The following is a 115,028-nucleotide window of genomic DNA, read 5'->3' as shown; positions in this document are numbered from 1 at the left end:
CGTCGAGGAGCCACAGGCTGCTCCAGCCAAAGGCGCCGTGTGTGCTCGACTTACCCGGAAATCCGTGAATGAGCGGGTGCGCGGTGTAGTGCCCCGCGGCCTGTTGTACCTGCATCATTGCACCTCCAATCCAATACTATCAACTATAGTATTGGATTCTAGGTTGGCTTGTCCATCGGTGGGCTTGCCAATTCAGTTGCCCAGAAGTCGCTCCGTGGCACCGAGAACGTGCAGTCGCATCGATTCTGCCGCAGCATCCGAATCGCCCGCCGCGATCGCGTCGAAGATCGCGCGGTGCTCAGGCGCCGCTTGACGCGCACCCGTGCGACCAAACTTGGAAAAGAGTCGGAACCGCTGAATCTGACCGCTGAGCGCCGCGTAGGCGAGTGCCAAGAACTGGTTACCCGACTGTTCCGCAATCAGTCCATGAAACCGGTTGTCCGAGCGCCAGTACATGTCAAAGCCTTCGGTCTCCATGTCAGCCGCATCCGCCGAACGCTCGAACTCGTTCATGCTCTCGTCCAACGCGGTGAGAAACTCAGGCGTGATTCGCAACGCGGCGTGATGCGCAAGACGGGGTTCCAGCACAAGGCGCGCTTCCTTCAGCTGCTCGACTTCGGCGCGCGTCATCATTGGTGCGACGCGGTATCCACGAAGCGCCTCGCGCTGAACAAGCCCCGTGTACTCCAAGCGCGCAAGCGCTTCACGCAGCGGCGTCTGACTGACATCGAGCTCGCGAGAGAGCGCGCCAATGTTCAGGCTCTCACCCGCCCCACGCTCCCCCGACATGAACTGATGTAGCAGCACGTCATACATCCGATCTGCGATCGGTTGCCTCGCTGACTTGCGCTCAGCCACTAGCTCTCCCTTACGTCGATGCCCTCAATCAAGTTTGAGCCTACCGTCCGTGCCCTGCGGCGCCCTGACTAGCAGTGATAACTGACGGCGAGGTGTCGCACGGTCGCCCCGCAGCATCCGCCCCACCCGCACGAAAAAGGACGCCTGCCACTTTGAAGGATGAATCCGGCCGGATTCTCCTTCAAAGGTGCAGACGTCCTTCAGAGTTACCGGGGTCTCAGCCCCGACAACCGAGTCTTACTCGGCGATCAGCCAGTCGATCTGATCTGCGTTGTCTTCGATCCACTTGTCGACAGCCTCAGCGGACTTGTCCTTGTAGTCGTCAGAGGTGACAAGGCCCTCGAGCTCGCCGTACTGCTCATCGGTCAGCTTGACCTTCTCGATGAAGTCAGCGGCCTCGGGGAACTCCTCAGCGAAGCCGAGCTTGCCGAGGAAGTGCAGCCCCTCGGTGTCACCGAGAGCGCCCTTCGGGTCCTTCAGGTCCTTCATGGGCCACGCGCTGTTGGCCCAGAACGGACGCCACAGCGTCACGACGATGGGCTTTTCAGCAGCCACAGCGGTGTCGAGCGTGGCGAGCATGCCACCGGTCGACGAGGTGACGAGCTCGTAGTCGTCCAGCTTGTACTCGGGAATGACCTTCTCCTGCGTCGCCTTCGTCAGGCCGGCGCCGGGCTCAATGCCGATGATCTTGCCGTCGAAGAGCTCGACGTTGTCGTTGAGATCCTCGATCGAGTTGATGTCGGTCATGTACTCCGGAACGGCCATCGTCAGCACGGCGCCGTCGTAGTACGTGCCGAGGTCTTCGATCTTGTCGCCGTACTCCTCCATGTAGGAGGCGTGAGTCACCTCGGACCATGCCGACGGGTACATGTCGACATCACCCTGGGCCAGAGCCGTGTAGAGGGGGCCCGCGTCGACGACGTCTTCCATGTCGATGTCGTAGCCGAGCTTCTCGAGCTGGTCGGCGAGAAGGTATGCGGTGCTCAGGCCGTCAGTCCACGCGGGGAGGAACCCCATCGTGATCGTGCCCTTGGCGTCGCCCGAGGGAGCGTCGCCGGCGTCGCCCTTGTCACCGTCGCCGCTTGCGCAGCCGGTGAGGACGAGTGCTGCTGCCGCGCCGAGCGCAGCGATCTTGGTCAAATGCCTCTTGTTCATGGTGCTTCCTTCTTTCTTCACGTATGTCTCACGCGTTACGTATGTGGTGCTGTGTGATGTTGTGGTGCGGGAGGGATGAGTCAGTGTGCGGCAACCGAGTCAGGGGCCTGAGCGGATGCTGCGACCGAAGCGCGTCGCGCTTCTTCACGTCGCCGCTGCAGGATGCCCAGCAGCGAGTGCCGAGAGTTTGCCGGGGCGCCGAGAGCCGCAGTGATGCGGTCGAGGTACACCGCGATGAACACGACGCCCAGACCTGCTTCGATGCCCTGAGCCACGTTGATGGTCGAGAGCGCTGACACGACCTCCTTGCCGAGACCGGGCGCACCTGCCATACCGGCGATGACGGCCATCGACAGGGCGAGCATGATCACCTGGTTGATACCGGCCATGATCGTAGGCATCGCGAGAGGCAGCTGGATGCCGCGCAGGATCTGCCCCGGCTTTGCGCCGAAGGCGTGGCCCGCCTCGACGGTCTCGGTGTCGACGCCGCGGATGCCGAGCTCGGTGAGCCGCACACCGGGAGGCAGCGAGAAGATCACCGTAGCGATCACGCCGGGGACGAAGCCGAGGCTGAAGAAGATGATCACCGGAATGAGGTACACCAGTGAAGGCATCGTCTGCATCAGGTCGAGCACTGGTTTGATCACCGTGCTGACCGTGTTGTTACGCGCCGCCCAGATTCCCAGCGGCACGGCGATAACGACTGTGACGAGGGTGGCGATCAGCACCAGCGAGAGCGTCTGCATGGCTGTGTGCCATTGGTCGACACCGATGATGATGGTGAACATCACCACAGTGCCCAGCGCGAGCTGCCACGAGCGTACCAGCCACGCGATCAGCGCGAACAGCACGATCATGATCGGCGCGGGCGCCGCGTTCAGGATGTCGGCAAGCCCGCCGGCGAGGAATCCGACGCCTGTCGAGATGCCATCGGTCAGCCAGTCGAGGTTGTCGCGGATCCAGTCGACGACGAACTTGCCCCACTGTCCGATCGGAATACGGAAACCATCCATCAGCGCACCTCTTCCGTGCCGGTGGCAGAGCCTTGGTCGGCAGCGCCGAGATCAGCTGCGCCGAGATCAGTCGGGCCATCGGCGACGCTGGACGCTTCGGCCAGCACCTCGTCGATCATGTTCGCGGGGATCGGCTGCAGCGGAATCGTCAGCTCGCCGGTCGCGCCGGGTCCGGGGCCGAGAGCGGCCAGCAGGGTCACGCGCGGGATGACACCGGTGAGGCGACCCGCCTCATCGGTCACCGCGAGAGGCAGCTGCGACTCGACCGAGGGAATGAACAGGTTCATCAGGATCTCGTTCTCGTCGACGCTCTGCGGCACCGGCTTGATGATCGAGCTCAGCGACATCTCGCCCTTGCGGACGAGCTTGACCGCGTCGCGGTCGGTGACGATGCCGACCAGCTGACGGTCGCGGCCGACGACGTAGGTCGCCGACATGTAAGCGTCGCGCATCTGACGCAGGGCCGTACGCGGGCCGGCGGTGTCGGCGACGACCGGACGCGGATGCTCCATGACGTTCGCGGCCGTGAGCACACGAGCACGGTCGACATCCTGCACGAACTGCTCGACGTAGTCGTTGGCAGGGTCGGTGAGGATCTCCTCGGGAGTGCCGATCTGCACCACGCGGCCATCGCGCATCACGGCGATGCGGTCGCCGAGGAACATCGCCTCGTTGAGGTCGTGGGTGATGAAGACGATCGTCTTCTGCAGCTTCGCCTGCAGGTCGACCAGCTGCTCCTGCATCTCGCGTCGGATGAGCGGGTCGAGCGCGCTGAACGCCTCGTCCATCAGCAGGATGTCGCTGTCGGCGGCGAGGGCGCGAGCGATGCCGACGCGCTGCTGCATTCCTCCGGAGAGCTCACTGGGCAGCTTGTCGCCCCAGCCGTGCAGCCCGACCATCTCGAGGATCTCTTCGGCCTTCTGCAGTCGCTCAGCCTTGCCGACGCCCTTGAGCTCGAGCGGGTACGCGACGTTGGCGGCGACCGACCGATGCGGCAGCAACGCGAAATGCTGGAACACCATCGAGACCCGATCGCGGCGCACCTCGCGCAGCCGTGAGGTGGGGATGCCGGTGATGGTCTCGCCCTCGATCGTGACGCTGCCTGCGGTTGCGTCGTGCAGGCCGTTCAGCATCCGGATGATGGTCGACTTACCGGAACCCGACAGCCCCATGATCACGAAGATCTCACCGCGCTGGACGGTGAAACTCGCATCGATGACGGCGGCGGTACCCGCATCCAGGATGTCGGTGCGGGTCTCGCCCGCCTCCAGGCGCTTCACCGCCTGCTGCGGATTCTTACCGAAAACTTTGTACAGATTGCGCGCTTCAAGCACAGTTTCAGACACGTTGCCCCCGTTGCGCGCCGGTTCAGGGATGTGCGGCGTGCACGTCTGGTTACGTCCGGGTGACGATCACAAGGCCGCTTTTCTTGCCGTGCGCGGCGCGGTCGCGGGGCTTCGGGCCCCCCGCAGAGTTCATCTACCGTACGCCCGCATCACTCGGTGAAATTGCACAGCATGAGGACACGGTCGCGGACTGGTCTTGGCCTTAGGCCACGGATAACCGTAACAGAATGGCTGATTAGATGGCAAATCGCACTTCTGCTTTCACGTCCTCACCGGGGATTCTACGGAATCCTGCGGGCCAGCGCAGCCGCCGCACGGAGGTGCGCTGCCGCCCCAAGAATGAGTTGTCGACGGATGCTGGTCCCACTCACCCGCGCCGCACGCTGCGCGTCACGGTGAACTTCGAGGTGCGCGCGACCTGCTCTGTCGGGCCGACATCTCGGGCCAGCACACGGCGGTGATCAAGTGAGGAGTTGAATACCGTCCACACCTCACCACCGGGCCGGAGAAGTCGAGCCGCGGCCTCGATGAGTCGGCGCCCCGCCCCCTCGTGCACACTCGCGCCGAGATGGAACGGCGGATTCAGCAGCACCAGATCGGCTTCACCGGACGGCAGCAGCGAACCGACATCGTCGAGAATCACCTGCACACGATCAGCGAGGCCGTTGGCCCGCATCGTGGCGAGGGCTGAACGCACGGCGGCAGCCGAGCGATCGGTGGCAGTGACCGCAGCATCCGAATGCAGCAGGGCGAAGGCGGCGGCGAGCGCGCCGGTTCCGCACCCCAGGTCGACGACTCGCGGACCATCCGCGGACGCAAGACCAGGCATAGCCTCCAGGAGCACGCGGGTGCCGATGTCGAGACGGGCGCCAGCGAAGGCGCCGCCGTGCGCGCACAGCACGAGCTCCAGAGGCTCGGGTGCGTCAATCGCCTGCCGCGCCGAGACCGGAAAGGGCGGCGAACCCGCTGGCCGCAGCAGACCGGATGCCACGATCAGCCGCGATTTCCGCTCGGCCCGCTGCGGTTGCACGGTCTCGAACGAGCGGGCGAGCACATCGTTCTGCGCGAGCGTCATGTGCTTGACGCGCCCGCCTGCAACCAGCACCGCATCGGGTGCGGCCCAGCGGGCGACAGCGTCCGCGATCTCCTCGAGTTCGGCGAGCGCTTTCGGAAGCTGCAGCAGCACCAGCCGTGCACCGACGAGCAGTGATTCGTCGAGCTCGTGGACCTCATATTCGGATCCGAACCCGAGCATCCGCGCGTTGTTCACCAGGGCGCGTCGCCCCGTCACCAGATCCTGATGCACGCGGATGCCACGCAGCCCGGCATCCGCCAGCGCCAGCGTGATCGCCCCGTATTCGTCGCCGATCACAGCGATCTCGGCGCCACTTAACCCGGAGTGCAGCGCATGCCGCACGAGCAACTCGTCGGTGGCATCCCAGGCCTGAAGATTCGGCGCCTCGACATCGGGGAACCGCCGCAGCCGGCTGAAGTCGAACTCTGGCACTCGCTCACTGTACCGGCGACGGCCGGCGCACCCCATTGACAATGACTGAACGTCTGTTTAGTCTGCTGTACATGCGTTCAGTATCCGATGATCTGACAGCCCGTGCGCGCATTCGCGACGCCGCCATTCAGTCTTTCGCCCGCGATGGCTTCGACGCGACGAGCATGCGCGCGATCGCCAAAGACGCCGGGGTCAGCGCGGCGCTGATCGTGCACCACTTCGGCGACAAGAACGCGCTGCGCGACGCGTGCGACGAGTACGTCGTCGCCGCGTTCATCGACGACAAGCACGAGCTGATCGAGGCGCCTACGGCCGACCGCATCCGCGCCGCACTGCATGACATCGAGCGCTACGGTCCGTACATCGACTACCTGGGACGGATGCTGGGCGACAGCTCACCCGCCGCGAATCGCCTGTTCGACAAGCTCATCGACGTCACCCGGGAAACCCTCGACCAACAGCGCGCAGCCGGACTGCTGGTCGAGATGAGCGACCCCGAGATGACGACGATGCTCATCGCGATGATGGGGCTCGCCCCCGTGATGATGCGCGCGCAGATCAGCCGCGTGCTGGGCGAGGATCAGCTCAGCCCGGCCGGCATGATGCGCACCACCCTCCCCACCCTCGAGCTCGTGACGCACGGCATCTATTCGACCTCGGTCTTTCTCGACGGGGCCCGCGAAGCCCTGTCCGGCGAGCAGGCGGCGACGCAGAAAGTCGAAGCGGCAGAAGAAGGGGCACCATCATGACCTCCGTCATCGACATCACCGCCCTGCACAAGAGGTACGGCAGGCAAACCGCACTGCACAGCCTCGACATGCAGGTGCAGCCGGGCACCATCTACGGCCTGATCGGCCCGAACGGCGCCGGCAAGACCACGACCCTGCGCACGCTCGTCGACGTAATCCGCCCGACCTCGGGTTCTGTGCGGGTACTCGGGGAGGATCCGCGCCGCGGGGGCGCGACTCTGCGCCGCCGCATCGGGTACGTTCCCGGAGAGCTGCGGCTCGAAGGCCGCGTCACCGGACATCGGATGCTGGATTTCTACTCCCACGTCTCCGGGCCCGTCGCCCGCGGGACGGTCGACGAGCTCGCCGACCGGCTCGGCGTCGATCTGTCGCGACCGGTGCGCAGCCTGTCCAAGGGCAACAAGCAGAAGGTCGGGTTGATTCAGGCGTTCATGCATCGGCCAGAGCTGCTCATCCTCGACGAGCCGACCAGTGGGCTGGACCCGCTGATGCAGCGCGAGTTCCAGGCGATGGTGCGCGAGGCTCGGGATGCCGGGCAGACAGTGCTGCTGAGCTCGCACGTGCTCAGCGAGATTCAGCAGACCGCCGATGAGGTGGCGGTCCTGGCGAACGGACGCATCGTCGCGCAGGGCGACGTCGCGTCACTGCGGCTCGGATCCGTGCGGCGCGTGCGGGTCGAGCTGGAGGAGACGGATGCTGCAGACGTGCGCCGCGTCTTCTCGGAGATCACCGGCGTCGAGGCGCTCGAGGTCGCCCCGCTCGACAGCATCCTGCAGCTCAGCGCGACGATGCAGGGCGCGATCGATCCGCTCATCAAGGCTCTCGCGAGGTTCACCGTGCACGACCTCACCATCGAGGAACCCGACCTGGAAGAGAGCGTGCTGCGCCTGTACGGGGCGACCGAAGCCCAAGAAGAAGGTGCGCGGTGAACAGCATCCTGCCGGTGTTCCGGCGCAGCATCCGCGAGTCGTGGCGAGGCCTTATCGGGTGGAGTCTCGGGATCGCGGCCGTACTCTTCCTCTACCTGCCGCTGTATCCGCTGTTCGGATCGGGCGGGCAACTGCAGGACATCCTCAAGGCGATGCCGAAACAGCTCGTCGACACGGTCGGCTACGACCAGATCGCCACCGGTGCCGGCTACGCGCAGAGCACCTTCTACGGCCTCCTCGGCTTTCTGCTGGTGACGATCGCGGCGGTGCTGTGGAGCTCAGCGGCGATCGCCGGCGCCGAAGAATCGGGCCGGCTCGAGCTCGACCTCGCACATGGGATCGGGCGGATGCAGTACGCCACCGAGTCCGCGGCCGCGGTGCTGCTGCGACTGCTGTGGCTCGGTGCGCTCTCGGGCATCATCGTCTGGGCTCTGAATGGGCCGGCCGAGCTGGGCATCCATCCGCCGCACATCATCGGGGCAGTGCTCGCTCTCACCGGACTGGCGTTCCTCAGTGCGGCGGCGGGGCTGTTCGCGGGAGCGCTGACCGGCCGCAAGGCATGGGCCACGGGCATCGCTGCGGGTATCGCGGTACTCGGTTACGTCTTTCAAGCGGTGGCGAAGCAGTCGAAGGATCTGGAGTGGCTGAACACCCTGTCGCCGTACTACTGGGTGTACCACCAGGCTCCCCTGCAAGACGGTGTCGCCGTCGGCGGCCTGCTGCTGACCTGGGGAATCGCGGTGGCGCTTGCCGCAGCATCCGCTCTGGCGCTGTCGCGACGCGACCTGCGGGGCTGATCTCGACAGCCCCTTGACGTCGGCCGGGTTAGGTGGTTAGTTAGTCAAGTAACTAACCACCTAACCTGGAGGCGCCGTGATCGACGAAGGCCGTCCGCTGTTCCTCCAGATCGCCGAAGCCATCGAAGAGTCGATTCTCGACGGCACGCTCACCGAAGACGGACAAGCGCCTTCCACCAACGAACTCGCCGCGTTCTACCGGATCAATCCGGCCACCGCGGCGAAAGGTGTCGCGCTGCTGGTCGACAAGCAGGTGCTGCTCAAGCGCCGCGGCATCGGCATGTTCGTCGCCGCCGGTGCGCGCAGCATCCTGCTCGCCGAGCGTCGCACCGCGTTCGCGGAACGCTACATCGATCCGCTCATCACCGAGGCCCGCACCCTCGGACTCGACGCCGAAGATCTGGCCGCACTGCTGCGCGAGCGCGCGGCCGGCCCCGCATCCACCGAAGGGAACCCCCAATGACCGCCGTCATCGAGGTGAACAACCTCACCAAGCGCTACAAGGACAAACTCGCCCTCGACGATGTCTCGCTCTCGATCGAGAAAGACACCATCTATGGTCTGCTCGGGCGCAACGGCGCCGGCAAGACCACGCTCATGTCGATCCTCACGGCGCAGAACTTCGCGACCTCCGGCGACGCCCGCGTCTTCGGCGAAGTCCCGTATGAGAACAGCGGCGTCCTCAGCCGCATCTGCTTCGTGCGCGAAAGCCAGAAGTATCCGGACGACGCGACGCCGAAGCACGCGTTCCGCGCGGCGCAGATGTTCTTCCGCAACTGGAGTCAGGAGCTCGCCGAGCAGCTGATCGAAGAGTTCCAGCTGCCGATGAGGACGCGGATCAAGAAGCTCTCCCGCGGCCAGCTGTCGGCCGTGGGCGTGATCATCGGGCTCGCGTCGCGCGCCGAAGTCACGTTCTTCGACGAGCCGTATCTCGGCCTGGATGCTGTCGCGCGCCAGGTCTTCTACGACCGGCTGCTCGAGGACTACGCGGAGTTCCCACGCACGATCATCCTGTCGTCGCACCTGATCGATGAGGTGGCCAACCTCATCGAGCGGGTGATCCTCATCGACGCGGGGCGCATCCTGATGAATGAGGAGACGGATGCTGTGCGCGGGCGCGCCTCGACGGTCGTCGGTGATGCGGCGAAGGTCGAAGCGTGGGCATCGGGTCGCGAGATCATCCACCGAGAGGCGCTGGGGCGCGTGGCATCCGTCACGGTTCTCGGACACCTCACCGCTGCCGACCGCACGGAGATCGCCGCTGCCGGCCTCGACCTTGCCTCGGTATCGCTGCAGCAACTCATCGTTCGGCTCACGTAGAACGCCGCGCACACGACCGACCAGACAAAGGAGACGCGCTGATGCGTCGCACACTCAACGTGGTCAGGCTCCAGCTGATCAATCGTCAGACGTTCATCTGGGTGCCGCTGATCGTCCTGGCATCCGCCACGATCGTCTCGATCCTCATCTACGCGATGATCCCGACGGATGGACCCAAGTACGGCGGAGGCGGGCAGGCACCGCTCTGGGTCTTCTTCGCCGTCGGACTGTCGTCGATGACGCTGACTTTTCCGTTCTCGCAGGCGATCAGCATCACGCGACGCGAGTTCTTCATCGGCACGATGCTCGCAGCCGTGATGAGCAGCGCCTTCATGGGCGTGCTGTTCCTCATCGGCGGAGGCATCGAAACGCTGACGAACGGGTACGGGGTCAATGGCTGGGTGTTCCGCCTGCCCTGGCTGTGGGATGCAGGCCCCCTCGGCGCGTTCGTCGTCTACTTCACACTCGCCCTGTTCTTCTTCGTGGTCGGCTTCACCGGCGCCACGATCTACAAGCGCTGGGGCGCGCTGGCCGTGACGCTTGCGAGCGTCGCCGTCGTGCTCGTGCTGGTCGGACTGGTCTTCCTGGTCACGAAGTGGGAGCTGTGGGGACAGGTCGGCACGACCTTCCAGCAGCTCGGCGCCTTGGGCCTCGCACTCTGGGGCCTCGTGGTGATCGCGTTGCTGATGGTGATCTCGTTCATCGCGTTCCGCAGGGCGATTCCGTAGCAGCATCCCGTCGGGGTTCCCCGGTACCGCCGGCAGCGCGGTCGCCGGGGTTCGCCATCGCGGTCAGATCGTGTCGTCGGCGGCGACGATGTCGATCCCCCACATCCGCCCCGCTGGATCGGTGCGGTCATGCGCAGCCTCCACCTCCGCGAACAGCGCGTAGATCTTCTCCTCGACCGCCGTGAACTCGGCCTCGGTGAGTCGAACCGTGCGCTGAGAGAAGGTGCCGTGCACTTCTGCCGTTCTGCCGGAGACGTACTCGGGGGCCCAGGCCAGCACCCGCCGGACCAGGTCGAAATGATCCTCGGCGAGGGTGTGCATGAGGGCGCCGCCCAGCACTTCGTCTTCGACCGGGTGCTCCGGAGAGCCCACGTTGTAGCCGCCTTGGACGGCGCGCCACACCCGGTCGCGGCGGTCACGCGCGTGCTCCGGCGCTTCGACGATCAGGCCAGCGTCTGCGAGCACCCGCAAGTGAAAGCTGACGCTGTTGGCCGGCACGTCGAGCTCGGCCGCAATGTCGGCGGCTCGGGCGAACTCACGCCGCGCGATGACCTTGGTGATGCGGCGCCGCAGCGGATGCGCGAGCGCCTTGAGCATCGCTGTCGTCATGTAGACGTGCTCGTCGGGACTGCTGACACTCTCAGTCATAGCGCGAGTCTACTCGCAGGAATAATTGCGCAACTGTTATTGCGCAATCTTTGTTGTGCATTTACTGTTGTCTCATGACTACGACGACGAGCAGCACCAGGCTGTGGAGCAACCGCCGCTATGCGCTGTGGCTGACGAGCGACACCGCCAAGGGCCTCGGCACTGCCCTGTTCAGCTTCGCCATCCCGCTCGTCGCGCTCTTCATCACGAATGACCCGGCCCAGGCCGGCATCATCGGCGGCACCGGAATGACTGTGCGCCTCATCGTCACCCTGTTCGGCGGAGTGCTCGCCGACCGCCACCACCGCATCATCATGATGCTGGTCGGCGCCGGGGTGGGCGCGGCGCTCAGCGGGGCATTCATGCTGCTGGCACTGACAGATGCACTCACCTTCGGCGGGCTGCTGCTGGTCGAAGTGCTCATGGCCGCGCGCGCCGGCAGCTTCGAGCCGGCCAGCGAGAGCGCGTTGAAAGAGATCGTGCCCGACGAGGTCATGGGGCGCGCGCAGGCGGCGAATCAGGGGCGGGATGCTGCGCTGCAGCTCGCCGGCGGACCACTCGGTGGCCTGCTGCTCGCAGCCGGTGCCTGGCTGATCGGTCTCGTGATGACCGTCGCGTACGGGATTTCTGCGCTGACAGCATGGCTGCTGCTGCGCGCCATGCGGCGCGGAGCGGTGCACGGCGCGGGGTCGAGGGTCGCGCAACCGGCAGAGCCCGGGGTGGCGCGCGATGCGCAGGCGGAGGCACGGGCGGATGCCACGGGCAATGCGGCGGCGGATCCGGCGGGCGGTCACGCTGGCGAGCGCGGTGCAGTGACGGCATCCGCGGCATCCGACATCGCAACACGCTCCGACGTCTCTGACCCTTCTGACGCCGCGACCCCTGCCCGCGGGATGCTGCGCGAGATCCGCGAGGGCTTCGCCTGGCTGTTCTCCCGCCCCGATCTCAGCGGCGTGCTGGTGATCGCGACAATCATCAATCTCGGTTTCAATGCGGCGATCACTACGGTGATCTACGCGCTGCAGCAAGCTGGTCACAGCGAGCTCACGATCGGGTGGATGTCGGCGGCCATCGGCGGCTTCATGCTCGTCGGCGCGATCATCTCCCCCACCCTGGTGCCGCGCATCAGCGCCGGAACGCTCACCATCATGAGCTTGCTCTGCTCGACCGTCGGCACCATCGTGATGACCGTCGTGCACGAGCCGTGGGCGATCGTGCTCGTGTTCGGCGGCGCGGTGTTCATGCTCCCCTCGCTCAATGCCGCGCTGATGGGGTATTTCATGGTCGCGACCCCGACACGGCTGCTCGGCCGCGCCAACAGTGCCGCCGGGGTGCTCGGCATGGGAGCGCTGCCGCTCGCACCGCTGATCGCCGGGTTCGGCCTCGCCCTCGCGGGGCGCACGCCCACGATTCTGGTGTGCACAGCGCTGTGCGCGGTGGCGCTGGTGCTTGCCATCGCCAACTCGCCGCTGCGGTCGCTGCCCGTCGAATCGGGCTGGGCCGCGCACGCCAAGCAGTTCGAGATCGTCTGACCCCGTCGCATCGGCAGTATTTCTCCGTCGCGCGCGCCGTGATCGCGCGCGCCGTGACCGGAGGTGTCCTCACCCAGCGGAGGACTCCTGAAGCAAAAGCCTCCTCCGGTGCCTGTGATCTCCTCCGCACGCAACGAACGCTCGCCGCACGCAGCTCAGCGCAGCGGGTCGAAAGGCCGGATCTCGGGGGCGATGCGACCGGTGGTGATCTGCTCGGCGAGCAGCTTGCCGGTGGCGGGGCCGAGCACGATGCCCCACATGCCATGACCGCCCGCGACGTACACGTTCGGCGCTCGTGTGGCCCCGACCAGCGGCAGCCCATCGGGGGTCACCGGGCGCGAGCCGACCCATTCGTCCTGCCGGTCGTCGAGGTCGATGCCGGTGAACAGCTCGCGCGACTGCTCGATGATCGCCTGCACACGACGCGGCTGGAACGGCTCATCGGGTCGGCGGAACTCCATGGTGCCCGCAATGCGGAAGCGCCCCTGGTACGGCGTGCACGCGATGCGCTGGAACGGCAGATAGACCGGATGCTCCTGCGGCTGCTCAGTGGCTACCGTGAATGAGTAGCCGCGGCCGGCCTGCACGCGGGTGCGCACGCCGAGTTTGCGGGCGAGCTTCGGCATCCACGCTCCGGTCGCGATCACGACCGAATCTGCCTCGATGCGGCGTCCGTTCGACATCGTCACCACGGGCTTGCGGGTCGATGACACATCGGTCACCTCATACCCGGTGAGCAGTTCTGCACCACGGGCGACGACTGCATGGCCGAGAGCCTCGACGAAAGGTGCCGGCTCGAAGAAGCGCTGGCCGTCGAGCCGGTAGGCGAGCTGCACGGCATCCGACAGCACCGGCGCGAGCTCGCGCGGGTTCTCGAGCTGCTCGAACGGCACCTCCTGCCCGTGCCGGACGACGCCTTCGACCTCATGCAGGAAGGCCTTCGACTGGCCCTTCTCCTTGAAGCCGATCACGAACGGGCCCTCGCGGGTCCACGATTCGACCCCGCCGTCGAGCAGCTCGTCGAAGCACTCCAGCGCGATCTTGTCGATGGGCGTGAGGTCGGCCATCGTGCGATCCCATGCGCGGTTGGTGCCGTGAGCGGCGAAGCGCAGCAGGAACGACCAGAGGCTCGGATCGACGCGGAACGGCACGTGCAGCGCAGCATCCGGATCGAGCAGTGCGCGGGGACCGTAGGTCCACAGGCTGGTATCGGCGAGCGGAATCGTCTTGCCGGGCGTCAGCCAACCGGCGTTGCCCCACGACGACCCCGCGCCGACACCCACCCGGTCGATGACGGTGACCTCGACGCCGCGTTCTTGCAGATGCCAAGCCGTGGCCAGACCGACCATTCCCGCACCGACGACGATCGTCCGCGACATTGCGTCCTCCTGAAGACTCATCCCTGAGATCTGGCGCACGAAACGCCCCTCACTGTGATTATGCAGATCTCAACGATCGGTTGGGGCTATGGTCGCAGATTCTGCGTAGAATCACGTTTCAACGAGGGCAATCCTCGTTACCAGGCAAGGAAGTGCACCAATGGACGCTGAATCTTCGGCACGGTCGTCGATCGATCTGGATGCCGTCGATCGCACCATCCTGTCGGAACTCAGCCGCAACGGCCGCATCTCGAACACCGACCTCGCCGCGATCGCCGGAATTGCGGAGTCGACCTGCCTGAAGCGGGTACGGGCACTGCAGGCCGCCGGAGTCATCGTCGGCTTCCACGCCGAGGTCTCACCGGCGGCGATGGGACTGCACCTCGAAGCGCTCATCACGATCCGTCTGCACGCGCACGCCCGCGGCGACCTGCGCAGGTTTCAGTCCTACCTCGAGTCACTGAAGGCGACGCAGCGGGTGTATTTCCTCGCCGGAGACCGCGACTTCCTGGTGCATGTGGCGGTGGCGGATGCTGCCGCGCTGCGCGAACTCGTCTCCGACACCCTCAGCCTGCGCCCGGAAGTGGCATCCACCAGCACGAGCCTGATCTTCGCCCAGGCTTCAGGCCCGCGCAGCCTCTGACCGACCCCGTCTCTGACCCACGCCACGTCGTACTCGCCGGGACACACCCTCCCCCGCACGCTCCGCGTGCCACTTGGTCGCTAAAACCCACGCGAAGCGGCCATTTGCGACACCGGCACCAAAGGAGATCACCCGAAAGCACCCCAGCCCACGCTTCACGTGTGCCAGTTGGTCGCTAAAACCCACCCGAAGCGGCCATTTGCGACACCGGCACCACAGGGCGGCAGGGCGAAGGATGAAACACCGCGCGAGAGTCGCAACCTGGACCCACCCCAGCTCAGGGCGCGATGCGCACCTCGAAGCCGGCATCCGTCAGGCGAGTGCGGTCAGCATCCGTCACTCCGGCATCGGTCAGCACCAGCGGGAACAGCTCGGCACTGCCGACGTGCGCGAACGCCGGGCGGCCGATCTTCGACGAGTCCGCCACGATCACTGCCTGCGCGGCGCGCTCGGCCATCATCCGGTTGACGGCGGCCTCATCTTCATCCCGCGTAGTGCCACCCGATTCTGCTTCCAGCCCATCGACACCGAGGAAGGCGATGTCGAGACGGATGCCGCCCAGCAGCTGCTCGACGAACGGTCCGACCAGTTCAAAGCTGCGCGGATGGATCACCCCGCCGGTGACGACGACCTTGAACTCCGGCCGCATCGCCAGCTGAGCGGCGATGTTGACCGCATTCGTGACGACCGTGAGCCCGTGCGCGGTGAGGTCATCGCGGGCGGCGAGCGCCGTCGCGATCGCGTTGGTGGTCGTGCCGCCGGAGAGCCCCACGACCTGCCCCGGTTCGACGAGAGCGGATGCTGCCGCCGCGATCCGCTCCTTCTCACCCGTGCCGTGGTGGCTCTTGTAGCGAATCGGCAGCTCATAGGCGACCGACTGCGCCACAGCGCCGCCGTGGGTGCGGGTCAGCAGCCGGCGCTCGGCAAGGCTGTCGAGGTCGCGACGCGTGGTGGCCGCAGACGCGCCGAAGCGCTCGACGAGCTGGTCGATTCCCACCTCGCCCTGTTCGGCGAGCAGGTCGAGGATGGCAGTGAGGCGGGCGGCGCGATTCACGTCAGCAGACCTGTCAGCTCTTCAGAACGGTCAGGCTGAGACGAGCGCGAAGAGGCGCAGCATCCGGGCGGCTTCTTCGGCGAGCGCTTCGCGAGCGGGCTTCAGGTACTTGCGCGAGTCGACGAGCTTCTCGTCGGCGGCGAGCGTCTCGCGGATCGCACGGGTGAAGAATCCGTTCAGATGCGTGGAGACGTTGATCTTCGTCATGCCCGCTTGCACCGCCTGCACGATCACGGCATCCGAGACGCCCGACGAGCCGTGCAGCACGAGCGGCACATCTCCGCCCTGGTCGCCGGTGCCGCGCAGTGCGTCGCGCAGACGAGCGATCAGCTCGATGTCGAGGGATGCCGACCGATCGAGCATCGCGTGGGACGATCCGACGGCGACGGCGAGCGCGTCGACACCGGTGGCGGTGACGAAGGCGCGGGCCTCGTCAGGGTCGGTGCGGACGCCGGGCGCGTGCGCGCCGTCTTTGCCGCCGACCTCGCCGAGTTCCGCCTCGATGTAGACGCCGACGGCACGCGCGCGGGCGGCGACATCGGCGGTGATCTTGACGTTCTCGTCGTATTCGAGCTTGCCGCCGTCGAACATGACCGATCCGAAGCCCAGTGCAATGGCCTCATCGACGAGTTCGGGACGCTCGGCATGGTCGAGGTGCACCGCCACCGGTGTCGCCGCGCGGCGAGCGATCGCGAGGGTGGCTAGACCGATCGGCTCGAGCCCGCCGTGGTAGTCGGCGCAGTTCTGAGAGATCTGCAGGATCACCGGCAGCTGCGCCCGCTCGGATGCCGAGACGAGCGCCTCGGCCGTCTCGAGGTGGATCACATTGAAGGCGCCGAGACCGGTGCCAGCGGCAGCCGAGTCGCGCATGAGGTCGCGGGCGGAGACGAGAGTCATCGAGGGTTCCTTCGGTCGGATGCTGGTGTCGGTGCGCCGGATGCCGGCGAATCGGGCGCGGGCGCCCCGGCTGCTGGCGAGAAACCACTATCTGCGTGAGAAACCACGTCAGATGCGGTTTCTCGTGCCGGAAGTGGTTTCTCGGCGTGGGTGGCCGGGGCGAAAGCGGCGGGGACGACGATGAGGTCGCGCTCGAGGTCGGGGCACGAGGGGTGGATCTCACCGGCCAGCGGCATCAGCACGGCGGCGGCCGACCAGGCAGTGGCGCGGCGAAGGATCTTTTCGGGGTCGTGGATGCCAGCATCCATCAGCACCGCGCACGCCGCCACCGCGGCATCGCCCGCACCCGTCGGGTTGCCGGCGAGCACCCTGTCGAGCCGCGCATGCAACACCTGGAGGTCAGGGTCAGCCGCTGAAGCGGTGATCGCCAGCATCCCGTCGGCGCCCTGCGAGAGCAGCACGAGCTCGGCACCGCGACGCAGCAGTTCGCGGGCGCCGTCGAGCGGGTCGGCGAGCCCGGTGGCATCCCGCAGCTCATGCTCGTTGGGTTTGAGAACGGATGCTCCGGCATCCGCCGCCTGAAGCAGGGACGGCCCTGACGTGTCGGCGATGACGACAGCGCCGGCATTCCGACCCAGGGCGATCAGCGCAGGCAGCACGTCGTCGGGCGTCGCCGGTGGGAAGCTGCCGGAGATCACGAGCACGCGCGCGTCTGCGCGCAGTGCGTCGGCGACCGCGGCTTTGAGCGCTTCCCATTCGGATGCCGTCGGCGCGACACCTCGCTCATTGATGATCGTGGTGTCGCCGAGCGCTTCGTCGACGAGGGCGATGCTGCGACGTGTGGATGCCGCAACGGGAACCAGCACGTGCGGCACCCCGGCTGCGGTCAGCTCGTCGGCGAACTCCGCCCCGGTCGCACCACCAACAGTGGTGATCGCCCGAACCGGCGCACCCTGCGCGTGCGCCACGCGAGCGACGTTGAGGCCCTTGCCGCCCGCGCGCGCGGCCCCGGTATCCGCTCGGTGCGTGCCGCCGGCGACGATCCGCTCGACGTGCCAGGTGAGATCCAGCGCCGGATTCGCCGTGACGGTGACGATCATGCCTTGCCCTCCGCTGCATCGCGGGCGCGCAGCGCCGAGCCGAGAATGCCGGCGTTCCCCGACAGCTCGGCGGGAACCAGCTGAGGGATGCGGTGGAAGCTCAGCCTGTCGGCCAGGCGCGTGCGCAGCTCATCGAACAGAGCGTCGCCCGCGCGGGAGAGCCCGCCGCCGATGACGACGGCATCCGGTGCGATCACCGCCGTGAGCTGTGCGATCGCGAGGGTCAGCGCGTCGAGAGCTTCGTTCCAGATCTGCCCGGCGACCTCATCGCCCGCGGCAACGCGGGAGATGACCTCTTTGGCGCCGCCGATGCTGACGCCGGTCGCTTCCGCGTATCGGCGAGAGATCGCGCCGGCCGAGGCGACGGCTTCGAGGCATCCGCGCGCACCGCACGGGCACGGCCATTCACCGATCGGCGAGTGGCCGATCTCGCCGGCATAGCCACCGGCCATGTATGGGCGGCCATCGATGAGAAGCGCACCGGCGATGCCCGTGCCGATGATCAGCACGACCGAGTTCGCATACTCCCGCGCTCCGCCGAGGACGCGCTCGGCCCAGCTGGCCGCGCGCACGTCATGGTCGAAGGCCACCGGCATCCCGAACCGAGCGCTCGCGAGATCGCGAATCGGTGCGCCTCGCCAACCGAGGTTGCTGCTGAAGACGGCGATGCCGCTCTCCGCGTCGACGATGCCGGGCACGACGACGCCGACCGCCTCAGGAACGACGAGCGGATGCTGCTCTTTCAACTCGTCTGCCAACTCGGCCAGCCGCTCCATGAGCCCCTCTGCTCCGCCGGAGACGGGTGTGGGCGTACGGCGCAGGCCGAGAGCCGTGCCGTCTGCGTCGAAAAGCGCCGACTTGATATCGGTGCCTCCGACGTCGAAGGCGAGCACGGGCACGCCGCGCCCGATCGTCGCGGCGCGCGCGAGCTTCTCCCCCGAGGCGTCGGTGACGACGTCGGGGATGCTGCTGTGATCAGGCGAGGCGTGCTGCACGATAACCGGCGTCAGTCGTCGAGGATGACGGAACGGGTGAGGTTGCGCGGCTGGTCGGGGTCGAGGCCCTTGGCGACAGCGCGGTCGAGGGCGACGCGGTGCACGCGCACGAGGTCGGCCAACGGGTCGATGTCGTGCTGCACGAAGCGGGCGCCGGTGGCCTCGACCTGAGCCTTCAGCCCCTCGGGTGCGGTGCCGAACTGCCAGGTGATGCGGCCGGGAGCGGCGATCGCGATCGGGCCGTGGCGGTATTCCATGGCGCTGTACGACTCGGTCCACGACTGCGACGACTCGCGCATCTTCAGCGCGGCCTCGTGCGCGAGGCCGATCGACCAGCCGAGGCCGAGGAAGCTGTACTGGTCGGCTTCGCCGAGAGCGGCGTCATCGGTGCCATCGAGCACGGCCTGTGCGTCGGCGATCGCCTTGGTGAGGTCTTCGCCCAGCGAGGCGCGGAACAGCGCGAGGGCGGTCGTTGCGAAGCGGGTCTGCACGACCGACTGCTCGTCGGCGAACGGCAGCGCGATGACGGAGTCGGCGAGGTCGACCAGGGGCGAGGTGTCGTCACCGAGCACGGCGATGACCGGAGTCTTGCCCTTGACGCGCTTGGTCAGCTCCAGCACTTCGGAGGTCGTGCCAGAACGCGTGAGTGCGACGATCGCGTCGTAGCCGCGGTCGGAGGGAACCTCGGATGCGGTGAACGCGTCGGTCTCGCCCTGGCCCGCGCTCTCGCGCAGCGCGGCGTATGACTGCGCCATGAACCAGGAGGTGCCGCAGCCGACGACGGCGATGCGGGCACCGGATGCCGGGAGCAGGGCCTGCTCGGTGCGCATCTCGGCGGCGCGCGCCCAGGTCTCGGGCTGGGAGTTCAGTTCGGCGCGCATGTGCGCGCCGGGAAGATTTTCGGTCATGTCAGCTCCTTGGATGACCTCTGCCGCCCAGGCCATGCATGTTTATGATTGTTCTCGGCAGTAACACTCATATTATTGCACTTGTGCGTCCTCGGGTCGAGTGCTGCGCGAGGCTGGCCATGCTTCAGGTGCCGCAATTCGTCGCCTCGCCCGCAGAATGGCGACCATTCGAGGCACGAACACGGGCGAGGGAAGGGCGAACTCCCCCTCAGCGGCCCTCGGCGGCCTCGGTGTGATGGCGGATGACCTCGGCGACGACGAAGTTGAACCACTTGGCGGCGAACTCCGGGTCGAGATGCGCCTCTTCGGCGAGCGCACGCAGCCGGGCGACCTGCTGCTCTTCACGACCCGGATCGGATGCGGGCATCTCGTGCTCGGCCTTGAGCTGCCCGACCTGCTGCGTGGCGCGAAAGCGCTCGGCCAGCATGAAGATCAGGGCGGCGTCGATGTTGTCGATGCTGGCGCGCAGGCGCAGCAGCTCCGAACGGGCCTGGGCGGCACTTGCGGCGTCGTCGGACATGGCTCTCCTCTGGTCGACTCCTTCACGATAGTCAACCCGGACTGCCCGCATCCGCCATTTGACAGGTCAAACCCGGCGGCGGGTGTCTGCGAGCCATAGAGTATTGCGCATGAGCAAAGATGGCGCCGCGCGCTCCCGGTCCGCGACCCGCAACCAGAAGGCGGCGAGCCCACCGCCGGTGGATGCTGCACTCACCCCGGCACCATCGCAGGGCACCCCTCATGTCACCGAAGCCCCCGAGCCGAGCCGGTCGTTCTGGGCGCGCATCGACAAGCCCTTCGTCTTCGGCTTCCTGGTCACTCTGGGTGGCCTGACTGCCTTCCTTCTCGCGCTCACTCTGACGAGCCTGTCGACCGTGATCATCTACATCGCGTTCGCGCTGTTCGCAGCCCTCGGACTCGACCCTGCCGTGCGCTTTCTCGAACGCCGCGGGCTCTCCCGTGGCCTGAGTGTGCTGGTGGTGATCCTCGGGTTGGTCGGAGTGCTCGCACTGGTGCTGCTGATGATCGTTCCCGTGGTCGTCGAGCAGGTGACCGCGTTCGTGACGTCGGTTCCGGACCTCATCTCCGACTTCATGCGCAGCGACGTCTACAGTTTCCTCGAGAGGCAGTTCGGCGACCAGTTCGAGCAGTTCGTCACCGACGCCCAGGACTTCCTCACCGATGGCAAGACCTGGCAGACGATCGGTGGCGGTGCACTGAAGATCGGTTCCTCGATCGCGGCCGGCATCTCCGGTGCCATCGTCGTGCTCGTACTGACGCTGTACTTCGTGGCGGGCCTGCCGACGATGAAGACGTCGCTGCTGCGCTTCGCTCCCGCACGTGACCGCGCCCGTGCGCGCGACATCACCGACCAGATCACCGATTCGGTCGGCGGCTACGTGCAGGGGATGGTCACGCTCGCGTTCATCAACGCGATCATCGTGCTCATCCTCTATCTCTCGCTGGGACTGCCGTTCCCCCCGCTGCTAGCGACCGTGGCGTTCTTGATCACCCTGATCCCGTTGGTCGGGTCGGTGCTGTTCTGGGCGATCGGCTCGGTCATCGCGCTGTTCGCCGACCCGTGGCACGCGCTGCTGTTCGCGGTCATCTATCTCGTCTACATGCAGCTCGAGGCGTACTTCCTCACCCCGCGCATCATGAACAAGACGGTCTCGGTGCCGGGCCCGCTCGTCGTGATCGGCGCGCTCGCCGGCGGCACGCTGCTGGGTCTGCTCGGTGCTCTGGTGGCGGTGCCGGTGACGGCATCCATCCTCATCATCATCAAGCAGATCTGGCTGCCCCGTCAGGACGCTCGCATCTGAGCGCCCTGACGGCACGCACGCTGTTTAGAGCAGCCCGTTGTCGGTGAGCCACTTCTTCGCGATGTCGGGAGCCGACATCTGATCGACCGTGCTCTGCACGTTGAGTGCGACGAGATCGTCGACACCGAGCTCTGCACTGATCTTGTTGATGATGTCGCTGATCTTGTCGGCGATGTCGCTCGAGGCGAGCGGCACGACGTTCGAGGCGAGAATCATGTTCTCGGGGTCTTCCAGCGCCACGATGTCCTTGGTCTTGAAGGACGGGTCCGCGGAGTAGATGTCAGCCACGTCGACGACGCCCGACAGCAGGGCGTCGAGCGTGCCCTCGCTGGTCGCCGAGAACGAGACGTCTACGCCGTAGACCGACTTCGCTCCGGCAGGGCCGTATGGCCGCTGCTCGAGTTCGGGCGAACCACCCAGCACGGCGGTGTGGTCGAGCTTCGACAGGTCGGCGATCGTGGTGAGCCCGTTCTTCTCGGCCACGCTCTTCAACACGGTGTAGGTGTCCTGATCACTCGCCTCGGCATAGTCGAGCGCGGTCAGGTTCTCGGGCAGCGCCTTCTGCAGTGCCGCGTACACGTCGTCGGGGCTGGTCGCCGTCGCATCCTTATCGAGGTACTCGAGCAGGTTGCCGGTGTACTCCGGGAACAGGTTGATCGCGCCGGACTCGATCTCGGGCATGTACGCATCGCGCTGTCCGATGTTGAACTGCCGCTTGACGGTGAAGTCGGCATTCTCGAGCGCCTGTGCGTAGATCTCGGCGATGATCTCGTTCGAGTAGTACGCCTGCGAGCCGATGACTATCGTGTCGCTGGCAGCATCGGTGCCCGCGTCACCGGACGGCTCTTCGAGGGGGTTGCTGCTGCCGCATCCGGTCAGCGCGATCACAGCGGCGAAGGCTACACCGGCCGCGAGGGTGGTGCGCATCTTGCGTGAGGAGAACATATGGGGACCTTTCATGGGTCAGGCAGGGACGGATGCCGCACGACGGGCGCGCGACGAGGGGGAGGAAGACTCGGAAACCGGATGCTGCGCACGCACGCCCGACGGGACAGCGGCCTTCTGCGCCAACGCGAGCAGCAGGTCGACCAGGAGCGCCAGGACCGCGACGAGGATCGCACCGCCGAGCACCTGATCGAAACGCCGCAGCGGGATGCCCTGGATGATCGGCCAGCCAAGACCGCCCAGGTTCACGTACGCGCCGATGGTGACAGTCGCGATGACCTGCAGCAGTGCCGACCTCAGGCCGCCGACGAGCAGCGGCAGACCGAGTCGAAGCTCGACCTTGGTGAAGATCTGCCACTCGGTCATGCCCATCGCGCGAGCAGCATCCACCACGCGCCGGTCGATCGCTTCGAGACCGGTGTACGCACCGGCGAGCAGCGAGGGGATGGCGAGCAGCACGAAGGTGATGATCGCCGCCAGGGGCGTGCGCACGACACCCAGCACGAGCACGAGCAGCACCAGCAGTCCGAACGACGGCACGGCGCGTGCGGCTCCGGAGATGGCGACGGCGATCTCGCGGCCCTTGCCGGTGTGGCCGATCAGCCAGCCCGCCGGAAAGGCGATGGCCGCCGCGATCAGCACGGAGATGACCGTGTAGAAGAGGTGCTGACCGAGCAGCGTCTGCAGCGCATAAGGCCCCTGCAAGCGTTCCGGCGAGAACAGCCAGGCCATCGCTTCGGAGAAGAGGTTCATGCGGCCGCCCTCAGCACCTTCTGCGTGCGTGCCGGCTTCTGCGTGGATGCGTGACCAGTCGCACGCGTCCACGGCATGAGGGCACGACCGAGCAGCAGAAGCAGCAGGTCGATGAGCAGTGCGATCACGACCACGGCGACAACACCCGAGAGCACCTCTACGACCAGACGACGCTGCTGGCCGTTGGTGAACAGGTAGCCCAGGTTGGTGACGCCGATCAGGATGCCGACAGTGGCGAGCGAGATGGTCGAGACCGCCGTGACGCGCAGCCCCGCGAGGATCACGGGCCCGGCGAGCGGCAGTTCGACAGCGAAGAAACGTCGCGGCGCCGCGTAGCCCATCGCCGTCGCGGACTGTCGGATGCTGGGATCCACCGAGTCAAGGCCATCGGCCACTGCGCGCACCATGATGGCGATCGCATAGATGGTGAGCGCGGCGATGAGGTTGGACTCGCTGATCGCGGAATAGCCGAGTGTCGCGGGCAGCAGGATCAGCAGCGCGAGCGAGGGGATCGTATAGAGCAGTCCGGTGAGCACGATGATCGGACCGCGCACGAGCCGGTATCGCCAGGCGACCCAGCCGAGGGGAATCGACAACAGGAACCCCAGCACGATCGGAATCACACTCTGACGCAGGTGCACCAGAGTGAGGTCGGCGATCAGCCCGAGGTTGTCGAAGACCCAGCTCACGTCACGCTCTCATCGCCAGTGCCCTTCGACAGGCTCAGGGACCCAGACTGATTCAGGGAAGCACTCGGCGACGCAGCATCCGCCGTCTCGTCGAGCAGCCGGCCCTGCGTGCGCCCCTCGGAGTCGACGATCACAGGGCCGTGCGGTGTGTGCCGGATCGACAGCGCCCGATGCCCGCGCTCCGCCCCGATGAACGCCGAGACGAAGTCGTCGGCCGGGTTCTCGATGATCTCGCTGGGGCTGCCGACCTGCACGACGCGGGCGCCCTTGTCGAGGATGACCACCTGATCGCCGAGCAGAAACGCCTCGTCGATGTCGTGCGTGACGAACACCACGGTCTTGTCGAGTTCGACCTGCAGACGGATGAGCTCCTGCTGCAGGTCTGCGCGCACGATCGGGTCGACGGCCCCGAACGGCTCGTCCATGAGCAGGATGTTCGGATCGGCTGCGAGTCCGCGAGCCACGCCGACGCGCTGCTGCTGGCCGCCCGAGAGCTGACTCGGATAGCGGTCGGCGAGCTCGAGATCAAGGCCGACGGTGGCGAGCAGTTCACGGGAGCGCTCGTGGGCCGCGCGCTTGCCCACTCCAGTGAGTCGCAGCACGGTGGCGACATTGTCGATGACGCTGAAGTGCGGCATCAGGCCGGAGTTCTGCATCACGTATCCGATGCGCCGACGCAAGGCGACCGGGTCGCCGCCGAGAACGCTCTCGCCGTCGATCTCGACGTCGCCGGAGGTCGGCTCGACCATTCTGTTGATCATCCGCAGCAGCGTCGTCTTGCCGCATCCGGAAGATCCGACGAAGACGGTGGTCTTGCGGGAGGGCAGTACGAGGTTGAAATCCTCGACCGCGAGTGTGCCGTCGGGGAATTCCTTCGTGACGGACCGGAACTCGATCATCGCTGCGCACCGCCTACCGGCGGGCTCCTTCGGATAGTGCCTGCATGGGTTCGTCTCCTCGGGTCACCACTCGAGCGTATGGGAAGCGTCCGACAACAAAGCCGGATTCCGGGTGATTCGCAGTATTCGCGGCGATGGGCGCACCTCAGGCCGACTGCCTGCCGTACTGCTCCAGCAGGCGCAGCCAGACCTCGCTCATCGTGGGGTACGCCGGGACCGCATGCCAGAGGCGACTGATCGGCACCTCACCGACGACCGCGATCGTTGCCGCATGCAGCATCTCGGCGACATCCGATCCGACGAACGTCATGCCGAGCACGAGCTCGCGCTCGGTGTCGATGATCATTCGCGCCATTCCCTCGTATCCCTCGGCATGCAGACTCGCACCCGCGATGCTGCCCAGGTCGACGTCGACCACTTCGATCTCTCGACCGGCCTCGCGCGCAGCCGATTCGGTCAGCCCGACCGACGCCGCCTCAGGCTCGCTGAACACGACCTGCGGAACAGCGCCATGATCGGCGGTCGCGACATGCCGTCCCCATTGCTGATCGGCGATGACCTCATCGCGCGAGCGCGCCACGATCACATCACCGGCGGCTCGCGCCTGGTACTTGCCCTGGTGCGTGAGCAGCGCTCGGCCGTTCGCGTCGCCGACCGCGTACAGCCAGTCGGTGCCCGGCACGAGAAGGGTGTCGTCTGTGCCGATGTACTCGCCCGCCTTCACCCCATCGATGTTCAGCGCAGTGAGTCCGATATCGTCCGTGCGCGGCTGCCGCCCGGTGGCGACGAGCAGTTCGGCGGCTGTGATCTCGTCGCCGTCGGCGGTGAAGAGTGTGACGCCGTCAGCATCCCGTCGCACCCGGGTGGTCTCGGTGTGCAGATGAACCTTGACGCCCCGCTCACGCAGCTTCGCTGTGATCCGCTCGCCGGCGAAGGGCTCCATGCTGCCCAGCAGCGTGCCCCGTGCGATCACGGTGACCTGTGCGCCGAGACCGGTGAATGCCGTGGCCATTTCGACCGCCACGGCGCCGCCGCCGATGATGGCCAGTGATTCCGGCACGTGCTCGGCGCTGGTCGCCTCACGACTCGTCCAGGGTTCAGCCTCGACGAGGCCGGGGATATCGGCGAGGGCCGCCGCCGATCCGGTGCAGATCGCGACGGCGTGGCGGGCCTTCAGCATCCGCTCGCCGTCGTCGGTGGTGATCGTGACCTCACGCTCTGCGGTCACCCGACCATGGCCGCGGATCAGGTCGATGCCGGCACTGCGAAGCCAGTCGACTTGACCGGCATCCGACCACTCCGATGTGAACGAATCGCGCCGCGCGAGCACCTCTTCGATATCGATCTCACCAGCTGTCACCCCGCGCACCGGCTGCGCGGCCCAGCGCGCTTGAAGGGGGCGCAGCAGCGCCTTCGACGGCATGCACGCCCAGTACGAGCACTCGCCGCCGACGAGCTCGCTCTCGATGACCACCGCCGTCAGGCCACCCTGCACCGCGCGGTCTGCCACGTTCTCGCCGATCGCTCCGCCGCCGAGCACGATCACGTCATATTCCTCGCTCATCCCGCCAGTCTCGCCCAGACCGCCGACACTGTCACGGGGTTGACAGCGGAGCGAGTTCTGCGCAACTGCGCAGATCGGCGCAACTCCGCACGGCTAACCCAAATCATCTGCGAGATAGTGCAGAACTGCGGAGAAGTGGATGCCAGGCGCGGCCGGCCCGGGCACAGCGGGCTCAGCGCACCGGCAGCAGGTGCGATGGGCTGGGCGCCGTCGCGATGTGGCGCACGTCTTGCGGAGCGCCGGTGCGCTCGTCGAGATCGAGCACGCTGATCGTGTTCGACTTCTGCCCGGCGACGAGCAGCGTGCCGTCGTAGACGAGGTGGTGGCGCGGCCAGTTGACACCGGAATCGGCCAGTGCGAGCGGCTCGAGCACCTCGCCCGCGCCGCGCACGCGGAGTGCGGCGATCGTGTTGCTGCCGCGCAGCGCCGTGTACAGCGTCTCTCCGTCACGCGAGCGCGTCAGCTCGGCAGCGAAGTCGAAGCCGATCTGCGCGATCTCCGCGGCGGGGGTCGCCGAGACCAGCCCCCAGGTGCCGTCGCGGGCGGATGCCAGGGTGAACACCTCGCAGGAGTACTCGGTGACCACGTGCAGGTGCCCGCTCGGGTGCAGCACCATGTGCCGCGGCCCCGTGCCACGCGGCAGCACGACCTCGTGATCGAGGGTCAGGTCATGGCGCCAGATGCGCACTAGGTCGAAGCCGAGGTCGGTGGTCGCGATCCGCCCGTCGGGGAGGAACACCGAGGCATGCGCGCGGGAGACGCGGGGCTCGGCGCCCATCGGGGTGGGGTACGGGTCGGATGCCGGGGATCCGCCGCTCGATTCGGAGGCCTCGAGGTCAGCCGGATCGCGGGTGCCGAACAGCGCCGCGCGCAGGGCAGCAGCCTTGTCGGGCGCCGGCTCGACGAGGTGTCCGTCGTCGGCGATTCCGTAGCGGACGACGCGGCCGTCGCCGTAGCAGCTGGCGATCAGCATCCGCCGGTCGAGGGAAACGGAGAGGTGGCAGACGATCTCACCTGCGGCGAGCGCTGGCCCGAGGGGTCGCAGTGTCGCCTCGCCGGAGCGTGCGAACGCCTGCACGGTGCCGGCGCCCTCCTGCGCCGCGTAGACGACATCGAGCGACGGATGCTGCGCGAGCCACGACGGCGACGCGATCGGCGCGGCGAGACCGCGGTAGGCGAGGGTCGATGCCCCGCGCCCCTCATCCACGGCGAGAAGCCCGATGCCCTCAGCATCCCCACCCTGATCGGAACCGTACCCGCCGACCCAGAATCGCGTCATATGTTCACACTCGCACATCGCCCCCGTCTATTTGGCGCAAAGTCTGCCTTCAGCAGCGTAATTTCGGTACTTCACGCCAAATAGACGGAGACCGGCGACCGGCGACCGGCGACCGGAGACCGGAGACCGGGTCAGTCGAGCAGGTCGGTGCGCACGATGACCTGGTCGCGCTCGGGGCCGACGCCGATCACCGAGATGCGGGTGCCGCTCATCTTCTCGAGCGTCAGCACGTAGTCCTGCGCGTTCTTCGGCAGGTCATCGAAGCTGCGTGCGGTGGAGATGTCTTCGCTCCAGCCGGGGAAGTACTCGTAGATCGGCTTCGCGTGGTGAAAGTCGGTCTGGTTCACCGGCACATCATCGAAGCGGGTGCCCTCGACGTCGTACGCGACGCAGACCGGAATCTTGTCGAGTCCGGTGAGGATGTCGAGCTTGGTGACCACCAGGTCGGTGATGCCGTTCACGCGAGTCGCGTAACGGGTGATCGGGGCGTCGTACCAGCCGACGCGGCGCGGGCGGCCGGTGGTGGTGCCGAACTCGAAGCCCTGCTTGCGCAGCCAGTCGCCCTGCTCGTCGAACAGCTCGGTCGGGAACGGACCCGAGCCCACGCGGGTCGTGTAGGCCTTGACGATGCCGACGATGCGGTCGAGCCGGCCGGGGCCGACGCCGGAACCGGATGCTGCGCCCGCAGCGGTCGCGGTCGATGAGGTCACGAACGGGTAGGTGCCGTGATCGATGTCGAGCATGGTGGCCTGGCCGCCCTCGAACACCACGACCTCGCCGCGCTTGAGCGCCTCGTCGAGCAGGTACCCGGTGTCGGCGACCATCGGCCGCACGCGCTCGGCGTAGGAGAGCAGGTCTTCGACGATCTCGTCAGCGGTGATCGCGCGGCGGTTGAAGATCTTCACCAGCAGGTGGTTCTTCTGGTCGAGCGCGCCCTCGACCTTCTGACGCAGGATGTTCTCGTCGAACAGGTCCTGCACGCGGATGCCGACGCGGTTGATCTTGTCGGCATAGGCGGGGCCGATGCCGCGCCCGGTGGTGCCGATCATGCGCTTGCCGAGGAAGCGCTCGGTCACCTTGTCGAGGGTGCGGTGGTACTGGGTGATGATGTGCGCGTTCGCGCTGACCCGCAACCGCGAGATGTCGACGCCACGGGCAGAGAGCGCTTCGAGCTCGTGGAAGAGCACTTCGAGGTCGACGACGACGCCGTTGCCGATGACAGCATTGACGCCGGGGGTGAGGATGCCGGAGGGCAGCAGGTGCAGGGCGTACTTCTCGTCGCCGACGACGACGGTGTGCCCGGCGTTGTTGCCGCCGTTGAACTTCACCACCCAGTCGGTGCGCTCACCGAGCAGGTCTGTTGCCTTGCCCTTGCCCTCATCGCCCCACTGGACGCCGACGATCACGATTCCTGGCATGGGTCATCCCCTTGTAATGCACGCTGTTCGCCGGGTTTGCACCGGCAGTTGAGCTGGCCCGAACGGGCGACTCCATACTACCGGGCGAGCAGAATTCACTAGAGTTCTGCCATGACAACGTGGTGGCCGTGGGTGCGAATGGCGGCCGCCGTGCTGGGATTCGCGGCATTGATCCGGCAGTTGACGCTCGCGATCGGCAACGCCCGCGCAGCCGAGACCGCGTGGGGGTCTCACGTGCCGACGGTCGGGGCGAACTTCTTCAGCTACTTCACCGTGCTCTCAAATCTGATCGCAGCGGCGACGCTCGTGATCGGCGCGGTATGGATGCTGCGCCATCACCGAGACCGGCGGCCAGAGCCGGTATGGCTGTCGACGCTGTTCGCCTGCGCCTCGGCCTACATGATCGTGACCGGCATCGTCTACAACCTGCTGCTGCGGCACATCGCGATCGGCGGCATCTCGGATGTCTGGACGAACGAGACGCTGCACGTCATCATTCCGCTGGTGATGCTCGCCGATGTGCTCCTGGCGCCGCACCGCCGGGCGCTGCCCTATAGGTCACTCGGCGTGATCGTGGCGTTTCCGATCGCGTGGGCGGTGTACACGCTGCTGCGCGCCAACTTCATCATCGGACCGGCGACGGGCAACGCCTGGTGGTACCCGTATCCGTTCCTCGACCCGCACCTGCAGGGCGGCTATCTCGGGGTCCTCGCGTACATCATCGGCATCGCATTGGTGATCGTCGCAGTCGGCGCCGGTGTGATCCTGGTCGGGCGCCGGCGCGCAGCATCCGCCCCTGATGGCGAGTTGGTCGGCTGAGCCGACCCGCCGACCCGCATCCGCTGCAGCGCCCCGCGCCGGGGCTTATGGCGCGGTGAAGCGGATGGGATAGCGCACCGGTCCGGTGTTGCCCGAGACGGGGAGCCATTCGCCCGGCCCGTCAGGCACGGCATCCGGCATCCGCTGGGCGAGCAGCGGGAGCGCGACCGCCATGTCGGTGCGGGCGACGAAGTGGCCGAGGCAGTGATGGATGCCGCCGCCGAACCCCGAATGAAGTGGGCGGTTCTCTACCTCGATGTCGAAGCCGGGTTCGTCGCCCATGCGCGCCGGGTCGGTGCCGACCGCGTGCGAGAGCACCTGCACGATGCCGCCCTTCGGCACGTGCAGACCGTTCAGATCGGTTCCAGACGCGGTTCCGCGCCCATCGACCCGCCGATGGGCATCCGACCACTGTCTCGCAGTTGTGCGGCAGAACCAAAATGGGGTATGGGCAATTCAACCCATGCTCCTCGACTGATCGGCCGCGGGCCAGCGGTTACGCTGTTTCCGGGGATCTGCGGTCGTCGCCTGCTCCCCGACGCGAGGAGAACCAGATGACCGACTTCCCCATCCCGGGATCCGCTTCGTCCACACCGCCGTCTTCGACGTCGGCGCCTGCGTCGCCGTCCGCTTCGGCCAGCACCGGGCCAGCACCGGCAGGGAACGCCTCCGCATCCGACCTCGCCCGGGCACAGCGCATCCTGCAGGTCATCACGGACTCGTACTCGACCAAGATGGTCGGCCAGGATCGTCTGCGCACGAGCCTGCTGATCTCACTGATCGCCGGCGGGCACATTCTGCTCGAGTCGGTGCCGGGGCTTGCCAAGACCACGGCGGCGTCGACCCTCGCCGATACGGTGAAGGCGTCTTTCAAGCGCATCCAGTGCACGCCCGACCTGCTGCCCAGCGACATCACCGGCAGCCAGATCTACGACGCCGCGACCGGAACCTTCCGCACGGTCCTCGGCCCGGTGCACGCGAACTTCGTGCTGCTGGATGAGATCAACCGCTCCAGCGCGAAGACCCAGTCGGCGATGCTCGAGGCGATGCAGGAGCGGCAGACCACCATCGGCGGAGAGGTGCACGCGCTGCCCAAGCCGTTCCTCGTGATCGCCACCCAGAACCCGATCGAGCAGGAGGGCACCTACGAGCTGCCCGAGGCCCAGATGGACCGCTTCCTGCTCAAGGAGATCGTGGAGTATCCGAGCCCGGCCGAGGAGTTCGAGATCCTCAACCGCATCGACTCGGGTGTGCTCAACCCCGACCGGCATGTGCCGAGCGCGATCACCCTCGATGATGTGCACGATCTTCAGGACATCGCCTCGCGGGTCTACATCGACCCGGCGATCCGCAATTACATCGTGCAGCTGGCCTACGTGACCCGAAACCCGGGCCCCTACATCGGCGAAGATCGGGCGCGCTTCATCAAGTACGGCGCCAGCCCTCGCGCCAGCATCGCGTTCCTGCAGGCATCGCGCGCTCTGGCTCTGCTGAGCGGACGCACGCACGTGCTGCCCGAAGACATTCGCGCCCTGCGCCACCTGGTGCTCCGCCACCGGGTGCTGCTCACCTTCGAAGCCGACGCCGAAGGCATCCGCAGCGAAGAGATCATCGACCAGATCTTCGCGTCGGTCCCCACTCCCTGATCCGCCCCCGACACGCACAGGCCTCCATGCAGCCGTTGATCACCCAGGTGAAGAGCAAGCTCTTCATCCGCTCGTCGCAGAAGTCGATGCACGCGCTCGATGGCGCGTACGCATCGCTGATGCGCGGTCGCAGCCTCGACTTCGAGGATCTGCGGCCGTACGAGTACGGCGACCAGGTGCGCGATATCGACTGGCGTGCCACCGCCAAACAGGGCGAGCCGCTCATCAAGCGCACCAAGGCCACGCGCATGCACACCGTGCTGTTCCTGGTAGATGCCGGTCGCGGCATGAATGCCCTCGCCGAGGACGAGACCTCGAAGCGCGAGCTGGCGGTGCTGGTCACCGGAGCCCTGGGTTTTCTCACCGTGCGCCACGGCGACGATTTCTCGGTCGTCTACGGGGATGCCGAGCAGGTGCGCCGTCTGCCACCCGGTGGCAGCGAGGGGTCGCTCGAGCACGCGCTGCGCACGATCGACCGAACGATCCGCGAGAGCACCACTCCCAACGATCGTGACGCTCTGCTGAACTATGTGGCCCGCAACATCGCCCGCCGCATGATCGTCGTCATCGTCACCGACGAAGCCCCGTTGACCTCGGATACCGACCGGATGCTGCGCCGGCTCAAGGTGCAGCACGACGTGCTGTGGTTGACGATTCGCGATGCCGACCCTGTGGTGCGCGAGGGCGGCGGAGCGGGGCGGCGCGACGTCGACAGCGGCTGGGCGGTGCCTGGCTTCGTGCAGGGAGACGACGAGGTGCTGACCGAGCTCGCTGCGCAGGAGGCGGCCGAGACGGCACGTCGCCACGACCTGCTGCGCCGGCTCGAGATCACGCATGCCGAGTTCGGCGGACAGGATGCTGCCGTGCCGGCGCTGCTGGCGATGCTCAACCGGAGGTCGAATGCCCGCCTCTGATGAGCTCTATCCCCCAGTCCAGTACGGCTGGGGCTGGATCCTGCTGGCGATCGGCATCCTCGTGCTGCTCGGACTCGCCGCCTGGCTGCTGATCCGCTCCACCCGGCCGAAGCGCAGCATCACGCTCCCGGGCACCGGTGTGCTGCTGCCGCCGACGACCGAGGTCCTCGCTCAGCTGCGCACCGAGTATCTCGCTGACGTGCAGCAGATCGAAGACGCATACCGTGCTGAGAATATAGACCCGCACAAGGCGAACCTCGAACTCAGCCGGGTCGTCCGCAGCTTCGTGAACGAATACTCGGGTCTGGAAGCGCCGGTACTCTCGCTCGAAGACCTGGTCGAGCGCGGTGTCGACCCGGCGCTCATCGACGCGATCCGCCGGCACTACTACCCGAGCATCTTCCAGCGCGGCCCGGCGATCGATCCGACCTACGGCGCAGAGGCCGCTCGCAAGGTGGTGACGACGTGGCACTGAACACCTGGTGGATCATCCTCGTCGCCCTCGGCGTACTGGCTGCGGCGGTGATCATCGGCATCCTGCTCGGCCGTCGTGCCGACCAGCACACTGAAGCGACCCCCTCCGCTCTCATCTCCCGCGCCGAGAGGCTGCGGGCCCTGCCGTCGTTCCGCTCTGCGATCAACCGCCGCATCAGCCTGCTTTCCGCCATCTTGGCTCTCGGCGCTGTCGCCGTGCTGCTCGGCGGGGTCGTCGCGGCGCGGCCGATGGCCGCCAAGACGATCCAGCCGATCGACAACAGCCGCGACATCATGCTGTGCCTGGACGTCTCCGGGTCGATGTCTGATGTCGATATCGAGGTGCTCAGCGTGTTCGAGGAGCTGCTGGACGGCTTCGAGGGTGAGCGCATCGGACTGACGATCTTCAACAGTTCTCCGGTGCAGGTGTTTCCACTCACCGATGACTATCCGTTCATCCGCGAGCAGCTGAAGAACGTCCGCTCCAGCTTCGATTATATGGATGACATCCCCGAGCACTGGGTCGGCACCATGAACGGACCTGGTGCCTCCCTCATCGGCGACGGGCTGGCCGCCTGCACGCTGCGCTTCGACCACCTCGAAGACGACCGCTCGCGTTCGGTGATCTTCGCCACCGACAACGAGGTCGCCGGTGCCTCGATCCTCACTGTCGAAGAAGCCGCCCAATATGCGAAGTCGAAGCAGGTGCGCGTCTTCGCGCTGAACCCGGTGCAGGGCAAGGATGCCGAGGTCAGTGCCGAGCTCGAGAATGCCGCGCAGCTGACCGGCGGCCAGTCGTATGCGCTCCGGGGCACGACGACCGTGGCAGACATCATCACGGAGATCCAGAAGCAGGAGGCGACCGCCCTGAAGGGGCAGGCCCAGGTGATCTGGGTCGACAATCCGAACCTGTGGGTCGCGGCGATGCTCGTCGCCGTGCTGGGCTTCCTGGTATTGCTGTGGAGGGTGCGCCTGTGATCTTCCATCCGGTTCTGCATCCTGTGCTGCTGGTGCTGCTGTGCGCACCGCTGGTGTACCTCACCGTCCGTGCGCTGATCAACCCGAGGAAGGGCCCGGTCGCGGGCTCCGGCGGACGAGGCCTGTGGGCGCTGCGCCTGGGGATGATCGTCGTCGTGTTCCTGATGCTGCTGCGCCCGGGCATACCCGGCGGCACCTCGCAGGCACTGGCCACCGACACCGACATCGTGCTGGTGGTCGACACCACCGCGAGCATCGTCGCCGAGGATTGGGGCGCCGACCAGCCCCGCCTCGATGGTGTGCGCGAGGATGTGCAGTCGATCGTCGATGAGTACCCCGGTGCGCGCTTCTCGCTGATCAGCTTCGATGCTTCCGCGCAGCTGCGACTGCCGCTGACCACCGACGCCACGGCGCTGATGTCGAGCCTGGATGTGATGCGCCCCGAGGTCACCGACCAGTCGCGGGGCTCATCGATCGGCATCGCGAATCGGATGCTGGCCGACACGCTCTCCGCCGCGGCGAAGAGCGCCCCTGACCGCAGCCGGATGGTGTTCTACTTCGGCGACGGCGAGCAGACGATCTCGAGCGACCCGGAATCGTTCACCAAGAGCGCCAAGTACGTCGACGGTGGCGCCGTGCTCGGCTACGGCACCGCAGAGGGCGGCCCCATGCAGAAGACCACCGGGCGCCTTTCGCCCGGCTCGGGCAGTCAGCCCTCCGGGGAGTACATCGAGTACCAGGGCGCTCGGGCGATGTCGACGATCGATGAAGGCAACCTGCGCACGATCTCGGAGCAGCTCGGCGTCACGTACCAGCACCGGTCGGCGGATGCCGCGATCGCGCTCCCCGACGCCCCGACCAGCACCACCGACTACTCGGCATCCGGCGAGGTCGGCAATGTGATCGAGCTGTACTGGATCCTGGCGCTCGTGCTGCTGGCGCTGATCGCGGTCGAACTCACCCGCGCCACGATGCTCGTCACGCGTCTTCGCACCCTCACTCGCCCGCAGACGGAGGTGCGCGATGACTGATCCCACCCGGGCCGATGCCGCAGCCGCGCTGCTCGCCGTGAACCGCCGGCGCCGCAGCATCCGCCGCTGGGTCATGATCGGAACCCTTCCGCTGACCCTCGCCGCCCTGCTGTTCGTCGGCAAGCTGCTGAGCATGTATGCGTTCGCTCATCAGTCGATCAGCGAGTTCGTCGGTGCCGGGTACGCAGAATCCGAGGCGGCGGCGCGCGGCCAGGACTGGCTGAACTGGTTCGAGCAGTTCAAAGCGCCGTACAACATCGGCACCGCGCTGGCAGGCGCCGAGAAGCTGCCCGACGCCCGCACCGAGCTCGAAGAGGCGCTGCCCCTCGCGCAGGGGCTGGAGGTCTGTTACGTGCGCATCAACCTGTCGCTGGTGATGGAGCGGCAGGGAGATGCCGCGCAAGCCGATGGCGATGCCGCGCACGCCGCCCAGTTCTACGGCGAAGCGCTGCAGATGACGGCCGAGACGCCGGAGGAGTGCAACAGCGAAGACGCGCAGAACCAGTCGCCGGATCCGAACCGCGACATGAGCGAGACGCTGGAGGACAACCAGCAGCGCCAGCAGGAGAAGCAGCAGCAGAGCCAGCAGCAGTCCGACCAGGGCGAGCAGCCGCAGGATCCGCAGGAAGAAGACGACGGCGATCAGCCCTCGCAAAGCGACCTCGACGACATCGAAGAGCGCCTCAATGAGGGTGCCCAGGATCGCGAGGATCAGCTCGGCGGCGGCGACGAAGGCGGATCGGGCGGCAGCGGGACGGACAAGCCGTGGTAGAGAACATGGCCGAGAATCAGCGCTCGAAGTACGTCGGCGGCGCCGAGGGCGCACCGCCGCTTCCTCCGCCCGGCGGCTACCACGGGGCACGGCGCGCGGGCGGTGGACTGGATGCGGCAGCTGGGCTGCCCCCGGCATCCGGCAGTGGCGACGTCACCTACGCACCGGGCGGGCCGGCCGGGAAGAAGCCGGTCAACACGATCGGGCTGATCGCGATCTCGGTGACGGCGCTGTTCGTGCTCGTGCTGCTGCTGATGATGGGCGCCGGCGGAACCGACGCGCTGTACGGCGCGACGCTGCTCGTGCTGCAGTTGATCGTCGTCGGAGTGATCGTCGCGGCGATGCTCACCCCGCGCGGACGGATGCTGGGCTCCATCGCCCTCGCGCTGACCCTCGTCTTCAACGTCGCCACCGTCGGCGCGATGGGCGCGCTGCGGTCGGCGGCCACCCACGCGTATGACGGCACGAAGTCCGATGAGCAGAAGCACGAGCAGGGCTACCCGGGGGTGAAGGGCACAGCCAACTCCGATGTGCTGAACGGGATGACCCTGGAAGAGGTGCAGGCCAAGGGCGATGCGCTGATGGCCGAGGCGCGCGAGCGCGTCACCGAGCGGTTCGGATACACCTGGGTAGAGGGAGGGAAGGTCGATATCAGTCCCGAGCGCAACGGCTACGGCGGCGAATCGATGCTCAAGCGCTACACCTCCACCACGTGGACGACGTCTGAGCCCGTGCAGGACAACAGTCGCAAACGCGCGATCATCCGCGTCATCAACGAGGTGGTTCTCGAATACGGGATGTGGGATCTGTACGCCCTGAACTCCCCCGAATCCGGCATCTCTCCAGACGTTCTGGCCAATCTGTACGGCTCGGCAGAGGTCGAGCGCCAGCACACCTGGGAGTACTACACCGACAAGTTCCCGGAGCCGCTGCGGTTCTACGTCGACGCCTATGACCTGTCGAAAGACAGCACCGGGCAATTCCGCCAGCAGCGCGAGGCCATTCAGCAGCAGTTCGGCGAGCCGCTCGAGGGCGTGCAGCTGATGATCTTCGCGCGCGAGGTGCTCAGCGATGCCGACCGCGCCGCCTACGAGGAGAAGCTCAAGGAGTACCCGGGGTTCTGAGTCGCTACGCTGGCATCTGGCCCCCGGCCGATCCCCCCTCTTCTACAAGGAGCCTTGGCATGTCTGCATCGACCACGAGCACCGAGGCGCACCCTGCGGAGCTGCTCGCCATCGATGCCGGACAGACCGGGATCAAGACGCGCTTGCGCCTCGCTGATGGCACCACGCACGATGACCTCTTCGCGGGTGTGCTCACTGATCGACCGCTGCTTCCGCAGCTGGCCGAAGTCGCAGAGAGCATCGTGCGGACGGCCGGCACTGCGCCCGCGACGCTGACGCTCGGCGTCTCCGGCCTCACCGACGCCCAGGCCGAGGCCGAGGCACTGCTGCAGCGCCCGGATCTCGCCGGCATCTTGCGCGTCGTCGCCACCCATGATTCCGTCACCTCGTTCCTCGGGGTGCTCGGCGACCGATTCGGCAGCGTCGTCGCCGCTGGCACCGGTGTCGTCACGCTCGGCGTCGGTCCGCAGCACTCGGTGCGCGTGGACGGCTGGGGGCACATCATGGGCGACGCGGGCAGCGGGTACTGGATCGGCCGCGCGGCGTTGGATGCTGTCATGCGCGCCTACGATGGCCGGGGGCCTGCGACCGCACTGACCGACATCGTGCGCGAGCGCTGGCCAGACCTCGATCTGGCCTACCCCCAGTTGCAGGCGTCGCATGACCGGGTGCGCACCGTGGCATCCTTCGCCGCCGCCACTGCTGTTCTCGCAGCTGACGGCGATGACGTCGCCGGAGGCATCTGCCGGGATGCCGCCAGAGAGCTCGCGCTTGCGGCCACGACGTCGCTGCGCATGGCCGAGGCACCCGGAGATGCCGCGGTAGGCGCCGTGGGTGGGGTGTTCGGGTCGGAGCTGATCCGCTCCGAGTTCACGGCCGCAGTGAACGCCGAGCGACCGGATGCCAGGTTCGTGCCGCCGATGGGCTCGGGGCTCGACGGCGCTGTGGCGCTGGCGGGTCTCGGGGCGCAGCATCCGCTTCGCGAGCGCTTCGCCGACGTGCGCCGGGCTTAGTCGGCGCCGGGTTCCGTCCTGGCCTCTATGCGGCGAGCGCCAGCCCCGCGGCGACGGCGAAGCCGATGACCGTCGCCAAGCCGGTCGATTCCTTCGCCTTCTCCTGCGCTTCGGGGATCATCGAGTCCACCAGCATGACCAGCAGTGCGCCCGCGGCGAACCCATTCGCTGCGGCTGCGAACTCGGAACCGACGGCGTCTGCCAGCGCGAAGCCGGCGACCGTCGCGAGGGTGCAGACGAGGGCGACGGCTGCCCACATCAGCACCACGCGGGTTTTGTGCATGCCGGACTTGAGCAGGTCGGATGCGGAACCGATCGATTCCGGCAGGTTCGAGACGATGATCGCCACGATGAGGGCGGCGCCGACTCCGTCGCCCGCCGCGAGGCCGATGCCGAGCACCAACTGCTCCGGGATGCCATCGAGCAGCGCGCCCACTGCCAGAGCCGGTCCGCCCCGACGAATCCTTGCCCGACTTCTGCTGTCGAGCATCGAGAATCCGCGCGGCGATGTAATAGCAGAGGGCTCCCGCAGCGACGCCGGCGACGAGCGGAATGGGCCCGGCAAGATCCAGCCCTTCCTCCCACAGCTCGAACGCGATGGAGGCCATCAGCGCGCCAGCGCCGAAGCCGAGGATGATGCCGAGCAGTCGTGGCGGCCAACGGCGCAACAGAGCCAGCATCGCGCCGACCAGCAGCGGCGCTGCGGCGACCGCACCCCACAGCCATGCTTCTGCCATGCGCTCACCGTACCGCTGCGCTGGGTCTGCACGCGGCGTCACGTCCGTATTCGACGCTCGGGACCGCCGATACACTTGAAGCCATGTCCAAGGTGCTTCAGTCCCTCCCCGTCGGCGAAAAGGTCGGCATCGCTTTCTCTGGTGGTCTTGACACCTCCGTCGCCGTCGCGTGGATGCGCGACAAGGGTGCGGTGCCCTGCACCTATACCGGCGACCTCGGCCAGCCCGACGAAGACGACATCGATTCGATCCCCGGTCGCGCGCTCGAGTACGGGGCCGAGATCTCGCGTCTGGTCGACTGCAAGACGGCCCTGGTCGAAGAGGGCCTGGTCGCCCTGCAGTGCGGCGCCTTCCACATCCGATCGGGCGGCAAGACGTACTTCAACACCACTCCCCTGGGTCGCGCGGTCACCGGCACCATGCTGGTGCGCGCGATGAAGGAAGACGGCGTCGACATCTGGGGCGATGGCTCCACCTACAAGGGCAACGACATCGAGCGGTTCTACCGCTACGGCCTGCTCGCCAACCCACGCCTGCGCATCTACAAGCCCTGGCTCGACGCCGACTTCGTCACCGAGCTCGGCGGACGCCATGAGATGAGCGAGTGGCTCACCGCGCACGGCTTCCCCTACCGCGACTCGGCCGAGAAGGCCTATTCGACCGATGCGAACATCTGGGGCGCCACGCACGAGGCGAAGACCCTCGAGCACCTGAACGTCTCGCTCGAGAGCGTCGACCCGATCATGGGCGTCAAGTTCTGGGATCCTTCGGTCGCCATCGAGACCGAAGACGTCACCGTGACGTTCGAAGGTGGCCGCCCGGTCGCCCTGAACGGCGTCGAGTTCACGAACCCGGTCGATCTCGTCTTCGAGGCGAACCGCATCGGCGGTCGTCACGGCCTCGGCATGAGCGACCAGATCGAGAACCGCATCATCGAGGCGAAGTCGCGCGGCATCTACGAAGCGCCGGGCATGGCGCTGCTGTTCATCGCCTATGAGCGACTGGTCAACGGCATCCTCAACGAGGACACCCTCGCCAGCTACCACGAGCAGGGTCGTCGCCTGGGCCGGCTGATGTACGAAGGGCGCTGGCTCGACCCGCAGTCGCTCATGCTGCGCGAGTCGATCCAGCGCTGGGTGGGCCTCACGATCTCGGGCACCGTCAGCATCCGCCTGCGCCGCGGTGATGACTGGACGATCCTCGACACCACGAGCCCCAACCTGTCGTACGGGCCCGAGAAGCTCTCGATGGAGCGCGTCGGCGACGCCGCCTTCGGCCCGGTCGACCGCATCGGTCAGCTCACCATGCGCAACCTCGACATCGCCGACTCGCGCTCGCGGCTGGAGCAGTATGCGGGGCTCGGCCTCGTCGGCGGAGCGACCGGCGAGCTCGTCGGCCGCGTCACCGCCGGCCAGTCCGGTGAGATCACCGGCTCGGTCGGAGACGTCGACCACAGCTTCGCAGATGCTGTCGATTCGGCATCCGAGGGCGCAGCCTTCGACTCCGGCACCGATTGATCACCCCCGGCTGCCGGATGCGGATGCTGTGAGTCCGCCCAAACAACTTGCACAACGCTGTGCAAGTTACGTATTCTGGGCGCATGGCTACCCGTGCACCCCGCGCTGACGCGCTCGCGAACCGCGCCGGCATCCTGAACGCGGCTCGCACGGCCCTGACCACCGATCCGCAGGCCTCCGTCGACGTGATCGCGCGCGGCGCTGGCCTCAGCCGCCGCACGCTGTACGGGCACTTCGACGATCGTGACACGCTCATCCGCGAGCTGATCGTCATCGGCGCGCAGCGTTTCAACGCGATCGCCGAGTCGATCGCGGATGCGGATGCCCAGCTCGCGCTCGCTCGACTGGCCGCACGCCTGTGGCACGAGGCCGCGCACGTGCAGTTTGCGGCCGTGCTCGCGCTCGATGAGGCCCACGTCGAGCACACCGCCGAAGCACTCGCCCCGCTGCGCCGCGCCGTGGACGATCTGGTGCGCCGCGGACAGGACGATGGCAGCTTCCGCACCGACCTTGCTGCGCCGACCCTCGCCCGCCTCATCGAGGAGATGGCGCGCACCGTGGTAGCCCGCACGGATGCGGCGAGCGCGGGCGCAGCGGACCTCGCCGTGCGCACGGTACTGAGCATCGCCGGACTCTCCTGGCGCGAAGCGGATGCCCTGCTCGCTGCACACCCCGACATCGCGGAGACCGCCGCGTGAGCTCCTCTGCTCGGAATACCACTGGCCCGGCAGGAGGTGCGATGCCCAACGCAGGGACGGTGTTCCGCCGCGATCTCGGTCGCCTCGCGCGGGTCAGCAAGGCGTGGATCATCATCATCGGCGTGATCGTCACGCCCTCGCTGTACGCCTGGTTCAACATCGTCGCGTTCTGGGACCCGTACTCGAACACGCAGCACGTCAGCGTCGCGATCGTCAACCAAGACGATGGCGCCACATCCGACTTCACCGGCAGCATCGACGTGGGCGGCGAGCTCGTCGATCAGCTCAAGCAGAATGACCAGCTCGGCTGGGAGTTCCTCGACGAAGACGAGGCGATGGATGCCGTGCGCAGCGGCCGCAGCTACGCCGCGATCATCATCCCCCCGGATTTCAGCCGCGATCTCATCAGCATCGCCGCCGGTGAGATCACCCGCCCTGAGCTGAAGTACTACGTCAACGAGAAGGCGAACGCGATCGCCCCGAAGATCACCGACGTCGGGGCCTCTACCCTCGACAACCAGATCAACAGCACCTTCGTGTCGGTCGTCTCCAAGGCCGTCACCGAGCAGCTGAAGGCAGCGGGCGCGGATGTCGAGGATCGCCTCGGCGACGCCAGGGACACCTCCGTCGCCGCGCTCGACGACGCCGTCGCGAAGGTCTCGTCCGCTCGCGGCCGCATCACCGAGCTGCAGAGCAGCCTCGCCGACGCGCAGAGCCGGCTCGACATTGCCGTCGGCACTCTGCGAGAGGTCGACAAGACGCTCGGCGAGGTGCAGACCGCTGTCACACAGGCTCAGTCCCTCGCCGCCGAGGCGCAGCAGGAGCTGCTCACCGTCACCGACACGGTCACCTCCGGGTATGTCTCCGGCACCACGCTCATCGCCGACGCGTCATCGAAGATGAACGCCTCGATCTCGACACTCTCGGCGGGTCTGCAGCAGGCGAACGTCGCGGTCAGCACCGCGATCGACGACCTGTCCGCGGTCGTCAAGGCGAACGGCACGGCGCTCGACGAGCTGCAGTCCGTGCTGGATCAGACCGATCCCGAATCCGAGGCCGCGCAGAGGTTGCGCCAGGTCATCGACGACCTGAGGCAGCGCACCGCCGCCGACCAGCAGGCGCTCGACGAACTGAAGACACTGAACAGCGATGTCACAAACACGATCGGGTCGGTCAAGACCGGAGCCGACGAGGTGAACGCCACGACCTCCCAGGCGGCGACGGCGGCGGGAGCCATCCGCGACGCGCTGACGAAGAGCGTACCCGAACTCAACCGCGCGATGTCGGCGATGTCGGCCAGTGCCGAAGGGTTCTCGGCGGCTCTTGGTGCACAGCGATCCCAGATCACGCAGGCGCAGAACCTGCTGTCGGGGCTGAAGACCCAGCTGGCCTCTACCACGACGGCCCTCGGCGCGCTGGACGGCAACCTCGCCACCGCGGAGTCCGGCCTGAGCGGCGTGCGCACCGACGTGCTGGCGCTCAGCGCCGCCGACGTGTGGAACCGGCTGAGCACGATCAGCGGCCTCGACCCCGAGCAGATCGCGAACTTCATGGCCGCGCCCGTCGAGGTGCACGAGAACACCGTATTCCCGACCAAGACGTACGGCTCGGCGATGGCCGCGCTGTTCACGAACCTCACCCTGTGGATCGGCGCGTTCGTGCTGATGGTGATCTTCCGCCTCGAGGTCGACACCGAGGGCGTCGAGGGCGTAACCGTGCGGCAGGCCTACCTCGGGCGCTGGATGCTGTTCGCCGCGATCGCAGTGTGCCAGGCGGTGCTCGTCTCGGTGGGCAACCTGTTCATCGGCGTGCAGACGGCGAACGCCTTCGCGTTCGTGGGCACCAGTGTGCTCATCGGCCTGGCGTACCTCAGCATCATCTACGCGCTGTCGGTGTGCTTCGGGTACGTGGGCAAGGGCCTGTGCATCCTGCTGGTGATCTTCCAGATCCCCGGGGCTTCCGGCCTGTACCCGATTGAGATGATGCCGGACTTCTTCCGCGGGCTCTACCCGTTCCTGCCCTTCACCTACGGAATCGACGCGCTGCGCGAGACCATCAGCGGCTTCTACGACGGCGCCTGGTGGCGTGCCATGGGAATGCTCGCGATCTACGTCGTTCTGGCCTTCGCACTCGGGCTGTTCCTGCGCCGCCGGCTGGGCAACTTCGCCCTGCTGTTCAACCGCAGACTCGCGGAGAGCGAGCTGCTGGTGAGTGAAGACGTGCATATCACCGGTCGCCGACGCACACCGCAGATCATCCGCGCACTGACCGACGGCGACGGGTACCGCGCGCAGGTCGCGGAGCGCACCCGGAGGTTCACCGAGCGGTACTCGACCAGGCTGCGGCTGACCCTGTTCATCGGCGTCGCGGTGATGGCCGTGATCGGCGTCGCCGCCTGGCTGCTGCCGGAGGCCAAAGCCACGATGCTCGGCCTGTGGGCACTGTGGTGCCTGATCCTGATCGCCTTGCTCGTCGCCCTGGAGTACATCAAGCAGGGCATCGAGCAGGCCTCCGAGCTGGGAGAGATGCCGGATGCCGAGCTGCGGCAGGTGCTGATCGACGAGACCGACGGCGATGGCACGATGCTCGCCGACGCCCGGGCGTCCGTCGCATCGGCGGGTGCATCGGATGCCGGAAGCACGGCGGTGCTTGAGCGGACGGAGGTCATCGCCGAGAGGGACGACGACGACACGGCCGTGCTGGACGAGCTGTTCGGCCCGGATGCCGAGACGGAGACTGGCGTCGAGACGGAGACGGAGACGCAGACCGAGGCTGCGGCGGAGGCGCGCGGCATGGCTGCCGACGAGGACGCCGACGCGCAGCATCCGCAACCCACTGACACACCACCTCACGAGCCCGAAGAGGACGACGCCCAGGAAGGAGGGGAGCGCGAATGAAGAACATCCTGCAGGTGCTCCGCTTCGATCTGCGCCGTGCCACAAGCAGCGTCATGGCGGTGATCGTGCTCTTCGGCCTGGTCGTGATCCCGTCCCTGTTCACGTGGTTCAACGTGATCGCCAGCTGGAACCCGTTCGACAACACCAAGAACCTGAAGGTAGCGGTCGCCAACACCGACGAGGGGTACCAGAGCGACCTCGTGCCGATCCGTCTGAACGTGGGCGACCAGGTGCTCTCCACGCTGCGCGCGAACCACGACCTGGACTGGGTGTTCACGTCGAAGGACGATGCGATCGACGGCACGCAGTCGGGCGCGTACTACGCCGCGATCGTGCTCCCGCCCACGTTCAGCACCGACATGATGACGTTCTACTCGAACGGCGCCGAGCGCACCCGCATCGAGTACTACACGAACGAGAAGAAGAACGCGCTGGCCCCGAAGATCACCGGGCAGGGCGCGGACGAGGTCGCCACGACCATCAATGAGGCGTTCACGTCCACGCTCAGCGACGTGGGCCTCGGCATCATCACCTCGCTCTCAAAGTACCTCGACGATGCCGACACCCAGGTCGCGCTATCGCGCCTGCAAGCCCACGTCGGTGAGGTCGCCGCGCAGCTGCGCGCCGGCGCATCCACCGCCGACATGTTCACCGCGCTGATCTCGTCGAGCCGCCCTCTGGTCGACAGCGCCTCGGGCCTGGCATCCGCTTCCGGCGATGCCCTGCGCAGCGCCACCGGCGCGCTGGGCGACGGCAAGCAGGCCGCGCAGTCGCTGAAGCAGGTGCTCGCCTCGACCACCTCCGCGCTCGGCGACGCGCTCTCCGGCACGGCCGACAGCTATCAGGCGGTCGCCGACAGCGTCGATGACGTGTTCGCGTCGATGAACGCGCAGGCGACGAGCTCCGCCGATTCGCTGCGTGCCGTCGCGACCCGGGTGCAGACCCAGGTCGATCAACACCAGAGGCTGCGCGGCGACCTAGTGAACACCGTGCGCCCGATGCTCCCCGAGAGTGCGCTGGACTCGTTCGACGCGGCCGTGTCGCGGATCGACGCCGCGATCGCCCGCGAGCAGGCCCTGCAGGATCGGCTGGAGGAGGGCGCGACGCAGATCGCTGGCGGCAACGCCGACAGCCAGGCCATGCACGCCGAGATCTCACGGCTGATCGCCGAGGCGAAGGCGGCCGTGCAGGACGCCCGCAGCGCCTACACGGGCAGCCTGCAGCCCAAGCTCGACGATCTCGCCGAGACGCTCGCCTCGATCGGCCGCGACGTCGACTCGATCGGCGGCGAGCTGTCCTCCGCCGCGAGGTCGCTCACGGGGTCGGGGTCGCTGAGCAGTGCGCTGACGGATGCCGAGTCGCTCACGACCGGGATCTCGCAGTCGCTCACCGAGACCGCCGATCGCTTCGACGAGTTGCATGCCGCGCTGACGAAGGCCATCGACACAGGAGACCTCAGCGAGCTCAGCCAGATGATCGGCTCCGACCCGAAGGCCCTCGCCACGTTCCTCGCGGAGCCGGTCGGGCTCGTCCGGATGCCGGTCTACTCGGTCGTGAGCTTCGGCGCCGCGATGACGCCGCTCTACACCGTGCTTGCACTGTGGGTCGGCGCGCTGCTGACCGCGGTCTCCATCCGCGTCGATCCCCCGCAGGGCGAGGACTCCCCCCTCCCCTCGCTCTCCCCCTCCGAGACGTACCTGGGTCGGTTCGGCGTCTTCGCGATCGTCGGGTTCCTGCAGAGCTCCCTGGTGTGCACGGGCAGCATCCTGTTCACGCAGGTGCAGCCGCAGCATCCGTTCCTGCTGCTTCTAGCCGGCTGGGTGAGCTCCCTCGTGTTCATGCTGATCATCTACACGTTCGTGGTGACGTTCGGTAACGCGGGCAAGGCACTGGCCGTGCTGCTCCTGGTGATCCAGATCTCCGGCTCCGGTGGCGCCTACCCGCTGCAGGTGCTGCCGCAATGGTTCCAGAACATCAGCCCGTTCCTGCCCGCCACGCATGCGGTGGACGCCATGCGCTCCGCGATCGCCGGCATCTACCAGAACGACTACTGGGTGTCACTGGGCTGGCTGTCGCTGTTCGCGGTGCCCACACTGCTGCTCGGGCTGGTGTTTCGACTGCCGTTCATCCACAGCAACCAGAAGATGCTGCAGGCACTGCACTCCACCAAGCTCATGTGAGCCCCGACCCGGATGTTGTTGGACCGAGCACAGATATTCGTGGCCCAGCATCCCTTTCCGACAGCACGCGACCGACTGGGTAGGATGCCAGGGCATGCGCATTCCCGAGACGCGCATTCAGACTCCGTGAGACGGAGTGCCACGACCTACCCGAGAGCGTTCCCTGATGACGATTGAAGCCACGTCCGACGTACCCCCACGATCGCTCGGCGTGCGGATCGGACGAATAGCCTTCATCGTCGTTGCCGCTCTCATCGTTGTCGCTGTCGCGGCGGCGTTCTTTCTCACCTGGACCATCCAGCGCTCCTTCCCGCAGACTTCCGGCGAGTTGCAGCTGAAGGGACTCGAGCAGCCGGTCGTCGTGCAGCGTGACGATCGCAGCATCCCGACCATCACGGCCGAATCCACCCACGACCTGTTCTTCGCGCAGGGCTTCACCCACGCGCAGGACCGCTTCTTCGAGATGGATTTCCGCCGGCACGTCACCTCGGGCCGCGTGGCCGAGATGTTCGGCGAGTCGCAGGTGGCCACCGATAAGTTCCTGCGCACCCTCGGCTGGCGAGCCGTCGCCGAGCAGGAGGTCGACGCACTCGACGACACCACGCGCGGCTACTACGACGCGTACGCGGATGGCGTGAACGCCTATCTGTCCTCGCACTCCGGGGCCGAGATGTCGTTGGAGTACGCCGTTCTCGGCGTGCAGAACCCCGACTACTCGCCCGAGCCCTGGGAGCCAGCCGACTCGGTCGCGTGGCTGAAGGCGATGGCGTGGGATCTGCGCACGAACATCGAAGACGAGACAGACCGCGCCCTGCTCGCCGCGCAACTCACCGAGAGCGGCGAGACGGCTGAGAGTGCGCAGGCGCTCATCGAGAAGGTTTATCCCGGCTATCCGTTCGATCGGAACCCCGTCATCGTGCCGAAGATCTCGACCGTCGAGCCGCCCCCGACGACAGCTGCACCCGCATCGTTCACGGGCGTCCAGCCCGAGGTGACCGACGCGCTCACGACCATCGAATGGACGGAGGCCGCGAGCGTCATCGAAGCGGCGGGGATGCTGCTCGACAGCGCCGGTGAGGGTATCGGGTCGAACTCCTGGGTGGTCTCCGGAGACCTCACCGAGAGCGGCATGCCGCTGCTGTCGAACGACCCGCATCTCGGTGCCGCGCTGCCCTCGGTCTGGTACCAGGTGCAGCTGAAGTGCAAGAAGGTCACCGAAGCCTGCCCGTTCGATGTGGGTGGATTCTCGTTCTCGGGGCTGCCGGGCATCGTGATCGGACACAACGACAAGATCGCCTGGGGTTTCACCAACCTCACCACCGACGTCACAGACCTCTATATCGAGAAGGTCGAGGGCGACGAGTACTGGCGCGATGGCGCACTGGTGCCGATGGAGGTCGAGCACGACACCATCAAGGTCGCGGGCGGCAAGGACGTGCCGCTGACCATCCGTCGCACGGTGCATGGCCCGATCGTGTCGGGGCTGACCGATGACTTCACCGCGGTCGGAGAGCATCCGGTGACCTCTGCCGGCGACACACTCCTGCCGCTTGATGGTGCACCCGAGATTCCTGCGGGTGACACGGCGGTCAGCATCCGCTGGACTGCGCTGGATGCCGGCACCACCGCCACCGCGATCTTCGCGCTGTCGACCGCGCAGAACTTCGATGACTTCCGGTACGCGGCCTCACTCTTCGATGTGCCCGCACAGAACCTCATCTACGCCGACATCGAGGGCAACATCGGCTACCAGGCACCGGGTCGCCTGCCGATCCGCGGAGCGGGCGACGGCTGGGTCCCGCAGCCCGGTTGGGACAGCACCTACGACTGGAACGGCTTCATCCCCTTCGAAGATCTGCCGGTTTCGTACAACCCGAGCGAGGGCTACATCGTCACCGCCAACAACGCGATCGTCGATGACAGCTACGACTACTTCCTCTCGCGGGACTGGGACTACGGGTATCGGGCCGCGCGCATCACGCACCTCATCGAGCGCAAGGTCGCAGCAGCACCGCTGACCGCGGCCGACATGCGCGCCATCCAGATGGACAACGAGATGTGGATCGGCAAGCAGCTCGCCGCGGCGATGGACAAGGTCGCCGTCAAAGGCGAGGGTCCGAAGGCCGCTGTCGAGCTGCTGCGTACGTGGGATGCACAGAACGGAGCCGATTCGGCCGCCGCGGCGTACGCGAACGTGCTGTGGTCGAAGCTCGTGCACAACGTGTTCGTAGAACGCGATGTGCCGTTGCCGATCGGCGATCAGGGTCGCCTGTTCTCGGTCGTCGGCGCCATGTTCGAAGACCCGTCTGACCCGCTCTGGTCGAACGAGAAGATCGACACCGCCGGCATGTACGCCACACTGGCGCTGTCGGCGACGCAGGCCTACGACGAGCTCGCCGAGCTGCAGGGCACCGATGTCAGGCAATGGAACTGGGGCTCGCTGCACGCGCTTTCGCTGGTGAGCTCGACTCTGGGCTCGTCAGGCATCGCGCCGGTCGAGATGCTGTTCAACCGGGGACCGTACCGGGTGGGCGGCGGCTCGTCCGTGGTGAACGCGACAGGATGGCGGATGGGCGAGTCGTACGAGACCACCACGGTGCCTTCGATGCGGATGGTCGTCGACCTCGCGGATTTCGATGCATCGACGTGGAACCACCTCACCGGCACCAGCGGACACGCCTTCAACGCCCACTACACCGACCAGACCGACGACTGGTCGCACGGCGTGCAGAAGCCGTGGGCGTTCACGAAGAAGGCCGTCGCGGAGGCGACTGTCGACACCCTGGTGCTGAAGCCCGGGGACTGAGGTTCGGGCCGGTGGCCAGTGTGGACGATCGCCCACTTGTGCCGATGTGGTCGATCACCTACATCGGGTGCGGTTCGCTAGCTGAGCCGGCGGGTAGCGTAGAAGTATGCCGGAACGTCTGCTCGCCCCAGAGGGCACCCGTGTCGACATCGCCGAGTTCTCCCACGGCGGTGCCACCCTGGTCGCCGAGGACTTCGGCGAAGGAGAGCGCCCGTTCGTGCTGCTGCATGGCATCGGAATGGGCCGGTCGGTCTACATCGACCTCATCTCGAACTTGACCGGCCGGATCATCGGCATCGACCTGCCCGGCTTCGGCGAGGCGCCCGAGCCCACCCGCACGCTCACCATGGAGCGTCACGCCGACTTCGTCGCGGCCTTCCTGCACGATCGCGGTATCGCCGATGCGGTGCTCATCGGACATTCGATGGGCAGCCAGATCGCCGCAGAGGTCGCGGCGCGGCATCCGGACGGTCTCTCCGGACTCGTACTCGCCGGCCCCACAGTGAACAGTGCGTCACGCAGCATTGGTCTGCAAGCCACCTATCTGCTCTGGGATCTGCTGCATGAGCGCCCGCTGGTGTGGTGGCGCGGGGCGCGCGAGTACCTGCGCGGCGGCCCCCACCTGATCCGCAAGATCCGCGCGACCGTCGTGCACGAACCCGAGAAGACCTACCCGCGGGTGCGGATGCCCACTCTCGTGCTGCGCGGTCAGCACGATCCGCTCGCCCCGAGCTCGTGGTGCATCGAGATCGCGGACGCGATCTCCGGCGCCCGGTTCGAGGAGATCCCCGACCACGGCCACGGCACGATGATCAGCGACTCCTGGGCGGCCGCCGAGATGATCCGGAACTTCGCCGCGGGACTCTGAGCGCGCCTGATCTAGGCGGGGGCGTTCTCGGGCAGTATCGACACGGCGCGCTGCGTGTGCAGGCTCAGCGCCACGATGCCGGCCACGAGCATCAGAGCCCCACCGAACACAAAAAGACTCGTCGCGAAGTTGATCAGGCCTCCTGCAACAGCCACGAATCCGGTCACGACGATCAGCAGTCCGATGCTGGCGAAGACGGCCGTGAAGATCTTCAACCGTCGATAGTTAACGGGCCCGAAGTGCGTCGGGCGAACGCGACCTCGTTCGGTGATGTAGTGCGCCCATCGAACGCCGGTCCACCACCTCAGAGTGCTGCCACGCACCGGGCGCCAGCCTGCTGAAGGACCCTCGGTCTCGCCAGGCAGCGGACGCACCACCGGATCGAACAGCGGCTGCGTGACCGGCGCAGCAACGCGACGGCGTGCCGTCGCCATTCCTGCCCCGATGAACCAGAACACCGAGGCGAGCAGGAAGAATACTGCGGGCACCACGGTGCCAGGCGTCGAAGCCACCCGAGCCAGGTTGAGCAACCCGGCAAGGGCGAAGAGCCCGCCGAGCGCCCATGCCAGCGCAGGAGGTTCGACCGCGTTGAAATCCGCGCTCGGGACGCCATTCTTGATCTTGTAGGCGGTCCAGTTGAGGCCGTTCCACCAGCGCACCTCCGTCTTACCGGGGACGGCATACCAGCCCATCTGAACGGCAGGAGCCTGCGCCACTGGAAGCTGCGCAACAGGAGCCTGCGCAACGGGAGCACCGACAGGCATCGGAGCAGCGATAGGAGCAGGAGCCGGGGCCGGCGGCGCGACGAGGCGCTCGTGCGCAGTCCACTGGATTCCGTCCCACCAGCGCTCTTTCCCTGGAACTCCCGCCGGATACCACCCTGGTACTGCTGCCATCATCGCTCCTCAGTCTTCATGTTCGGTTCCTACCCGGCGCCGGGCGGGGTCTGCTTGGATTCGGCGTATTCGTCTGCAACCAGGCCGTGCTGGAAGATCGTGCCGTTGCGGTAGGCCTGTCGGCCGACCATGTGCGCCGACAGCGGCGCGGTCGCGAACTGCATGAGCACCACCGGTGCGACGATCACGACCCCGAGCAGGATGCCGCCGAGCGTGCGCTGCGACACCGCAATAGCGAGGCAGATGAAGACCAGCCCGAGCACCTGAGGCTTCGTCGCGGCATGCAGCCGGCTGGGCACGTCACGGAAGTGCAGCAGCCCGACCGCGGCCGACAGACAGAGGATCGCGCCGAGCAGCACCAGCACGAGCACGATGATCTCGGCGACCGGCTGCGACAGCTCGAGCTCGATAGGGTTCACAGGTGCAGAGACGAGCGCTCTCATGATGTCGTGTTGTCCCTTCGTGCGACGTAGCGTGCGACCGAGATCGAGCCGAACACGGCGACGGCGGCGATGATCAGCATCACCGGGATGTTGCGCATATGCCCGTTGATCGCCATCTCTGCACCGAGCACGCACATCACCTCGGTCAGCAGAACATCGGATGCCACGGTGCGGTCGAGGATCGATGGCCCGAGCACGATGCGGATGACGCAGAGGATCGCTGCAAGGCCGAACACCAGCATGATCACGACCATCAGCACGTTCATCACGAGGCTCATCGGACAGCTCCCTTCCCGACCTGCTTGGGCCCCTGAGCCTGTCGAAGGGCATCGGCCTTCAGCGCGCGGTACTGCGCCGGCGAACCGACCGCCCGCACGATCCGCCGCTCCCACCGCAGCACTCCGGCACGGAAGTCATCGACGTCGGCACGGGAATGCACGCCGATAACGTGCAGATAGAGGATGCGACGATCGCGGTCGCTCTCCACGACCAGCGACCCGGGGATCAGCGACGCGGTGACGGCCACGTGCGTCGTGACGATGTCATCGGCGTAGCGCATCGGCACCGCGACGATCGCGGCTCCCGGCTGCCGGCGGAAGTCGAAGACCTGCACCGCCACACTGACCGCACCGGCTACCACCGCACCGAGAAACAGGGTGAGGAAGACCAGCGAATACCAGACGTTCACCCGGCGCACCAGCTCGACCGTCGGCAGCCGGAAGACGCGGGTGACGAAGATCGCGACGACGATGCCGGTGACCAGCGACAGCGGCGTGAACTGGTGCCACAGCAGCATCCACAGCAGCACCAGCCAGAGCAGGAACGGCAGCTGCAGCAGGATGTCGCGCAGCATCCCGCGCTTCGTGTCGACGACCATCACCCTGCCTCCTCATCGATCTGCTCGAGGGTGACCGGCAGCAGCAGACCACTGCCGATCCGGTCGCACAGCGCGTACAGGGGGCCGGCGAACACCGTGAGCGACAGCGTGACGGCGACCATGGCTCCGGTGGCGAAGGTCATGATGCCGGGGATGCGACGCGTCTTCTGGTGCTCATCGGCCGCGGGCGCCTGGCCGAGGTATTCGAGCCTGGCGTCGCGTTCGCCGGCGGCTTCCTCGCCTTCGCGCCAGAACGCGAGGTTCCACGCGCGCATGAGCGTGTAGAGCGTGAGCAGTGAAGTCAGGATGCCGCCGAAGATCAACACGATCATGAGGGGGGTGCCCACCTGCGCAGCCGCCTCGAAGAGCGCGACCTTGCCGATGAACCCCGAGAACGGCGGCAAGCCACCGAGGTTGATGGCCGGCACGAAGTACAGCACCGCCAGCAGCGGCGCGGCCTTCATCAGTCCGCTCACCCGCAAGATCGATGTGCTGCCAGCCTTGCGCTCGATCAGCCCGACGGCCAGGAACAGCGTGGTCTGCACGACGATGTGGTGCACGATGTAGTACACCGTCGCTCCGATCGCCTGTTCGGTCGCAATGGCGAGGCCGAAGATCATGTATCCGACGTGGCTGACCAGGGTGAAAGACAGGATCCGCTTGAGTTCTGCCTGCGCGACGGCGCCGAGCACGCCGACCACCATCGTCGCCAGCGCGATGATCATCAGCAGAGTATTGATGTCGCTCGAAGCGAAGAGCTGCGTCTCGGTGCGGATCAGCGCATAGACACCGACCTTCGTCAGCAGGCCCGCGAAGACGGCGGTGACCGGCGCGGGGGCCGTGGGATACGAGTCGGGCAACCAGAACGACACCGGGAAGACCGCGGCCTTGATGCCGAAGGCGACGACCAGCAGCAGATGCAGCACCAGCTGGGTCTCCTGCGGCAGCTGCGCGACGCGCTCGGCGATCTGCGCCATGTTCACCGTGCCGACCGCCCCGTAGATCATTGCGATCGCGGCGAGGAAGAGGATCGACGACACCAGCGACACGACGATGTAGACGGCACCAGTGCGGATGCGCGATTCGGTGCTGCCCAGGGTGATGAGCACATACGACGCGACGAGCAGAATCTCGAAGCCGACGTAGAGGTTGAAGAGGTCGCCAGCGATGAACGCGTCGAAGATGCCGGCCGCGAGGATGAGATAGGTCGGGTTGAAGATCGAGATCGGGGTGTCTTCGGCCCCATCGGCGGCGCCCTGACCGATGGAGAACAGCAGCACCGCCAGCAGCACGACGCTCGAGACGAGGACCATCAGCGCCGCGAACCGGTCGACGTAGAGGATGATGCCGAATGGCACCGGCCACCCGCCGACGGAGACGGCGAACGGCTGATCGGCAGCATCCACCGCGGCCAGCAGCACGGCCGCGATGATCGACACGGCGGCGAGTGTTCCGGCGGTGACGACCACCTGCAGCCGCGGGCTGCGGCCGAAGATCAGCGTCAGCGCCGCGCCCAGCAGGGGGAGCATCACGATGAGGGGAACGAGGGCACTCATGTGCGGTCCTCCCCATCGTCGTCGGATGCCGAGTACCCATCGGCGACATCAACCGGGGCGTCGTCGTGGATCGCCGGGTGATCACGCATGTGCAGCACGGTGATCGGCGATGTCACTACGCCCACGAAGTCGGTGGGCGCGTCTTCTTCATCAGAAGTGGATTCATCGTCGAACAGCTCGTCTTCGGCATCCGTGCGCTCGCGCAGTGCGATGTCTTCTTCATCGTCCTCGACGGTGTCGGCCTGTCCGAGCTGCCAGGAGCGGTAGATGAGTGCGAGCAGGAATGCCGAGACGGCGAAGGTGATGACGATCGCCGTCAGGGTGAGCGCCTGCGGCAGCGGGTCGCTCACCGCGCCTTCTTCGTCGTAGAACGGCGCCTTGCCCGGCATCCCCATCACGATGAGCAGCAATAGGTTCGTGGCGTTGCCGAGCAGCAGGAAGCCGATGAGCACGCGGGTCAGGCTCCGCTCCATCATCGCGTAGACACCGCAGGCGAACAGCACCGCCATGATCACGATCAGGGTGAGCGAAGCATCCATCAGGCGCGCGCTCCCGTCTTGTGCATGGCGGTCTTCTGCCGATCGACCTCGGCGCCGAGGCTGCGCAGCACGTCGAGCACCAGCCCGATCACGACGAGGTACACGCCGATGTCGAAGATCGTCGACGAGACGAATTCGAGGTGGCCGAGCCACGGCACATCGAACTCCCACACGCTGCTCTGCAGCGGGGCCATGCCGAAGAACAGCGGCAGGAGAGCTGCGCCCACGGCGAGCACCAGTCCGTAGCCGAGCAGGCGACCGGCATCGGTGGGCGCGGCCGCACCCAGCTCCCAGCGGCCCCCGGCGATGTACCGCATGACCAGCGCCATTCCTGCGACGAGCCCGCCGGCGAACCCGCCGCCCGGGCCGTTGTGGCCGGCGAACAGCAGATAGATCGACACCACGATGATCGTGTGGAAGAGCACCCGGACGATGACCTCGAGCAGGATCGACCGGTCTTCGGCCTTGACCTGCTGACCGCTGACCAGCCAGGCGCGCGGCGCACCCCGGTTCTCCGTCGTCTGAAAACGCAGCCCCTCGGCCGTCTCGACCAGCGGGCGTCGCGCGGTGGCCCGGCGCTTCGTCTCGGGCAGATCGCGGGTCGCGGAGAGCAGGTCGGCACGGTGCGTGACGAAGACGAGAGATGCCACGCCCGTGGCCGCGAGCACGAGCACGCTCAGCTCGCCCATCGTGTCCCATCCGCGCAGGTCGACCAGGGCCACATTGACCACGTTCTTGCCGTGCCCGAGGTCGTACGCCAGCTGCGGGAAGTCGACGGAGATCGGGTCGAGCAGGCGTGCCTGCGTGGCGATCACCGCGACGAAGGCCATGGCCACCCCGACGCCGATCGCGAGCACAGCCCGGGGAATGCGGCTGACCGAGGCGTTGTGCTCGCCCATCCGCGACGGCAGGCGCCGCAGCACGAGGGCGAAGGTCACCATGGTGACCGTCTCGACGAGAATCTGCGTGAGCGCGAGGTCGGGTGCACCGCTGGTGGCGAAGAGCACCACCATGCCGAGCCCGGTGACCGAGACGAGCACCACCCCGGTATAGCGCTTCCGTGCCCGCACGGCGACGACACCCGCGATCACCATCATCGGGGCGATCACGATCTGCGTCGGGGTGTGCCAGGCCGAAAGCTCGAGCCGCTCGGGCGTCGCAGCGAGGAGTGCGGTCGTCTCGGCCGCCAGGAAAACGATGAAGATCGTGGCGACGTACAGCGGCAGCGAGCCGCGCTGGGTGAGGCCGGTGGTCAGCACCGAGACGCGGTCGACACCGCGCATGACGAGGTAGTACACGTCAGATGCGGTGAAGCGCAGCATCCGCCGCCGGCGATCCCACCCGGTGCGGATGCTGACGACGAAGACCGCGATGCCCAACAGGATCGCTCCGAACGAGACGAACAGCGCGGGTTCGAATCCGTGCCAGAGCGAGAGGTGGCCGGGCTCGGGTGATGCCTCTGATCCGGGAGGCAGCACCGTGATCGCATAGCCGCGGACGGCGACGTCGAGTGCGGGAGCGCCGATGCCCGCCGCGATGCTGAGGCCGGCGAGGATGATCGGTGCCGACAGGAAGCCGACCGGCGGATCCGGCCATGCCGTTTTCGGCATATATGCGCCGGCAGCATCCTTCTTGCGCCAGAACGCACCCCAGAGAAAGCGCGCGCCGTAGGCGACGGTGAGCACCGCACCGAGGGTCACGCCGATCAGTGCGACCCAGCCCCACACCGAGCCCTGCTGCGCGTCTTCGATCAGCGCTGTGAGGGCGGATTCCTTGGCGACGTACCCGATCGTGGGAGGAATGCCCATCATCGACACCGCCGAGATGAACGCCGCGGTCGCCATCACCGGCGCCTGCCGACCGACGCCGGACAGCTCCGTGATGTCACGCGTGGACAGCTGCCGGTCGATCACCCCGACGATGAGGAACAGCGCGGATTTGAACAGCGCATGACCGATCACGAGCGTGAGGCCCGCGAGCGCGGCCGCCGGTGTGCCGAAGCCGATCACGACGGTGAAGAAGCCGAGCTGACTCACCGTGCCGAAGGCGAGAATGCGCTTGAGGTCGGTCTCGCGCAGCGCCTGGATGCCCCCGAGCAGAAGGGTCAGCACGCCCAGGCTGATGACGATCGGCCGCCACGGTGTCGACAGCGCGAAGATCGGTGCGAAGCGCGCGATGAGATAGATGCCCGCCTTCACCATCGCCGCGGCATGCAGGTAGGCGCTCACCGGAGTCGGCGCCGCCATCGCACCAGGCAGCCAGAAGTGGAACGGGAACAGAGCTGACTTGCTGATCGCGCCGACCAGAAGCATGATGACCGCGGCATCCACCAGTGGTCCGGTCGGGGCCAGCTCCAGAAGCTGCTGGATGCTGCCGGTGCCCGCGTCCACGACGAGCAGGATGACGCCGACGAACATGACGAGTCCGCCGAGCGTCGTCACCAGCAGCGCCTGCAGCGCCGCGCGTCGGCTCGCTGCACGGTGCCGGTAGTGACCGATGAGGAGGTAAGAGAGGATGCTGGTGAGCTCCCAGAACATCACCAGCATGACGAGGTCGTCGGTGAGCACCAGGCCATACATGGCGCCGGCGAAGCCGAGCAGCACTCCGGCGAACTGGCCGACCTCTGCCGCGTCGTCGAAGAAGTACCAGCGGCAGTACAGCAGCACGAGCGCGCCGACGCCGGTGACGATGAGCGTGAGCACCCAGCCCAGCACGTCCATGCGCATGGACAGATGTAGGCCCAGCTGCGGGATCCAGTCGTAATCCTCGAAGGGCGCGGTCTTCGGGTCGAGCACCTCGGGAGTGCGCGTCAGCGCGTGGACGAAAGCGGCTGCCGGCACAAGCGCCGCGATGACGAATGCCTGAGCTCCGAGCCAGCGAACCAGCACGGGGAGGATGAGCGCCCCGGCCAGGAACACCGCGAGGAGCAACAGCATAAGCGGCTCCTCAAGCTCGTCGAGACCTTCCGGCACGGGCGGGCGATTTCTGTCATTCTATCGAGCGCGGTCTATGCATTGACCCCGTTCTGTCACATGAATAGTGAGCGGTGTGGTCAGGATGCTGGTGGTGCCGACGTCTCGCCGTCTTGGAACGTGCAGGTGAAGTGCACCGATTCCCCTGCCTCGCCAGCCAGCATCCGCGTGATCTGCTCCCCCGCTGCCCGACCCTTGGCGAGCGCAGGCTGGGCGATGGTGGTGAGCCGCTGCGAGCCCAGCCCGTCGGCGTCGATACCGTCGAAGCCGACGACGGTCAGGTCAGCCGGCACGTGCAGTCCGAGTTCTTCCGCGGCACGGATCGCGCCGACGGCGAGCAGATCGCTCTGCGCAACGATCGCGGTCGGTCGGTCGTGGCGCAGTGCACCGTCAGCATCCGTCAGCAGCGCCCGGGCGGCGATGATCCCCTCGTCGATGAGGCTCCCTGCCGCCGTCATGCCGGGTGCGTCGGGGAACACCTCTCGGAACCCGGCCAGCCGGTCGAGGGTGACGTCCAGGGTGCCGGCGGCCAGACGTTCCACGGTCAGCCTGGCGCGCTCGCGCCCCGCATCCAGTGGCAGGGTGATCACCGCGACGTCTCTATGCCCCAGTTGGAATACGTGCTGAGCCATCCGTGCGCTCGCCTGCTGGTTGTCGAGTGTGATCTGCGGGGTGTCGTCACCGGCATCGCCCTCGATCACGACCACCGGTACGCCACGATGGCGCACCACGTCCAGCGCGGCACGAGCGCGGCCCGAGCAGCCGATCAGCACGACCGCATCGATCGGGGCATCGGCGATCGGCGGGGCGTCGTCTTCGCGCGGGTCGTCGCGCAGCAGCAGCAGGCCGACACTGGCCACATCGAGTGCGTCGGACAGGCCGTCCATCATCACGGTCGTCACCGGGTCGAGGAACGCGTGTCGCAGCTCTCCCCCGAGCACGACCCCGACGATTCCGCTGCGTCCGGTGCGCAGAGATGCCGCGCGCGGATCGGGGCCGGCATAGCCGAGTTCGCCCGCGGCGGCGAGCACCCGCTCGCGGGTGGCTTCGGCCACGTGCACTTTGCCGCTGAACACGACCGATGCCGTCGACGTCGAGACGCCCGCGGCGCGCGCGACATCGGCGATGGTCGCGCGACGGCCTGCAGTGCTCATGGTTCGAGGATAACGCGGCTTTCGGTGCGGACACCGAATCGATTCGATTACGATGATCGGATGGACACCGCACTCACCCGCTCGCAGTTCGTGCGCTGGCGCACGGCGATCTTCACGATCTTCCTCGCGAGCGGACTCTCGATCTCGACGTGGGCATCGCGGGTGCCGAGCATCGCCGCGTCGCTCGAGATCGACAAGGCGCAGATCGGCCTGCTGCTGCTGGCGATGGGGATCTCGTCGATCCTGGGAATCTCGACCAGCCCCGCCGTGATGGCGCGCACGGGCGCGCGACTCGGGATGCTGATCACCATGCTGATGTTCGGTGCGGGCGTCTGCCTGATCGGCCTCGGCGCCGACGTCTTCGGGGCGATCCCCGTCGTCATGATCGGCATGATGCTGTTCGGATTCGGAAACGGATCCGTCGACGTGATGATGAACGTCGAGGCGACGGCCATCGAGCAGCAGACCGGCAAGACCATCCTTCCGGTGTTCCATGCGTTCTTCAGCTTCGGGACGGTGATCGGTGCCGGCCTCGGTGCGCTGGCCGCGCATCTCGGGCTCAACGTAGCAGTCCACGCGGGTGCCATCAGCGCGATCATCGCGGTGGCCGCGGTCGTCTGCTTCTTCAACGTGCCCTCGCGTGAAGCCGGACTCGACCCGATGCCGGATGAGAAGCCGGCGTGGCGCGAGCGGATGCACACGGCGCTGTCGGCCTGGCGCGAACCGCGCACCTACGCACTGGGCGTGATCATGCTCGGCATGTCGTTCGCCGAGGGCGGTGCCAATGACTGGATCGCTTTGGGCGCCGTCGAAGGCCACCAGCAGGAACCCGGTATGGGGGCGGTGACCCTGGCGGTCTTCTCGATCGGCATGACCATCGTGCGCCTTTTCGGCGGACCGCTCGTCGACCGCTTCGGCCGCGTGCTGGTGCTGCGCGTGCTGGCAGTGGCGGCGGTCTCCGGCATCCTGCTGTTCATCCTCGCCGAGACCGTGCCGCTGATGCTGCTCGGTGCCGCACTGTGGGGAATCGGCGCATCGCTGGGCTTCCCGCTCGGCATGTCGGCTGCGGCAGATGATCCCGCCAAGGCGGCGGCCCGCGTGAGCGCAGCATCCACCATCGGCTACATCGCCTTTCTCAGCGGCCCGCCGCTGCTCGGCCTGATCAGCGAGCACTTCGGCCTGCTGAACACGCTGTACATCATCGTCGTGCTGGTGGCGCTGTCGGGCTTGTTCTCGGGCGCCGCCCGCCCGCTGCGCGACGATGAGAAGACGAAGACGGGCTGATCCCGGCTGACACCGGTCGCCCGCGCCCGCGTCCCGGTACTGTGGGAACGGTGAGACTCGTCATCGCCCGCTGCTCCGTCGACTACACCGGTCGGCTCAACGCCCACCTGCCCCTCGCCACGCGCCTCCTGGTGCACAAGGGCGACGGCAGCCTGCTGGTGCACTCGGACGGCGGCAGCTACAAGCCGTTGAACTGGATGAGCCCCCCGTGTTCACTGGCATCCGACGAGCCCGGCGAAGAAGAGGCCATCGCCGGCGTCGTCGAGGTATGGCGCGTGACGCACAAGAAGACCGGCGACGCGCTGCGCGTGCAGATCTACGAGATCATCCACGATTCGCAGCATGAGCTCGGCATCGATCCCGGCCTGCAGAAAGACGGCGTGGAGGCCGACCTGCAGCGGCTGCTGGCCGAGCAGGTAGAGCTCATCTCGGCCGGCGCGACGCTCGTGCGCCGCGAGTACCCGACGGCGATCGGTCCGGTCGACCTCATGGTGCGGGATGCTGACGGAGCCGCCATCGCCGTGGAGATCAAGCGACGCGGCGACATCGACGGCGTCGAACAGCTGACCCGGTACCTCGAGCTGCTCCGGCGCGACCCGCACCTCTCCCCCGTGCAGGGCGTGTTCGCCGCTCAGGAGATCAAGCCGCAGGCGCGCGTGCTCGCCGAGGACCGCGGCATCCGCTGTCTTGTCCTCGATTACGAAGACATGAAGGGCATCGAGTCGGGAGTTCCCCGGCTGTTCTGACACCCCAGACGGCACCGTCGCCGTCGCATCCCGTGCGGGGGCGTGGCCGCGGCTTAGGCTGGCAGCATGTCTGCTCACGCCTATTCCTGCATCCTCTGGGACGTCGACGGCACCATCGCCGACGCATCCGCCGGGATCCTCCCCCGCCTTCGCCAAGTGCTCGCCTCGTACGGTCTTCCCGAGCCGGATGCCGATCAGCTGTCGCTCTGGATCGGTCCACCGATGTACGAGTCGTTCGAGCGGCACGCCGGAATGGACCCGGAGCAGGCGCAAGAGGCCGTCGCGCGGTACCGCACCCTCGCCGCATCGGATGGGTACGCGGCGGCTGTCGAAATCTACCCGGGTGTGCCCGCAGTGCTGGATGCTGTGCAGCTCGCCGGCATTCCGCAGGCGACCGCCAGCACCAAACCCGAGAATCAGGTGCGGGCGATTCTCGAGCACCACGAACTGATCGACGGCTTCACCGCGATCTCGGGCGCCCGATCAGGCCCCGATGGCCGGACTGACGGCAAGGCCTTCGTCATCGGTCAAGCGCTCGAGCGACTGCGGGCCGCCGGCGTCGACACATCGCGTCCGGTGCTGATCGGCGATCGCCACCACGACATCGACGGCGCCGCCGAATACGGCATCCCCGTCATCTTCGTCGACTGGGGCTTCGGCGCAGAGAGTGAGAGCGACGGCGCAATGCTGCGCGTGGGCGACACCGCCGAACTGCAGCACGCGCTGCTCGGCTGACCCCGCGGCCAACGGAAAACGCAGAAATCCCCGTCGGATGCTGTTTTACAGCGTCCGACGGGGATTTCAGTTCCGCCTCAGAGAGGGCGGATGTTCTCAGCCTGCAGGCCCTTGGGGCCCTGTGCCACATCGAACTCGACGCGCTGGTTCTCGTCGAGCGAGCGGTAACCGCTTGAGGTGATGGCGGAGTAGTGCGCGAAAACGTCGGCGCCTCCGTCGTCAGGGGAGATAAAGCCGAAGCCCTTCTCCGAGTTGAACCACTTAACAGTGCCCTGGGTGCTCATTTACTGCCGTTCTACTGATTGCTATGCCGACGCAGTGTGCATCGACTGGGCTAACGCTATCTCAGGCGACGCGCCCGACGGTAACGCACAGCAAATGGTGACCTAAATGTTGCATTAGGTTTTTCCTTCGCAACCAGGGCTCCCTGCCCCCGGGAGCCGGAAAAAGTAAAGGCCCTCACCGCGGGGGGAGCGATGAGGGCCGAAGACGACCGGAGGGTGCGTCACGTTCAGCATACACACGCTCAGAAGGATTTGTCCCCCATATGGGGGACAAATCGACAAAAAGGTGTCATGATGAGTACGGCCCCCTCGCATAGCACATTGGGGACTGCGCTAAACGAGAGGGCCAAGCGCACGCGTGGATCGTCGGGCACTGGGGAGAGCCCACGCTGACGGGGATTCAGCAGAACGATCGATTTTGAACACGCATGCTCTTTCACCATAGAGGAGGAGAGGGCCAAAGTCTTCGGATCAAGGCACCCCTGGTGAAAGAACGAGGGGAGAACAGCAGGCACGGAGCGGGATCAGGAGCCCAGTGAGGCACCTTCCCCTCCGTGCCGCACCTCGTGCTCCCACCCCGGCTCAGTTGCGAAACGCGGGTCGTCGAGAAGTGATCACTCCCGTGCCGCTGCCGCTCGCAGGCGCAGCGCACCAACGAAGCCCAGCAACAGGAAGATCGCCGCGAACAGCAGCGACCAGCGCGTAGCATCCGCGAATCCGCTCGCCAGAGCGTTTACCGCCGCCGCCGTGTGATCGCCGAACGAACTCGCGTCGCCTTGCATCCGCAGCTGCGTGATGGTCGTGCCGGCGGATTGCCGCGTCGCGTCTGCAATCTGATCCGCAGCCTTCCCGGTGATTCCGGCGGCGTCCAACGCCGACGGCAGTGTGAACGCGAGCGACATCGACAGGGCCGCTCCCGACATCGCCGTGCCGAGCGCTGAACCGATCTGCCGCACCGTGCTCTGCGTGGCAGAGCCCTGACCCGAGACGTCGACGGGAATGTCTCGCAAGACCGTGCCCGTCAGCTGAGCGGATGCCAGGCCCAGGCCCAGCCCGTACGCGACCAGCGGCATCATGACCAGCCATCCGGGGCTGTCAGCGCGGATGATCAGCGCGAGCACGACGATGCCGATGACCTCCAGACCCAAACCGATCAGCACGGTGCCCGGTGACCCGAAGCGCGCGGCGAGATGCCGTGCCGCCGCTCCGGAGAGGAAGGCTCCGACGGCCATCGCCGCCAGCACGAGCCCGGCACCCATCACGTCGAGACCGAGCGCGTTGACGAGGTACAGCGGCAGCGCGAAGAGAATCGCGAATTCGCCGATGGCGACCATGGCGGCGGTGACGTTTCCCCACGAGAAGGTCTCGAATGAGAACAGTCCGAGATCGAGCAGCGCCGAACGCTGCACCTTCTCACGATGCCGCTCCCAGATCACGAACAGCACGATCGCGACCACAGCGATCGCGAACGCGACCGGCACGATCGACAGCGGAGCATCCTTCGGCCACATCCACCCGAACAGCGAGAAGTCGGTCTTCGGCTTCCACCAGCCCAACTCGGGACCCTCGATGACGGCGAAGACGAGGGCGCCGAACCCGATTGCGCTGAGCAGCGCACCGTCGACGTCCGCACCGGGGCGCTGCGCGCCACCACGGGTCTCGCGAACGGTGAAGATCGCGGAGACCAGCACGAGGGCGCCGAGGGGGAGGTTCACGAGGAAGATCCAGTGCCACGATGCCCACTGTGTGAGCGCGCCGCCGGCGAGCGGTCCGATGGCGGCGGCTCCCGAGATGACGGCACCCCACACCCCGAATGCGGCCGCGCGGTACTTGCCGCGGAAGACGGCGTTCACCGTCGAGAGCGTCGACGGCATGATCAGCGCCGCGCCCACGGCCTGCACGGCACGGGCGCCGATCAGCGGGCCTGCGGTCGCGGCGAGGGCGGCCAGCAGACTGCCGCCCATGAAGATGACGAGCCCGGCCAGAAACAGCCGCTTGCGCCCCCAGCGGTCGGCGAGCTTGCCCGTCGCCAGCAGCAGAGCCGCCAGTAGCACGGCATAGAGGCTGTTGACCCACTGCGCATCAGTCAGGTCGAGTCCCAGGTCGCCGATGATCGCGGGAAGCGCGACGCCGACGATGGTGCCGTCGAGCACGATGAGGCCGAGCCCGATCGAGAGAACGGCGAGACTCAGCCATTCCCGCCGGGTCGGCGGAGTCTCACGCAGTTCCGCTGCGGGAGTCATCTCAGGCCGCCACCGGTGCGGGGGATTCCTTGGCGCTCTTCGTGACCGCGCGGCCAAGGGCGAGGAAGAAGAAGATCATGCCGGCGGTGATCAGGATGTGGCCGAGCCCGGCGATGCCGGAGATCATCGCCGACGACTCTTCACCGAGCACGGTGAGGATGCCGTGCCAGACCATCATTCCCGCGGTGAGCACGAGGCCGGCGTTGTACAGCCAGAAGAACCAGCCGAACAGCTTCGGGCTGTTCGAGAACGCGAACGTCTTCTCGAGGACGAGCGCGATCAGCAGCACGATGAATCCGAGCGTGAGCAGGTGGGTGTGCACGACGGCGAGCTGGGTGAATTCGCCCGCCGGGAAATCATTGGCCTTGGTGAATTCGCGGTAGAACAGACCGGCAGAGACGCCGAGGATCATGTAGATGAACGCGGCGTTGAACAACTTCTTCATGGGATTTCCTTTCGAGACCGTCGTGGCGATCAGATGAGGCCGGTCTCCTGCGCCAGGTGAATGGCGCGTGATCGGCTGTCGACATCGAGTTTGGTGAAGATGTGAGCGAGGTGACTCTTGACGGTCGCCTCGGTGACGAAGAGCGTGCGCGCGATCTCTTTGTTCGCGGCGCCCTTCGCGAGCAGGCGCAGCACCTCGAGTTCGCGCTCGGTGAGCTTCGGCAGGGGATTGCGCATGCCCCGCAGCACGCGCGAGGCGAGATCGGGTGCGAGGAACACGTCTCCGGCGGCGGCACGGCGGATGCCGTCGACGATCACCTCTGGAGCGACATCCTTGAGCAGGTAGCCGGCGGCTCCCGCCTCGATCGCACCGAGGATCTCGGCATCGCGGTCGAAGGTGGTCAGAATCAGCACAGCCGGGGCGGGATCGAGCGCGCGCAGCGCCAGCGTGGTCTGGATGCCGTCGATGCCATCACCGAGGCGCAGGTCGCACAGCACGACATCCGGGTGCAGATGCTCGGCGAGCGTGATGGCCTCTTCGCCGGTGGCGGCTTCGCCGATGACCTGCACGGTGTCACCGGTGTCGATCACAGCGCGCAGGCCGCTGCGCACGACGGGGTGGTCGTCGACGAGCAGAACGGTGGTCATGACGGCTCCTCGGATTCGGCGGAGACGGACGGATGCCCAGGGGCGGGGGAGTGGATCGGCAGATGCACTGAGATCGCAGTGCCCTCGCCGGGTGTGCTCTCGACGTCGAGACCGCCGCCGAGCTCTCGCAGCCGCGCGCTCATGAACCGCAGTCCGTAACTGGAGGAGCCCGTGTCGCTCTGCTGCTCCCACGCCGCGAGATCGAACCCCGAGCCGTCGTCGATGATGTCCAGACGCACGGTGTCTTCCGCATCGATGAGACTCATCACCACGCGGCTCGCCTGCGCATGCAGCCGCACGTTGGCCAGCGCCGACTGCGCGGTGCGCAGCATCGTGACCTCGACTTCGGTCGGCAGGATCGGGAGCGTGTCATCGACATGCAGCTCGACCTGCAGGCCGGTCTCGTCGTGCAGGCGATCCAGCATCCGCTGCAGTGCTGCGGCGAGCGCATCGTCTTCGAGCTCTGCCGGCGCGAGGGCGGCGACGATGCGGCGAACATCGCCGAGGCTGTCACCGGCGAGCGCTTCGACCTGCGCGAAGGTGCGCACGGCATCGGCGTCATCGGTGCGGTTGCCGCCGGCGTGGGCGAGGAGCCGGATCGAGGAGATGCCCTGCGCGATGGTGTCGTGGATGTCGCGCGAGATGCGGGTGCGTTCGGCGATCGCCCCGGAGTGCCGCTGGGCGAGGGCGAGTTCGTCCTGCAGATCGGCCATCTCCTGCTGGGTGCGGGTGAGCGAGGCGACCAGACGCTCGCGCTCGGCGGCGTCGCGCAGCAGCTGCAGATACCCGCGCGAGATGCCGAACGCGAAGACGCCGCCGATGAGCGGGCCGAAGACGTTCGCATAGCTGGTCGTGCCGTGGTGCACGATTGGTGCGACGATCACGATCGCCAGGATCAGTGCCGAGAACAGCAGCCCCCAGCGCACCGGCAGCAGGTGTCCGGCGAGCAGCCAGAGCAGAAACGCCACCCAGACGAACTCGGCCGAGACCGAGACGGCCGCGATCCAGATCACTGCGAAGCCGATCAGCCACCCGACGATCAGGGCACGCGAACCGCCCTTCGACGGCAGGATCGTGCCCGCGGTGTGCCAGGCGAGGATCGCCAGCCCCGAGATCACCGCGGCGGGGATCGAGACGCCATCGCCGATCGCACGGATCACGCCGATCGCGGTGAGGGCTGCGGCGATGAGGTGCTGACCGATCTGCATGGCCCGCACCATCGAGCCGATCGGTGCGGACCCGATCGGGTCAGTGTGCGTCAGCGGTGCGTTGACGAGACTCATGCGTCAATTCTCCATCCGACCCGTTCTGCGGCTCCTCGACGGCGGGCGTGTTCGCGCCCTTGTGTCCTTCATCCTGCCCGCCCGGACGACCCGGCCACCAGATGCGATCGCCCACGAGGCTGAAGATCGCCGGCACGATGATCGTGCGCACCACCAGGGTGTCGACGATCACGCCCACCCCGACGATGAGACCGAGCTGGCCGAGTGTGACCAGTGGCAGCACCCCGAGGGCGGCGAAGACGGCCGCGAGCACGATGCCCGCACTGGTGATCACACTGCCGGTGTGCGCGACGGCTTCGATCATGCCGGTGCGCGTGCCGCGGGTGGCGGCCTCGTTGCGAGCGCGGTGCACGAGGAAGATCGTGTAGTCGATGCCGAGCGCGACGAGGAAGAGGAATGCCAGCAGCGGCACCTGCAGATCGAGAGCGTGCTGGCCGAACAGCATCCGGCTCAGGAACGATCCCGCACCGATCGCGGCGAGCGCGCTGGCCAGGTTGACCACGAGCAGCAGCACCGGCGCCGCGATGGAACGCAGCAGCACCAGCAGCACGAGGAAGCTGACGGCGAGCACCAGCGGTGCGATCAGCAGCAGATCCGCCTGGTTGCCCTCTCTCGCGTCGACGTCTGTCGCGACAGCGCCGCCGACGACGGCATCCGCATTCGGCACCGCGTGCACGGCCGCACGAAGCTCGCCGATCTGGTCGAGGCTCTCGGTGGTGCTGGGTGCGTATTCGCTGGTGACCATGATCTTGGTGAGCGAGTCGTCGTCGGTGGTGCCGACGGGATGCGCGCGAACGACACCCTCGACGTCCTTGGCGGCGGCGACGACGGCATCCGCTTCGGCGCTGTCGGCGACGATGAAGATCGGCTGCGCCTCGCCGGGTGCGAAGTGCGCGGAGACGACCTCGAGACCGGTGGCCGACTCGGACTGCACGCGGAACTTCTCGACCTGGTCGAGTCCGACCGAGGTGCCGATCAGGCCCGCGGCCATCACGGCGAGCAGCGCAACGCCGGCGAGCAGGCTGCGCGCGGGGCGCCGGACGACACCGGATGCGATGCGGCGCCATGCGCGGCCCTGCGGGCGCGTCTGGCCGGGACGGGGCACGAACGGCCAGAACACCTTGCGGCCGCAGACCGCAAGGAACGGCGGCAGCATGAACACGACTGCGGCGAGCGCGATGAGCAGTCCGATGGCCGACGAGACACCGAGTCCGTGGGTGCCGGGGATGACGGCGAGCACGAGGGTGAGCAGGGCCAGAACGACAGTGACGTTGGATGCCACGATCGCCGGCACCGTCTTGCGCCATGCCGTGCTGAGCGCCTGGCGGTGGTCGTCGTTCTGCAGCAGCTCCTCGCGGTAGCGCGAGATGAGCAGCAGCGCGTAGTTCGTGCCGGCTCCGAAGACGAGCACGCTGATGATGCCGGAGTCGAACTGCAGGTTCCATGCGGCGCCAGCGGCGGCGGTCATGCGTCCGGCGAGGCCGTCGGCGAGTGCGACGACGATGAGCGGCACCAGCCACAGCACGGGGGAGCGGTAGGTGATGATGAGCAGCAGCGCGACGATGAGGATCGTCACCAGCAGGAGGGTGAAGTTCGCTCCGTCGAAGGATGCCGCGATGTCGGCGCCGAAGGCGGGGCCGCCGGTGACCTGAAGAGTGAGGCCGTCGATCGGGTTGTCGGCGATGTCGGTGCGGATCGCCTTGATCACCTCTGCGGTGTCGGTGTTGCTCTCACCGACCTTGATCGGCGTGACCAGTAATGCGGCTTTTCCGTCGTCGCTGACCAGCGGTCCGTTGGAGTCGGCATCCGCGTGGGTGTCGAGCACGGGCAGCAGCGCCTTGAGGTCGGCCTGGTCCTGCTCGGTCAGCGCCGCGTCGTCATCGCGGGAAGCCACCACGAGCACCGACTGCCGGTCGGCATTCGGGAACTGCTGCATCAGCTCGCTCGCCTGCGACGATTCGGAGTCGGCTGGCGCCTGCGCGTTGCCGGCGGGAGCCTTTGCCGAGCCGAATGCGCCGAACAGCGCGACCATGATGAGCACGACGATGCCGAGCGAGATCCATGCGCCGCGACGCGAGGTCAGCTTGTCGGAGAAGCGAGAACGAAGACGAGAGGATGCCATGTCACCTACTCCATCAATTTCGGCGTTTTCGGACATCGCGTAAGAGGGTGAACCCCGTCTCCACCTTTTGGATGAGACCGCGTGCCCATCGCGCACGTCTGCTGCCAGCATCCGCCGCTGCCCGCGCGCCCCCGCTCGCCGCGGCCACTCGCCGCATCCGCCGCACAACATCCGCCGAGAAACCACTTGCCGCACGAGAAACCACGTGGCATGTGGTTTCTCGTGCAGGAAGTGGTTTCTCGGTGATTGCGGCGCGCGCACGAGAGAGCGCGTGGGGGACGCGCGTGCCGGGCGTGAGAGGGTGAAGCTGTGATCGAGGTGAGCGAGGTGAGCGTCGTCGCGGACGATGTGACGCTGCTCGCGCCGGTCTCGACGAGCGCGCAGCCCGGTGAGGCGCTGATCGTGCGCGGTCGCAACGGCACGGGCAAATCAACGCTGCTGCGCGTGTTGGCCGGCAGTCGCACGCCTTCGAGCGGCACGGTGCAGATCGGCGACGCGGCCGTCTCAGAGCGAGACCCGCGCTTCCGTCGACGCGTCGCGGTGATGATCGGTCTTCCGCCGATGGCCCCCGACCTGACCCTGCTCGATCACGTCGCACTGGTCGCGGCGACGTGGTTCGACCGGCGCGAGGACAGCACTGCCCGCGCGAACGAGGTGCTCGCAGATCTGGGGCTGCGCACCCTGCACGCCCGCTTTCCGCACGAACTCTCGTCGGGCCAGACGCAGCTGTTCGGTCTCGCGCTGGTGCTGGTGCGTCCGTTCGACGTGCTGATCCTCGACGAACCCGAGCAGCGTCTCGATCCCGAGCACATCGAGACCGTCGTGCGTGTGCTGCGCTCACGCCGCGATGGGGGAGCGACGCTCGTCGTCGCCACCCACAGTGACGTGATCGCAGACGGCCTCGGCGATCGGATGCTGACGCTCGAGGCGGCGGCGTGAACAGTCGCATCCTCAGTGCTCAGCGACGCCATCCGGTCCGCCGCCTCCGCGCGGCACTCGCGATCTGGCGCAATGCCCGGGCGCGCCCCTCCGGCGAGCGCGTCTACGTCATCTACCTGGCGCTGATGGTTGCGCTCGTCGCCGTCGCCCCTGTCGCACGCGCGATCTGGGTGAGCATGACCAGTCCCGAAGTGGTGGCCGCGCTCACCTCAGCCACCGCCAGACAGGTCGCGATGTTCGCGGTCGCCGCCCTCTGGGCTGGTGCGCTGTTCGCGGGGCGAGATCGCGGACCCGCGCTTCGCCCACCATTCCTCATCCACGCGTTCGTCACGAGCGACGTCCGGCGATCGCGTGTCTTTCGCGGGCCGCTGCTGCGCAGCGCGGGGGTCGTCGTCGCCACGGCAACGGTCATCGGCGGGTTGATCGCCGTCAGTCTCGCGAGCCATGGTCTGGTCGCTCCGCTCCACGCCACCGTCTTCATCATCGCCAGCGCGCTCATCGGCATCATCACCGCGATGCTCTGGCTCGCGGGGCAAGCGCTGCCGCGAACAGCGACGTTCCTCGCGCTGGGCGTGCTCGCACTTGGCACAGTCACCGCATCCGTTCCCACCTTGGTTCCCTTCACGCCGTGGGGATGGTTCGGACTCCTCTATTCCGGCGACGGAAGCCTTCAGGCTCTCGCCGGACTGTGGGCTCTGACGCTCGCCCTGTGCGCAGCGGCGCCGACGCTGTTGAACCGGCTCCGATTCGCCGAGCTGTCTGCCCAGTCACTGCGCTGGCAATCGGCCATGACGCATGCCACCGGGATGGACTTCGCGTCGGCGACGACGGTCTACCAGCTGCGACCCGGAATTGGCAGGCGGATCCGCGCCGTGCGTTCGGCCGGGCGACTGCCGCTGACCTTCCTCGTGCGCGATGCGGTCGGAGCCGTCCGCACGCCGGGACGGCTGCTGACCGGCATCCTCACTCTCGCCGCGGCCGGGGTCCTGATTGCCGTCGCGAGCGCCCCATTGGCACCGGGATGGATGCTGGGCACGCTCGCCGGAATCATCGCCTTCGCCGGTATGGGGCCACTGACTGACGGCATCCGGCACGCCACGAGCGTCGCATCGGATTTCGCGCTGTACGGGATCGGCGACGAGCGCCTGCTCGCCAACCATGCGCTGTTTCCCATCGCGGTCGCCGCGGTCGTGCTGGTCGGGGCGGCGGGTGCATGCGCAGTGATCATGGGCATCTCCGTGCTCGCACCGCTCGTCAGCTCGTTTGCGGTGGGGATGCTGGCCATCGCCGCACGCATCGCCACCGCTCTGAAAGGTGCACTGCCGGTCGCACTGCTCACGCCGATGCCGACGCCGATGGGAGACCTCGGCGCGGCGGTGCGACTGGCCTGGGCGCTGGACGGACTGCTGTTCGCCGCTCTGGCAGGGGTCGCGGCTGTGGTCGTCTTCGAGTCGCCCCTGCTGCTGGCCGGGGTAGCGGTTGCCGTCGGCGGAATCGGTGTGAGCCGCTGGCGGCACCGACGCTGACCACGTTTTTCGCAGCGGCCACTCACCGCATCCGCCGCACAACACCCGTCGAGAAACCACTTCCTGCACGAGAAACCAGCTGGCACGTGGTTTCTCGTGCAGGAGATGGTTTCTCGGCAACTGGGCGTACCGGGTGGCGTGGTCAGGGCCGGACGAGGATCTTCCCGGAGACCGCGTGCGACTCCAGCATTCGGTGCGCATCCGCGGTCCGGTCGAGCGGCAGCACGGTGGCGATGCGTCCGCGGAGCGTACCGGCGGCGAGCATGCGATTGATCACCTCGGCCGCGGCCGCAAGGTCGTCGACGGTGGCGTTGCTGATCGCGAAGCCGCGCAGCTGCAAGTCAGACGTGTACACGGCACCGACCGGCAGCGGTGGCGCGGCGGCGAGCGCTGACATGAGCAGCATCCGCCCGCGTTGCCGCATGACGGGCAGCGTCGCCTCGAAGTCATGATGGCCGGAGGTGTCGCACCACACATGGACGCCGCCGGGTGCCGCAGCACGCACCTGCGCGAGCGCATCATCGTCGTGGTAATCGATCACGATGTCTGCGCCGCTGGCGCGGCACCACTCAAAATCTTTCGGCGAGCAGGTGGCGATCACCCGGGCTGCGGCCGCATGCGCCAGTTGCACGAACGCCGAGCCCACCGCACCCCCGGCCCCGCCGATGAACACCGTCTCCCCGGATTGCAGCTGTGCCTCGCGGAAGAGCCCGATCCAGGCGGTGGCCGCGACGTGCAGTACGGCGGCCGCAGCATCAGCCTCGACGCCCTCCGGAAGCGGATACAGCCGCTCAGCTTCCACCACCGAATACTCGCTGAACGAGCCCTGCCTGCCGTCGTGGCCGAGGCTGTTGCACCACACCCGGTCGCCGGGCGCGAAACCGGTGACGCCATCGCCGATCTCCGCCACGACGCCGACCAGGTCACGGCCGACGATGAACGGCCCGTGCGCTGGAAGCGGAGTGCGGTACGCCCCAGAGCGCACGAAGGTGTCGACGTGATCGACCGCGAGAACCGTGTTCTTCACCAGCACCTCGCCCGGTCCCGGCGTGGGAACCGGCACCTCTCCGATTTCGATCGATTCGGCGGGTCCCGTCGCGTGGATGAACGCGGCACGCATGGATGCCGGGATGCTGCCGACCATGCCTCCCAATGTACGCCTGACGGTTGCACGCTCCGAGGAACGAAGAAAGCTGCCGGCCCCTGGGGATCGGGGTCGGCAGCTTCTCATCTTCCCTGCGTGGGGACTGCGCAGCGCGTGGGGATCGCGTCAAGCACAAACGCAGGGGTCAGTTCGCTCGTCAGTCGAGCGAATCCTTCACGTCCTCGACGGCCTTCTTGACGCCCGCCTTGGCCTGGTCCATCTTGCCTTCAGCCTGAAGACCCTTGTCGTCGGTAGCGTCGCCGACCGCTTCCTTGCCCTTGCCCTTGAGGTCTTCTGCTTCGTTGCTGATCTTGTCGTCGATACCCATGATCTTCTCCTTCAGTTCAGCTGTCATGCACGCATCTTGTGCGTGCTGTATCCATCAGAGCGGAATGGCGCCGCCACGATAAGGGGCTTGACTAAGGAAGCGCAGATCGTTAGGAACGCGCGAAGGCTTGTGATTCGATCGATCACGCCCATCTCGCAGTTAGCACCACGGCGATATGCCGGTCAAGCCCCGCGACTGCGGTGCCCGGCCATGACAATGTCATCACAGCGCCAGAGACCGCCGATTTTGACGCTCTCGACCGACTGGCTCCAGCGCCGCGATACGGAGCCGCCCTCGCCACCTCAAGAAGATGGAGCCCTTCGCATGATGCGTGTGTTGACGGATTCTGCCTCGGCTGAGGCTCAAGTTATCGAGCAGGCCGCGACGGAGGTCGCCGGACTCGGAGTCGACCTCGATGCGACGATCGGCTGGGCCGTGCGGCTGGGCCCGCTGGTCTCGCAGCCGGGCAGTGGGCGAACAGCCGGCCGCTGGAGCGCGCTGGCCACAGCCGCATCGTTGGATGTCGCCGCGGCCCGCGTGCTTGAGCCGCATCTCGATGCGCTGGCCATCATCGCCGAAGCCCAGGCGACCGGGTCGCTCGCGCGGGAGGCGCTGGACGCCATTGGTGCGGATGAGTCCGCGTCGTGGGGTGTCTATGCCGCGGAGGGTCCGATCAGCCTCACCGCCGAAGCGAATGGTGACGGAACGTGGCGACTCGACGGCACGAAATCATGGTGTTCTCTGGCCGGACGCCTGAGTCACGCGCTGGTCACCGCGTGGGTGAACAATGATGAGCGGCAGCTGTTCGCGGTCTCGCTCCGGCATCCATCGGTCGAGGCGCAGATCGGGCCGTGGGTCGCCCGTGGGCTGAGCGGTATCGTCAGCGCCGCAGTCGACTTTCACAACACGCCTGCCGTGCCGGTCGGGGATGCGGGGTGGTACCTGAAGCGACCAGGGTTCCACTGGGGAGGAATGGGAGTCGCGGCAGTCTGGTGGGGCGGCGTGCTCCCCGTGGCCGACGCACTTGGCCGCGCCGCCAGTCGCAGTGGCGCCGATCAGATCGCGCAGATGCTGCACGGCGAGGCGGATGCGCATCTCTGGGCGACGCGAGTGGTACTGACGGATGCCGCGGCCCGCATCGACGCATCCGCCGGAGATGCACGCGTCCTCGCGCAGCGCGTGCGCGCGGTCACTGCGCACGCGGCCGAACGAGTACTCACTCTGGCCGATCACGGCCTCGGCCCCGGACCGCTCACCACAGACGAAGAGCACGCGCGCCGTGTGTCGGATCTGCGCATCTACCTGCGTCAGGATCACGCCGAGCGAGACCTCGCCCGGCTGGGCCGATCGGTGGTGGCGTGATGGCGCCCAGCTTCGATCACCGCGACCCGGGTACTTCAGAGAATTCCTGGGCGGATGCTGCGCCGTGGGCCGACGCGGCAGAGATGTCGATGAGCATGGAGCAGCTCATCGTGTTCGCAGCGCACCCCGATGATGAGACGCTGGGCGCTGGCGGCATCATCGCAGCCGTAGGAAACCTCGGCATCCCCGTCACGGTGGTGGTCATGACAGATGGCGAGTCATCGCATCCGTCATCGATCGCGGACCTCCGGCGCGCCCGCCGCCACGAGCTGCTCGACGCGGTGGCTGATCTCGCACCGAGCGCTGCCGTGCACTTCGCGGGGTTCCCGGATGGCGGCCTGCGTGAAGAAGCGGCGGAGGTGCGCCGCTATGCGCGAGGGCTGCTGGCGAGTGTGAAGCAGGTGCCCTCGACGGTGCTCGCGCCCTGGTGGGAGGACGGCCACCGCGACCATCGCGTCTTAGGCGAGATCGTTCGCGACCTGCGCACGAGCACCCTGCGGGTCTTCGGCTACCCGATCTGGTTCTGGCACTGGGGCGACCCGAAAGCGGCGAGCACCGAAGGCTGGCACACCCTGCCGCTGGATGAATCCACGCGCTCGTCGAAGGCACGCGCGCTGCGACGGCATCGCAGCCAGCTCGAGCCGCTGTCGGAACGAGCGGGCGACGAGGCGATCATCCATGCCGAGATGCTGCGCCACTTCCAGCGCGAGCACGAAGTGTTCATCGCACCGGAAGAACTCACCACGGTGACCGGCGGATGGTTCGAGGATCGCTACACGGGGAAGGCAGACCCGTGGGGCGTAGACACTCGCTGGTACGAGCAGCGCAAGCGCGAACTGACCGCGGCCATCCTGCCGCGGCCGAGATACGAGAGAGTGCTGGAGCTCGCATGCGGCACGGGAGCATTCACGCGGATGCTGGCCGAACGGTCGGCGCACGTGCTCGCGGTGGATGCGTCAGCGCACGCGCTCGAAAAGGCGCGTGTTCGTCTGGGCGATGCGCCGCATGTGCAGATTCGCGAAATGGATCTGCTTTCCGACTGGCCCGAGGGTCGCTTCGACCTCATCGTTCTCTCGGAGGTGGCCTACTACTGGAGCGCGGCCGACTGGGCCCAGGTGCTGGACCGTGTGGATGGATCCCTCGATGCCGATGGTGTGTTCGTCGTCTGCCACTGGCGGCATCCGATCGCCGGGGCGCCGCTTTCGGGTGACGACGTGCATGAGCAGGTTCGCTCGCACTCCGGTTTCCTTTCTGTCGCCAGCCATCTCGAAGAAGACTTCGTCCTCGAAGTCTTCGCGCGCCCGGAGCACGCGCAGTCGGTCGCCGCGGAGACGGGAGTCTGGCCGTGATGCGCAACCCTCTTTCCGCGATCGCTGTCGTCATTCCGGTGCATGACGAAGAAGCACTGCTGGGCGCTTGCCTGTCTTCGGTGTGCGACGCCGCCGAAGCGGCGCGGGCTGCTGTCTCCGACGTCGTCGTGCATGTGGTGCTCGACGCATGCACGGATGCATCAACGCAGATCGCCGCAGAATTCCCGGTGGCGGTGCACACGGTGGACGCATGCTCGGTGGGCGTCGCCCGGGGAGCGGGCGTGCAAGCCGCCCTGCGACAGTTGGCCCGAGTTCCTGCTGACCGATTGTGGCTCGCGCACACCGATGCGGATTCGGCAGTGCCGCGTCACTGGCTGACGCATCAGGTGGCGCTGGCCAATGACGGCGCAGACGTCGTCGTCGGCACAGTGCGGCCCGATTTTCGTGACCTGAGCGACGCGCAGATCGCTGCGTGGCGTGCGAGGTACACCCCCGGGGTCGCAAACGGACATGTGCACGGCGCCAACCTCGGCACTCGCGCCAGTTCGCTGATCGCAGTAGGAGGCTTCCCGCCCATCCCGGCGCACGAGGATGTTCGTCTCGTGGAAGAGATGCGGCGCGGAGGCGCGAAGATCGTTGCCTCTGACGACGCGTGGGTCCTCACGAGCGGGCGACAGTATGGCCGCGCCACCGGCGGGTACGCCGACTATCTGCGCACCCAGCTTGTTTAAAACCGACGGCGCGAGGATGAAAACGCGCAGCCGAAGAGTGCTCGGCGCAGCCGTCAGTAGTCGTCGTCTTCCGTGGGACGCGGCCCGTGCGCATCCTGACTCGCCAGCACCAGAGCAATGCAGGTGAATGCGATCATGATGATCCCAGCCGGGTTGGCGACGCCGATCGCAACGTCGAGGGTGGGCTGCTGCGTCCCGCTGATGATCGTCTGCAGTCCGTCGGGCGTGATGTCAGGAATGGTGAGCCCGAGCAGGATGCCGCATCCCCATGCAGCGATCAGCGAGCCACGTGTCGACGGCCGCAGGGTGAAGCCCCGGTTCGTCATGCGGGTGACGGCCCGGCCGAGAGGGATGTGCAGCGCGACGACGAGCACGCCGATCAGCAGATACGGCACGACCAGTTCACCGCCCACGCCGAAGAGAAATCGACCGAAGACGATCCACAGCGCGAGCACCACACCGACCAAGAGAACACCGACGCCGCGCAGGGTGCCCGCGCGAGTCGTCTGCCCAACAGATTCCATGATCTGAGCCTACGAGGAGCCAGTGAGCGACTCGAATCGATCGTGCGAAGCTGCGGCGGGGCCGCGACAACTTCTGGCCCAGGAACAAAAAATTCCCGAGTCGCGACCAGTTCGAAGACTATGTCGCCACTCAGGACAATCTGTGCGCGAGGGGGGACTTGAACTCTTACCCTCGCCTGAACAAGCACCCACGCAAGGGGGGCAGAAAACCGCATGAAATCAACGATTCTCGGTGCGGAATCTGCGTTCAAGTACCTCCCCATACGTGCGAGCACGTACTCGGTGCCCCATCGTTTGCCCCATGAATGGGGCCTCCGCGCGTTGGCAGCGTCACCCTCGCTCGCTCGGCAAGCCTCAAGACACGCCAACCGTTATAAAACGAGTACTAGAAAACGAGTCCGCGCAGCGGACAGTTGCTCCCGAGGCCCATCAGTCTGACCGGTACGCGTGCGGCGACTATCGTTACGATGGGATCGTTCTTAGTGTCAAGAATGCTCGGCTCAATCCACTCGCAAGGACCGCGGAGGCGCGTCGATTGCCACTCGCACGCAGTCGACCTCGTCGGGAGCGATCGTGGGCGCCATCCGACTCACCGCCGCGCGTCCCCAGCGCACAGCGTCGGTGAGCGCACGCTCGGCCGCCGCGCCATCGCGGTCGCCGTTCCAGCGAGAGACGAGACCCGCGAGCGCCGCGTCTCCGGCACCCGTCGTGTTGACGACGAGTGCCGGAGGGGTGCGCGCCCACCGGATGTCGTCCCCGTCGACCAGCACCGCACCGCGGGCGCCCAGACTCACGAGCACCGCCCCGACCCCTCGGTCGATCAGCCGCGCGGCGGCGTCGAGCACGTCGCCCATGGTCCCGATCCTGCGACCCGTCGCGTCCTCGAGCTCCGCAAGATTCGGCGACACCAGATCGGGCACGACGCCGCGCTCGATCCAGCCCGCGACCACGGCCCCGGGGGAGTCCAGACAGAGCCGGCCTCCCCCGGCGCCGGCGAGATCGGCCCAGGGTCCGGGATCGAGGCTCGCGGCCCCTGCGGGGACAGTCCCCCCGACCACGACCCAATCGGGACGGAGCCGCCGCACCTCCTGCGCGGCCGCCGCACGCAGCGACCGCCACTCGGGTGCGGTGAGGGGAGTGGCCGCCTGGTTTACGTTGGTCGTCACGCCGTCGGATCCGACGATCACCGTGTTCACACGAGGCCTGTGCGCGACAGGGACGACCCTGAAGAGACTCGCATCGTCCACGAGATCGACGACCGACTCGAGGTCCAACGGCACCACCGCGACGACGTCGTTGCCGGCCGCGCGGAGATCACGCGCGAGGTTGACGCCGTTGCCGCCGATGTCGACCTCTATGCGGTGCGCTCGGTTCACGGAGCCGGTGCGCAAGGCGTCGACGACGTAGACGCGATCGATGGACGGAGCAGGGGTGACCGTCACCACACGCGTCCGCGCCCGATCGGCCCGTCCCGGCTCGGCTCCGGCGGGCGTCACGACCGTCACGTGGTCACCCGATGGGAGCGCGCAGACAGGCATCGACGCGCTGAGCGACCTTCTCGGCCGAGAGACCGTACCTGTCCAGCAGGAAGTCGTTCGGCGCCGACTCGGACCAGCGGTCGTCGAGACCGATGCGCGTGAGACGGACGGCCCCGCGCTCGCTCACCAGCTCTGCGACCAATCCGCCCAGACCGCCGATGCGCGTGTGCTCCTCGACGGTGACGACGTGAGGCTCCCCACCGATGAGATCCCACAGCGCGTCCTCGTCCAGCGGTTTGAGGGTCGCGAGGTGGATGACACGGGCATCGATGCCATCGGCGGCCAGCAGCTGCGCCGCATCGAGCACACGAGAGGTCTGCACCCCCGTGGAGATCAGGGTGATGTCCGCCCCCTCCCGGACGACGGTGGGTGCGCCCAGGCGGAACTCCCTCCCCTCGTCGAACACCGGTGCGACGGCATCCCGAGCGACCCGCATGTACACGGGCCCGTCATGCCCGCTGGCCCAGCGCACGGCCGCCGCGAGCTCGAACTCGTCCGCCGGCGCGATGACGATCATGTTCGGCATCGCGCGCATGATCGCGAGATCCTCGATGTCCTGATGCGTCTTGCCGCTGGAGCCGTTGAGCAGGCCGCTGTACGCCGCGGCGATGCGCACGGGCGCCTTCGTCTGCGATACGAGCATGCGGAGCTGGTCAAGCGCGCGATTGGTGAGGAACACGCCGAAGGTCGACAGCCACGGGCGATAGCCGAGGGTGGACATGCCGAAGGCCATCCCGACGAGGTTCTGCTCGGCGATGCCGACCTCGATGAAGGCCTCGGGTCGCGCCTCGGCGACGATGTCCGAGCGCGTGGACGTCGCGAGATCGCCGTCGAGCACGACGATGCGGTCGTCGGTCGCGGCCAGCTGCGCGAGGGTCTCCCCCCACACCACGCGTTGCGCCTTCATCGCTCCCCCTCCGCCGTCGCGAGATCGCGTCGTGCGATCTCGAGCTGTTCGGGGGTGGCCACCCCGTTGTGCCACTTGTAGGTGCCGCGGGTGAAGGAGACGCCCTCCCCCTTGGTCGTCTTCGCGATGATCACCGTGGGGACGCCCGTCGCACCGCGGCGGGCATCGGCATCGGCGTAGGCGGTGAGGATCGCATCGAAGTCGTGCCCGTCGATCGTGAGGACGTTCCACCCGAATCCGGTGAACACCTTCTGCAGGTCGACGTGGCCCATCGGCTCGCTGCGGTCGAACCGGTCACCGGGCGCGGCGGGCCACCCGTACTGCTGCAGCCCGTTGAGATCCACGATGAGCGTGAGGTTGTCGAGCCCGAAACGGGGAGCCGAGATGACCGTCTCCCAGACCATCCCCTCCTCGATCTCCCCGTCGCCGACCATGACCCACGTGTGGAAGTCCTTGCCCAGGCGCTTGGCGGCGAGCGCCATGCCCGCACCGGACGAGAGCCCCTGGCCGAGGGAGCCGGTCGAGGAGTCGACGCCCGGGGTGATGAGCATGTCGGGGTGACCCTGCAGACGGGAATCGCCGTGATCGAACGTCGCCAGCTCCGTCTCAGGGAAGTAGCCCCGCAGCGCGAGCACGGAGTAGAGGCCGATCGCGGAGTGCCCCTTGGAGAGGATGAAGCGGTCGCGATCCGGATCGTCCGGCGCTGCGGGATCGATCCGCAGCCGGCGGAAGTACAGCGCGACGAGAAGGTCCATCGCCGACAGGGGGCCGCCGATGTGACCCGCCTTGCTCGACGCGACCGTGTTGATGACGTGCCATCGCGCGCGGCGCGACAGCTCGGCCAGTGGGGCCCCCTCGACGAGGCTCTCGGCAACCGACATGAATGTATCCCTTGCTCGACGATGCGTGCTCGCAAATCTACCACCAGATGAACGCTCTGTCTATTTAGCGATATTAACTGAATTGACATAGCGGTGTCCACGTGGCGAGAATCTTCACCATGGAGCAAGGACGAGACGCCACGGGAATGGCCCTTCTCGGGAAGTGCGGATCGATCGTCTCCGTCCTGGAGCGCGACGGCGAGGCCTCGGTCGCGGCGCTGGCCGCCACCGTCGGCGAACCGGTGAGCTCCACCTACCGCCTGCTGGCGGCCCTGTCGGAGGTGGGCTGGGTGGATCGGGGATCCCGACGGGGCCTGTTCCGCCTCGGTGTGAAGTTCGTGCGGATCGGCAGCCTTCTGGAGGACCAGCTCAGCGTTCGCGACGCGAGCCGGGAGGCCCTGCAGTCGCTGCGAGCCGCGACGGGGTCGACGACGTTCCTCTGCATCCTCCGCGACGACGCCGCCGTCTGCGTCGAACGTCTCGCGGGGCACGAGGTCCAGTCGCTGGCGATGCGCATCGGGGACTCGCTCCCGCTCTTCCGGGGTGCGGCGCCCCTGGCGCTGTTCGCCTTCCTCCCCCGCGGGGAGCAGGACGCGATGCTCACCAGGATCGCCGCACGACGGGATGCCGGAGACGACGTGCCGGCCGAGTCGACCCTGCGTCGCCTCATCCGCACGACTCGGGAGACGGGTCATTCCGTCTCGGACGAGGACGTCACCCCCGGCATCGCCGCCATCGGCGCACCGGTCTTCAACCATCGCGGCGAGCTGGAGGCAGCGATCTCGGTCAGCGGGCTGCGCCACCGGATCCTGGACGACGCCCTCGACGTCGCGGCGCTGACCGTCTCCGCCGCACTCGACATCAGCCGTGCGCTGGGCTATGAGCCTGCGGAGGGAGCCGGATCATGAAGGTCCTCTCGAACGCCGACGAGGTCATCGATCTCCTCAGCAAGGAGGGTCCGCTCTCGCCGGCGGACATCGCGGAGCGGACGGGCGTGCCGCGCCCGAGCGTGTACCGGCTCCTCGACGGCCTCCACGCCATCGGGCTCACCGAGCCCCTCCCCGACTCGACCGCGCGTCTCAGTCTGCGCTGGCTGCACCTCGCCGACTCCGCCCGGGCGGCGATGCACGAGTGGAGCGGCGCGCCCGCGGTCCTCTCCGCCCTCGTCGAACGAACCGGACAGACGGCGTACCTCTCCCTGCTCCGCAAGGACGAGGCGGTCTGCATCGACTGGGAGCAGGGGCGGGCGATCGGCGTTCTGCTGCTCAAGCCGGGGCGCACCCTGCCCCTCCACGCCGGAGCGGCCGGACGGACGCTGCTCGCCTTCGCCGCCGACGTCGATTCCTATCTCGCCTCGTCAGACCTGCGACGGTTCACGCCGGCCACCATCGTGGACGCGCACGCCCTCCGCGACGACGTGGCGCAGACCCGTCATCGCGGCTACGCGATCTCCGACGGCGACGTCACCGAGGGCATCGGCGCCCTGGGCGCGCCGGTGCGCTCCGCAGCCGGATCCGTGCTCGGCGCGCTGTCGATCGCCGGACTCGCCGACGAGTTCGCACGGCAGCGGGACCGTCTCGCGGACGAGCTGCTGGCGGCGGCAGCGGACCTCGCCGGGGATCAGAGGTAGAGACGCTGCCGGGAGCGGTTCTCCTCGTAGACCGCGCGCGCACCCTGCGAGGAGGTCAGGGTCGAGACCTCGGCCACCGGCACGTCCCACCAGGCGCCGGACCCCCCGAACCGCGCCTGCGAGTCCACCCGCACGTAGACCACGCTCGTGCCGTCATGGGCCTTCGCCGCCTCGAGGGCGGAGGCGAATGCGGAGGCGTTGTCGGCGGTCCAGACCTTCGCACCGTAGCTGGCGGCGTTCGCGGCGAAGTCGACCTCCAGACGAGCCCCGTCGTGCATCGTTCCCGCGCCTCGCTCGTGGAAGCGAGTGCCGAAGGTCTGAGAGCCCAGGGTGTCGGAGAGCGCGGCGATCGAGCCGTAGCCGTAGTTGTCCACCACCACGAACGTGATCTTCAGATGCTCCTGCACGGCCGTGAGGATCTCCTGCGAGAGCATCAGGTACGTGCCGTCTCCGATGAGCCCGAACACGTGCCGGCTCCGATCGGCCAGAGCGTTGCCGATGGCGCCGGGGATCTCGTAGCCCATGCACGAGTTGCCGTACTCGATGTCGTACCCCTTGACCGACCCCGGCCGCCACAGCCGGTGCAGGTCGCCGGGCATCGACCCCGCCGCGTTGACGACCACGTCGCGGTCTCCGGCTGCGGCATTGAGGATGCCGAGCATCTGCGCCTGCGAGAGCGTGTCGCCGCCGTCGAGCTCGATGATGCGGTCCACCTCCGCCCGCCAGTCCTCGGCGCTCTTCTCGGTGGCCGCACGGACCTCCTCGGTGACGCTCCATCCGTCGAGGGCGTCGAGCAGGTCGTCGAGCGTCTCGCGGGCGTCGCCGACCAGCGCGGTCGCCGACTCCTTGAGCGCGTCGATCTCTGCGACGTTGATGTTCACGAACCGCACGTCCGGGTTTCCGAACAGCGTGTTCGATGCCGTGGTGAAGTCGGTGTAGCGGGTGCCGATCCCGATCACGACGTCGGCGGCACGGGCGATGTCGTTGGCGAACCGAGACCCGCTCGCTCCCAGCGCCCCCAGCGCGAGGGGGTGGTCGTACGGGATCGAGGCCTTGCCGGCCTGGGTGACCCCCACGCCGATGCCGGTGGCCTCGGCGAAGGCGGCGAGCCGATCGACCGCGTCGGAGTAGATGACACCGCCGCCGGAGACGATGACGGGTCTGGTCGCGGAGGCGATGATCTGCGCCGCACGCGCGATCGCCGCACGATCGGCGCGATTGCGGGCGACGTGCCAGACGCGGTCCGCGAACAGAGCCTCGGGGAAGTCGAAGGCCTCTGCCTGGACGTCCTGCGGGAGCGAGATCGTGACGGCCCCGGTGTCGGCGGGACTGGTGAGGACGCGCATCGCCTCGAGCAGGGCCGGGGCGAGCTGCTCGGGGCGGTTCACGCGATCGAAGTAGCGCGACACGGCACGGAACGCATCGTTCGCGGTGACATCCATCGAGTACGGCATCTCCTGCTGCTGCAGCACCGCACCCGTGGCACGCGTGGCGAACACATCGGACGGGAACAGCAGCACCGGCAGATGGTTGACGGAGGCGGTGCCGGCGCCGGTGACCATGTTGGTGGCGCCGGGGCCGATGGAGGTGGAGACCGCCAGCGCACCGAGACGGTTGCGCATCTTGGCGTAGCCGATCCCGATGTGGACCATGCCCTGCTCGTTGCGACCCTGGTAATAGGGGAACGTGTCCTGATGCTGCAGCATCGCCTGGCCGAGGCCTGCGACGTTGCCGTGACCGAAGATGCCGAAGCCACCCCCGAAGAACTTCTCGGTGACGCCGTCGCGCTCGACGTACTGCGCCTGCAGGAAACGGACGACCGCCTGTCCGACGGTCAGACGAACGGTGGGGACGGGAGTGGAGTGCGACATCGCAAAGATCCTGTTCTTGTGTGGTTTCAGGCGGGGTAGCGCGGAACGAAGGGCACGCGCTCGTCGGTCGGAGCATCCGACCAGGCGTCCTGCAGCTCGGCCAGGCAGGGATCCTGGAAAGCCTGCAGCGTGCGGACGGCCGCGGGACCGGCGAGGACGTTGAGGTAGTAGAGATCGTGACCGTGAGCGGCCACCGTCGTGTGGTACGCCCACGGGAGAGTGCAGATGTCACCGTCGCGCACGACCTCGACGAGATCGAACTCGCGCTCCGGAGAGTAGGCGCGCTGGATCGCCCAGCCGTTCTCCGGGTCGCGAAGGCGGTAGTAATAGGTCTCCTCGAGAGCCGCCTCGCCGTCGCGGTCGACCTCGTGCTTGTGCGGCGGGAAGCTCGACCAGTTCCCGCCAGGCGTCCACACCTCCACGACCAGCAACCTGTCGGCGGGGAAGCCCGGGGGCATCGGCGTCGCCACCTGACGGGTCGCGTTGCCCCCGCCTCGGGACTCCACGCCGAGATCGTCGGGGGTGACGAGGCGGACCTCGTGGCGCTCCGTGGCGGGCGCCGACGCGATCGCCAGCTCGGCACCCGGGGTGGCGGTGAGCGTCACCTCGGTGTCACGGGGAACGTAGAGGGTGTGCCCGAGGCCGTCGAACACCGTCTTGCGCCCTCCGAAGACCGTCTCCTTGCCGTCGATCACCGCCGTGACGGTCCCGGAGAGCGGCACGAACGCGCGCTCATGGTCGTCAGCGGAGATCGTCAGCGACTCTCCGTCGTCGAAGGTCCTGACCTCGAAGCCGACATAGGACCAACCGGCGTCCTCAGGGGCGATCCGATTCCACTCGCCGGCTCGGAAAACACGGGGCTGCGACACTGCGTTCCTCTTTCCTCGACTCCAGTAAATCCTATCTACCGGACGATGCGTCTGTTATGTGCGAATAAGCTACCACGAACGCGCTGAGGATTGCTCAGCGATCTCCATACTTGTATAGTAACTTGGACCGGTCCGAAATTGGTGGCGACACAGAGGTCACCCCCCGGCCAAAGGAGGCATGCGTGAGTATGGAGACGTCTTCTCGTTCCATCGGTGTAGGACTGGTCAGCGTGGGATGGATGGGGCGGCTCCACAGTCGCGCTTACACCCTGATCCCCCACTACTACCCGGAACTGGGGATACGACCGGTCCTCGTGACCGCGGCGGACGTCGCCGAGCAGGGCCGCGACTACGCCACGTCCGTGCTCGGCTTCCGTTCCTCGACCGCGGACTACCGGGCGGTCATCGAGGATCCCGCGGTCGACGTGGTCTCGATCTGCGCCCCGAACGCGCTCCACAGGGAGATCGCGGTCGCCGCCGCCGCGGCGGGCAAGCCGTTCTGGCTCGAGAAGCCGGCGGGTCGGACGGGGGCGGAGACCGAGGAGATCGCCGCAGCCGCGACCCAGGCGGGCGTCGTGACCTGCGTGGGGTTCAACTATCGCCACACCCCGGCGGTGCTCCACGCCCGCGAGCTCATCGAGAGCGGCGCGCTGGGACGGATCACCAACATACGCGGCAGATTCTTCGGAGGCTTCTCCTCCGACCCGGAGGATCCGCTCACCTGGCGCTTCACCCGGGAGTCCGGGGGCAGCGGAGTCCTGAACGACCTCATGGGCCATCTGGTCGACCTCATCCAGTTCCTCCTCGGCACCATCGGATCCGTCGCGGCGACCACGGGCACCTTCATCGAGGACCGTCCCCTTCTCGGCGGTGCTGAGCAGCGGGGCGCGGTCGAGAACGAGGACTACGCGACGATGCTCGTCGAGTTCGCCCCGGACGCCGTCGGCAGCGGCGCCCTCGGCAGCCTGGAGGCATCGCGCATCGCGGTCGGGCCCAAGTCCGAGTACGGCTTCGAGATCTTCGGCACGGAGGGCTCCCTGCGCTGGGAGTTCGAACGGCTCAACGAACTGGAGGTCGCCCTCACCCGGAGCGGACCGCACGTCGGCTACACGCGGGTCTTCGCCGACCGGCACTTCCCCGGCTACGCCAGATTCCAGCCGAGCTCGGGGACGGGCATGGGGTACGACGACCTGAAGACCATCGAGGCGAGCCTGTTCCTGCAGGCCGTCCTCGGCGGGCCCGCTCTGGCGGGGAACATCCACGATGCTGTGGCGGCGTCCCGGGTCAACGACGCTGCAGAGGCCTCCGCGGCGACCCACGCGTGGCAGGACATCGTGGCTACCGCTGGAACGACAAGCAACAACCGGGACTGACCCGGTCGGCAACCGAAGGAGCATGGCCAGCATGACACACGTGAAGATCGCCGGCGCGCCGATCACCTGGGGGATCAGCGAGGTCGACGGATGGGGCTTTCAACTCGATCCTGAGCGGGTGCTGCAGGAGATGCGCAGCATCGGCCTGGAGGCGACGGAGCTCGGCCCCGACGGATTCCTCCCGGAGCCGCCGGCCGAGAAGGCAGCGGTGCTGGCCAGAGCGGGGCTCGAGGCGGTCGGGAGCTTCCTGCCCGTCGTGCTCTTCGACGACCACGCCGACCCGCTGCCTCGCATCCGTCGGGAGCTGGACGCCTACGCCGCCACCGGCGCGTCGACGCTCATCCTCGCGGCCGTGACCGGAGAGGTCGGATACGATTCGGCGGGACGCGAGCTGTCGCCCGGCGAGTGGGAGACCCTGTTCCGCAACCTGGACCGCGCCGCGGAGCTGGCATCCGAGTACGGCGTCACCCCTGCCCTCCACCCGCACGCCGGCACCCTGGTGGAGAAGAAGGACGAGGTACAACGTGTTCTCGACGGCAGTGCGATCCCCTTCTGCTTCGACACGGGTCACCTGATGATCGGCGGAACCGACCCGGTCGCTTTCGCTCGGGACCACGCCGACCGCATCGCGCACACCCACCTCAAGGACGTGTCCGTCGCGGGGATCGAGCGGGTCGCCTCCGGCGGGATCTCCTACTTCGACGCCACGCGCGAGGGCATCCTCTACCCGCCTCTCGGACAGGGCGACGTCGACGTCCGGTCGATCATCCTGAGCCTGGTCGGCAGCGGCTACGCCGGCTGGTTCGTGCTCGAGCAGGACAAGGTCCTCCTCTCGGAGCCGGCTCCCGGAGACGGCCCGGTCCGGGACGCCGCGATCAGCGCGGCCTTCCTGCGCGCCGTCATCTCGGACCTCCCCGGCACGGACGACGCCGTCTCACCCGCCACGGCGGCGAGGAGGTGACCGCCATGGCTCTTCGCATCGGGGTCGTCGGCACCGGGGTCATGGGCGCCGCGCACGCCGACACGCTGACGCGCGAGGTCGGGGGCGCAGAGGTGTCCGTCGTCACCGACATCGATCTGGACAGGGCTCGAGCCACGGCGGATCGGTGCGGTGCCCGCGTCGCCGAGGACGCGCAGGCGCTGATCCACTCGGACGACGTGGACGCCGTGCTCGTCGTCTCTCACGATTCGACCCACGCCGATCTGGTCATCGAGTCGATCGCAGCGGGCAAGCCGGTGCTGTGCGAGAAGCCGCTCGCACTGACCGTCGAGGACTGCCGGCGCGTCGTCGACGCGGAGAAGCACGCAGGACGTCGGCTCGTGTCCGTAGGGTTCAGCCGACGCTTCGACGAAGCGACCGTGCGACTGCGAGAGAGCGTCCGTAGCGGCGCCGTCGGTGTGCCGCTGCTCATCCACGCGGCGCACCGCAACGTGTCCACCTACCCGGTGGGCGGATCCGCGTCGAGCGTGCACAGCTCGGCCATCCACGAGATCGATCAGATCCCGTGGCTGCTGGACAGCCCGATCGTCGAGGTCAGCTGGCACGCGCCTCGCTCCACCGCGCTTCTTCCCGATCGGCAGGATCCGCAGCTGATCCTGCTGCGCACCGCCGACGGAGTGCTCTCGACGGTAGAAGTCTTCGTCAACGCCACCTACGGCTACGAAATCAGGTGCGAGGTCGTGGGCGAGCGGGGCACCGTCTCGCTCGCCCAGCCGGCGCTGGTGACCACCTCTCACGAGCTGGCTCGCGTGCAGGAGATCGATGCGGACTTCCGGGCCCGTTTCGCCGACGCCTACCGCCGTGAGCTCGCCGCATGGGTCACCTCGATCCGGTCGGGGACGTACCACCCCGACCTGGCCGACGCCGTCGACGGGCTCCGCGCGAGCATCGCCGCCCACCGGATCGTCGAGGCGATCGACCTCCCGGGGACGACCCTCGACGTGGCCCCCGGCGCGGCTGACGCATAGCGCGCCCTTCCACCTGAGAACACGCAAAGGAGCGGGCAATGAGGATCGGCGTCATCGGACTGGGCCGGATGGGCATGGCGCATGCCGCCAATCTGGCGCACCACCCAGGAGTGGACACCGTCGTCCTGTTCGGCCGCGACCCCGGCCGGGTGGACGCCGCGGCATCCGCGCTCACGGAATCGCCCTCCCGGACCGGAGAGGTGGAGGTCGCGGCGGGCGGCGTCGAGACGGCCATCACCGGGCTGGACGGCCTCGTCGTCGCCACCACCACGGCGACGCATTCGCAGTTCGCCAGGCTCGCGGCGCACAGCGGGGTGCCGTCTCTCGTCGAGAAGCCGCTCGCTCTCGACCTCGATGAGCTGACCGCTCTCTCCGCCGAGCTCGACGCGCTCGACGCTCCCGTCATGGTCGGCTTCCATCGTCGCTATGACACCGGCTATCGCCGGCTCCGGCAGCGGGTCGAGGAGGGCGACGCGGGAACGCTCCGCCTCGTCCGCGGCACCAGCCACGACCACCGCCCCCTCCCGCTCGGCTACATCCCCGTGTCCGGAGGGGTGTGGCGGGATCTGCTGATCCACGACTTCGACATCGTCCCGTGGATCACCGGAGAAAGAGTGGTCGCGGTGGAGGCGTTCGCGTCGGTCCTGGACGAGCCCGAGTATGCGCGCCACGGCGATGCCGACACCGCCGTCGCCGTCCTCACCCTCGAGTCCGGGGCGTTCGCCGTGCTCAGCGGAACACGCCGCAACGGCGCGGGCCAGGATGTGCGCACCGAGGTGTATGGCACACGAGGGACCTTCGAGGCGGGGCTGGACTCCCGCACGCCGGTGGTGTCCACCGAGCCGGGGGTCGAACCGCCCTCCGCCACCCACGACGACTTCACCGACCGCTTCGCATCCGCGTTCCGGAACGAGATCGACCACTTCGTGCGGATGGCGAGCGGCGAGGCGGGAAACCTCACGCCGCCGGGAGAAGGGCTGTCCTCGCTGCGGATCGCGATGGCGGCCGAGGAGTCAGTCCGCTCCGGTCGCCAGGTCGCGCTGCGCTGACCCCCGTCCGCGGGGCGCCGGACGCAGTCGGTCGTGCGGGTCCGTGGACGATCCTCTGATGACCAGAGACGGTGCGACCAGCACCTCCTCGCCATTGTGCGGACTCCCCTCGAGAAGCAGCTCGATGGCGGTGGAGCCGATCAGTGCGTTGTTCGAGTCCACCGAGGTCAACTGCACCTGGCTGAGCGCGGCGAGATAGCTGTTGTCGTAGCCGATCACGGCCACCGATCGGACCACGTCGGCGGGAAGCTCGTCGCGCAGCGCGGCCATCGCACCGATCGCGGCGAGGTCGTTCACCGCGGTGACCGCCGACGGCAGGGATCCGCGCCGATCACGGATCAGTGCGGCCATCGCGCGGTACCCCGAGTCATAGGTGTAGTCCGAATCCACGATCGCGATGTACTCCGAGAGGCCGTGCAGGTGCATGACCTCGGCGTAGGCGTCGGCCCGGCCTGCCGCCACCGGGCCTCCGGTCCTCCCGATGTGGGCGATCGACTGATGCCCGTGATCGAGCAGATGCTCGACGGCGATGCGCATGCCCGCCCTGTCGTCCACCCGCACGGTGGTCGCGTGGGGGAGGTTCTGGGCGATCGCACCGACGACGATCACCGGACGCTCACCGGGGAGGTCTCTGAGCACCCCCATGTTGGGGATCGAGCCGATCACCAGAATGCCCTTCGGCCGCAGGTCGCGGAGCAGCGCCAGCGTCTGCCTGTCCAGCGTCGGATGGCGGTCGACCTGAGCGATCGCCGCCGACGCCACGAGGGAGAGCTCGCCGGCCTCGCTGAGAGCCACCCGGACGATGTCGATCAGGTCGGCGTGCACCGGGTTGTGCAGGTCGGCGACGAGGATGGCGTGGAAGTTGCCGGTGTTCGCGGCGAGGGAGCGGGCTACGAGGTTGGGGTGGTATCCGAGCGCTTCGGCCGCGTCGTGCACGCGCTTCGTGCGCGCGGGGCTCACGCTCTCCGGCTTGACGTAGACCGCGGCGGCCAGCGACTTCGAGACACCGGCGAGAGCGGCGACATCCCGGATGGTCGCCCGCTTGCCCGCGGTCGCGGGGACCGTCGACGTATCGTCGACGGTCTCGGACCGATGGGGGTCTTCAGGCGAACCCATGCATGCTGCTCTCCTCGTGCACCGCGGGGCGATGCGATGATACCGGTCAGTCGTGCGCTAGACGCAGACTAACCGGTATCATCTCGCGACTCAGCCGTTGAGCAGCTCCTCCAGGCCGGCCTTCGCCTGGGCGAGTCCGTCCTTCACCGAGACGGTTCCGGCCAGAGCGGGCTCGATCGCCTCGTTGAAGACGGTCTGCGCAGCGGAGGCGCTGGGGAAGGTCCACAGCGGGTTGGTGACCGCACCGCTGGCGACGGTGCCGTTCCACTCGGAGTTGAACGCGTTCGCGGCGAACCAGTCGGAGTCCAGGGCCTCCTTGGTCGTCGGCGGCTGACCCGTCGCCTCGAACATGGTCTGCAGCGAGGACTCGTCGGTGCTCAGGTACGTGAGCAGCTCGCCCGTGTCGGTCGTGTCGTCGAACGCGACCAGGGGCTGGCTCCACAGCAGGTTCGCAGTGTCGCCTCCGCCGGTGGGACGGGCCACCGGATGCATCTTGGAAGCGATGTCGGGGTCGTTCGACTGTCCGGGGATGATCCCGATGGTCTGCGGGGCGTCGTCGTAGAGCGGCGTGCGCTGCTGCGCGAACAGCTTCCTCGCATCCTCACGGATCATGCCGGGCTGGATGAGCCCCTCGTCGAGCAGCATCTTCCAGTACTCCACCGCCTCGACCGACCCGCGGTCCCCGAGGGTGACCTCGGAGCCGTCGTAGATCGTGCCGCCGAACACGAGGATCCACGGGATGATGTCCTTCAGCTGCTGCACGCTCGTGCAGGGCGCGTACGGCACGATCGACGAGTCCTGGGACTTGATCTTCCGAAGCGCGTCCGCGAACTGATCGGTCGTGCGCACCGCGCTCATGTCGACCCCGAAGCCGTCGAGCAGGCCGCTGTTGCCGACCACGCCGATCGCCGACTGCGTCCACGGAAGGGCGTAGCGGGTCTTGTCGAGGACGCCGGAGAGGGCGACGCGATCGGGATACAGGTCCGCCTGGAACTGCGACGAGAGGTCCTTCAGGACGCCGGCGGTGGCGAGGGTGGACAGCCACTCCTCGTCGATGTGCGCGATGCCGCTGACGTTGCCGCCTCGCGCCTTGAGGACGATCTGGTCCAGATACTGCTGATAGGGGATGGCGACCTCGGCGACCTTCACCCCGGTGTCCTTCGTGAACGCCGAGACGGTGTCGCGCAGCGGCCCCGCGGAGTCCTGCGCGAACACGAAGGAGGTGAAGTCGACGGTGCCGGTGCCCGCGCCGCCGGTCGCGGCGGGTGAGGACCCCCCTGGAGCGCAGCCGGCGAGGGTCAATGCGCCCAGTGCGGTGGCCCCCAGCGTGCCGCCGAGGAAGGCGCGGCGGCTCAGGGCGAGCTCACTGATGGATGCGACGTGCGTTTTCATTGCTGGATCTCCCTTGATCGGAACGGAACTGCGGTGAAGCGGGTGCTGCTCATTTGACGGATCCACTCAGTGCGCCGCTGACGAAGTGCTTCTGCAGCACGAGGAAGATCACGACGACCGGGATGGAGGTGACGGTCGATGCGGCGAGCATCGGGCCGTAGGAGTTCTGGAACTCGCCCAGGAACGTGAGGGACAGACCTGCCGGCAGGGTCTGCTGCTCCGTGCCCACCAGGGTCAGCGCGAACGCCAGGTCGTTCCAGGCCCTGATGAACGAGAAGAGGCCGACGGCGATCAGCGAGGTGCGGGTGACCGGCAGCAGCACCGACCACATGATCCGCCACTCGCTCGCGCCGTCCACCCTGGCCGCCTCCAGGAGCTCGTCCGGCACCGCGTCGAAGGTGTTCTTCATCATCCACACCGACAGCGGCAGCGTGAACGTCGTGTACGACAGGATCAGCGCGGCGTACGTGTTCAGCAGGCCGAAGGCGTTGAACGACGTGTAGAGCGTGAGCAGCAGCAGCACCTCGGGCACCATCTGCGCGAGCAGGATGGCGAACATGAACGGGGATCGCCCGATGTAGCGGAACTTGGAGAACGAGTACCCTGCAGCGAACCCGACGACCAGGCTCAGCGCCGCGGTGGTGATCGAGACGAAGAGGCCGTTCAGCACGAACCTCATCAGCACCGGATCAGTGATCACCGCGACGTAGTGATCGATCGTGTACCCGCGCGAGAAGATCGCCGGCGGGAACTGGAAGATGTCGTTCCCCGAGGTGAACGAGGTGAGCACCATCCACAGCACGGGGATGAAGGCGAACAGGCTGAGTATGCCGAGAGTGGTATATGCCGTCTTGGAGGGTCGTTCGACCAGCCGGCGGCGGCTGACGGGCGCGGTGGTCATCGTCCTGCCTGCTTTCCCTCGTGACGGAGTGTGTAGATGACGTAGGCGACGACGAGTCCGCCCATGAGCACCGTCCACAGGATGCCGATCGCCCCGGCGTTTCCGAGGTCGAACTTGCTGAACGCGGTCTTGTACAGCTCGATCGAGAGGGTCGTGGTCGATCCCACCGGCCCGCCTCCTGTCATCACGTAGGGGATCTCGAAGTGCTGCAGTCCCCAGATGGTCTCCAGGAGCAGGGTCAGGGCGATCGCCGGCTGGATCTGAGGCAGGACGACGAACCACTGCTTCTTCCATCCGACCGCACCGTCGACGGCGGCGGCGTCGTGGACCTCCGCCGGCACGCCCTGCAGGGCGGCCAGCAGCAGGATCGCCATCCACGGGAAGGAGTGCCAGATCTTGGCCACCACCACCGCGGCCATCGCCAGCGTGGGCGAGTTGAGCCAGTTGATCCCGCCTTCGCCGCCCAGCAGCACGATGACGCCGTTGAGAAGCCCGTAGTTGGTGTCGAACATCCACATCCACAGGAACGACACGACCACGCCGGGCAGGATCCACGGGATCAGGAACGCGGTTCGCCACGCTCCGCTCGCCTTGATCCGGCTGTTCAGTGCGAGAGCGAGTGCGAGCGCGATGACGAACGCACCGAGGGTGGACACCCCGACGAAGACGATCGTGTTGACCACGTCACGCCAGAACACGCTCTTGGACAGCTGCCCGACGATGTTCTCGAACCCGACGAACACGGAGTCGTCGGACAGCAGGCTCCGATCGAAGAACCCGTACGCCAGCGACTGCACGAAGGGGAACGCGATGACCCCGATGAACAGCACGAGCGAGGGGACGATCAGGAGATACGGGAAGGAGCCCTGTCGGCGCCCCCGGTATGCCCTGCGGCCGCGGCGGGCGGACGGACCGCCCGCCGCGGTGACCAGTGTGGCTGTGTCATCGGCGAACGATTCAGTGATCCGGGGCTGTGTCACGATTCACTCCGCTCTGTGTGGATGGCTGTAGCCACTCTGGAGGCCTTTCTCATCTGTACGCCGGCAGGGTGCAGACGGCGGACGCGTATGCGCGGATCTCGTAGACGGATGCCGAGGGGTCGCCGTTGGTCTCGGTGACCACGAGGCGGATCCTGTCGGTCCTGGTCTCGGGCAGGTCGTGCACGACGCGGTTGGTGTAGTTGTCGCGCTCGCGCGCGAGCTCCACCCACCCGTCTCCGTCCCACGCCTCGATCGTGTACGCCTTCGCTGTCTGCGGATCGCGGAAGAGCGGGGGCTCGCCGTGGTACTCGCGCAGCAGGTGCCCCGCGAAGGTGATCTGCACCTGGCTGAGCTCGACGGGGGCGTCCCAGGCCAGCTCCACCCACTGCGGCAGCGCGGCCTGCGGATCGGAGCGCCACACGTTCGTGGACGAGGTGGGACGGGTGACGCCGGACAGCACGTTCGACGGGCCGTAGGGGGCCAGCGGCGGCTCCACGGAGAAGCTGAACGTCGATCCACCGCCGAAGCGGCGCAGACGCTTCTCTGCGACCTCATAGCCGCCGACCTGGCCAGGCAGCACCGCATCGGACAGCTTCCATTCGACGTCCGCCGCGGCCCCGAGGTGCAGGCGGACATAGCCGCCCGCGGGGAGCTCGGCCGCGGTGAGCCCCACCGGCCACGTCGCCCATCTCTCGCCGGGCTCGACCGTCAGCGTTCCGGACCGCAGCGGCGCCCCGGGCTCCAGCCGGTAGTCCCAGATGCCGTCTACGGCATATATCGTCGCCTCGATCTCGCGCGCCTGGCCGGACGTGTTGTCGAGCAGCACGGACAGCGTCTCGATCGAGGGGGTGTCACCGACCGCGATCCACTGGGCCAGCCCCTGCTCGAGGCGACCGGATGCCGGGTAGACGGGGTGCCCCTGCGACCAGTGGCCGAGCCCTCCGAGGTTGTCCTCCGTGTCGACGTCGATGCTCGAGACCCGCTGCTCGCTGGACGCCGACACGCGGGCGGTGCGCGCCAGGTCGAGAGGGTCGGCGTTGCGGACGTTCGGCAGGAAGCAGCCGTCGCGCAGCAGCGTCTGCTGCAGGCGCTCGATCTCGCTGAGATCGCCGGCACGGGTCGCCCCGCGCTCGGTGAGGATCGCGGCATGGGTGCCGACGGCCTGGCCCATCGTGGCGACGGTGCCCATCACGCGCAAGGAGCCCAGCGCCGCGTGCGTGGAGCTGACGACTCGTCCGGCGAACAGCAGGTTGTCGATCTCACGACTCACGAGGGCGCGCAGCGGGATGCCGTACGGGCCGACGTACTTCGACACGCCCGGCTTCTCGGCGAGCTCCTCGACAGCGGCCTCTTCTTCGGCAGCGTCGTCGTACGCCTCCGTGAAGAGTCCGCTCGTGACGGGCTCGGCGACCTCGGCGTACAGCCCGCCCGGAGTGTGCAGGTCGACGTACCAGCCCCCGAAGGCCACCTCGTCATCGAACGGCTTCTCGCCGCGCAGATGGTGCTCGGTCAGGAAGACCTCGCCGAGCAGGCGACGGCTCTCCCGCTTGCCCGGCACCTGCCCCACCCAGTCCAGCGCGAGGTTGCGGGACTTCTCCGACCAATACGGGTCCTTGTTCTTCAGGAAGTCCCAGATCCCCAGCACCTGACGGGTGAGCTCATGCCGGATGGCCTCGTTGTCGTAGATCGTGTTCCACGGCGGTCCGATCTCGATGAACCAGTACCCGCTCGCGACGGTCTGGATGAGGCGGCCTCCGGAGCGGAAGAACTCCGGGTCGTCGTAGCTGACCGCCCACTCGGGGGGCGTGAACTCGACCGGACGCCCTGTGTCGACCGTCTTGAAGTGCAGCGAGTTGCCCATGGTCAGCTCCGAGGCGGAGTCCGGAGCACTCGGCTCGTCGTATTCGGAAGCCGCCTCGATCCCATGGTAGGAAGTGACGCCCGCGAGGTCGCCGACCACTCCGTCCCCGGTGCAGTCGATGACATACCGTCCGCGGATCCGGAGGATCGTCTCGGCGTTGAGCGTGCGCGCGATCACCGTGGTGATCCGACCGTCGGTGACCTCGACGTCCTCCACCGGCGTGTTCAGGTGCAGGGTCAGGTTCTCGGTCCGCATGGCCATGTCGTAGAGCGTCAGGTCCCAGACGCTGTTGGTCCAGCCGTTCTCCTCGATCACCGCGTGGTTGACCGCACGCTCCTCGATGAGCGCCTCGGAGATGATGCCCGTCTCCCGCGCGTACGGGTGCACGGCCGCCGCACCGTGCACGGTCACGCGGACCTCTGACGAGGAGTTCCCTCCCAGCACCGGCCTGTCATGGACGAGAGCCGTTCGTGCTCCGTGACGCGCGGATGCCAGCGCCGCCGAGAACCCGGCCAGCCCTCCCCCGCATACCACGACGTCGTATTCTTCCTCGACCACACGCATTATCGCGACCTTTCTGACGGCACCATCGCCTGACGAATTCGTCCGACGCCATTGTCCAATTTGGACCGGTCCGATTATAGTAGGCAGAGACGCCAGCAAGTGTCAAGGATGAGGGAGCAGCGAAGTGGCCTTCCTCCCCCGCCGAACCACAACACAAAGGAGTAGTCGTGCTCGGAAACCTCAATGGATGGCATGCGCTCATCCTCCTCGCCGTCGTCCTGCTTCTCTTCGGGGCGGCCAAGCTCCCCGCGCTCGCACGAAGCGTCGGCCAGTCCGTCAAGATCCTCCGCAAGGAGTCCAGCGGCGACGCCATCGATCCCGAGCCGTCCGCGGCCGCGTCGGCGCCCGGTCCTCGGGCCGGCACCCAGGCGGAGAGAGCACCTCAGCTGAACTCGCCCCGAGAGTGACCCATGGCCAGCGCACCCACGCCGACGAGGGTGTTGACGCTGCAGAGCCACCTCCGCGAGCTCCGCCGACGCATCCTGCTGATCTGCCTCGCACTCGTGATCGGCTTCGTCATCGGCTTCCTGCTCAGCGACCCCCTGTGGGCCGCGATCCAGGCGCCAATCCAGAAGATCGGCGAGAAGCACTCGCAGCTCGCGAGCGTCAACTTCCCGACCATCTCCGCGGCCTTCGATCTGCGCATCCAGCTCGCGATCACCCTCGCCGTCATCATCACCGCACCCTTCTGGCTGTATCAGCTGCTGGCGTTCGTCGTGCCCGGTCTCCTGACCCGTGAACGCCGCTATCTCTTCGCCTTCCTCGGCGTCGCCGTCCCGCTGTTCCTCGCCGGCTGCTTCGCGGGGTGGTGGGTGACGCCGCACATCGTCGAGGTCATGCTCGGCTTCGTGCCGAGCAACAGCAGTGCGCTGATCGATGCGAAGACGCTGTTCGAGTTCGTCCTGAAGCTGATGCTCGCCATCGGGGTGGCGTTCGTCCTGCCGGTGTTCCTCGTGATCCTCAACATGATCGGCCTCCTGAGCGGAGCCTCGATACTGCGGTCCTGGCGGTGGCGATCGTCGCCATCACCGCCTTCACCGCCCTCGCGACCCCCGCCGCCGACGTCCTGTCCATGTTCCTGCTCGCGATCCCGCTGTGCCTGCTGTTCTTCGCGGCGTGCGGGATCGCCCTGCTCCACGACCGCAGGGCGGCGAAGGCGTCCGAGGTCGTGGGCATGACAGGAGGGGCATAGTCGTGTTGGGGCTCTCGATGGACAAGATACTCATGCTCGCCGTGGTCGCCGGTCTGCTGCTCGGGCCGGAGACGCTGCCCAAAGCGGCCCACTATCTCGGAGTGGGCCTTCGAAAGCTCCGCGCGTTCGCCGACGAGTCGACCACGCGACTGCGGAGCGAGGCCGGACCGACGATCGACGAGGTGGACTGGAGAAAGCTGGACCCGCGCCAGTACGATCCCCGACGGATCATTCGCGAGGCGCTCCTCGACGATGCCGACCCGCCCGTCGCGAAGCCCGATCGGGGACTGTAGCAGCACCGTCTCCCGGCGGCTGCGCCCGGTATTCAGGCGCGGACGCCGACCCCGTCGTCCTGCTGTCCCCGATCGCGCTCCGCGGCGAAGGGAAGCCGTGGATCGAGCGCCTGATCGTCCCAGCTGGCGCGGACCCAGGCATGAGCGGGATCGTCGCTGATGAGCCAGGCGCGCTCCGCGTCCGGGCCCGCCATGACGTTGAGGTAGTAGAGGTCGTAGCCGGGGGCGGCGACAGCGGGACCGTGGTAGCCGTACGGCACCAGGGCGATGTCGCCGGTGCGGACCATCGCGGTGATGTCGATCTCGCCGGCCGACGACGAGTAGGCGCCGAACATCCCGAACGCCGCTTCGGCCGATGCGTCCGATCCCCTCACCGGAGCGGCCTCGAAGTAGTAGATCTCCTCGAGACGGGACTCGTGGCCAGGCACGGACTCGTCGTGCTTGTGCGGCGGGTAGGACGACCAGTTCTCGGCGGGGGTGAGGACCTCGCACACGATGAGCCGCGAGGCGTCGAGAACCTGCGGTGTGCCGAAGTTGTGCACCTGGCGACTCGACGCGCCCCTGCCCCGCAGCTCGACGGGGATGTCGGACGCCGCCATGTACCGCCACGGGCGCCGCTCGGTCGTGGGCGCCTCCGTCACGGCGACGCGGCCGCGGCCGCGGATCTCGGCGGTCGTGCCGGTCGGCAGGTAGAGCACGTCGGTGGGCCCGGCGAACACGGATGCCCGGCCGTGCAGACGCATCTCCTCCTCCCCGGAGGGGTGACGGTGGGTGACGGTGAAGGAGCCGTCGAGGGGTACGACGATCCGTTCGACGTGGCTCGTGGTCAGCGCGAGCACATCACCGTCGCCCACGATGCCTATGCGGATGCCGGTGTGCTCCCAGCCGGGGGTCGTCGCATCGACGACGCTCTCCCAGCCGTCGCGGGCGAGCTCTGCACGCCTGTGGAACCAGCCCGGCTGCGTGGCGGTCATCGACGACTCCTCATGTCGGGGAGGGCGGGGGACGCGGTCAGTCGTTCTGGGGGAAGCCGAGGTCGATGCCGCCGTGCGTGGCGGGATCGAGCCATCGGCTGGTGACCGCCTTCTCACGGGTGAAGAAGTCGAAGCCGTGCACGCCGTACGCCTTCGCGTCACCGAACAGCGACTTCTTCCACCCGCCGAAGGAGTGGTACGCGACCGGAACGGGGATCGGCACGTTGATGCCGATCATTCCGACCTGCACCTCGTGCTGGAACCGCCGCGCCGCGCTGCCATCGTTCGTGAAGATCGCGGTGCCGTTGCCGAACTCGCCCGAGTTGATGAGGTCGACTCCCTCCTGGAACGTCGCGACCCGCACGATCGAGAGAACCGGGCCGAAGATCTCATCCCGATAGGCGCGCGACGACGTCGGGATGGCGTCGATGAGGGTCGGCCCGAAGAAGAAGCCCCCCTCATGCCCCTCGGAGACGAAGCCGCGTCCGTCCACGACGATCGTCGCGCCGTCCGCCTCGGCGAGGTCGACGTAGGACGAGACCCTGTCCCGGTGCTCCGCGGTGATCAGCGGCCCCATGTCGGGCTCGCCCCGCTCGTCGCCCGCGCCGTCGCCGATGCGGAGCCCGGCGATCCGCTCACGGATCTTGACGATGAGGTCGTCGGCGACGGGCTCCACCGCGAGGACGACCGAGATGGCCATGCAGCGCTCCCCCGCGGCACCGTACCCGGCGTTGATCGCCTGATCGGCGACCAGGTCGAGGTCGGCATCGGGCAGCACCAGCATGTGGTTCTTCGCACCGCCCAGCGCCTGGACGCGCTTTCCGTTGCGGGACGCCGTCTCGTAGATGTACTGCGCGATCGGAGTCGACCCGACGAAGGAGATCGACTGCACGACCGGGGAGTCCAGCAGACCGTCAACGGCGAGCTTGTCCCCCTGCAGAACCGTGAAGACGCCGTCCGGAAGCCCCGCTTCCTTCCACAGCCGCGCGAGCCACAGCGCCGCCGACGGATCCTTCTCGGACGGCTTCAACACCACGGCGTTGCCGGCCGCGATCGCGATGGGGAAGAACCACATCGGCACCATCGCGGGAAAGTTGAAAGGGCTGATGATCGCCACCACGCCCAGCGGCTGTTTGAGCGAGTACACGTCGATCCCGGTGGAGACGTTCTCCGAGTACGCGCCCTTGACGAGGTGCGGGAACCCGGTGGCGAGCTCTACGACCTCCTGGCCGCGCAGGATCTCTCCCATCGCGTCGGAGAGCACCTTGCCGTGCTCGAAGGTGATGATCTCGGCCAGCTCGCGCCCGCGGGCGTTCAGCAGCTCGCGGAAGGCGAAGAGCACTGTCTGACGCTTCGCGGAGGAGTATCGGCTCCATACCTCGAAGCCTCTCTGCGCGGAGGCGATCGCCGCGTCGATCTCGGCCTGATCCGCGAGGCCGACGACCGCCGACGCCTTTCCGGTCGCGGGGTTGAAGATCGGTGCGGTGCGGCCGCTCGTCGACGGACGTTCGACGCCGTCGATCCAGTGCGAGACGACGGGGAGGTCCGTCGAAGACGTGTCGTCGGATGTCGTGGCGGTGTCGGTGGGGGTCATGGGTGTTCCCTGCAATCTCTGCGATTCAGAAGGCTGCCGGCACGATCGCCGGATGGACGAGAGCCGCGGCCGTGTCGACCGCGGCGACGACGTCGTCGCCGGGCGGGTAGAGCAGCGTGCGCCCGACGGTGAGTCCGCGAACCCCCGGCAGTGCGAGGGCATCGCGCCAGGAGGCGAAGGTCTCGTCGAGCGGTGCGCCGCTGTCGCCTCCGAGGAGGAGGACCGGCGTGGTGGTGGCCGCCAGGACGCGCTCCATGTCCGCCACCACGGGCAGCTTGATCCACGTGTAGGCGCTGCTGTCCCCGAGGCCGGCGGCGATGGCCACGGAGCGGATGACGGCGTCCGTCGACAGATCGTTGACGATGCGACCGTCGATCCATTCGCTCATGAAGGGCTCGAGAAGGATCGGGAGCCGTGCCGCGGCGGCCTGAGTGACGGCGTCGGCCGTGGCCGACAGCGTGGGCGCCGTCGCCGCGTCGCCGAGGTTGATGCGGACGAGGGTCTTGGCGAGGTCGACACCGGCCGCGAGCATGGCGGGCACGCTGTAGCCGGTGTAGCGGTCGTCCATCTCGAACGTCGCGTCGCGCAGGCCGCCGCGGTTCATCGACCCGACGACGATCTTGTCGTCGAGGAGGCCGAGGGCTGCGAGGTCGTCGATGATGTCGGGGGTGCCGAGCACGCCGTCGACACCCGGACGGGCCAGCGCGATCGCAAGGCGGTCGAGCAGGTCGTGCCGATCGGCCATGGCGGTCGGGTTCCCGCCGACGGCGAGCGCTCCTCGCGCGGGGTGGTCGGCGGCGACGATGAGCAGGCGCCCGTCGCCCCCCAGCAACGGCCGGCGGCGGCGTGACGCGAGACGGTCCGCGATGTCGGTCGGCTGGAAGGCGCGCAGATCGCGCAGCCGGGCGAAGTCCTCTTCGGTGAGGATGGAGGCGCTCACGAGCCGGATCCTGTCTCCATGAAGGCGGACACCTCCGCCTCGTCGGGCATGGCGACCGAGCATCCGAGCCGAGACGCGACGATGGCTCCCGCGATGTTGGCGAAACGGATGAGGCGCGCGAGCTCCCAGCCCGAGAGCAGCCCGTGACACAGCGCGCCTCCGAAGGCGTCACCGGCGCCGAGGCCGTTGACGACGTCCACGAGATGCGGGGGCACCTCGACGGACTCGTCTGCGGTCTTGGCCAGGACCCCCTTCGGTCCCTGCTTGACGATCACGAGCGATACGCCCCGCTCGAGAAGCGCATCGGCGGCGCGGACCGGATCGCTCTCGCCCACGGCGACACGGCATTCCTCGCCGTTGCCGACGGCGACCGTCGCATGCTCCAGCGCCCGACCCATGGCGGCGCTCGCCTCGGTGGGATCCGCCCAGAACATCGGTCGGTAGTCGAGGTCGAAGATCGTGTGCGTCCTACGGGCGCGCGCCTCGAGCGCGACCATGTGCGCCGCACGGCTCGGCTCCTGCGAGAGGCCGGTGGCCGTGAACCAGAAGATGCCGGCCGAACGGACAGCCTCGAGGTCGATCTCTGCGGGCCCGACCTCGAGGTCGGGCGCCTTGGGCTCACGGTAGAAGTAGAGCGGGAAGTCGTCCGGGGGGAAGATCTCGCAGAAGGTGAGAGGGGTCTTCAGCGCCGGATCCGTCCCGACGAAGCGGTTGTCGACACCGAACCGGTCGAGTTCGCGCAGAAGGAAACGACCGAACGGGTCGTCCCCCACCCGAGACACGAGCGCGGTGCGCCGGCCGTGTCGCGCGGCAGCGACCGCGACGTTGGCGGCGCTGCCGCCGAGGTACTTGCCGAACGTCTCGACGTCCTCGAGCCCGACTCCCGTCTGAAGCGGGTAGACGTCGACGCCGAGGCGGCCGATCGCCAGCACGTCGAGGCCCGCATCGCCCTTCACGGACTCCGCCGTGTGGCTCTCTCTCACCATTGCAGGACTCCCCCGGGCTCGACTAATGTCCTAACAATAGCACAATAAGGTCGGCGACTCGACCTCGTCGGGACACGACCCTGCCTGCGCATGACATCGGCGGCTCGAGATGCCATTGTTAGGACATCAGGAGCTGCCGCGGGCCTCGCCCGCACCGACGAGGAGGAACAATGGCCGACGAAGCCGTCTGGCCGGATGGACTCTTCGCAGACCTCGACCGCACAGGCCCCGTCCCCCTGTACTTCCAGGTCTCCAGCCGGCTCGAGGAGGCCATCCGTTCCGGGGGCATCCCGCCCGGGGCGCGTCTCGAGAACGAGATCGCATTCGGCCACCGCCTCAAGCTGTCCCGGCCCACCGTGCGCCGCGCGATCCAGGAGCTCGTCGACAAGGGGCTGCTGGTGCGCCGGCGCGGCATCGGAACCCAGGTCGTACAGGGCCCGGTCACGCGGCCGGTCGAACTCACAAGCCTCTACGAGGATCTCCAGAACGCGCAGCACGAACCGGGCACACGGGTTCTGACGCATGAGAAGCGTGCCGCCGACGAGCAGGTGGCGCAGAACCTCGGAGTGCCGCCGGGCAGCGACATCCTCTACATCCGGCGCCAGCGCTCCACCGACGGCGTGCCCGTTGCGATCCTCGAGAACTTCCTGCCCGACGAGTTCTCCGACATCACGCCGGAGCAACTGCAGGAGCAGGGCCTGTACCAGACCCTGCGGGGGCGCGGCGTCACGATCCGCATCGCGAACCAGCGGATCGGAGCGCGCAGGGCGCGCGACGACGAAGGGGAACTGCTCGGCATCGACCACGACGGCCCGGTCCTCACCATGGAGCGCATTGCGTTCGACGACTCCGGCCGCGTGATCGAGTACGGCCAGCACTGCTACCGCCCCGATATGTACAGCTTCGAGACGACGCTCGTCGCGAAGTAGCGCGCCGGGGCACCAGCGCGGGTGCGAGAAAGCGTTACGTGCGCGCTTCCGAACGGATGAAAGTTTCAAAGACTCTTCGATATGTCAGGCCAGGCCGGTGGGTTGGCGTGTGCGGCGTTGAGGGTGCGGTAGACCTTGCGGGCGAGGTACCGACGCAGACATCGCTGGATCTCTTTGCTCGTGCGGCCCTCGGCGCGGCGTTTCTCGACGTACTTCCGTGTCTCGGGGTCTTGGCCCATGCGGACGATCACGGCCATGTAGAGCGCGGAGTTGAGCTGCCGGTCCCCGCCCCGGTTGAGGCCATGCCGAACCGTGTCCCCACTGGACGCGGGGATCGGGGCGGTGCCCGCGAGGTGCGCGAACGCGGCCTCGGAACGGACGCGCCCGGCGTGTGACCAGGCAGCGTAGATGACGGCGGCGTTGACCGGACCGATCCCCGTGATCGGCAACAACGTAGCGGCGAGACTCTTCACCACGAGAGCTTCCAAGCCGTTCTTGTTCTCGCGCAGCTCCCCATCCGGGGTGGTGATACGTTTGGCGAGACGAGCAGCCTCCGCGCGCGCGACGCTGAGGGACAGCTCTTCCTTCCGAGTCCGCCACGTAGCGACCTCGGTGATCTGATGCCCGGCCAGCGCCCGGCGCGCATCGATACCAAGGTCATAGGTCCGCAGATGCGCAGTGAGCGCATTCGCCCACGAATTCCGCTCGGTACTCATATGGCGACGCGCGGCCAGCAGCACCCGCAGCGCCGACCGGGCACCGTCACCAGCTCGCAGGACACGTAGACGCGTCTGGTGCACGGGGAGGACGGCGGCGGCGATCCGTTTGGCGTCCAGCGGGTCGGACTTTCCCAGGCCCCGGTTTGCACGGGCGTTCATCCGGGGTGCTTCCGCGACCTGGTAGCCGCTGTCAGCGACCAGCGCGGTAAGGCGCGCACCATAGATCACCCACAGGGCATCGGCCTCGCCTCCGGTGCGGCGTCCGGCCCACGCGATCGCGCGGTGCAGGCCCGCGTCAGTGGTCGGGAACTGTTCGGATTCGACCAGCTCCCCGGTCGGGGTCTTGAGGATCGCGAGGGTATGGGTGCGGGCGTGGGTGTCCACGCCGATGACGAATGAGCGCGAGTGCGCGACGATGGTCACAGCGGTCGGTTCCTTCCAGATTCGATGGTTCGATACCGGCCGCTACGGCCGGTGCGAGCCTGGGAGGAAATCACCTCGGGGCAATTCTTTGATGAGCCACACCCCACAGGGATGGGCAGTCTTCGTATCAAGTCTCCGGAGTGGGCCAGGATCGCACCGGCCGCCACCACTCGCCCGAACAAGTCACTAGGGCGTGTTGATCAAGTTGATTTGTCTTCGTGTGGGTGAGTCTTGAAGGGTGGCGCGACAGGAGATTTCTGATGAGGTGTGGTCTGTGATGGAGCCGTTGATGCCGATCGTGTCGGGTCGGTCGCGGCCGTGGACGGATCACCGGCTTGCTGTGGAGGGCATGGCGTGGAAGTACCGCACTGGTGCGCCGTGGCGGGACGTGCCGGAGCGGTTCGGGAAGTGGAACTCGATCTACAAGCGCTTCAACCGATGGGCTGAGGATGGCACCTGGGAGAAGCTGCTCGCTGAGTTGCAGAAACAGGCTGACTCGCTGGGAAAGGTCGACTGGGTCGTCTCGATCGATTCCACGATCGCGCGGGTGCATCAGCACGGCGCGACCCTGCCCCGGGACACAGGGGGCTGTGTCGAATCACAAGGATCCGTGGGTCGAGCCGCCTGATCATGCGATCGGCCGTTCTCGTGGCGGGTTGACGACGAAGCTGCATCTGGCAGCGGATGGCCGCGGTAGACCGCTGGGCATGGTGATCACCGGTGGGAACGTGAACGACACCACCATGATGACCGCCGTGCTCGATGACATCCGGGTCCCGCGCGCAGGCAAGGGCAGACCCCGCACCCGACCCGACCGGGTTCTCGCGGACAAGGGTTACCCCTCCAAGGCGAACCGGGCGTGGCTGCGCGCCCGCGGGATCGCCGCCACGATTCCCGAACGCGACGACCAGATCGCCCACCGTCTCAAGCATCCCGGCCGGCTGATCGATTTCGGGCACGAGCAGAAGATCCGCTACAAGGGCCGCAACGTCGTCGAGCGGTGCTTCAACCGACTCAAGCAGTGGCGCGGCATCGCGATGCGTTCAGACAAGCTCGCCCGCAACTACCGCGCGGGCATCTGCCTCGCAGCCGCGCTGATCTGGATCAAGACCGACTTGATCAACACGCCCTAGCAAGACAGTCCCGCAGGACGACAAATGAACGTCGAGCCACGAACGAGCACCGAGCGGCCGATCACCACCCTGGCGGCTGGTCCCAGACCAGCCGCCTCCCGCTTCTTCAAAGAATGGACGTATGCTACCGTGGTAGATACGTGCAACACCGTAGTAGAAACTACTCGCGGGAGGTGATTCCAGTGAAGGGCGGCGTGATCTTATTCCGGGGCTCCGGCACGGATGCGCGCCGTTACCTGGAGTCGGATCGCTTCCGCGCTGACGACTATTACCTGGAGGGTGGCACTGCACTGGCCGAGTTCACCGCGGTCGACGCGCGCGGTGAGGTGATCGGGGGACTCGGGCTGACCGCCGACGAGTACGCGCAGTGGGTGGACTGGATCAACCCGCTTACGGGTGAGTCAATGGGTAAGCCACGTCTGCCCGGCGAGGGGCGGCGCGGCAGTCCGCGGTTCGCAGAGATGGTTGTGAACGTCCCCAAGTCCCTCTCGATCGCAGCCGCCTTGCATCCGGAGGTGTCCGAAGCGCTGGATGCCGCGCAGCGTGACGCGGTGGCCGAGATTCGGTCGTGGCTCGGCCAGCACTCGGTCACACGCGTCGGGCCGCGAGGCAAGCAGGAAGTCGTGCCCATCGAACAGCTCGAAACGGTGGCCGTCTCACACAAGACCAGCAGGGCAGGTGATCCGCACCGGCACATCCACTTCCAGATCGGCACCCGGGTCTGGGCGGTCGGCGCGTGGCGCGGACTGGATACCGGGGCGCTGTTCCGACAGCAGGGCGCGATCCGGGCGCTGGGCACCGCCGTCATCGCCGCGCACCCCCAGCTCGCCGCCGTGCTGGACGCGCATGGCCTCACCCTTGATCCGGTACCAGGCGAAGCAGCGGAACTGGAGCCGTGGAACACGGTGATGTCGAAGCGCGGCGCGCAGGTGGCACGCAACCTCGCGCTGTTCGAGGCCGAGTGGGAGGCTGCGCATCCTGGTCAGGAGGCGGGGCCGGTGGTGCGGTCGCGCTTGTTGGCGAAGGCGTGGGATCACGAGCGCCCGAGCAAGAAGCCATTGCAGCTCGGCTCGGAAGCCGGATGGTTGCGGGAGTTGCAGGATGCCGGATACACCCCGAACCTGCCGCGAGCCGCAGCCCCCGCGAGGGTTGCGCTGGACAAGTTGCAGGTGCAGCAGGTCGCCTCGCGTGCGCTGGATCGTTGCGCGGCGGCTGCGTCGGCGTGGACGGTGCATGACGTGCAGGAGCAGGTGGCGCGCATCGTCACCGAGGCCGGTGTGCGCGCCGGTCCTGACAAGCTGCGCGAGTTCATCACTATCACGACGCGGCTTGCCGCTGACGATTGCCTCTCGATCCTCCCGCCGGATGCGCCGCGGCCGGAGCATGTGGCGCACCTCACGACGTTGCACGTCGTCGCCGTAGAAACGGAACTGCGCGACCGGCTCGCCGCACGCGCCACCCGGTCGGTCAGCGGTGCAACCCCCGAGGTTGATGCGCCGGGGCTGGATGCCGACCAGGTCCGCGCCGCCGCCGCAATCGCCGGTACCGCACCACTGGTCGTCGTGGAGGGCGCGGCCGGTGCGGGCAAGACCACCATGCTCAGAACGGCGATCGAGGCGGCGGTCGCTGAGGGTCGGCGCACGCGGGTTGTGACGCCGACGAAGAAAGCCGCGGACGTGGCTGCGCAGGAACTCGGCGTACCAACCGACAGTGTGGCAAAGCTCGTCCACGAGCACGGCTGGCGCTGGAACCGAGACGGCATATGGACCCGCCTCGCACCCGGTGACACCGACCCCGAGAACGGCAGCACTTACACCGGCCCCTCGCCCTCTGCGCGACTCGCCCGCGGCGAGCGAATCGTGGTGGACGAGGCCGGGATGCTCGACCAGGACACCGCCCTCGCGCTGCTGACCGTCGCGGACGAGCAGGGCGCAACCCTTGCCTTCGTGGGCGACCGGGCGCAACTCCCCGCGGTCGGGCGCGGCGGCGTGCTCGATATGGCTGCGCAACTCGCACCGCACGTCTACGACATGACGACCGTGCATCGCTTCGCCGATCCCAAGTACGCGGCGCTGACGGTGCAGATGCGCCGGGGCGAGCATCCAGCGCTGCTGTTCGACCGGCTGCACGCGCTCGGCTTGGTCGTGCTGCACGAGGACTCCGAGGCGATGCGCGAGACGATCGCCCGCGATGCCCGCGATGCCCGCGACGGGGACGCGATCACGACGGCAACGAACGATGAGGCACGCGAGCTTAACGAGCGCATCCGTCACGAGCGTGTATGTGCCGGTCTGGTCGACGATCACCGTACGACGACCGGCAGTGACGGCCTGAGCATCGGTGCCGGCGATGTGATCCAGACCCGACAGAACGACTCCGACGTTCAGGTGACGAACCGGCAGACCTGGACCGTGCAGAACGTCGGGCAGGACGGGTCTGTGTGGGCGAAGGAGAACGGCACCGGCCGGAGGCGGCAGCGGACCGCGCGCCTGCCCTCCGAGTACGTCACCGAGCACACGCATCTCGCCTACGCCTCCACCGCCTACGGGGTGCAGGGCGCGACCATGCCCGCCTCTCACACGGTCCTCTCCGACGCGCTGGACGCCTCCGGGGTCTACGTCGGCATGACCCGTGGCCAGGAGACGAACCGGCTGCACATCGTCGCGGCCGACGTAGACGATGCGCGGGACCAGTTCGTCGCCGCGCTCGAGCGCGAACGCGCGGACCGCGGCCTGGTCGCCGCGACCATGGCCGCCCGCGAGTCTGTCGCCGGTCTCTCCGCCGATGGGCCGGTACGCCTTGTGAACGCTGAACGCGTCCGCCTGACGGAGCAGATCGAGCGCGCCGAACGTGCGACTGTCTGGTGGAAGCAGGCAGCGGGCGCGCTGGGTCGGCAGTTGCGGGAGGAGCAGGCGGAGGCCGATCAACTGGAGGCGATCGTCACCGCAGCAGAAGCGACCGCCGCACAGATGCGGGCTCAGGTTGCCGTGCCGTTGATCGAGCAGGCCACCGCAGACGCCACCGCTCGCCTCACCGCACGAGAGCGGTTGTGGGCGGCATCGACCGCACATGACACCGCTCGGCGACTCGGCAAGCGTCGCTTCGCCCGCGCGGTTGCTGCCGCCAACTTAGAGCACGACATGGTTGAGGCAGCAGGGCGGGCACGCTGGCGTTCGCTGCCTGAGACACCGGCTGGGGTCGAGGCATGGGCCACATCCGTAGCGCGCCGCGAGGCTGACACCGACCCTCGCGTGACCATGGCGCGGGAGCGAGCAGCGGAGGCTCGGCAGGATCAGCAGCGGCTCGTCGCCCGGCAGATGCAGGAGCGCGCGGACCTCCGCCGTCAGGTTTTCGGCGACCGTAAGCCGAGCGATCCCCGCGCGCAGGCGACCCGCTGGCAGGAACGCGCTGAGACCGCCCGCCGTGACCTCGCCGCGATCGAGGCCCTGCCACCCCTTGAGGCGGCGCAGCTCATCCGCACCCGAGCCGCCCAGGCTCAGGCGGCGCGCGAAACTGCCGAGCGCGCTCTGGCCGAACGGAGGGCGCGCGCCGCACAGCTCGAGGTCACCCCTCGTACGCGCGGCCACGGGCCGACCCCGCCCAGTCGAGGACTTGGGCTGTAGTTGAGCTTGTGTCGTCTACTCGAGCTTCGTCCAGGTCAGGGTGTAGCGGTACCAGAATCGGCGGCGGACCCGTCTGCCTGGCAGTACCGTCCGGGAGAGGCGTCTGATCTCGGCGAGTGATTCCGAGGGGCGTGCGACGGTCATGCCGGGATAGCCCGATTCGCCGCGGAGCGTGCTCAGCAACCGGATGGGAATCACTTGTACCCCGGACACGATCCAGTCCCAGGCCGTCTTGTTCGCTGACAAGCCGACGATGCACAGACGGCCACCCGGCTTGAGTTTCGCTTTCATCTGTTCGAGAGCGGCGACCAGGGGCATGTGGTGGAGCGTGGCGACGCAGGTGATGAGGTCGAAGGTTCGCCCATCCGGGTCCGGCACGGTCAGGAATGAGCCGAGGACGACCTGAGCGTTTGGCGTCTCGCTCAGGCGTCGGCGCGCTTGGTCGATCGCGGCGGGATCAGGGTCCAGGCCGATCACCCTCGTGGCTTTCGCTGCGAGCTTCTCGATCAGGAGGCCGTCTCCGCAGCCGATGTCGAGCACATCCCCTCCCGATGGCGGGACTGCGTCCAGCAGTTCCGCGTGGTAGGCGGTGTTGTGGTTCCAGTAATCCGCCATCGGTCTCGTCACCTCACAACCCGGGGGCGTCGCGTCGCGTGGTGGACGCCTGACGTCGTGCGCCGAACTGGCTCACGTCGGGCAGCGCGGGCCCGAGTCGCGGTTTACGCCCCTGGGTGTCCCCACCGCCGACGCCGTTGCTGCGCTCGGTGAGCGCGACGAGGGCGAGGTGGCGGTCGGCGGTCCAGCAGCCCAGGCGGCCGCGCTGATCCTTCGTGCGCCCGAGGATGCCCGCCTCTGCCAGCTCGGTCAGTGCCCGGTGCGCTGCGGCTGGTGAGACGGCGAGGCGTGTGCTGACGGATTCGGCGGTGAGCACCGGATCGGAGGCGAGCGTGTCGAGGATGCGCAGCACGACGGCATCCCGCCGCGGCACGGCGGGGTTCAGACCCCGGTCATGACGGAAGGCGACGAGCCGGTCGGACACGTCCCGGTCGAGATCTGCGATGTCCTCCGCGAGCCTCACGGCGTGCCCGGCAGCCTTCTCCGCGGCCTGCGCGAATCCGATCACCCACTCATCCAGCGCGGGCGGATCGGCACGGTATCCGGTGAGCCCCGCAATGTAGGCGTCGGTGTCGCCGGCAAAAACGGTACTGATCGGGATGAGCGCGTGCCGCAACGCGTCGGCGCGGCGCAGCACGGTGTGGATGAGGGCGCGCCCGGTACGGCCGTTGCCGTCGATGAACGGGTGGATCGTCTCGAACTGCGCATGTGCGATCGCCGCGCGCACCACCGGATTCCCGGCAGTGTCGGTGACGAAACGGGCGACGTCCGCCACGAGGCGGGGCACCACGGTCTCCGGCGGCGGCACGAACGCCGCACGCAACGGCGACCAGCCCGGCCCTCCGACCCAGTTCTGCTCCCGCCGCAGCCCACGCTCCAGCCTCGGCTCGATGACGTGCTGGAGGTCCACGATGTCGGAGGTCTCGATGGTGCGTGTATGGTCGGCCAGCTCAGCGATAGCTGACTCGGTCGCGCGTACGTTCGCCACAACGTCGAGCGCCTGACGCGGTCCCTGGTGCAGCAGCTCGGCGATCGCGAGGCGTTTGGGCGTGACCCGGTTGCCCTCGATCCACGAGGACGAGATGGACTCCGAACGGATCAGGAGGTGGTTCAGGTAGCGGCCGCGCACTCCGATCCGCTCATCCGCGCGGGCAAGGACAGACAGTGCGTCCTCCGCCGCGCCCTGCGCCTCGGCGCCAAGCGTCGGGAGGCTATCGCCCAGTTCGTCGGGCACGTAGGCGAGGTAGCGGCCGGGCGCGCGATCCTTGCGGCTCAGACCGCCCGCATCCTCGGGATGCCACAGACGCTCAACGTACGCACCCATCACAGCCTCCCTTCCGTCGTCACTATTTCTACTTTAGATGTACTAGCCGAGAAATAGCAGCGGTCGAGCCAAGGTTAGTCAGTCGGCCGTCGTGTCGTCGGCGAACAAGCTCAGGAACTTCTCCCGCGGAATCACGACGCGGCGGCCGAGCTTGACGGAGGGTGCCGTCCTCGATGCCGACCGTGATGGTGCGGGGATCGACACCGAGGGCTTGTGCGGCTTCCTGGCGGGTGATGACGAGGCTGCGCCGACGTCGGAGGTCGTCGATATCAAGGGTGCTCTGCCGCATGATCGCACCATCCGTTCTTTGCCGCGCGCGAGGAGGGTGCGTTCAACGGTAGAAGCCTGCGCTTGCGTTGTCAAGTACCGCGCTGTACGTTCGTTCTATGGAAACAGAGCGGGTGAGGGGTAACCCTCCGGGAATCACGAACACGCACGTCGCGGCGAACATTCGCGCCGCCCGGCAGGCGATCGGTATGGACTTGCGCACCATGTCTGATGCGCTCGGGGCTGCGGGGCGGAAGTTGTCGCCGTCGGGGATCAGTAAGTTGGAGAACGGGGATCGCCGTGTGGACGTGGACGACCTCACCGTGATCGCGTACCTGCTGCGCACCAGTCCCGCTGCCCTCCTGACGCCTCCGGACGAGCAGACCACGCTGACGGGAGTGCCGGAGTCGTTCCTGCCCGAGGAGGTCGAGAAGTGGGCGCGTGGGGAACTCACCCTCACCAGTGACGGGTTGTTGGCGTACTGGCAGCAGGAATGGGTGGTATGCCTGAACCGCATCCAGTACTTCGAGAGCGCGCTGAAGCATGGCAGCCCGAGCCAGGCCAGCCACGACGACTACACCAAGCGGCTCGCGGACTTGCAGGAACGCCAACGACTCATCCGCGAGCGTGGCGTGCAGATCGACCCGACCGGGCGCGTGTTCGACGCCGCCGACTACGCGGGCCGCTTCGACCCCGCCGAGTAGCCCGACACCGCAGAGAGGAGCCGGCATCATGGCATCACGCACAACGCCGCCAGAGCGCGCGGACGGTGACGGCGACGTGTCGCAGAAGGCGCATCGCCCGCGCACTCGACGTCGTGGGCGCGGGTCGATCCAGTCGTACCCGACCGCCGAGGGGAAGCGGTGGCGGTATCAGATCTGGGTGCCGGTCGACCCGGAGCAGCCCGACCTTGGGGAGAAGAAGTTCAGCCGGGGCGGGTTCGCGACCGCCGCCGATGCGGACGCTGCGTTGCAGGACGCGCTCAAGCAGCGGGATCAGCAGGAGAAGTTCGGAGGGAAGGTGCCCACCCTCGGCGTCTACGCCGACGCCTGGGTGGAAGGACTCAAACTCGCGGACTCCAGCATCGCCGGGTACAAGAAGATCATCCGCAACCACCTCCGCCCACAGCTCGGGCACTACCCGCTCGACAAGCTCACCCCCACACGGATCGCCCGCCACTACCGCGACCTCGAACAGCACGGCCGCAAAGACGAGCAGGACAAGGGCGGGCCACTGTCGGCCAACACCGTCCACAAAGCTCACGTCGTGCTCGGCGCGATCCTCGACGCCGCAATCGAGGACGGGCACATCGCCACCAACCCCGCGAAACGGAAGGCGGCGAAAGCGCCGACCACGAACCAGATGCGCGCCGAGAAGCCCGAGCTGGTCACCTGGACAGCCGATCAGCTCGCCGCGCTCCTCGCCTGGGATCGCGACGAGAAGCAGGACGAGCTGTTCGCCCTGTGGTGGGTGATCGCGAACACCGGGATGCGACGCAGCGAAGCCCTCGCGCTCAAGTGGAACGACCTGAACACCATAACCTCACAGATCAGCATCCGCCGCGCGATCAACACCGAGGACTGGACGAAGACGAAGACCACCAAGACCGGCAACGCCCGCGTCATCGACATCGACGCCGCAACCGTGAAAGTGCTCGCCTCCTACAAGGTCGCCCGCGCCGAACTGTCCTTCGGGCTGGCGAAGACCGATGCTTACATCTTCGGAGACGACGACGGGCAGCCCCGCTCGCCCGACGCCATGACGAGCCGCTGGGACCGCCGCCTCAAGTGGGCGGCGAAGGTCAAGAAGTTCGAGCACCTGCCCCGCGTCACCCTCAAGGGCCTGCGGCACACGCACGCGACAATCCTCATGGAACTCGGCATACCACCCAAGGTCGTGCAAGAACGCCTCGGGCACTCCACCATCACCACGACGATGAACATCTACAGCCACGTCACCCCGACGCTGCAGAAGAACGCCGTCGAACAGTTCGCCAGCCGCCTCGCCGGAACCTGAACCCCGCGATGGGGCGAACGACGGCGCTTGCCCCATATCTCGCCCCATGACAGCATGGTAGCCCCTCACCTGGATCATAAAATCCCTGGTGAGGGGCTACTTTCGTTCTGTGCGCGAGGGGGGACTTGAACTGACCTCGACCCCCTCGCGCCGCGAATCTCGACCGAGCGTTCTGCCGCATAAAATCAACGATCTGTGGCATGTGACCTGTGGATAACTTCACCGCGATACGCCGAGCTACAGGTTGCTTAGCACTTCCGTTAGCACTTTTGCCGCTGCCGCTGGCCTCACCTACCGCGTCGGCTACTCACCCAGCTCGAAGCTTTTGTCGGTAGTGCAACTAACTGAGTATTCGCTTCTCTGAGCGCCACCGGTATCGCGGTTGAGCGCCACGTGCTGGCCGTCGTGATCGTGTCGTTGAGCGCCATCGATTATTCGGGTTCGGCGCCACCTTTCTAGGCTCCTTCTGCCGCGTGGCCAATCACGCGGCAGAAGGAGTAGTTCGGATGGTACGCAGGATCAGGGCGAAGCTGGTGCTCCGGCTTCGCGGGGAAGGGCTCACGGGTCGGCAGATCGCGGCGCAGGGCATGTCTCGGCACTCGGTGACGGCGGTGCTTGACGCCGCCGACCGGGCGGGGATCGGCTGGGACGACGTTGCCGGTCTCGAGGAAGCGGAGGTGTATGCGCGGCTGTTCCCCGGGCGCGGTGAGCATGAGAGCGTGCACGCGCAGCCGGACTGGGACAGGGTGCATCGGGAGCTTGCCCGTGTCGGGGTGACGTTGAAGCTGCTGCATGGCGAGTATCTCGACGCTTGCCGCGGCAAGGGGGAGACGGCGATGGGGTACGACCGGTTCTGCAAGACCTACCAGCGGCACGTGCTGGTGATCGGCGCGGCGTCGCGGGTCGGTCACAAGGCGGGGCAGACCGTCGAGGTCGACTGGTCCGGGAAGACGATGGCCCTGACCGACCCAGTCACCGGCGCCATGACGAGGGTCTACTTGTTCGTGGGGACGCTGCCGTTCTCCCGCTACTCGTTCGTCGAACCGGCCCTGGACATGCGGCAGGACACCTGGCTGCGTGCCAACGCGGCGATGTTCGACTGGTTCGGCGGGAGCGTCCCTCGGATCGTCCCGGACAACTTGAAGGCGGGTGTGATCTCCCATCCTGCGGAGGGTGAGGTCGTGCTCAACGACGCGTATCGGGAGCTCGCGGCGCATTACTCCGCTGCGGTGTTGCCCGGGCGGGTGCGCAAGCCGAAGGACAAGGCGAGCGTCGAGGGCACGGTCGGGAACGTCGCCACCTCGGTGATCGCCGCCCTCCGCGACCGCACCTTCGCGACGCTGCCGGAGTTGCGGGCCGCAGTTTACGAGCGGGTCGTTGCTTACAACGCGGAGCCGTTTCAGAAGCGCGCCGGCTCCCGGCGAACGGTGTTCGAGGCGGAGGAGAAGCCGCTGCTGCGGCCACTGCCGGCGGTTGCGTTCGAGATCTCCCGATGGTTCTACAGTCGGCGGGTTCAGCGCAACGGGCACGTGGTGTTCGAGCGCAACTTCTACTCCGTCCCCTACGCGAACATCGGCCGTTCCGTCGACCTGCGTGTCACGGACACCACCATCGAGGTGTTCGCCGGCGATCAGCGCCTCACCAGCCATCTCCTCGCCCCGGTCGGGGTGATCAACGAGTATCGCACCCATGACAGCGACTTGCCCGACGGGCCCCGCTACCGGCAATGGGACCCCGACCGGGTCCGCGAATGGGCGGGGCGGATCGGCGAGAACACCACCACGATCGTGAACCGAATCTTCGAGTCGGTCCCCGTCGACGAGCAGGGGCTTGACGCCGCGTTGGCAGTGCTGCGGATGACGCGCCGCTACTCCGCGGCACGGGTCGAAGCGGCCGCCGGCATCGCGCTTCAGTCGAGGGTGAGATCGCCGCGCTACGCGCATCTGCGGCCGATCCTGGAATCGAACCAGGACCAGACCGGCAGGCGGCTGCCGAGGTTCGAGCCGACCGCCTGGGACGAGCCGGCCGGCTACGTCCGCGGCGCCGACTACTACGCGGGAGACGCCCGATGAGCCGGATCGACACTGAGACGAAGCGGAAGCTGCGGGAGATGGGCGTGGCCGCGCTGGTCGACGCGTTCGACATCCAGGACGACACGCTCACGTTGGGGATGGTGTTCGAAGAGCGGGTCAAGCTCGCCGTCGACGACGCGCACGCGACGTTCACCCATGCCAAGGTCGAAGGCCTCATCCGCCGCGCCGGGCTCCGCTACCCGAACGCGGACCTGCGGCGGGTCGATCTGCTCGAGCAGCGCGGACTCGATCGCGGGGTGATCGCGCAGCTCGGGACCTGCCAGTTCATCAGCAGGCAGATGAACGTCGTGTTCCAAGGCTTCACCGGCTCTGGGAAGTCCTACCTCGGGTCGGCGTTGGCGAAGCAGGCCTGCCAGCACCGCTACCGGGCGCACTACATCCGCATGCCCGACCTCGAAGAGACCTGGGCAGCCGCGAAGGACAAGCCGGCCGGTCGGGAGAAGTGGCTACGGAAGTACTCCACGTTCACGCTCCTGGTGATCGACGAATGCCGATCGGCCGGGGAAACCCGCGAGGCAGGTGGAGCGTCGACGTCCCGATCAGAGGACCAGCCCGATCAGAGGACCAGGAGGAAGCCGCCCCAGCCGGCGCTCGCCCCGACCGTCCCGTCGCCCGCGTACGACAGCCGGATGGTGTGCACACCGCGCGGCTGCGTGCCGACATCGATCGTGACCCGGCCGTCCACCAGCGTGCCGGTGTGCTCCTCGCCGGCGATCGTCACGCGCACCTCACCCGTGGGCGTGACCGCCGCTCCGGGGGCTCGGACCTGCACGGCGACGACGAAGGAGGTGTTGCGAGTGCCGATGAGCCGGTCCGGTGCGCCGAGCACGACGGACGCGACCGGGACGACGATGCCGGCGCTGCGCGCCGAGGCGCTCGCGGATCCGGCGGCTCCGGTCTTCATCGCCGTCACCTCGATCGATAGCGTCGCACCGCGGTCGGCGGGCCTGACCCGATAGGACGCAGCAGCCGCGCCGTCGACCGGGACGCCGTCGCGCAGCCACTGATAGGCGTAGCCCACCTCCCCCGCAGCGCCCGTCGAGGCATCCCACTCCCCCGGTGACGAGGTGAGGGTGCTCCCGATCCTCGGAGTCCCGGAGATCGTCGGCGGCGCCACCGGGACCGGTGCCACGACGCCCTCCTCCGCGGAGGTCGTCGTGGTGAACGCGCCCGCGGCGCGCTCGACGAGCCGCTCTCCGCCGTCGTCCTCCTCGATCACGGTGTAGACCCGGAAGGCGTACTCGGATCCGGGCAGCAGCGGATCCCAGTACGGGGTGCCGGGGTCGCCCATCTGCACGGTGTGCTCGCCGGGTCCGGTGCGCTCGGCGTACCAGTAGCCGTTCTCCCCCTCCGCCCTGACGCGGGTGTACCCCTCGTCGATCCCCGCCGGGACGTTGACGGTGATGTAGGCGAACTCGGCGTGCGGTTCGACGACGAAGGACCAGTCGCCGCCGTCGGTCGCCGGGGGCGCTGGCGTCCCCTCCGGAACCGGCCCGGACCCGCCTCGTGGAATGT

General features: G+C 67.5%; 106 protein-coding genes and 1 pseudogene (2 of these 107 cut by a window edge). 48 read left to right on the top strand and 59 right to left on the bottom strand.

The features are described from left to right. The 6 genes from FM104_RS10155 to FM104_RS10130 form a co-directional block, all read right to left on the bottom strand. On the bottom strand, nt 1-118 hold the start of the coding sequence (locus FM104_RS10155; protein WP_087132095.1) for an MBL fold metallo-hydrolase. It extends 647 nt beyond the left edge of the window; the window shows 118 of its 765 coding nt (coding positions 1-118); its start codon is at nt 116-118; the stop codon falls past the left edge of the window. Nucleotides 119-192: 74 nt separating this feature from the next. Then, nucleotides 193-858 (bottom strand): GntR family transcriptional regulator, encoded by a 666-nt coding sequence (locus FM104_RS10150; protein WP_256971608.1) that lies wholly within the window; start codon nt 856-858, stop codon nt 193-195. Between the two features lie 237 nt (nt 859-1,095). Next, entirely contained in the window at nt 1,096-2,013 is a 918-nt protein-coding gene (locus tag FM104_RS10145; protein WP_087132092.1) for a glycine betaine ABC transporter substrate-binding protein, read from the bottom strand. A gap of 80 nt (nt 2,014-2,093) precedes the next feature. Further along, nucleotides 2,094-3,026 carry an ABC transporter permease gene (locus FM104_RS10140; RefSeq protein ID WP_087132089.1) on the bottom strand — a complete coding sequence of 311 codons (933 nt, stop codon included), beginning with the start codon at nt 3,024-3,026 and terminating at the stop codon, nt 2,094-2,096. Then, entirely contained in the window at nt 3,026-4,372 is a 1,347-nt protein-coding gene (locus FM104_RS10135; protein ID WP_087132086.1) for a quaternary amine ABC transporter ATP-binding protein, read from the bottom strand. The genes FM104_RS10140 and FM104_RS10135 overlap by 1 nt, the downstream gene beginning before the upstream one ends. Before the next feature lie 367 nt (nt 4,373-4,739). Then, entirely contained in the window at nt 4,740-5,879 is a 1,140-nt protein-coding gene (locus FM104_RS10130) for a class I SAM-dependent methyltransferase (protein WP_087132083.1), read from the bottom strand. Between the two features lie 71 nt (nt 5,880-5,950). Between FM104_RS10130 and FM104_RS10125 the strand changes: the two genes are divergently transcribed. The 6 genes from FM104_RS10125 to FM104_RS10100 all read left to right on the top strand — a co-directional run bounded on the left by FM104_RS10125 (nt 5,951) and on the right by FM104_RS10100 (nt 10,402). Further along, nucleotides 5,951-6,628, top strand: a complete 678-nt coding sequence (locus FM104_RS10125; protein WP_179206756.1) for a TetR/AcrR family transcriptional regulator — start codon at nt 5,951-5,953, stop codon at nt 6,626-6,628. Continuing rightward, nucleotides 6,625-7,557 (top strand): ABC transporter ATP-binding protein, encoded by a 933-nt coding sequence (locus FM104_RS10120; RefSeq protein ID WP_087132077.1) that lies wholly within the window; start codon nt 6,625-6,627, stop codon nt 7,555-7,557. The genes FM104_RS10125 and FM104_RS10120 overlap by 4 nt, the downstream gene beginning before the upstream one ends. Further along, nucleotides 7,554-8,354: an ABC transporter permease subunit gene (locus FM104_RS10115; RefSeq protein WP_087132075.1), complete on the top strand. Its 801-nt coding sequence runs from the start codon at nt 7,554-7,556 to the stop codon at nt 8,352-8,354. Before FM104_RS10120 ends, FM104_RS10115 begins: the two co-directional genes overlap by 4 nt. Nucleotides 8,355-8,430: 76 nt before the next feature. Further along, nucleotides 8,431-8,817, top strand: coding sequence for a GntR family transcriptional regulator (locus tag FM104_RS10110; RefSeq protein WP_087132072.1), 387 nt, complete (start codon nt 8,431-8,433; stop codon nt 8,815-8,817). Next, entirely contained in the window at nt 8,814-9,674 is an 861-nt protein-coding gene (locus FM104_RS10105; RefSeq protein ID WP_087132069.1) for an ABC transporter ATP-binding protein, read from the top strand. Before FM104_RS10110 ends, FM104_RS10105 begins: the two co-directional genes overlap by 4 nt. A 41-nt stretch (nt 9,675-9,715) precedes the next feature. Next, on the top strand, nt 9,716-10,402 hold the full coding sequence (locus tag FM104_RS10100) for a hypothetical protein (RefSeq protein ID WP_087132066.1): 687 nt from the start codon (nt 9,716-9,718) through the stop codon (nt 10,400-10,402). Between the two features lie 63 nt (nt 10,403-10,465). On the opposite strand, the gene FM104_RS10095 is transcribed toward FM104_RS10100, so the two are convergent. Then, nucleotides 10,466-11,050: an ArsR/SmtB family transcription factor gene (locus FM104_RS10095; protein WP_087132064.1), complete on the bottom strand. Its 585-nt coding sequence runs from the start codon at nt 11,048-11,050 to the stop codon at nt 10,466-10,468. Nucleotides 11,051-11,124: 74 nt separating this feature from the next. On the opposite strand from FM104_RS10095, the gene FM104_RS10090 reads away from it, so the two are divergent. After that, nucleotides 11,125-12,582 (top strand): MFS transporter, encoded by a 1,458-nt coding sequence (locus FM104_RS10090; RefSeq protein ID WP_087132062.1) that lies wholly within the window; start codon nt 11,125-11,127, stop codon nt 12,580-12,582. 155 nt (nt 12,583-12,737) lie between these two features. Here FM104_RS10090 and FM104_RS10085 read toward each other — a convergent pair whose 3' ends face one another. Continuing rightward, entirely contained in the window at nt 12,738-13,961 is a 1,224-nt protein-coding gene (locus tag FM104_RS10085; protein ID WP_087132059.1) for an NAD(P)/FAD-dependent oxidoreductase, read from the bottom strand. A gap of 160 nt (nt 13,962-14,121) precedes the next feature. On the opposite strand from FM104_RS10085, the gene FM104_RS10080 reads away from it, so the two are divergent. Beyond that, entirely contained in the window at nt 14,122-14,604 is a 483-nt protein-coding gene (locus FM104_RS10080) for an Lrp/AsnC family transcriptional regulator (RefSeq protein ID WP_087132056.1), read from the top strand. 277 nt (nt 14,605-14,881) lie between these two features. Here the strand turns inward: FM104_RS10080 and FM104_RS10075 are convergent, their stop codons facing one another. From FM104_RS10075 to FM104_RS10050, 6 genes are all read right to left on the bottom strand, one after another. Further along, entirely contained in the window at nt 14,882-15,658 is a 777-nt protein-coding gene (locus FM104_RS10075) for a DeoR/GlpR family DNA-binding transcription regulator (protein ID WP_087132054.1), read from the bottom strand. 30 nt (nt 15,659-15,688) lie between these two features. Continuing rightward, complete coding sequence (locus tag FM104_RS10070) at nt 15,689-16,555, bottom strand: class II fructose-bisphosphate aldolase (protein ID WP_087132052.1); 867 nt, start codon at nt 16,553-16,555, stop codon at nt 15,689-15,691. After that, entirely contained in the window at nt 16,552-17,655 is a 1,104-nt protein-coding gene (locus FM104_RS10065) for a 1-phosphofructokinase family hexose kinase (protein WP_087132049.1), read from the bottom strand. Before FM104_RS10065 ends, FM104_RS10070 begins: the two co-directional genes overlap by 4 nt. Next, on the bottom strand, nt 17,652-18,650 hold the full coding sequence (locus FM104_RS10060) for an ROK family protein (RefSeq protein WP_218778572.1): 999 nt from the start codon (nt 18,648-18,650) through the stop codon (nt 17,652-17,654). The genes FM104_RS10065 and FM104_RS10060 overlap by 4 nt, the downstream gene beginning before the upstream one ends. Before the next feature lie 11 nt (nt 18,651-18,661). Further along, entirely contained in the window at nt 18,662-19,558 is an 897-nt protein-coding gene (locus FM104_RS10055) for an SIS domain-containing protein (RefSeq protein ID WP_087132046.1), read from the bottom strand. A 208-nt stretch (nt 19,559-19,766) separates the two neighbouring features. Then, entirely contained in the window at nt 19,767-20,078 is a 312-nt protein-coding gene (locus FM104_RS10050) for a chorismate mutase (protein ID WP_087132043.1), read from the bottom strand. A 109-nt stretch (nt 20,079-20,187) separates the two neighbouring features. Here FM104_RS10050 and FM104_RS10045 point away from each other — a divergent pair, with 109 nt between their 5' ends. Further along, a complete protein-coding gene (locus FM104_RS10045; protein ID WP_087132040.1) occupies nt 20,188-21,381 on the top strand; it encodes an AI-2E family transporter in 1,194 nt (397 codons plus the stop codon). A gap of 24 nt (nt 21,382-21,405) precedes the next feature. Here the strand turns inward: FM104_RS10045 and FM104_RS10040 are convergent, their stop codons facing one another. From FM104_RS10040 to FM104_RS10010, 7 genes are all read right to left on the bottom strand, one after another. Then, nucleotides 21,406-22,326: an ABC transporter substrate-binding protein gene (locus FM104_RS10040; protein WP_087132037.1), complete on the bottom strand. Its 921-nt coding sequence runs from the start codon at nt 22,324-22,326 to the stop codon at nt 21,406-21,408. An 18-nt stretch (nt 22,327-22,344) separates the two neighbouring features. Continuing rightward, on the bottom strand, nt 22,345-23,079 hold the full coding sequence (locus FM104_RS10035; protein WP_087132035.1) for an ABC transporter permease: 735 nt from the start codon (nt 23,077-23,079) through the stop codon (nt 22,345-22,347). Beyond that, nucleotides 23,076-23,768: an ABC transporter permease gene (locus tag FM104_RS10030; protein WP_087132032.1), complete on the bottom strand. Its 693-nt coding sequence runs from the start codon at nt 23,766-23,768 to the stop codon at nt 23,076-23,078. The genes FM104_RS10035 and FM104_RS10030 overlap by 4 nt, the downstream gene beginning before the upstream one ends. Beyond that, entirely contained in the window at nt 23,765-24,667 is a 903-nt protein-coding gene (locus tag FM104_RS10025) for an ABC transporter ATP-binding protein (protein WP_087132030.1), read from the bottom strand. The genes FM104_RS10030 and FM104_RS10025 overlap by 4 nt, the downstream gene beginning before the upstream one ends. 145 nt (nt 24,668-24,812) lie before the next feature. Continuing rightward, nucleotides 24,813-26,231: a dihydrolipoyl dehydrogenase family protein gene (locus tag FM104_RS10020; RefSeq protein ID WP_087132027.1), complete on the bottom strand. Its 1,419-nt coding sequence runs from the start codon at nt 26,229-26,231 to the stop codon at nt 24,813-24,815. Nucleotides 26,232-26,403: 172 nt separating this feature from the next. Further along, nucleotides 26,404-27,510, bottom strand: coding sequence for a lactonase family protein (locus FM104_RS10015; protein ID WP_087132024.1), 1,107 nt, complete (start codon nt 27,508-27,510; stop codon nt 26,404-26,406). 131 nt (nt 27,511-27,641) lie between these two features. Then, complete coding sequence (locus tag FM104_RS10010; RefSeq protein ID WP_087132022.1) at nt 27,642-28,928, bottom strand: adenylosuccinate synthase; 1,287 nt, start codon at nt 28,926-28,928, stop codon at nt 27,642-27,644. Nucleotides 28,929-29,039: 111 nt separating this feature from the next. Here FM104_RS10010 and FM104_RS10005 point away from each other — a divergent pair, with 111 nt between their 5' ends. Further along, a complete protein-coding gene (locus tag FM104_RS10005; RefSeq protein WP_087132020.1) occupies nt 29,040-29,747 on the top strand; it encodes a Pr6Pr family membrane protein in 708 nt (235 codons plus the stop codon). Between the two features lie 45 nt (nt 29,748-29,792). On the opposite strand, the gene FM104_RS10000 is transcribed toward FM104_RS10005, so the two are convergent. Then, entirely contained in the window at nt 29,793-30,089 is a 297-nt protein-coding gene (locus FM104_RS10000) for a hypothetical protein (protein WP_218778571.1), read from the bottom strand. A gap of 212 nt (nt 30,090-30,301) precedes the next feature. Here FM104_RS10000 and FM104_RS09995 point away from each other — a divergent pair, with 212 nt between their 5' ends. From FM104_RS09995 to FM104_RS09960, 8 genes are read left to right on the top strand one after another with little or no spacing between them, the layout of a single operon-like run. Then, nucleotides 30,302-31,393 (top strand): AAA family ATPase, encoded by a 1,092-nt coding sequence (locus tag FM104_RS09995; protein WP_087132017.1) that lies wholly within the window; start codon nt 30,302-30,304, stop codon nt 31,391-31,393. A gap of 26 nt (nt 31,394-31,419) precedes the next feature. Next, nucleotides 31,420-32,307 carry a DUF58 domain-containing protein gene (locus FM104_RS09990; protein ID WP_087132014.1) on the top strand — a complete coding sequence of 296 codons (888 nt, stop codon included), beginning with the start codon at nt 31,420-31,422 and terminating at the stop codon, nt 32,305-32,307. Next, entirely contained in the window at nt 32,294-32,782 is a 489-nt protein-coding gene (locus tag FM104_RS09985; RefSeq protein ID WP_087132012.1) for a hypothetical protein, read from the top strand. Before FM104_RS09990 ends, FM104_RS09985 begins: the two co-directional genes overlap by 14 nt. Beyond that, complete coding sequence (locus tag FM104_RS09980; protein ID WP_256971607.1) at nt 32,773-33,759, top strand: VWA domain-containing protein; 987 nt, start codon at nt 32,773-32,775, stop codon at nt 33,757-33,759. The genes FM104_RS09985 and FM104_RS09980 overlap by 10 nt, the downstream gene beginning before the upstream one ends. After that, nucleotides 33,756-34,790 carry a vWA domain-containing protein gene (locus FM104_RS09975; RefSeq protein ID WP_087132009.1) on the top strand — a complete coding sequence of 345 codons (1,035 nt, stop codon included), beginning with the start codon at nt 33,756-33,758 and terminating at the stop codon, nt 34,788-34,790. The genes FM104_RS09980 and FM104_RS09975 overlap by 4 nt, the downstream gene beginning before the upstream one ends. Next, nucleotides 34,783-35,562: a hypothetical protein gene (locus FM104_RS09970; protein ID WP_087132006.1), complete on the top strand. Its 780-nt coding sequence runs from the start codon at nt 34,783-34,785 to the stop codon at nt 35,560-35,562. The genes FM104_RS09975 and FM104_RS09970 overlap by 8 nt, the downstream gene beginning before the upstream one ends. A gap of 5 nt (nt 35,563-35,567) precedes the next feature. After that, nucleotides 35,568-36,686, top strand: a complete 1,119-nt coding sequence (locus FM104_RS09965; protein ID WP_087132135.1) for a hypothetical protein — start codon at nt 35,568-35,570, stop codon at nt 36,684-36,686. Between the two features lie 59 nt (nt 36,687-36,745). Then, entirely contained in the window at nt 36,746-37,699 is a 954-nt protein-coding gene (locus tag FM104_RS09960) for an N-acetylglucosamine kinase (RefSeq protein WP_087132003.1), read from the top strand. Nucleotides 37,700-37,724: 25 nt separating this feature from the next. Here the strand turns inward: FM104_RS09960 and FM104_RS09955 are convergent, their stop codons facing one another. Continuing rightward, entirely contained in the window at nt 37,725-38,189 is a 465-nt protein-coding gene (locus FM104_RS09955) for a ZIP family metal transporter (protein WP_256971606.1), read from the bottom strand. A gap of 330 nt (nt 38,190-38,519) precedes the next feature. On the opposite strand from FM104_RS09955, the gene argG reads away from it, so the two are divergent. The 6 genes from argG (at nt 38,520) to FM104_RS09925 (ending at nt 49,402) form a co-directional block, all read left to right on the top strand. Further along, nucleotides 38,520-39,953, top strand: a complete 1,434-nt coding sequence (gene argG / locus FM104_RS09950; RefSeq protein ID WP_087132000.1) for an argininosuccinate synthase — start codon at nt 38,520-38,522, stop codon at nt 39,951-39,953. An 83-nt stretch (nt 39,954-40,036) separates the two neighbouring features. Then, nucleotides 40,037-40,651 carry a TetR/AcrR family transcriptional regulator gene (locus tag FM104_RS09945; protein ID WP_087131997.1) on the top strand — a complete coding sequence of 205 codons (615 nt, stop codon included), beginning with the start codon at nt 40,037-40,039 and terminating at the stop codon, nt 40,649-40,651. 41 nt (nt 40,652-40,692) lie between these two features. Next, nucleotides 40,693-43,548 (top strand): YhgE/Pip domain-containing protein, encoded by a 2,856-nt coding sequence (locus FM104_RS09940; RefSeq protein ID WP_087131994.1) that lies wholly within the window; start codon nt 40,693-40,695, stop codon nt 43,546-43,548. Continuing rightward, nucleotides 43,545-45,728, top strand: coding sequence for a YhgE/Pip domain-containing protein (locus tag FM104_RS09935; protein WP_087131992.1), 2,184 nt, complete (start codon nt 43,545-43,547; stop codon nt 45,726-45,728). Before FM104_RS09940 ends, FM104_RS09935 begins: the two co-directional genes overlap by 4 nt. Before the next feature lie 166 nt (nt 45,729-45,894). Continuing rightward, the gene (locus tag FM104_RS09930; protein ID WP_087131989.1) at nt 45,895-48,534 is read left to right on the top strand and encodes a penicillin acylase family protein; all 2,640 of its coding nucleotides are present in this window, start codon (nt 45,895-45,897) and stop codon (nt 48,532-48,534) included. Between the two features lie 106 nt (nt 48,535-48,640). Next, a complete protein-coding gene (locus FM104_RS09925) occupies nt 48,641-49,402 on the top strand; it encodes an alpha/beta fold hydrolase (RefSeq protein ID WP_087131987.1) in 762 nt (253 codons plus the stop codon). 11 nt (nt 49,403-49,413) lie between these two features. Here the strand turns inward: FM104_RS09925 and FM104_RS16285 are convergent, their stop codons facing one another. The 8 genes from FM104_RS16285 to FM104_RS09885 form a co-directional block, all read right to left on the bottom strand. Next, the gene (locus FM104_RS16285; RefSeq protein ID WP_218778570.1) at nt 49,414-50,298 is read right to left on the bottom strand and encodes a DUF2510 domain-containing protein; all 885 of its coding nucleotides are present in this window, start codon (nt 50,296-50,298) and stop codon (nt 49,414-49,416) included. A 29-nt stretch (nt 50,299-50,327) separates the two neighbouring features. Continuing rightward, complete coding sequence (mnhG, locus tag FM104_RS09915) at nt 50,328-50,741, bottom strand: monovalent cation/H(+) antiporter subunit G (protein ID WP_087131984.1); 414 nt, start codon at nt 50,739-50,741, stop codon at nt 50,328-50,330. Then, complete coding sequence (locus FM104_RS09910; RefSeq protein ID WP_087132134.1) at nt 50,738-51,007, bottom strand: monovalent cation/H+ antiporter complex subunit F; 270 nt, start codon at nt 51,005-51,007, stop codon at nt 50,738-50,740. Before FM104_RS09910 ends, mnhG begins: the two co-directional genes overlap by 4 nt. An 8-nt stretch (nt 51,008-51,015) precedes the next feature. Further along, the gene (locus tag FM104_RS09905; RefSeq protein ID WP_087131981.1) at nt 51,016-51,618 is read right to left on the bottom strand and encodes a Na+/H+ antiporter subunit E; all 603 of its coding nucleotides are present in this window, start codon (nt 51,616-51,618) and stop codon (nt 51,016-51,018) included. Next, nucleotides 51,618-53,174: a Na+/H+ antiporter subunit D gene (locus FM104_RS09900; RefSeq protein ID WP_087131978.1), complete on the bottom strand. Its 1,557-nt coding sequence runs from the start codon at nt 53,172-53,174 to the stop codon at nt 51,618-51,620. Before FM104_RS09900 ends, FM104_RS09905 begins: the two co-directional genes overlap by 1 nt. Then, the gene (locus tag FM104_RS09895; protein ID WP_087131975.1) at nt 53,171-53,713 is read right to left on the bottom strand and encodes a Na(+)/H(+) antiporter subunit C; all 543 of its coding nucleotides are present in this window, start codon (nt 53,711-53,713) and stop codon (nt 53,171-53,173) included. The genes FM104_RS09900 and FM104_RS09895 overlap by 4 nt, the downstream gene beginning before the upstream one ends. Then, complete coding sequence (locus tag FM104_RS09890) at nt 53,713-56,649, bottom strand: Na+/H+ antiporter subunit A (RefSeq protein ID WP_087131972.1); 2,937 nt, start codon at nt 56,647-56,649, stop codon at nt 53,713-53,715. The genes FM104_RS09895 and FM104_RS09890 overlap by 1 nt, the downstream gene beginning before the upstream one ends. Before the next feature lie 116 nt (nt 56,650-56,765). After that, nucleotides 56,766-57,839 carry a LacI family DNA-binding transcriptional regulator gene (locus FM104_RS09885; protein WP_087131969.1) on the bottom strand — a complete coding sequence of 358 codons (1,074 nt, stop codon included), beginning with the start codon at nt 57,837-57,839 and terminating at the stop codon, nt 56,766-56,768. 60 nt (nt 57,840-57,899) lie between these two features. On the opposite strand from FM104_RS09885, the gene FM104_RS09880 reads away from it, so the two are divergent. From FM104_RS09880 to FM104_RS09870, 3 genes are all read left to right on the top strand, one after another. Further along, a complete protein-coding gene (locus FM104_RS09880; RefSeq protein ID WP_087131967.1) occupies nt 57,900-59,123 on the top strand; it encodes an MFS transporter in 1,224 nt (407 codons plus the stop codon). A 50-nt stretch (nt 59,124-59,173) separates the two neighbouring features. Then, nucleotides 59,174-59,869, top strand: a complete 696-nt coding sequence (gene nucS, locus FM104_RS09875) for an endonuclease NucS (protein WP_087131964.1) — start codon at nt 59,174-59,176, stop codon at nt 59,867-59,869. Nucleotides 59,870-59,935: 66 nt separating this feature from the next. Further along, the gene (locus FM104_RS09870; protein WP_087131960.1) at nt 59,936-60,604 is read left to right on the top strand and encodes an HAD hydrolase-like protein; all 669 of its coding nucleotides are present in this window, start codon (nt 59,936-59,938) and stop codon (nt 60,602-60,604) included. A 77-nt stretch (nt 60,605-60,681) separates the two neighbouring features. On the opposite strand, the gene FM104_RS09865 is transcribed toward FM104_RS09870, so the two are convergent. From FM104_RS09865 to FM104_RS09840, 6 genes are all read right to left on the bottom strand, one after another. Further along, nucleotides 60,682-60,888, bottom strand: coding sequence for a cold-shock protein (locus FM104_RS09865; protein WP_087131957.1), 207 nt, complete (start codon nt 60,886-60,888; stop codon nt 60,682-60,684). A gap of 614 nt (nt 60,889-61,502) precedes the next feature. Then, nucleotides 61,503-63,131 carry a DHA2 family efflux MFS transporter permease subunit gene (locus FM104_RS09860; RefSeq protein ID WP_087131954.1) on the bottom strand — a complete coding sequence of 543 codons (1,629 nt, stop codon included), beginning with the start codon at nt 63,129-63,131 and terminating at the stop codon, nt 61,503-61,505. A 1-nt stretch (nt 63,132) separates the two neighbouring features. After that, nucleotides 63,133-63,576 (bottom strand): DUF2871 domain-containing protein, encoded by a 444-nt coding sequence (locus FM104_RS09855; RefSeq protein ID WP_087131951.1) that lies wholly within the window; start codon nt 63,574-63,576, stop codon nt 63,133-63,135. Between the two features lie 29 nt (nt 63,577-63,605). Then, on the bottom strand, nt 63,606-64,223 hold the full coding sequence (locus FM104_RS09850) for a response regulator (RefSeq protein ID WP_087131948.1): 618 nt from the start codon (nt 64,221-64,223) through the stop codon (nt 63,606-63,608). Beyond that, on the bottom strand, nt 64,220-65,506 hold the full coding sequence (locus FM104_RS09845) for a sensor histidine kinase (RefSeq protein ID WP_087131945.1): 1,287 nt from the start codon (nt 65,504-65,506) through the stop codon (nt 64,220-64,222). The genes FM104_RS09850 and FM104_RS09845 overlap by 4 nt, the downstream gene beginning before the upstream one ends. Continuing rightward, complete coding sequence (locus tag FM104_RS09840; RefSeq protein ID WP_256971604.1) at nt 65,472-67,628, bottom strand: MMPL family transporter; 2,157 nt, start codon at nt 67,626-67,628, stop codon at nt 65,472-65,474. Before FM104_RS09840 ends, FM104_RS09845 begins: the two co-directional genes overlap by 35 nt. Before the next feature lie 327 nt (nt 67,629-67,955). On the opposite strand from FM104_RS09840, the gene FM104_RS09835 reads away from it, so the two are divergent. Together FM104_RS09835 and FM104_RS09830 are read left to right on the top strand one after the other, a co-directional pair. Then, nucleotides 67,956-68,567 (top strand): ABC transporter ATP-binding protein, encoded by a 612-nt coding sequence (locus tag FM104_RS09835; protein WP_256971603.1) that lies wholly within the window; start codon nt 67,956-67,958, stop codon nt 68,565-68,567. Then, on the top strand, nt 68,564-70,093 hold the full coding sequence (locus FM104_RS09830) for a hypothetical protein (protein ID WP_087131940.1): 1,530 nt from the start codon (nt 68,564-68,566) through the stop codon (nt 70,091-70,093). Before FM104_RS09835 ends, FM104_RS09830 begins: the two co-directional genes overlap by 4 nt. Nucleotides 70,094-70,235: 142 nt before the next feature. Here FM104_RS09830 and FM104_RS09825 read toward each other — a convergent pair whose 3' ends face one another. Then, a complete protein-coding gene (locus FM104_RS09825) occupies nt 70,236-71,237 on the bottom strand; it encodes an NADPH:quinone reductase (RefSeq protein WP_087131937.1) in 1,002 nt (333 codons plus the stop codon). A gap of 157 nt (nt 71,238-71,394) precedes the next feature. Then, nucleotides 71,395-71,592: a CsbD family protein gene (locus tag FM104_RS09820; protein WP_373407845.1), complete on the bottom strand. Its 198-nt coding sequence runs from the start codon at nt 71,590-71,592 to the stop codon at nt 71,395-71,397. A 297-nt stretch (nt 71,593-71,889) separates the two neighbouring features. Between FM104_RS09820 and FM104_RS09815 the strand changes: the two genes are divergently transcribed. Genes FM104_RS09815 through FM104_RS09805 form a run of 3 tightly spaced genes read left to right on the top strand, consistent with a single transcriptional unit; the run spans nt 71,890 to nt 74,968 of the window. Beyond that, the gene (locus FM104_RS09815) at nt 71,890-72,927 is read left to right on the top strand and encodes an acyl-CoA dehydrogenase (protein WP_256971602.1); all 1,038 of its coding nucleotides are present in this window, start codon (nt 71,890-71,892) and stop codon (nt 72,925-72,927) included. Then, complete coding sequence (locus tag FM104_RS09810) at nt 72,927-74,276, top strand: PIG-L family deacetylase (RefSeq protein WP_087131934.1); 1,350 nt, start codon at nt 72,927-72,929, stop codon at nt 74,274-74,276. Before FM104_RS09815 ends, FM104_RS09810 begins: the two co-directional genes overlap by 1 nt. Next, nucleotides 74,276-74,968, top strand: a complete 693-nt coding sequence (locus FM104_RS09805) for a glycosyltransferase (RefSeq protein ID WP_087131932.1) — start codon at nt 74,276-74,278, stop codon at nt 74,966-74,968. Before FM104_RS09810 ends, FM104_RS09805 begins: the two co-directional genes overlap by 1 nt. 53 nt (nt 74,969-75,021) lie before the next feature. Here the strand turns inward: FM104_RS09805 and FM104_RS09800 are convergent, their stop codons facing one another. The 4 genes from FM104_RS09800 to FM104_RS09785 form a co-directional block, all read right to left on the bottom strand. After that, complete coding sequence (locus tag FM104_RS09800; protein ID WP_087131929.1) at nt 75,022-75,492, bottom strand: hypothetical protein; 471 nt, start codon at nt 75,490-75,492, stop codon at nt 75,022-75,024. 500 nt (nt 75,493-75,992) lie between these two features. Beyond that, nucleotides 75,993-76,997 (bottom strand): 1-phosphofructokinase family hexose kinase, encoded by a 1,005-nt coding sequence (locus FM104_RS09795; protein ID WP_179206755.1) that lies wholly within the window; start codon nt 76,995-76,997, stop codon nt 75,993-75,995. A gap of 4 nt (nt 76,998-77,001) precedes the next feature. Next, complete coding sequence (locus tag FM104_RS09790) at nt 77,002-77,937, bottom strand: transketolase family protein (protein WP_087131924.1); 936 nt, start codon at nt 77,935-77,937, stop codon at nt 77,002-77,004. After that, nucleotides 77,934-78,818: a transketolase gene (locus FM104_RS09785; protein ID WP_087131921.1), complete on the bottom strand. Its 885-nt coding sequence runs from the start codon at nt 78,816-78,818 to the stop codon at nt 77,934-77,936. The genes FM104_RS09790 and FM104_RS09785 overlap by 4 nt, the downstream gene beginning before the upstream one ends. Before the next feature lie 119 nt (nt 78,819-78,937). Between FM104_RS09785 and FM104_RS09780 the strand changes: the two genes are divergently transcribed. Next, nucleotides 78,938-79,726 (top strand): IclR family transcriptional regulator, encoded by a 789-nt coding sequence (locus FM104_RS09780; protein WP_087131919.1) that lies wholly within the window; start codon nt 78,938-78,940, stop codon nt 79,724-79,726. After that, nucleotides 79,723-80,448 (top strand): IclR family transcriptional regulator, encoded by a 726-nt coding sequence (locus FM104_RS09775; protein ID WP_087131916.1) that lies wholly within the window; start codon nt 79,723-79,725, stop codon nt 80,446-80,448. Before FM104_RS09780 ends, FM104_RS09775 begins: the two co-directional genes overlap by 4 nt. Here FM104_RS09775 and iolD read toward each other — a convergent pair. Further along, nucleotides 80,439-82,319 (bottom strand): 3D-(3,5/4)-trihydroxycyclohexane-1,2-dione acylhydrolase (decyclizing), encoded by a 1,881-nt coding sequence (gene iolD, locus FM104_RS09770; RefSeq protein ID WP_087131913.1) that lies wholly within the window; start codon nt 82,317-82,319, stop codon nt 80,439-80,441. The two genes, FM104_RS09775 and iolD, sit on opposite strands and share 10 nt — an antisense overlap. A gap of 26 nt (nt 82,320-82,345) precedes the next feature. After that, a complete protein-coding gene (iolB, locus tag FM104_RS09765) occupies nt 82,346-83,188 on the bottom strand; it encodes a 5-deoxy-glucuronate isomerase (RefSeq protein ID WP_087131909.1) in 843 nt (280 codons plus the stop codon). A 188-nt stretch (nt 83,189-83,376) separates the two neighbouring features. On the opposite strand from iolB (FM104_RS09765), the gene FM104_RS09760 reads away from it, so the two are divergent. The 4 genes from FM104_RS09760 to FM104_RS09745 are packed head-to-tail and all read left to right on the top strand — an operon-like array spanning nt 83,377 to nt 87,578. Then, nucleotides 83,377-84,561, top strand: coding sequence for a Gfo/Idh/MocA family protein (locus tag FM104_RS09760; protein ID WP_087131906.1), 1,185 nt, complete (start codon nt 83,377-83,379; stop codon nt 84,559-84,561). Nucleotides 84,562-84,592: 31 nt separating this feature from the next. After that, complete coding sequence (locus FM104_RS09755; RefSeq protein ID WP_087132130.1) at nt 84,593-85,522, top strand: sugar phosphate isomerase/epimerase family protein; 930 nt, start codon at nt 84,593-84,595, stop codon at nt 85,520-85,522. 5 nt (nt 85,523-85,527) lie between these two features. Further along, complete coding sequence (locus FM104_RS09750; protein ID WP_087131904.1) at nt 85,528-86,529, top strand: Gfo/Idh/MocA family oxidoreductase; 1,002 nt, start codon at nt 85,528-85,530, stop codon at nt 86,527-86,529. 38 nt (nt 86,530-86,567) lie between these two features. Beyond that, entirely contained in the window at nt 86,568-87,578 is a 1,011-nt protein-coding gene (locus tag FM104_RS09745) for a Gfo/Idh/MocA family protein (RefSeq protein ID WP_087131901.1), read from the top strand. Here the strand turns inward: FM104_RS09745 and FM104_RS09740 are convergent. The 5 genes from FM104_RS09740 to FM104_RS09720 all read right to left on the bottom strand — a co-directional run bounded on the left by FM104_RS09740 (nt 87,543) and on the right by FM104_RS09720 (nt 94,392). Next, nucleotides 87,543-88,694, bottom strand: a complete 1,152-nt coding sequence (locus FM104_RS09740) for a LacI family DNA-binding transcriptional regulator (RefSeq protein ID WP_087131898.1) — start codon at nt 88,692-88,694, stop codon at nt 87,543-87,545. The two genes, FM104_RS09745 and FM104_RS09740, sit on opposite strands and share 36 nt — an antisense overlap. Nucleotides 88,695-88,784: 90 nt before the next feature. Next, nucleotides 88,785-90,086, bottom strand: a complete 1,302-nt coding sequence (locus FM104_RS09735) for a sugar ABC transporter substrate-binding protein (RefSeq protein ID WP_087131895.1) — start codon at nt 90,084-90,086, stop codon at nt 88,785-88,787. Between the two features lie 49 nt (nt 90,087-90,135). Continuing rightward, nucleotides 90,136-90,987, bottom strand: coding sequence for a carbohydrate ABC transporter permease (locus FM104_RS09730; RefSeq protein ID WP_087131892.1), 852 nt, complete (start codon nt 90,985-90,987; stop codon nt 90,136-90,138). After that, complete coding sequence (locus FM104_RS09725) at nt 90,984-91,967, bottom strand: carbohydrate ABC transporter permease (RefSeq protein WP_256971601.1); 984 nt, start codon at nt 91,965-91,967, stop codon at nt 90,984-90,986. Before FM104_RS09725 ends, FM104_RS09730 begins: the two co-directional genes overlap by 4 nt. A gap of 49 nt (nt 91,968-92,016) precedes the next feature. Next, nucleotides 92,017-94,392, bottom strand: coding sequence for an FAD-dependent oxidoreductase (locus tag FM104_RS09720; protein ID WP_087131890.1), 2,376 nt, complete (start codon nt 94,390-94,392; stop codon nt 92,017-92,019). 167 nt (nt 94,393-94,559) lie between these two features. Between FM104_RS09720 and FM104_RS09715 the strand changes: the two genes are divergently transcribed. From FM104_RS09715 to FM104_RS09705, 3 genes are read left to right on the top strand one after another with little or no spacing between them, the layout of a single operon-like run. Beyond that, nucleotides 94,560-94,799 (top strand): Sec-independent protein translocase subunit TatA/TatB, encoded by a 240-nt coding sequence (locus tag FM104_RS09715; protein ID WP_087131888.1) that lies wholly within the window; start codon nt 94,560-94,562, stop codon nt 94,797-94,799. Between the two features lie 3 nt (nt 94,800-94,802). Then, nucleotides 94,803-95,570: a twin-arginine translocase subunit TatC gene (tatC, locus tag FM104_RS09710; protein ID WP_256971600.1), complete on the top strand. Its 768-nt coding sequence runs from the start codon at nt 94,803-94,805 to the stop codon at nt 95,568-95,570. A 31-nt stretch (nt 95,571-95,601) separates the two neighbouring features. Further along, nucleotides 95,602-95,877 (top strand): twin-arginine translocase TatA/TatE family subunit, encoded by a 276-nt coding sequence (locus FM104_RS09705; RefSeq protein WP_087131885.1) that lies wholly within the window; start codon nt 95,602-95,604, stop codon nt 95,875-95,877. 32 nt (nt 95,878-95,909) lie between these two features. Here the strand turns inward: FM104_RS09705 and iolB (FM104_RS09700) are convergent, their stop codons facing one another. Genes iolB (FM104_RS09700) through iolC form a run of 4 tightly spaced genes read right to left on the bottom strand, consistent with a single transcriptional unit; the run spans nt 95,910 to nt 100,371 of the window. Continuing rightward, a complete protein-coding gene (gene iolB / locus FM104_RS09700) occupies nt 95,910-96,851 on the bottom strand; it encodes a 5-deoxy-glucuronate isomerase (RefSeq protein WP_087131882.1) in 942 nt (313 codons plus the stop codon). Nucleotides 96,852-96,888: 37 nt separating this feature from the next. Further along, nucleotides 96,889-98,445, bottom strand: a complete 1,557-nt coding sequence (locus FM104_RS09695; protein WP_087131879.1) for a CoA-acylating methylmalonate-semialdehyde dehydrogenase — start codon at nt 98,443-98,445, stop codon at nt 96,889-96,891. 25 nt (nt 98,446-98,470) lie between these two features. Beyond that, complete coding sequence (locus FM104_RS09690) at nt 98,471-99,385, bottom strand: Cgl0159 family (beta/alpha)8-fold protein (protein WP_218778569.1); 915 nt, start codon at nt 99,383-99,385, stop codon at nt 98,471-98,473. Further along, nucleotides 99,382-100,371 (bottom strand): 5-dehydro-2-deoxygluconokinase, encoded by a 990-nt coding sequence (iolC, locus tag FM104_RS09685; RefSeq protein WP_087131876.1) that lies wholly within the window; start codon nt 100,369-100,371, stop codon nt 99,382-99,384. Before iolC ends, FM104_RS09690 begins: the two co-directional genes overlap by 4 nt. Before the next feature lie 170 nt (nt 100,372-100,541). Between iolC and FM104_RS09680 the strand changes: the two genes are divergently transcribed. Continuing rightward, nucleotides 100,542-101,300, top strand: coding sequence for a GntR family transcriptional regulator (locus tag FM104_RS09680; RefSeq protein ID WP_087131873.1), 759 nt, complete (start codon nt 100,542-100,544; stop codon nt 101,298-101,300). Between the two features lie 65 nt (nt 101,301-101,365). On the opposite strand, the gene FM104_RS09675 is transcribed toward FM104_RS09680, so the two are convergent. Then, nucleotides 101,366-102,442 carry an IS110 family transposase gene (locus tag FM104_RS09675; protein WP_087131870.1) on the bottom strand — a complete coding sequence of 359 codons (1,077 nt, stop codon included), beginning with the start codon at nt 102,440-102,442 and terminating at the stop codon, nt 101,366-101,368. Between the two features lie 277 nt (nt 102,443-102,719). Here FM104_RS09675 and FM104_RS09670 point away from each other — a divergent pair. Next, nucleotides 102,720-103,575, top strand: a protein-coding gene (locus tag FM104_RS09670; RefSeq protein ID WP_373407847.1) for an IS5 family transposase whose coding sequence is annotated in 2 segments (ribosomal slippage) — nt 102,720-103,024 and nt 103,023-103,575 — 858 coding nt in all. Because the reading frame shifts where the segments join, the coding sequence is not laid out codon by codon here. Nucleotides 103,576-103,769: 194 nt separating this feature from the next. Continuing rightward, nucleotides 103,770-107,198 (top strand): MobF family relaxase, encoded by a 3,429-nt coding sequence (mobF, locus tag FM104_RS09665; RefSeq protein ID WP_256971599.1) that lies wholly within the window; start codon nt 103,770-103,772, stop codon nt 107,196-107,198. Between the two features lie 15 nt (nt 107,199-107,213). Here the strand turns inward: mobF and FM104_RS09660 are convergent, their stop codons facing one another. From FM104_RS09660 to FM104_RS16755, 3 genes are all read right to left on the bottom strand, one after another. Then, complete coding sequence (locus tag FM104_RS09660; RefSeq protein WP_087131865.1) at nt 107,214-107,813, bottom strand: class I SAM-dependent methyltransferase; 600 nt, start codon at nt 107,811-107,813, stop codon at nt 107,214-107,216. 13 nt (nt 107,814-107,826) lie between these two features. After that, nucleotides 107,827-109,137, bottom strand: coding sequence for a Fic family protein (locus FM104_RS09655; protein ID WP_087131863.1), 1,311 nt, complete (start codon nt 109,135-109,137; stop codon nt 107,827-107,829). Nucleotides 109,138-109,215: 78 nt separating this feature from the next. Next, nucleotides 109,216-109,341, bottom strand: a complete 126-nt coding sequence (locus FM104_RS16755; RefSeq protein ID WP_256971598.1) for a hypothetical protein — start codon at nt 109,339-109,341, stop codon at nt 109,216-109,218. A gap of 182 nt (nt 109,342-109,523) precedes the next feature. On the opposite strand from FM104_RS16755, the gene FM104_RS09650 reads away from it, so the two are divergent. The 4 genes and pseudogenes from FM104_RS09650 to FM104_RS09635 form a co-directional block, all read left to right on the top strand. Further along, a complete protein-coding gene (locus FM104_RS09650; RefSeq protein ID WP_087131860.1) occupies nt 109,524-110,108 on the top strand; it encodes a helix-turn-helix domain-containing protein in 585 nt (194 codons plus the stop codon). Nucleotides 110,109-110,136: 28 nt separating this feature from the next. After that, the gene (locus tag FM104_RS09645; RefSeq protein ID WP_179206753.1) at nt 110,137-111,420 is read left to right on the top strand and encodes a tyrosine-type recombinase/integrase; all 1,284 of its coding nucleotides are present in this window, start codon (nt 110,137-110,139) and stop codon (nt 111,418-111,420) included. Between the two features lie 506 nt (nt 111,421-111,926). After that, on the top strand, nt 111,927-113,492 hold the full coding sequence (gene istA / locus FM104_RS09640; RefSeq protein WP_087131854.1) for an IS21 family transposase: 1,566 nt from the start codon (nt 111,927-111,929) through the stop codon (nt 113,490-113,492). Beyond that, nucleotides 113,489-114,001 (top strand): annotated as a pseudogene (locus FM104_RS09635) (ATP-binding protein); the annotation flags it as partial. The gene istA and the pseudogene FM104_RS09635, both read left to right, overlap by 4 nt. Before the next feature lie 68 nt (nt 114,002-114,069). On the opposite strand, the gene FM104_RS09630 reads toward FM104_RS09635, so the two are convergent. Further along, on the bottom strand, nt 114,070-115,028 hold the 3' portion of the coding sequence (locus FM104_RS09630; RefSeq protein WP_087131851.1) for a hypothetical protein. It continues 787 nt past the right edge of the window; 959 of the gene's 1,746 nt are visible here — the last part of the coding sequence; its start codon lies beyond the right edge, outside the window — the gene reads right to left on this strand; the stop codon is at nt 114,070-114,072.

It is taken from the genome of Microbacterium esteraromaticum (assembly GCF_900163815.1).
Taxonomy (GTDB): domain Bacteria; phylum Actinomycetota; class Actinomycetes; order Actinomycetales; family Microbacteriaceae; genus Microbacterium; species Microbacterium esteraromaticum_B.
The sequence above is the reverse complement of the archived record's forward strand: the minus strand, read 5'-3'. Positions and strand labels throughout refer to the sequence as shown.

Bases quoted from the DNA above. Each gene is read 5' to 3' on its own strand.
- FM104_RS09900 (WP_087131978.1), bottom strand. From the start codon at position 53,174: ATGAGTGCCCTCGTTCCCCTCATCGTGATGCTCCCCCTGCTGGGCGCG.
- FM104_RS09820 (WP_373407845.1), bottom strand. From the start codon at position 71,592: ATGACAGCTGAACTGAAGGAGAAGATCATGGGTATCGACGACAAGATC.
- FM104_RS09930 (WP_087131989.1), top strand. From the start codon at position 45,895: ATGACGATTGAAGCCACGTCCGACGTACCCCCACGATCGCTCGGCGTG.
- FM104_RS09865 (WP_087131957.1), bottom strand. From the start codon at position 60,888: ATGAGCACCCAGGGCACTGTTAAGTGGTTCAACTCGGAGAAGGGCTTC.
- FM104_RS10025 (WP_087132030.1), bottom strand. From the start codon at position 24,667: ATGATCGAGTTCCGGTCCGTCACGAAGGAATTCCCCGACGGCACACTC.
- FM104_RS09990 (WP_087132014.1), top strand. From the start codon at position 31,420: ATGCAGCCGTTGATCACCCAGGTGAAGAGCAAGCTCTTCATCCGCTCG.
- FM104_RS09935 (WP_087131992.1), top strand. From the start codon at position 43,545: ATGAAGAACATCCTGCAGGTGCTCCGCTTCGATCTGCGCCGTGCCACA.
- FM104_RS09735 (WP_087131895.1), bottom strand. From the start codon at position 90,086: ATGAAAACGCACGTCGCATCCATCAGTGAGCTCGCCCTGAGCCGCCGC.
- FM104_RS09955 (WP_256971606.1), bottom strand. From the start codon at position 38,189: ATGCTCGACAGCAGAAGTCGGGCAAGGATTCGTCGGGGCGGACCGGCT.
- FM104_RS09750 (WP_087131904.1), top strand. From the start codon at position 85,528: ATGGCTCTTCGCATCGGGGTCGTCGGCACCGGGGTCATGGGCGCCGCG.
- FM104_RS10005 (WP_087132020.1), top strand. From the start codon at position 29,040: ATGACAACGTGGTGGCCGTGGGTGCGAATGGCGGCCGCCGTGCTGGGA.
- FM104_RS16285 (WP_218778570.1), bottom strand. From the start codon at position 50,298: ATGGCAGCAGTACCAGGGTGGTATCCGGCGGGAGTTCCAGGGAAAGAG.
- FM104_RS09880 (WP_087131967.1), top strand. From the start codon at position 57,900: ATGGACACCGCACTCACCCGCTCGCAGTTCGTGCGCTGGCGCACGGCG.
- FM104_RS09790 (WP_087131924.1), bottom strand. From the start codon at position 77,937: ATGAAGGCGCAACGCGTGGTGTGGGGGGAGACCCTCGCGCAGCTGGCC.
- mnhG (WP_087131984.1), bottom strand. From the start codon at position 50,741: ATGAGAGCGCTCGTCTCTGCACCTGTGAACCCTATCGAGCTCGAGCTG.
- argG (WP_087132000.1), top strand. From the start codon at position 38,520: ATGTCCAAGGTGCTTCAGTCCCTCCCCGTCGGCGAAAAGGTCGGCATC.
- FM104_RS09805 (WP_087131932.1), top strand. From the start codon at position 74,276: ATGCGCAACCCTCTTTCCGCGATCGCTGTCGTCATTCCGGTGCATGAC.
- FM104_RS09940 (WP_087131994.1), top strand. From the start codon at position 40,693: ATGCCCAACGCAGGGACGGTGTTCCGCCGCGATCTCGGTCGCCTCGCG.
- FM104_RS09995 (WP_087132017.1), top strand. From the start codon at position 30,302: ATGACCGACTTCCCCATCCCGGGATCCGCTTCGTCCACACCGCCGTCT.
- FM104_RS10020 (WP_087132027.1), bottom strand. From the start codon at position 26,231: ATGAGCGAGGAATATGACGTGATCGTGCTCGGCGGCGGAGCGATCGGC.
- FM104_RS09815 (WP_256971602.1), top strand. From the start codon at position 71,890: ATGATGCGTGTGTTGACGGATTCTGCCTCGGCTGAGGCTCAAGTTATC.
- FM104_RS09825 (WP_087131937.1), bottom strand. From the start codon at position 71,237: ATGGTCGGCAGCATCCCGGCATCCATGCGTGCCGCGTTCATCCACGCG.
- FM104_RS09855 (WP_087131951.1), bottom strand. From the start codon at position 63,576: ATGAAGAAGTTGTTCAACGCCGCGTTCATCTACATGATCCTCGGCGTC.
- FM104_RS09660 (WP_087131865.1), bottom strand. From the start codon at position 107,813: ATGGCGGATTACTGGAACCACAACACCGCCTACCACGCGGAACTGCTG.
- FM104_RS09870 (WP_087131960.1), top strand. From the start codon at position 59,936: ATGTCTGCTCACGCCTATTCCTGCATCCTCTGGGACGTCGACGGCACC.
- FM104_RS09760 (WP_087131906.1), top strand. From the start codon at position 83,377: ATGGAGACGTCTTCTCGTTCCATCGGTGTAGGACTGGTCAGCGTGGGA.
- FM104_RS10015 (WP_087132024.1), bottom strand. From the start codon at position 27,510: ATGACGCGATTCTGGGTCGGCGGGTACGGTTCCGATCAGGGTGGGGAT.
- iolB (WP_087131882.1), bottom strand. From the start codon at position 96,851: ATGACCGCCACGCAGCCGGGCTGGTTCCACAGGCGTGCAGAGCTCGCC.
- FM104_RS09860 (WP_087131954.1), bottom strand. From the start codon at position 63,131: ATGACTCCCGCAGCGGAACTGCGTGAGACTCCGCCGACCCGGCGGGAA.
- FM104_RS10070 (WP_087132052.1), bottom strand. From the start codon at position 16,555: ATGACTCTCGTCTCCGCCCGCGACCTCATGCGCGACTCGGCTGCCGCT.
- FM104_RS09925 (WP_087131987.1), top strand. From the start codon at position 48,641: ATGCCGGAACGTCTGCTCGCCCCAGAGGGCACCCGTGTCGACATCGCC.
- FM104_RS09800 (WP_087131929.1), bottom strand. From the start codon at position 75,492: ATGGAATCTGTTGGGCAGACGACTCGCGCGGGCACCCTGCGCGGCGTC.
- FM104_RS09775 (WP_087131916.1), top strand. From the start codon at position 79,723: ATGAAGGTCCTCTCGAACGCCGACGAGGTCATCGATCTCCTCAGCAAG.
- FM104_RS09845 (WP_087131945.1), bottom strand. From the start codon at position 65,506: ATGAGTCTCGTCAACGCACCGCTGACGCACACTGACCCGATCGGGTCC.
- tatC (WP_256971600.1), top strand. From the start codon at position 94,803: ATGGCCAGCGCACCCACGCCGACGAGGGTGTTGACGCTGCAGAGCCAC.
- FM104_RS09985 (WP_087132012.1), top strand. From the start codon at position 32,294: ATGCCCGCCTCTGATGAGCTCTATCCCCCAGTCCAGTACGGCTGGGGC.
- FM104_RS09720 (WP_087131890.1), bottom strand. From the start codon at position 94,392: ATGCGTGTGGTCGAGGAAGAATACGACGTCGTGGTATGCGGGGGAGGG.
- FM104_RS10100 (WP_087132066.1), top strand. From the start codon at position 9,716: ATGCGTCGCACACTCAACGTGGTCAGGCTCCAGCTGATCAATCGTCAG.
- FM104_RS10065 (WP_087132049.1), bottom strand. From the start codon at position 17,655: ATGATCGTCACCGTCACGGCGAATCCGGCGCTGGATCTCACCTGGCAC.
- FM104_RS10085 (WP_087132059.1), bottom strand. From the start codon at position 13,961: ATGTCGCGGACGATCGTCGTCGGTGCGGGAATGGTCGGTCTGGCCACG.
- FM104_RS09885 (WP_087131969.1), bottom strand. From the start codon at position 57,839: ATGAGCACTGCAGGCCGTCGCGCGACCATCGCCGATGTCGCGCGCGCC.
- FM104_RS09895 (WP_087131975.1), bottom strand. From the start codon at position 53,713: ATGGATGCTTCGCTCACCCTGATCGTGATCATGGCGGTGCTGTTCGCC.
- iolC (WP_087131876.1), bottom strand. From the start codon at position 100,371: ATGGTGAGAGAGAGCCACACGGCGGAGTCCGTGAAGGGCGATGCGGGC.
- FM104_RS09740 (WP_087131898.1), bottom strand. From the start codon at position 88,694: ATGGGTTCGCCTGAAGACCCCCATCGGTCCGAGACCGTCGACGATACG.
- FM104_RS09695 (WP_087131879.1), bottom strand. From the start codon at position 98,445: ATGACCCCCACCGACACCGCCACGACATCCGACGACACGTCTTCGACG.
- FM104_RS10035 (WP_087132035.1), bottom strand. From the start codon at position 23,079: ATGAACCTCTTCTCCGAAGCGATGGCCTGGCTGTTCTCGCCGGAACGC.
- FM104_RS10010 (WP_087132022.1), bottom strand. From the start codon at position 28,928: ATGCCAGGAATCGTGATCGTCGGCGTCCAGTGGGGCGATGAGGGCAAG.
- FM104_RS10145 (WP_087132092.1), bottom strand. From the start codon at position 2,013: ATGAACAAGAGGCATTTGACCAAGATCGCTGCGCTCGGCGCGGCAGCA.
- FM104_RS09655 (WP_087131863.1), bottom strand. From the start codon at position 109,137: ATGGGTGCGTACGTTGAGCGTCTGTGGCATCCCGAGGATGCGGGCGGT.
- FM104_RS10140 (WP_087132089.1), bottom strand. From the start codon at position 3,026: ATGGATGGTTTCCGTATTCCGATCGGACAGTGGGGCAAGTTCGTCGTC.
- istA (WP_087131854.1), top strand. From the start codon at position 111,927: ATGGTACGCAGGATCAGGGCGAAGCTGGTGCTCCGGCTTCGCGGGGAA.
- FM104_RS09705 (WP_087131885.1), top strand. From the start codon at position 95,602: ATGGACAAGATACTCATGCTCGCCGTGGTCGCCGGTCTGCTGCTCGGG.
- FM104_RS10050 (WP_087132043.1), bottom strand. From the start codon at position 20,078: ATGTCCGACGACGCCGCAAGTGCCGCCCAGGCCCGTTCGGAGCTGCTG.
- FM104_RS10055 (WP_087132046.1), bottom strand. From the start codon at position 19,558: ATGACCGAAAATCTTCCCGGCGCGCACATGCGCGCCGAACTGAACTCC.
- FM104_RS10105 (WP_087132069.1), top strand. From the start codon at position 8,814: ATGACCGCCGTCATCGAGGTGAACAACCTCACCAAGCGCTACAAGGAC.
- FM104_RS09905 (WP_087131981.1), bottom strand. From the start codon at position 51,618: ATGGTCGTCGACACGAAGCGCGGGATGCTGCGCGACATCCTGCTGCAG.
- FM104_RS09840 (WP_256971604.1), bottom strand. From the start codon at position 67,628: ATGGCATCCTCTCGTCTTCGTTCTCGCTTCTCCGACAAGCTGACCTCG.
- FM104_RS09755 (WP_087132130.1), top strand. From the start codon at position 84,593: ATGACACACGTGAAGATCGCCGGCGCGCCGATCACCTGGGGGATCAGC.
- FM104_RS09850 (WP_087131948.1), bottom strand. From the start codon at position 64,223: ATGACCACCGTTCTGCTCGTCGACGACCACCCCGTCGTGCGCAGCGGC.
- FM104_RS09960 (WP_087132003.1), top strand. From the start codon at position 36,746: ATGTCTGCATCGACCACGAGCACCGAGGCGCACCCTGCGGAGCTGCTC.
- FM104_RS09680 (WP_087131873.1), top strand. From the start codon at position 100,542: ATGGCCGACGAAGCCGTCTGGCCGGATGGACTCTTCGCAGACCTCGAC.
- FM104_RS10095 (WP_087132064.1), bottom strand. From the start codon at position 11,050: ATGACTGAGAGTGTCAGCAGTCCCGACGAGCACGTCTACATGACGACA.
- FM104_RS10080 (WP_087132056.1), top strand. From the start codon at position 14,122: ATGGACGCTGAATCTTCGGCACGGTCGTCGATCGATCTGGATGCCGTC.
- FM104_RS10090 (WP_087132062.1), top strand. From the start codon at position 11,125: ATGACTACGACGACGAGCAGCACCAGGCTGTGGAGCAACCGCCGCTAT.
- FM104_RS09890 (WP_087131972.1), bottom strand. From the start codon at position 56,649: ATGCTGTTGCTCCTCGCGGTGTTCCTGGCCGGGGCGCTCATCCTCCCC.
- FM104_RS10120 (WP_087132077.1), top strand. From the start codon at position 6,625: ATGACCTCCGTCATCGACATCACCGCCCTGCACAAGAGGTACGGCAGG.
- FM104_RS09730 (WP_087131892.1), bottom strand. From the start codon at position 90,987: ATGACCACCGCGCCCGTCAGCCGCCGCCGGCTGGTCGAACGACCCTCC.
- FM104_RS09810 (WP_087131934.1), top strand. From the start codon at position 72,927: ATGGCGCCCAGCTTCGATCACCGCGACCCGGGTACTTCAGAGAATTCC.
- FM104_RS09745 (WP_087131901.1), top strand. From the start codon at position 86,568: ATGAGGATCGGCGTCATCGGACTGGGCCGGATGGGCATGGCGCATGCC.
- FM104_RS09785 (WP_087131921.1), bottom strand. From the start codon at position 78,818: ATGTCGGTTGCCGAGAGCCTCGTCGAGGGGGCCCCACTGGCCGAGCTG.
- FM104_RS09780 (WP_087131919.1), top strand. From the start codon at position 78,938: ATGGAGCAAGGACGAGACGCCACGGGAATGGCCCTTCTCGGGAAGTGC.
- FM104_RS10040 (WP_087132037.1), bottom strand. From the start codon at position 22,326: ATGTTCTCCTCACGCAAGATGCGCACCACCCTCGCGGCCGGTGTAGCC.
- FM104_RS09910 (WP_087132134.1), bottom strand. From the start codon at position 51,007: ATGAACGTGCTGATGGTCGTGATCATGCTGGTGTTCGGCCTTGCAGCG.
- FM104_RS09970 (WP_087132006.1), top strand. From the start codon at position 34,783: ATGACTGATCCCACCCGGGCCGATGCCGCAGCCGCGCTGCTCGCCGTG.
- FM104_RS10125 (WP_179206756.1), top strand. From the start codon at position 5,951: ATGCGTTCAGTATCCGATGATCTGACAGCCCGTGCGCGCATTCGCGAC.
- FM104_RS09945 (WP_087131997.1), top strand. From the start codon at position 40,037: ATGGCTACCCGTGCACCCCGCGCTGACGCGCTCGCGAACCGCGCCGGC.
- FM104_RS09645 (WP_179206753.1), top strand. From the start codon at position 110,137: ATGGCATCACGCACAACGCCGCCAGAGCGCGCGGACGGTGACGGCGAC.
- FM104_RS09965 (WP_087132135.1), top strand. From the start codon at position 35,568: ATGGCCGAGAATCAGCGCTCGAAGTACGTCGGCGGCGCCGAGGGCGCA.
- FM104_RS09650 (WP_087131860.1), top strand. From the start codon at position 109,524: ATGGAAACAGAGCGGGTGAGGGGTAACCCTCCGGGAATCACGAACACG.
- iolD (WP_087131913.1), bottom strand. From the start codon at position 82,319: ATGTCGCACTCCACTCCCGTCCCCACCGTTCGTCTGACCGTCGGACAG.
- FM104_RS10045 (WP_087132040.1), top strand. From the start codon at position 20,188: ATGAGCAAAGATGGCGCCGCGCGCTCCCGGTCCGCGACCCGCAACCAG.